103 protein-coding genes and 8 tRNA genes (1 of these 111 only partly in view) are annotated in these 111,882 nt (G+C 65.6%); 50 read left to right on the top strand and 61 right to left on the bottom strand.

Translation table 11 applies throughout. The features are described from left to right. The 4 genes from purF to folC all read right to left on the bottom strand — a co-directional run. Positions 1-387, bottom strand: the beginning of a protein-coding gene (gene purF / locus ACZYSP_RS23780; RefSeq protein WP_093051681.1) for an amidophosphoribosyltransferase. 1,116 nt of this gene lie to the left of the window's left edge; only the first 387 of its 1,503 coding nucleotides appear in the window; its start codon is at positions 385-387; its stop codon lies beyond the left edge, outside the window. A 12-nt stretch (positions 388-399) separates the two neighbouring features. Next, entirely contained in the window at positions 400-885 is a 486-nt protein-coding gene (locus ACZYSP_RS23775; RefSeq protein WP_489016919.1) for a CvpA family protein, read from the bottom strand. Positions 886-906: 21 nt separating this feature from the next. Next, entirely contained in the window at positions 907-1,782 is an 876-nt protein-coding gene (locus ACZYSP_RS23770) for an SPOR domain-containing protein (protein WP_489016917.1), read from the bottom strand. A 61-nt stretch (positions 1,783-1,843) separates the two neighbouring features. Continuing rightward, complete coding sequence (gene folC / locus ACZYSP_RS23765; RefSeq protein WP_097198634.1) at positions 1,844-3,151, bottom strand: bifunctional tetrahydrofolate synthase/dihydrofolate synthase; 1,308 nt, start codon at positions 3,149-3,151, stop codon at positions 1,844-1,846. Positions 3,152-3,187: 36 nt separating this feature from the next. Here folC and ACZYSP_RS23760 point away from each other — a divergent pair, with 36 nt between their 5' ends. The 4 genes from ACZYSP_RS23760 to argG all read left to right on the top strand — a co-directional run bounded on the left by ACZYSP_RS23760 (position 3,188) and on the right by argG (position 6,000). Further along, a complete protein-coding gene (locus ACZYSP_RS23760; protein WP_097198633.1) occupies positions 3,188-3,541 on the top strand; it encodes an ArsC family reductase in 354 nt (117 codons plus the stop codon). Positions 3,542-3,599: 58 nt separating this feature from the next. Beyond that, positions 3,600-4,184 carry a glycine zipper 2TM domain-containing protein gene (locus ACZYSP_RS23755; RefSeq protein WP_093051696.1) on the top strand — a complete coding sequence of 195 codons (585 nt, stop codon included), beginning with the start codon at positions 3,600-3,602 and terminating at the stop codon, positions 4,182-4,184. Between the two features lie 125 nt (positions 4,185-4,309). After that, positions 4,310-4,636 (top strand): pyrimidine/purine nucleoside phosphorylase, encoded by a 327-nt coding sequence (gene ppnP / locus ACZYSP_RS23750; protein ID WP_093051699.1) that lies wholly within the window; start codon positions 4,310-4,312, stop codon positions 4,634-4,636. A gap of 23 nt (positions 4,637-4,659) precedes the next feature. Beyond that, positions 4,660-6,000 carry an argininosuccinate synthase gene (gene argG / locus ACZYSP_RS23745; protein ID WP_093051703.1) on the top strand — a complete coding sequence of 447 codons (1,341 nt, stop codon included), beginning with the start codon at positions 4,660-4,662 and terminating at the stop codon, positions 5,998-6,000. An 81-nt stretch (positions 6,001-6,081) separates the two neighbouring features. On the opposite strand, the gene ACZYSP_RS23740 is transcribed toward argG, so the two are convergent. Next, on the bottom strand, positions 6,082-6,924 hold the full coding sequence (locus tag ACZYSP_RS23740; RefSeq protein ID WP_093051705.1) for a glycine-rich domain-containing protein: 843 nt from the start codon (positions 6,922-6,924) through the stop codon (positions 6,082-6,084). Between the two features lie 4 nt (positions 6,925-6,928). Next, complete coding sequence (gene murB, locus ACZYSP_RS23735; protein ID WP_093077901.1) at positions 6,929-7,981, bottom strand: UDP-N-acetylmuramate dehydrogenase; 1,053 nt, start codon at positions 7,979-7,981, stop codon at positions 6,929-6,931. Positions 7,982-8,026: 45 nt separating this feature from the next. Here murB and ACZYSP_RS23730 point away from each other — a divergent pair, with 45 nt between their 5' ends. Further along, positions 8,027-8,512 carry a YajQ family cyclic di-GMP-binding protein gene (locus ACZYSP_RS23730; RefSeq protein WP_093051716.1) on the top strand — a complete coding sequence of 162 codons (486 nt, stop codon included), beginning with the start codon at positions 8,027-8,029 and terminating at the stop codon, positions 8,510-8,512. A gap of 12 nt (positions 8,513-8,524) precedes the next feature. Next, positions 8,525-9,169, top strand: a complete 645-nt coding sequence (locus tag ACZYSP_RS23725) for a retropepsin-like aspartic protease family protein (protein WP_093051719.1) — start codon at positions 8,525-8,527, stop codon at positions 9,167-9,169. A gap of 7 nt (positions 9,170-9,176) precedes the next feature. Here ACZYSP_RS23725 and ACZYSP_RS23720 read toward each other — a convergent pair whose 3' ends face one another. Genes ACZYSP_RS23720 through ACZYSP_RS23705 form a run of 4 tightly spaced genes read right to left on the bottom strand, consistent with a single transcriptional unit; the run spans position 9,177 to position 11,524 of the window. After that, entirely contained in the window at positions 9,177-9,530 is a 354-nt protein-coding gene (locus ACZYSP_RS23720) for a RidA family protein (protein ID WP_093051722.1), read from the bottom strand. A gap of 12 nt (positions 9,531-9,542) precedes the next feature. After that, on the bottom strand, positions 9,543-10,181 hold the full coding sequence (plsY, locus tag ACZYSP_RS23715) for a glycerol-3-phosphate 1-O-acyltransferase PlsY (RefSeq protein ID WP_489016912.1): 639 nt from the start codon (positions 10,179-10,181) through the stop codon (positions 9,543-9,545). Positions 10,182-10,211: 30 nt separating this feature from the next. Continuing rightward, positions 10,212-11,021 carry a DUF6348 family protein gene (locus ACZYSP_RS23710; protein ID WP_489016910.1) on the bottom strand — a complete coding sequence of 270 codons (810 nt, stop codon included), beginning with the start codon at positions 11,019-11,021 and terminating at the stop codon, positions 10,212-10,214. Positions 11,022-11,029: 8 nt separating this feature from the next. Beyond that, positions 11,030-11,524 (bottom strand): aminoacyl-tRNA deacylase, encoded by a 495-nt coding sequence (locus ACZYSP_RS23705; RefSeq protein ID WP_093077904.1) that lies wholly within the window; start codon positions 11,522-11,524, stop codon positions 11,030-11,032. Between the two features lie 92 nt (positions 11,525-11,616). Between ACZYSP_RS23705 and ACZYSP_RS23700 the strand changes: the two genes are divergently transcribed. Next, positions 11,617-12,207, top strand: a complete 591-nt coding sequence (locus ACZYSP_RS23700; RefSeq protein ID WP_093077905.1) for a hypothetical protein — start codon at positions 11,617-11,619, stop codon at positions 12,205-12,207. A gap of 1 nt (position 12,208) precedes the next feature. On the opposite strand, the gene ACZYSP_RS23695 is transcribed toward ACZYSP_RS23700, so the two are convergent. Then, positions 12,209-13,270, bottom strand: a complete 1,062-nt coding sequence (locus ACZYSP_RS23695; protein WP_093077907.1) for an aldo/keto reductase — start codon at positions 13,268-13,270, stop codon at positions 12,209-12,211. Between the two features lie 126 nt (positions 13,271-13,396). Between ACZYSP_RS23695 and ACZYSP_RS23690 the strand changes: the two genes are divergently transcribed. Further along, entirely contained in the window at positions 13,397-14,326 is a 930-nt protein-coding gene (locus ACZYSP_RS23690) for an alpha/beta fold hydrolase (protein WP_093077908.1), read from the top strand. 3 nt (positions 14,327-14,329) lie between these two features. On the opposite strand, the gene ACZYSP_RS23685 is transcribed toward ACZYSP_RS23690, so the two are convergent. Beyond that, the gene (locus ACZYSP_RS23685; RefSeq protein WP_093077910.1) at positions 14,330-15,349 is read right to left on the bottom strand and encodes an aldo/keto reductase; all 1,020 of its coding nucleotides are present in this window, start codon (positions 15,347-15,349) and stop codon (positions 14,330-14,332) included. A gap of 136 nt (positions 15,350-15,485) precedes the next feature. On the opposite strand from ACZYSP_RS23685, the gene ACZYSP_RS23680 reads away from it, so the two are divergent. The 3 genes from ACZYSP_RS23680 to ACZYSP_RS23670 all read left to right on the top strand — a co-directional run bounded on the left by ACZYSP_RS23680 (position 15,486) and on the right by ACZYSP_RS23670 (position 18,675). Beyond that, a complete protein-coding gene (locus ACZYSP_RS23680; RefSeq protein WP_093077911.1) occupies positions 15,486-16,388 on the top strand; it encodes a LysR family transcriptional regulator in 903 nt (300 codons plus the stop codon). A gap of 101 nt (positions 16,389-16,489) precedes the next feature. Beyond that, on the top strand, positions 16,490-17,323 hold the full coding sequence (locus ACZYSP_RS23675; protein ID WP_093077913.1) for a MetQ/NlpA family ABC transporter substrate-binding protein: 834 nt from the start codon (positions 16,490-16,492) through the stop codon (positions 17,321-17,323). Further along, positions 17,320-18,675: an LLM class flavin-dependent oxidoreductase gene (locus ACZYSP_RS23670; RefSeq protein WP_093077914.1), complete on the top strand. Its 1,356-nt coding sequence runs from the start codon at positions 17,320-17,322 to the stop codon at positions 18,673-18,675. Before ACZYSP_RS23675 ends, ACZYSP_RS23670 begins: the two co-directional genes overlap by 4 nt. A gap of 15 nt (positions 18,676-18,690) precedes the next feature. Here ACZYSP_RS23670 and ACZYSP_RS23665 read toward each other — a convergent pair whose 3' ends face one another. Genes ACZYSP_RS23665 through ACZYSP_RS23650 form a run of 4 tightly spaced genes read right to left on the bottom strand, consistent with a single transcriptional unit; the run spans position 18,691 to position 21,450 of the window. Continuing rightward, complete coding sequence (locus tag ACZYSP_RS23665; protein ID WP_093077916.1) at positions 18,691-19,041, bottom strand: cupin domain-containing protein; 351 nt, start codon at positions 19,039-19,041, stop codon at positions 18,691-18,693. 25 nt (positions 19,042-19,066) lie between these two features. Beyond that, positions 19,067-19,894 carry a MetQ/NlpA family ABC transporter substrate-binding protein gene (locus ACZYSP_RS23660; RefSeq protein WP_093077917.1) on the bottom strand — a complete coding sequence of 276 codons (828 nt, stop codon included), beginning with the start codon at positions 19,892-19,894 and terminating at the stop codon, positions 19,067-19,069. 34 nt (positions 19,895-19,928) lie between these two features. Then, positions 19,929-20,591, bottom strand: coding sequence for a methionine ABC transporter permease (locus ACZYSP_RS23655; RefSeq protein ID WP_007835547.1), 663 nt, complete (start codon positions 20,589-20,591; stop codon positions 19,929-19,931). Beyond that, the gene (locus ACZYSP_RS23650) at positions 20,584-21,450 is read right to left on the bottom strand and encodes a methionine ABC transporter ATP-binding protein (protein WP_093077961.1); all 867 of its coding nucleotides are present in this window, start codon (positions 21,448-21,450) and stop codon (positions 20,584-20,586) included. The genes ACZYSP_RS23655 and ACZYSP_RS23650 overlap by 8 nt, the downstream gene beginning before the upstream one ends. Before the next feature lie 237 nt (positions 21,451-21,687). Between ACZYSP_RS23650 and ACZYSP_RS23645 the strand changes: the two genes are divergently transcribed. The 6 genes from ACZYSP_RS23645 (at position 21,688) to ACZYSP_RS23620 (ending at position 28,242) form a co-directional block, all read left to right on the top strand. Then, positions 21,688-22,500 carry a MetQ/NlpA family ABC transporter substrate-binding protein gene (locus ACZYSP_RS23645; RefSeq protein ID WP_093051901.1) on the top strand — a complete coding sequence of 271 codons (813 nt, stop codon included), beginning with the start codon at positions 21,688-21,690 and terminating at the stop codon, positions 22,498-22,500. A gap of 115 nt (positions 22,501-22,615) precedes the next feature. After that, positions 22,616-23,720 (top strand): peptide chain release factor 2 gene (gene prfB / locus ACZYSP_RS23640; RefSeq protein WP_097198623.1). Its coding sequence is split into 2 segments (ribosomal slippage): positions 22,616-22,696 and positions 22,698-23,720, totalling 1,104 coding nucleotides; the frame shifts between segments, so codons are not numbered across the junction. 5 nt (positions 23,721-23,725) lie between these two features. Continuing rightward, positions 23,726-24,424, top strand: a complete 699-nt coding sequence (locus tag ACZYSP_RS23635; protein ID WP_093077919.1) for an HAD family hydrolase — start codon at positions 23,726-23,728, stop codon at positions 24,422-24,424. Further along, positions 24,411-27,104: an aminopeptidase N gene (gene pepN, locus ACZYSP_RS23630; RefSeq protein ID WP_489016903.1), complete on the top strand. Its 2,694-nt coding sequence runs from the start codon at positions 24,411-24,413 to the stop codon at positions 27,102-27,104. The genes ACZYSP_RS23635 and pepN overlap by 14 nt, the downstream gene beginning before the upstream one ends. Before the next feature lie 23 nt (positions 27,105-27,127). After that, positions 27,128-28,141 (top strand): class 1 fructose-bisphosphatase, encoded by a 1,014-nt coding sequence (locus ACZYSP_RS23625; RefSeq protein ID WP_093051765.1) that lies wholly within the window; start codon positions 27,128-27,130, stop codon positions 28,139-28,141. A gap of 25 nt (positions 28,142-28,166) precedes the next feature. Next, positions 28,167-28,242, top strand: a tRNA-Thr gene (locus tag ACZYSP_RS23620). Between the two features lie 80 nt (positions 28,243-28,322). Here ACZYSP_RS23620 and ACZYSP_RS23615 read toward each other — a convergent pair. Beyond that, a complete protein-coding gene (locus ACZYSP_RS23615; RefSeq protein WP_256216824.1) occupies positions 28,323-29,198 on the bottom strand; it encodes an HNH endonuclease in 876 nt (291 codons plus the stop codon). 406 nt (positions 29,199-29,604) lie between these two features. On the opposite strand from ACZYSP_RS23615, the gene ACZYSP_RS23610 reads away from it, so the two are divergent. Both ACZYSP_RS23610 and ACZYSP_RS23605 read left to right on the top strand, forming a co-directional pair. Beyond that, positions 29,605-30,018, top strand: a complete 414-nt coding sequence (locus tag ACZYSP_RS23610; protein WP_093077923.1) for a nucleotide pyrophosphohydrolase — start codon at positions 29,605-29,607, stop codon at positions 30,016-30,018. Between the two features lies 1 nt (position 30,019). Next, positions 30,020-31,897, top strand: coding sequence for a DUF2075 domain-containing protein (locus ACZYSP_RS23605; RefSeq protein ID WP_093077925.1), 1,878 nt, complete (start codon positions 30,020-30,022; stop codon positions 31,895-31,897). A 39-nt stretch (positions 31,898-31,936) separates the two neighbouring features. Here ACZYSP_RS23605 and ACZYSP_RS23600 read toward each other — a convergent pair whose 3' ends face one another. The 22 genes from ACZYSP_RS23600 to ACZYSP_RS23495 form a co-directional block, all read right to left on the bottom strand. Further along, the gene (locus ACZYSP_RS23600; protein ID WP_093077926.1) at positions 31,937-32,209 is read right to left on the bottom strand and encodes a hypothetical protein; all 273 of its coding nucleotides are present in this window, start codon (positions 32,207-32,209) and stop codon (positions 31,937-31,939) included. Positions 32,210-32,528: 319 nt separating this feature from the next. Further along, the gene (locus ACZYSP_RS23595) at positions 32,529-32,855 is read right to left on the bottom strand and encodes a hypothetical protein (protein ID WP_093077928.1); all 327 of its coding nucleotides are present in this window, start codon (positions 32,853-32,855) and stop codon (positions 32,529-32,531) included. An 8-nt stretch (positions 32,856-32,863) separates the two neighbouring features. Further along, positions 32,864-33,202 carry a hypothetical protein gene (locus tag ACZYSP_RS23590; protein WP_093077929.1) on the bottom strand — a complete coding sequence of 113 codons (339 nt, stop codon included), beginning with the start codon at positions 33,200-33,202 and terminating at the stop codon, positions 32,864-32,866. A gap of 4 nt (positions 33,203-33,206) precedes the next feature. After that, the gene (locus tag ACZYSP_RS23585; RefSeq protein WP_093077931.1) at positions 33,207-33,653 is read right to left on the bottom strand and encodes a hypothetical protein; all 447 of its coding nucleotides are present in this window, start codon (positions 33,651-33,653) and stop codon (positions 33,207-33,209) included. Positions 33,654-33,715: 62 nt separating this feature from the next. Further along, positions 33,716-34,042: a hypothetical protein gene (locus ACZYSP_RS23580; protein WP_143062594.1), complete on the bottom strand. Its 327-nt coding sequence runs from the start codon at positions 34,040-34,042 to the stop codon at positions 33,716-33,718. Between the two features lie 19 nt (positions 34,043-34,061). Then, complete coding sequence (locus tag ACZYSP_RS23575; protein WP_489016898.1) at positions 34,062-34,532, bottom strand: hypothetical protein; 471 nt, start codon at positions 34,530-34,532, stop codon at positions 34,062-34,064. Positions 34,533-34,557: 25 nt separating this feature from the next. After that, positions 34,558-34,869, bottom strand: coding sequence for a hypothetical protein (locus tag ACZYSP_RS23570; protein WP_218149756.1), 312 nt, complete (start codon positions 34,867-34,869; stop codon positions 34,558-34,560). 88 nt (positions 34,870-34,957) lie between these two features. Next, entirely contained in the window at positions 34,958-35,284 is a 327-nt protein-coding gene (locus tag ACZYSP_RS23565; protein WP_093077935.1) for a hypothetical protein, read from the bottom strand. Between the two features lie 2 nt (positions 35,285-35,286). Further along, positions 35,287-39,726 carry an RHS repeat-associated core domain-containing protein gene (locus tag ACZYSP_RS23560; protein ID WP_093077937.1) on the bottom strand — a complete coding sequence of 1,480 codons (4,440 nt, stop codon included), beginning with the start codon at positions 39,724-39,726 and terminating at the stop codon, positions 35,287-35,289. A 23-nt stretch (positions 39,727-39,749) separates the two neighbouring features. Next, complete coding sequence (locus tag ACZYSP_RS23555) at positions 39,750-40,193, bottom strand: DcrB-related protein (protein WP_093060049.1); 444 nt, start codon at positions 40,191-40,193, stop codon at positions 39,750-39,752. Between the two features lie 25 nt (positions 40,194-40,218). Continuing rightward, the gene (locus ACZYSP_RS23550; RefSeq protein WP_489016895.1) at positions 40,219-40,662 is read right to left on the bottom strand and encodes a hypothetical protein; all 444 of its coding nucleotides are present in this window, start codon (positions 40,660-40,662) and stop codon (positions 40,219-40,221) included. Between the two features lie 4 nt (positions 40,663-40,666). Next, a complete protein-coding gene (locus tag ACZYSP_RS23545; RefSeq protein ID WP_093060045.1) occupies positions 40,667-43,840 on the bottom strand; it encodes a type VI secretion system Vgr family protein in 3,174 nt (1,057 codons plus the stop codon). A gap of 74 nt (positions 43,841-43,914) precedes the next feature. Continuing rightward, the gene (locus ACZYSP_RS23540) at positions 43,915-44,397 is read right to left on the bottom strand and encodes an Hcp family type VI secretion system effector (protein WP_097198611.1); all 483 of its coding nucleotides are present in this window, start codon (positions 44,395-44,397) and stop codon (positions 43,915-43,917) included. A gap of 580 nt (positions 44,398-44,977) precedes the next feature. After that, a complete protein-coding gene (locus ACZYSP_RS23535) occupies positions 44,978-45,694 on the bottom strand; it encodes an SIR2 family NAD-dependent protein deacylase (RefSeq protein WP_093082137.1) in 717 nt (238 codons plus the stop codon). Positions 45,695-45,766: 72 nt separating this feature from the next. Continuing rightward, a tRNA-Asn gene (locus ACZYSP_RS23530) sits at positions 45,767-45,843 on the bottom strand. A gap of 25 nt (positions 45,844-45,868) precedes the next feature. Continuing rightward, positions 45,869-45,942: transfer RNA gene (locus ACZYSP_RS23525), tRNA-Cys, on the bottom strand. 8 nt (positions 45,943-45,950) lie between these two features. After that, positions 45,951-46,026: transfer RNA gene (locus tag ACZYSP_RS23520), tRNA-Asp, on the bottom strand. A 12-nt stretch (positions 46,027-46,038) separates the two neighbouring features. Then, positions 46,039-46,114, bottom strand: a tRNA-Gln gene (locus tag ACZYSP_RS23515). A gap of 8 nt (positions 46,115-46,122) precedes the next feature. Then, positions 46,123-46,198: transfer RNA gene (locus tag ACZYSP_RS23510), tRNA-Trp, on the bottom strand. 14 nt (positions 46,199-46,212) lie between these two features. Continuing rightward, positions 46,213-46,290: transfer RNA gene (locus tag ACZYSP_RS23505), tRNA-Pro, on the bottom strand. 8 nt (positions 46,291-46,298) lie between these two features. Continuing rightward, positions 46,299-46,375: transfer RNA gene (locus ACZYSP_RS23500), tRNA-Leu, on the bottom strand. A gap of 206 nt (positions 46,376-46,581) precedes the next feature. After that, positions 46,582-46,791: a hypothetical protein gene (locus ACZYSP_RS23495; protein ID WP_093082134.1), complete on the bottom strand. Its 210-nt coding sequence runs from the start codon at positions 46,789-46,791 to the stop codon at positions 46,582-46,584. A gap of 134 nt (positions 46,792-46,925) precedes the next feature. Between ACZYSP_RS23495 and ACZYSP_RS23490 the strand changes: the two genes are divergently transcribed. Further along, the gene (locus ACZYSP_RS23490) at positions 46,926-47,879 is read left to right on the top strand and encodes a phosphate acetyltransferase (protein ID WP_093082132.1); all 954 of its coding nucleotides are present in this window, start codon (positions 46,926-46,928) and stop codon (positions 47,877-47,879) included. Between the two features lie 10 nt (positions 47,880-47,889). Here the strand turns inward: ACZYSP_RS23490 and ACZYSP_RS23485 are convergent, their stop codons facing one another. Next, positions 47,890-51,498, bottom strand: a complete 3,609-nt coding sequence (locus tag ACZYSP_RS23485; protein WP_093082129.1) for an indolepyruvate ferredoxin oxidoreductase family protein — start codon at positions 51,496-51,498, stop codon at positions 47,890-47,892. A gap of 92 nt (positions 51,499-51,590) precedes the next feature. Between ACZYSP_RS23485 and ACZYSP_RS23480 the strand changes: the two genes are divergently transcribed. From ACZYSP_RS23480 to ACZYSP_RS23470, 3 genes are read left to right on the top strand one after another with little or no spacing between them, the layout of a single operon-like run. Further along, positions 51,591-52,121, top strand: coding sequence for an Lrp/AsnC family transcriptional regulator (locus ACZYSP_RS23480; RefSeq protein WP_093059524.1), 531 nt, complete (start codon positions 51,591-51,593; stop codon positions 52,119-52,121). 53 nt (positions 52,122-52,174) lie between these two features. Beyond that, positions 52,175-53,623: a DUF2314 domain-containing protein gene (locus tag ACZYSP_RS23475; RefSeq protein ID WP_143062643.1), complete on the top strand. Its 1,449-nt coding sequence runs from the start codon at positions 52,175-52,177 to the stop codon at positions 53,621-53,623. A 25-nt stretch (positions 53,624-53,648) separates the two neighbouring features. Then, positions 53,649-54,578, top strand: coding sequence for an SMP-30/gluconolactonase/LRE family protein (locus tag ACZYSP_RS23470; protein ID WP_354337800.1), 930 nt, complete (start codon positions 53,649-53,651; stop codon positions 54,576-54,578). Here ACZYSP_RS23470 and ACZYSP_RS23465 read toward each other — a convergent pair. The 3 genes from ACZYSP_RS23465 to ACZYSP_RS23455 are packed head-to-tail and all read right to left on the bottom strand — an operon-like array spanning position 54,575 to position 58,567. Next, entirely contained in the window at positions 54,575-55,780 is a 1,206-nt protein-coding gene (locus tag ACZYSP_RS23465; RefSeq protein WP_093082121.1) for a CaiB/BaiF CoA transferase family protein, read from the bottom strand. The two genes, ACZYSP_RS23470 and ACZYSP_RS23465, sit on opposite strands and share 4 nt — an antisense overlap. A 44-nt stretch (positions 55,781-55,824) precedes the next feature. Continuing rightward, positions 55,825-56,964: an FAS1-like dehydratase domain-containing protein gene (locus tag ACZYSP_RS23460; RefSeq protein WP_093059516.1), complete on the bottom strand. Its 1,140-nt coding sequence runs from the start codon at positions 56,962-56,964 to the stop codon at positions 55,825-55,827. A 49-nt stretch (positions 56,965-57,013) separates the two neighbouring features. Beyond that, positions 57,014-58,567 carry an acetate--CoA ligase gene (locus ACZYSP_RS23455; protein ID WP_093082119.1) on the bottom strand — a complete coding sequence of 518 codons (1,554 nt, stop codon included), beginning with the start codon at positions 58,565-58,567 and terminating at the stop codon, positions 57,014-57,016. A 149-nt stretch (positions 58,568-58,716) separates the two neighbouring features. Here ACZYSP_RS23455 and ACZYSP_RS23450 point away from each other — a divergent pair, with 149 nt between their 5' ends. The 3 genes from ACZYSP_RS23450 to ACZYSP_RS23440 all read left to right on the top strand — a co-directional run bounded on the left by ACZYSP_RS23450 (position 58,717) and on the right by ACZYSP_RS23440 (position 61,230). Then, entirely contained in the window at positions 58,717-59,154 is a 438-nt protein-coding gene (locus ACZYSP_RS23450) for a PaaI family thioesterase (RefSeq protein WP_256216998.1), read from the top strand. 172 nt (positions 59,155-59,326) lie between these two features. Continuing rightward, positions 59,327-60,289, top strand: a complete 963-nt coding sequence (locus ACZYSP_RS23445; protein ID WP_093082116.1) for a Bug family tripartite tricarboxylate transporter substrate binding protein — start codon at positions 59,327-59,329, stop codon at positions 60,287-60,289. A 5-nt stretch (positions 60,290-60,294) separates the two neighbouring features. Continuing rightward, positions 60,295-61,230, top strand: a complete 936-nt coding sequence (locus ACZYSP_RS23440) for an IclR family transcriptional regulator (RefSeq protein ID WP_354337803.1) — start codon at positions 60,295-60,297, stop codon at positions 61,228-61,230. Positions 61,231-61,274: 44 nt separating this feature from the next. Here ACZYSP_RS23440 and ACZYSP_RS23435 read toward each other — a convergent pair whose 3' ends face one another. The 3 genes from ACZYSP_RS23435 to ACZYSP_RS23425 form a co-directional block, all read right to left on the bottom strand. Beyond that, entirely contained in the window at positions 61,275-62,207 is a 933-nt protein-coding gene (locus ACZYSP_RS23435) for a dimethyl sulfoxide reductase anchor subunit family protein (RefSeq protein ID WP_093082114.1), read from the bottom strand. 4 nt (positions 62,208-62,211) lie between these two features. Beyond that, positions 62,212-62,982: a 4Fe-4S dicluster domain-containing protein gene (locus tag ACZYSP_RS23430; protein WP_489016888.1), complete on the bottom strand. Its 771-nt coding sequence runs from the start codon at positions 62,980-62,982 to the stop codon at positions 62,212-62,214. Positions 62,983-63,092: 110 nt separating this feature from the next. Beyond that, on the bottom strand, positions 63,093-66,032 hold the full coding sequence (locus ACZYSP_RS23425) for a molybdopterin oxidoreductase family protein (RefSeq protein ID WP_093082107.1): 2,940 nt from the start codon (positions 66,030-66,032) through the stop codon (positions 63,093-63,095). 82 nt (positions 66,033-66,114) lie between these two features. Here ACZYSP_RS23425 and ACZYSP_RS23420 point away from each other — a divergent pair, with 82 nt between their 5' ends. Continuing rightward, complete coding sequence (locus ACZYSP_RS23420; protein ID WP_489016886.1) at positions 66,115-67,065, top strand: LysR family transcriptional regulator; 951 nt, start codon at positions 66,115-66,117, stop codon at positions 67,063-67,065. A 7-nt stretch (positions 67,066-67,072) separates the two neighbouring features. Here ACZYSP_RS23420 and ACZYSP_RS23415 read toward each other — a convergent pair whose 3' ends face one another. Both ACZYSP_RS23415 and xsc read right to left on the bottom strand, forming a co-directional pair. Next, the gene (locus ACZYSP_RS23415; protein ID WP_489016884.1) at positions 67,073-68,275 is read right to left on the bottom strand and encodes an acetate/propionate family kinase; all 1,203 of its coding nucleotides are present in this window, start codon (positions 68,273-68,275) and stop codon (positions 67,073-67,075) included. 8 nt (positions 68,276-68,283) lie between these two features. Further along, positions 68,284-70,107 carry a sulfoacetaldehyde acetyltransferase gene (gene xsc / locus ACZYSP_RS23410; protein WP_093059498.1) on the bottom strand — a complete coding sequence of 608 codons (1,824 nt, stop codon included), beginning with the start codon at positions 70,105-70,107 and terminating at the stop codon, positions 68,284-68,286. A gap of 172 nt (positions 70,108-70,279) precedes the next feature. Here xsc and ACZYSP_RS23405 point away from each other — a divergent pair, with 172 nt between their 5' ends. The 8 genes from ACZYSP_RS23405 to ACZYSP_RS23370 all read left to right on the top strand — a co-directional run bounded on the left by ACZYSP_RS23405 (position 70,280) and on the right by ACZYSP_RS23370 (position 79,542). Beyond that, positions 70,280-71,098 (top strand): IclR family transcriptional regulator, encoded by an 819-nt coding sequence (locus ACZYSP_RS23405; protein WP_093059496.1) that lies wholly within the window; start codon positions 70,280-70,282, stop codon positions 71,096-71,098. Positions 71,099-71,122: 24 nt separating this feature from the next. Then, a complete protein-coding gene (locus tag ACZYSP_RS23400) occupies positions 71,123-72,106 on the top strand; it encodes an AAA family ATPase (RefSeq protein WP_093082098.1) in 984 nt (327 codons plus the stop codon). Next, positions 72,103-73,839 carry a cobaltochelatase CobT-related protein gene (locus tag ACZYSP_RS23395; protein ID WP_489016881.1) on the top strand — a complete coding sequence of 579 codons (1,737 nt, stop codon included), beginning with the start codon at positions 72,103-72,105 and terminating at the stop codon, positions 73,837-73,839. Before ACZYSP_RS23400 ends, ACZYSP_RS23395 begins: the two co-directional genes overlap by 4 nt. 136 nt (positions 73,840-73,975) lie before the next feature. Further along, a complete protein-coding gene (locus tag ACZYSP_RS23390) occupies positions 73,976-74,788 on the top strand; it encodes an IclR family transcriptional regulator (protein ID WP_093179951.1) in 813 nt (270 codons plus the stop codon). Further along, positions 74,785-75,774 carry a tripartite tricarboxylate transporter substrate binding protein gene (locus ACZYSP_RS23385; RefSeq protein WP_093082090.1) on the top strand — a complete coding sequence of 330 codons (990 nt, stop codon included), beginning with the start codon at positions 74,785-74,787 and terminating at the stop codon, positions 75,772-75,774. Before ACZYSP_RS23390 ends, ACZYSP_RS23385 begins: the two co-directional genes overlap by 4 nt. A gap of 17 nt (positions 75,775-75,791) precedes the next feature. Then, positions 75,792-77,228: an acylating sulfoacetaldehyde dehydrogenase gene (gene sauS, locus ACZYSP_RS23380; protein ID WP_489016878.1), complete on the top strand. Its 1,437-nt coding sequence runs from the start codon at positions 75,792-75,794 to the stop codon at positions 77,226-77,228. 2 nt (positions 77,229-77,230) lie between these two features. Next, on the top strand, positions 77,231-78,748 hold the full coding sequence (locus ACZYSP_RS23375; protein WP_489016876.1) for an AMP-binding protein: 1,518 nt from the start codon (positions 77,231-77,233) through the stop codon (positions 78,746-78,748). Then, entirely contained in the window at positions 78,745-79,542 is a 798-nt protein-coding gene (locus ACZYSP_RS23370; protein ID WP_489016874.1) for a sulfite exporter TauE/SafE family protein, read from the top strand. The genes ACZYSP_RS23375 and ACZYSP_RS23370 overlap by 4 nt, the downstream gene beginning before the upstream one ends. Before the next feature lie 28 nt (positions 79,543-79,570). On the opposite strand, the gene ACZYSP_RS23365 is transcribed toward ACZYSP_RS23370, so the two are convergent. Then, on the bottom strand, positions 79,571-80,779 hold the full coding sequence (locus tag ACZYSP_RS23365; RefSeq protein ID WP_489016872.1) for a DUF2252 domain-containing protein: 1,209 nt from the start codon (positions 80,777-80,779) through the stop codon (positions 79,571-79,573). 103 nt (positions 80,780-80,882) lie between these two features. Between ACZYSP_RS23365 and ACZYSP_RS23360 the strand changes: the two genes are divergently transcribed. After that, entirely contained in the window at positions 80,883-82,067 is a 1,185-nt protein-coding gene (locus ACZYSP_RS23360; RefSeq protein ID WP_489016870.1) for a hypothetical protein, read from the top strand. Next, positions 82,060-83,115, top strand: coding sequence for a DNA methyltransferase (locus ACZYSP_RS23355; protein WP_489016868.1), 1,056 nt, complete (start codon positions 82,060-82,062; stop codon positions 83,113-83,115). The genes ACZYSP_RS23360 and ACZYSP_RS23355 overlap by 8 nt, the downstream gene beginning before the upstream one ends. 16 nt (positions 83,116-83,131) lie before the next feature. On the opposite strand, the gene ACZYSP_RS23350 is transcribed toward ACZYSP_RS23355, so the two are convergent. Continuing rightward, positions 83,132-83,950, bottom strand: coding sequence for an IclR family transcriptional regulator (locus ACZYSP_RS23350; protein WP_489016866.1), 819 nt, complete (start codon positions 83,948-83,950; stop codon positions 83,132-83,134). A gap of 114 nt (positions 83,951-84,064) precedes the next feature. Here ACZYSP_RS23350 and ACZYSP_RS23345 point away from each other — a divergent pair, with 114 nt between their 5' ends. Continuing rightward, a complete protein-coding gene (locus ACZYSP_RS23345) occupies positions 84,065-85,705 on the top strand; it encodes a GMC family oxidoreductase (RefSeq protein ID WP_489016864.1) in 1,641 nt (546 codons plus the stop codon). Positions 85,706-85,773: 68 nt separating this feature from the next. Next, entirely contained in the window at positions 85,774-87,087 is a 1,314-nt protein-coding gene (locus ACZYSP_RS23340) for an MFS transporter (RefSeq protein ID WP_093059473.1), read from the top strand. A 24-nt stretch (positions 87,088-87,111) separates the two neighbouring features. Here the strand turns inward: ACZYSP_RS23340 and ACZYSP_RS23335 are convergent, their stop codons facing one another. Further along, on the bottom strand, positions 87,112-87,582 hold the full coding sequence (locus ACZYSP_RS23335) for a helix-turn-helix transcriptional regulator (RefSeq protein WP_489016862.1): 471 nt from the start codon (positions 87,580-87,582) through the stop codon (positions 87,112-87,114). Between the two features lie 143 nt (positions 87,583-87,725). Between ACZYSP_RS23335 and ACZYSP_RS23330 the strand changes: the two genes are divergently transcribed. The 6 genes from ACZYSP_RS23330 (at position 87,726) to ACZYSP_RS23305 (ending at position 93,620) form a co-directional block, all read left to right on the top strand. Further along, positions 87,726-88,787, top strand: a complete 1,062-nt coding sequence (locus tag ACZYSP_RS23330; protein ID WP_489016860.1) for a class I SAM-dependent methyltransferase — start codon at positions 87,726-87,728, stop codon at positions 88,785-88,787. 19 nt (positions 88,788-88,806) lie between these two features. Beyond that, positions 88,807-89,028, top strand: a complete 222-nt coding sequence (locus tag ACZYSP_RS23325) for a DUF1059 domain-containing protein (protein ID WP_093059467.1) — start codon at positions 88,807-88,809, stop codon at positions 89,026-89,028. A 163-nt stretch (positions 89,029-89,191) separates the two neighbouring features. Then, entirely contained in the window at positions 89,192-89,695 is a 504-nt protein-coding gene (locus tag ACZYSP_RS23320; protein ID WP_307614888.1) for a (2Fe-2S)-binding protein, read from the top strand. After that, the gene (locus ACZYSP_RS23315; RefSeq protein ID WP_489016858.1) at positions 89,590-91,938 is read left to right on the top strand and encodes a xanthine dehydrogenase family protein molybdopterin-binding subunit; all 2,349 of its coding nucleotides are present in this window, start codon (positions 89,590-89,592) and stop codon (positions 91,936-91,938) included. Before ACZYSP_RS23320 ends, ACZYSP_RS23315 begins: the two co-directional genes overlap by 106 nt. Further along, positions 91,935-93,242, top strand: coding sequence for a c-type cytochrome (locus ACZYSP_RS23310; RefSeq protein WP_097198582.1), 1,308 nt, complete (start codon positions 91,935-91,937; stop codon positions 93,240-93,242). Before ACZYSP_RS23315 ends, ACZYSP_RS23310 begins: the two co-directional genes overlap by 4 nt. Before the next feature lie 36 nt (positions 93,243-93,278). Further along, positions 93,279-93,620 carry a hypothetical protein gene (locus ACZYSP_RS23305; RefSeq protein ID WP_093059460.1) on the top strand — a complete coding sequence of 114 codons (342 nt, stop codon included), beginning with the start codon at positions 93,279-93,281 and terminating at the stop codon, positions 93,618-93,620. Here ACZYSP_RS23305 and ACZYSP_RS23300 read toward each other — a convergent pair. Beyond that, positions 93,583-94,791, bottom strand: coding sequence for an MFS transporter (locus tag ACZYSP_RS23300; protein ID WP_489016855.1), 1,209 nt, complete (start codon positions 94,789-94,791; stop codon positions 93,583-93,585). The two genes, ACZYSP_RS23305 and ACZYSP_RS23300, sit on opposite strands and share 38 nt — an antisense overlap. A gap of 148 nt (positions 94,792-94,939) precedes the next feature. Further along, on the bottom strand, positions 94,940-95,605 hold the full coding sequence (locus ACZYSP_RS23295) for an O-methyltransferase (protein WP_489016853.1): 666 nt from the start codon (positions 95,603-95,605) through the stop codon (positions 94,940-94,942). Between the two features lie 82 nt (positions 95,606-95,687). Here ACZYSP_RS23295 and ACZYSP_RS23290 point away from each other — a divergent pair, with 82 nt between their 5' ends. Beyond that, positions 95,688-96,353 carry a TetR/AcrR family transcriptional regulator gene (locus ACZYSP_RS23290; protein WP_489016851.1) on the top strand — a complete coding sequence of 222 codons (666 nt, stop codon included), beginning with the start codon at positions 95,688-95,690 and terminating at the stop codon, positions 96,351-96,353. Here the strand turns inward: ACZYSP_RS23290 and ACZYSP_RS23285 are convergent. Next, entirely contained in the window at positions 96,339-97,778 is a 1,440-nt protein-coding gene (locus ACZYSP_RS23285; protein WP_093179977.1) for an aminotransferase-like domain-containing protein, read from the bottom strand. The genes ACZYSP_RS23290 and ACZYSP_RS23285 overlap by 15 nt on opposite strands. 152 nt (positions 97,779-97,930) lie before the next feature. Between ACZYSP_RS23285 and ACZYSP_RS23280 the strand changes: the two genes are divergently transcribed. From ACZYSP_RS23280 to ACZYSP_RS23270, 3 genes are all read left to right on the top strand, one after another. Next, on the top strand, positions 97,931-98,236 hold the full coding sequence (locus tag ACZYSP_RS23280; protein ID WP_489016849.1) for a DUF2917 domain-containing protein: 306 nt from the start codon (positions 97,931-97,933) through the stop codon (positions 98,234-98,236). After that, positions 98,224-98,862 (top strand): LysE family translocator, encoded by a 639-nt coding sequence (locus ACZYSP_RS23275; RefSeq protein WP_489016847.1) that lies wholly within the window; start codon positions 98,224-98,226, stop codon positions 98,860-98,862. The genes ACZYSP_RS23280 and ACZYSP_RS23275 overlap by 13 nt, the downstream gene beginning before the upstream one ends. Before the next feature lie 322 nt (positions 98,863-99,184). Further along, positions 99,185-102,229, top strand: coding sequence for an autotransporter outer membrane beta-barrel domain-containing protein (locus ACZYSP_RS23270; RefSeq protein WP_489016845.1), 3,045 nt, complete (start codon positions 99,185-99,187; stop codon positions 102,227-102,229). Between the two features lie 9 nt (positions 102,230-102,238). On the opposite strand, the gene ACZYSP_RS23265 is transcribed toward ACZYSP_RS23270, so the two are convergent. From ACZYSP_RS23265 to ACZYSP_RS23240, 6 genes are all read right to left on the bottom strand, one after another. Next, positions 102,239-103,240 carry an alpha/beta fold hydrolase gene (locus ACZYSP_RS23265; RefSeq protein ID WP_489016843.1) on the bottom strand — a complete coding sequence of 334 codons (1,002 nt, stop codon included), beginning with the start codon at positions 103,238-103,240 and terminating at the stop codon, positions 102,239-102,241. Between the two features lie 23 nt (positions 103,241-103,263). After that, positions 103,264-104,067 carry a DUF1295 domain-containing protein gene (locus tag ACZYSP_RS23260; RefSeq protein ID WP_489016841.1) on the bottom strand — a complete coding sequence of 268 codons (804 nt, stop codon included), beginning with the start codon at positions 104,065-104,067 and terminating at the stop codon, positions 103,264-103,266. Then, on the bottom strand, positions 104,064-105,107 hold the full coding sequence (locus ACZYSP_RS23255) for an SAM-dependent methyltransferase (RefSeq protein WP_489016839.1): 1,044 nt from the start codon (positions 105,105-105,107) through the stop codon (positions 104,064-104,066). The genes ACZYSP_RS23260 and ACZYSP_RS23255 overlap by 4 nt, the downstream gene beginning before the upstream one ends. Positions 105,108-105,433: 326 nt before the next feature. Further along, complete coding sequence (locus tag ACZYSP_RS23250) at positions 105,434-108,553, bottom strand: AAA family ATPase (RefSeq protein ID WP_489016837.1); 3,120 nt, start codon at positions 108,551-108,553, stop codon at positions 105,434-105,436. After that, on the bottom strand, positions 108,554-110,311 hold the full coding sequence (locus tag ACZYSP_RS23245) for a hypothetical protein (RefSeq protein ID WP_489016835.1): 1,758 nt from the start codon (positions 110,309-110,311) through the stop codon (positions 108,554-108,556). It abuts the gene before it with no gap. A gap of 5 nt (positions 110,312-110,316) precedes the next feature. After that, complete coding sequence (locus ACZYSP_RS23240; protein WP_489016833.1) at positions 110,317-110,529, bottom strand: hypothetical protein; 213 nt, start codon at positions 110,527-110,529, stop codon at positions 110,317-110,319. Positions 110,530-110,784: 255 nt separating this feature from the next. On the opposite strand from ACZYSP_RS23240, the gene ACZYSP_RS23235 reads away from it, so the two are divergent. Continuing rightward, on the top strand, positions 110,785-111,312 hold the full coding sequence (locus ACZYSP_RS23235) for a hypothetical protein (protein WP_489016831.1): 528 nt from the start codon (positions 110,785-110,787) through the stop codon (positions 111,310-111,312). Positions 111,313-111,555: 243 nt separating this feature from the next. On the opposite strand, the gene ACZYSP_RS23230 is transcribed toward ACZYSP_RS23235, so the two are convergent. Next, the gene (locus tag ACZYSP_RS23230; protein ID WP_489016829.1) at positions 111,556-111,870 is read right to left on the bottom strand and encodes a hypothetical protein; all 315 of its coding nucleotides are present in this window, start codon (positions 111,868-111,870) and stop codon (positions 111,556-111,558) included. Between the last annotated feature and the right edge of the window lie 12 nt (positions 111,871-111,882).

Here is a 111,882-nt window from a genome sequence, read left to right as displayed (position 1 = left end):
GGAGTCGCTCTCGGTGTTGGTGTGGCGGTGGTCGGTGGAGAACAGTTCCGAACGCAGCGCATGCGCGTTGGTCAGGTTGCCGTTGTGCACGAGCACGATGCCGAACGGCGCGTTCACGTAGAAGGGCTGGGCCTCTTCCTCGCTGTACGCATTGCCGGCGGTCGGGTAGCGCACCTGGCCCAGGCCCACATTGCCCGGCAGCGCACGCATGTTGCGCGTGCGGAACACGTCGCGGACCATGCCCTTGGCCTTGTGCATGAAGAACTTGCGTTCGAGCAAGGTCACGATGCCAGCGGCATCCTGGCCGCGATGCTGCAGGAGCAGCAGCGCGTCATAGAGCAGCTGATTGACGGGTGCGCTGCTGACAACGCCGACGATTCCACACATGAACGATTCCTCTCAGGGCAGGTAGCTTGCCAACTTTTCAGGCAGCGAGGGTTTGAGGCCCTGCAATGCCGCATCGAGAACAATGGCGCTGCGCGACTCGTGCCACCAGGCACTGTCGCTCAACACCAGCAAATGAACAACGACGGCCAGCACGAGCAGGGCCACCGCACCCCGCGCCGCTCCGAACGCTGCTCCCAAAATCCGGTCCATCGGCCGCAGACCCACGACCGTGATCAACTTGCGCGTGAGCGCGGCCACAAGGCCCACGCTGAACACCACCGCCACGAACACCAGCACGAAGGCCAGCGGATAGCGCCACGCCCCCTGCGGATCGCCGAACGGCAGCCATGCCGCCACACCGGAAGCCAGCCACTGGGCTGCAATGAAGGCTGCCACCCAGCCGATCAGCGAAATCACTTCGAACACCAGCCCGCGCATCAGGCCGAACAGCATCGACACCCCGATGAGCGCGACGGCGATCCAGTCGAGCAAGGCCACGGCAACAGCTGGCGACGGCTCTTACAACGTGAGGATCGCGGCCGACAAAGACAAGCCCTTGACCTTCTCCGCCGCGCGGTCGGCCTCGGCACGTGAACCGAAGGGGCCGACACGCACACGCGTGCGTTCGCCGTCGGCAGTCTTCGCCACGTGCACATAGGTCTTGAGGCCGGCTTTTTCGAGCTTCTGGCGCACTTCGCGCGCCTTGTCGGCATCGGCGAAAGCGCCCACCTGCACCACGAAGCGGCCACCTTCATCGGAAGCGGCGGGCTTGGCAGCAGTGGTGACGGGCTTGCCTTCGAGCAGCGCACGGGCTCGGGCGCCGTCGTCCGAGGCGGCCGACTTGGGCTTCGCTTCGGGCTTGGGGTCCGGCTTGGCTTCGGGCTTCGGCTTGGGCTCTGGTTTGGGTTCCGGCTTGTGTTCGGGCTTCGGCTCCGGTTTGGGCTCGGGCTTGGGCTTCGGTTCAGGCTTGGGCTCGGCGGCCGCGACGGGCGGCGTGCTGGGCACGGGCTTGCCGGAGTCGATCACCGTGCCGTCGGCGGTCTCGGTGATCATGCCGCCGGACGAGGGCGATGCCGAGGCCACGCGCGAGCTGCTGTTGTCGGGTGCAACCGGCGCGGTGCTCGTGGCGGGTGCCGGCGTGGCGGGCACGGGCAGCGGCTTGACCTTGTTGCGGTCGGGAATCTCGATGGGAATGTCGACCGACACGGGCCGCGGCTGCGTATCGAACAGCAGCGGGAAACCGATCACGCCGAGCAGCACCAGCACCGCTGCACCGAGCAGCCGGTGGCGCGCACGCCGACGCATGGTTTCGACACTTTCCGCGGGGACAGCGGCCGGGGCGCTGCGTCCTTCGTTGCCTTGTGGGCCGCGCGTGCGGAACTTGAAAAACGCCATGAAGTTCGATCCCTGAAGGAGTGCAGCGAGGTGGTGCCAGATGGTATGGACAGCCCGACGATCAGCCGCCTGGCAGCAGGTGTTTGGCTTGCAGCCGGGGGGTGCCGTTTTCGAGCACGCCACCCACGGTGAAGAACGATCCGAAGACCACGATTCTATCAGCGGGCCCCGCCTGCTCGATGGCTGCGCGCAACGCTTCCATCGGGCCCGCGTACACGCTGCCCGAGGCATCGGTGCGCGTGTTCTGCGCCTGCCAGCTGGCCAGCAGGTCGGCCGCCTTGGCCGCGCGCGGGGTGGGCAGGTCGGTGAAGTACCAGCGGTCGATCAGCGGCCCGATGCGCGCGAGGATCGGTGCGAGATCCTTGTCGGCCATCACACCGAACACGCCATGCGTGGTGGGGTAGAAGCCCATCGCATCGAGGTTCTCGGCCAGCGCGGCCACGGCATGGGCGTTGTGCGCCACGTCGAGCACCAGCGCCGGTTCGCCCGGCACGATCTGGAAGCGGCCCGGCAACTCGACCATCGCGAGCCCGTTGCGCACGGCCTGCGCCGTGATCGGCAGTTGCGGGCGCAGCGCTTCGAGCGCCGCAAGCACGCCGGCCGCATTGATGAGCTGGTTGGCCCCGCGCAACGCCGGATAGGCCAGCCCGCTGTAGCGCCGCCCCCGCCCCGACCAGCCCCACTGCTGCTTGTCGCCCGACACGTTGAAGTCGGTCCCGAAGCGCCAGAGGTCGGCGCCGATGGCGTTGGCATGGTCGATCACGCTCTGCGGCGGCATCGGGTCGCTCACGATGGCGGGCTTGCCCGGGCGCAGGATGCCGGCCTTCTCGAAGCCGATGCTTTCGCGGTCGGGTCCGAGGTATTCCATGTGGTCGAGGTCGATGCTGGTGATGACCGCGCAGTCGGTGTCGATGATGTTGACCGCGTCGAGCCGCCCGCCCAGGCCGACTTCGAGGATCGCCACGTCGGGCTTTTCCTCGATCATGCAATGCAGGATGCCGAGCGTGGTGAACTCGAAGTAGGTCAAGGGCATGTCGCCGCGCGCCTTTTCCACTACTTCGAAGCTTGCTATCAGTTTGGAAGCATCGACGGCTTCGCCCTTGAGCCGCAGCCGCTCTTCGAAGCGCACCAGGTGCGGCGAGGTGAATACCGCCGTGCGGTAGCCCGCGTGCGTGAGGATCGATTCGAGCATGGCGCAGGTCGAGCCCTTGCCGTTGGTGCCCGCCACCGTGATGACGGGGCAGCCGAAGCGCAGGCCGAGGCGCTGCGCCATTTCTTTGGCGCGCTCGAGCCCGAGTTCGATGTTCTTGGGATGGAGTTGCTCGGCGCGCGCGAGCCAGTCGTTAAGGGTTTCCATGGAGGCCGGCATTGTCGCCGACCCGCCGCTCGGGGCATCATCGCGGCCATGACAACCCTATACGGCATCCCGAACTGCGACACCGTCAAGCGCGCCCGCGCCTGGCTCGATGAACATGGCGTGGCCTACACCTTCCACGACTTCAAGAAACAGGGCGTGCCCGAAGCCGAGCTCGACCAGTGGCTGAAGAAGCCCGGCTGGGAGGCCCTGGTCAACCGCAAGGGCACCACCTGGCGCAAGCTGGACGACGCCACCCGCGAAGGCGTGGTCGACGCCGGCTCGGCCCGCGCGGTGCTGCTGGCCAACCCCAGCCTGATCAAGCGGCCGGTGGTCAACTGGGGCCCGAAAAAGCCCGTTACGACAGGGTTCGACGCCGAATCCTGGGCTGTCAACGCCGTGTAAACCCCGGAACCCGACCTACAGCCCGGCGTCAAACCGCGATCTGCAGGAGAGACACACCATGAACAAACTCGTTTTTCGCACCCTCGCCGGCATTTCCGTGGCCGGCACGCTGGCCGCGGGCACCGGCGTCGTGCACGCCCAGCAGAACCAGGTGGTCCAGGCCCGGGTGATTTCCGCCACCCCGATCCGCGAAACGACCGGCAGCGACGTGAACTACAACGTCACCTACGAGTACAACGGGCGTCAGTACACCACCCGCATGAACAGCCAGCCCGGCGCGACCATTCCGATCCAGGCCAGCGGCTACGGCGTGACGACCTCGCCGGTGGCGCCGCAGTCGCAGGTGCAGACCTATCCGGTCGAGGCCAACAACGGCGGCTACGCCCCGCAGTCCGGAGGCTCTCCCTGGGACAACGTGGTGCCCGAACCGGGCGTCGTCGTCTCCAACGCCCCCGCCCCGGTCTATCAGCCCGCGCCGGTATATGCCGATCCGGTCTACGTGCAGCCGGCCTATGCGTACCCCTATGCCTATCCTTACGTCTACCCGCCGGTCGGTATCTCGCTGAACCTCGGCTATTCGCGCGGCTGGGGCGGCGGCTACCGTGGCGGCTGGGGTGGCGGATACCGCGGCTGGCACCGCTGAGCCACCGGCCGGCGGCCCAAGCCGCCCGAGCCCCTAAAATCGAGGACTTTTCCAACCCTTGACGGGTGCGCCGCTGGTGCGGTGCGTCCTCGATTTGCCGACCGCCCAGGCGCCGGCGCCACCCAATGACGACGACTACCGACACTCTGAACAGCGCCGCAGTGGCCACCAAGGCCAATGTGTACTTCGACGGCAAATGCGTGAGCCACAGCCTCACGCTCGCGGACGGCACGAAGAAATCGGTCGGCGTGATCCTGCCGTCCACCCTCACCTTCAACACCGGCGCCCCCGAGATCATGGAAGGCACCGCCGGCAGCTGCGAATACCTGCTGTCGGGCACCAGCGAATGGGTGGCCTCGGGCCCCGGGCAGAAGTTCAGCGTGCCGGGCAACTCCACTTTCCAGATCCGCGTGAGCGGCGAGCCCTACAGCTACATCTGCCACTTCGGCTGAACCGCGAACCCGGGAAACCTGACATGTCGACCATCCTCCAAAACGTTCCCGCCGGCCAGAAGGTCGGCATTGCCTTCTCGGGCGGCCTGGACACCAGCGCGGCGCTCCACTGGATGCGCAACAAGGGCGCGATCCCCTACGCCTACACCGCCAACCTCGGCCAGCCCGACGAGCCCGACTACGACGAGATCCCACGCAAGGCGATGCTCTACGGCGCCGAAAATGCCCGCCTGATCGACTGCCGCGTGCAGCTGGCCAACGAAGGCATCGCCGCCCTGCAGGCCGGCGCCTTCCACGTGACCACCGCCGGCGTCACCTACTTCAACACCACGCCGCTGGGCCGCGCCGTCACCGGCACGATGCTGGTGTCGGCCATGAAGGAAGACGACGTCCACATCTGGGGCGACGGCAGCACCTACAAGGGCAACGACATCGAGCGCTTCTACCGCTACGGCCTGCTGACCAACCCCAACCTCAAGATCTACAAGCCCTGGCTCGACCAGGTCTTCATCGACGAGCTGGGCGGCCGCGCCGAAATGTCGGCGTTCATGCAGAAGGCCGGCTTCGCCTACAAGATGTCGGCCGAAAAGGCCTACTCGACCGACTCGAACATGCTCGGCGCCACGCACGAGGCCAAAGACCTCGAGCACCTGAACAGCGGCATCCAGATCGTGCAGCCCATCATGGGCGTGGCCTTCTGGAAGGACGAAGTCGAAGTCAAGCGCGAAACCGTCTCGGTGCGCTTCGAAGAAGGCGTGCCCGTTGCGCTGAACGGCGTTCGCTACGCCAACCTGGTCGACCTGATCCTCGAAGCCAACCGCATCGGCGGCCGCCACGGGCTGGGCATGAGCGACCAGATCGAGAACCGCATCATCGAGGCCAAGAGCCGCGGCATCTACGAGGCACCCGGCCTCGCGCTGCTGTTCATCGCCTACGAGCGCCTCGTGACCGGCATCCACAACGAAGACACCATCGAGCAGTACCGCGACAACGGCCGCCGCCTCGGCCGCCTGCTGTACCAGGGCCGCTGGTTCGACCCTCAGGCCATCATGCTGCGCGAAACGGCTCAACGCTGGGTGGCACGCGCCATCACCGGCGAAGTGACGGTCGAGCTGCGCCGTGGCAACGACTACTCGATCTTGAATACCGAATCGGCCAACCTGACGTACAAGCCCGAGCGCCTGAGCATGGAAAAGGTCGAGGGCGCGTTCACGCCGCTGGACCGCATCGGCCAGCTCACGATGCGCAACCTCGACATCGTCGACACACGCGAGAAGCTCGCGATCTACACCCGGGTCGGCCTGCTGTCGTCGGGCGAAGGCGCTTCGTTGCCGAAGCTGGCCAACGACGGCGACGCAAGCTGATCGTTGCCTCTGCCTCCCCCTGCGAGGCAGAAACGACAACGGGCCCCTCGGGGCCCGTTTTTCATTGGTGCGCTGCGAGCGTCAGTCCCCGCCACCTCCACCGCAGCCGCCGCCACACCCGCCACCGCCGTCGGACGAGCCGCCCCCATCGCCGGAGCCGCCGTCACCGCCACTGCTCGACGACTCGCTGCCGCCGAACCCACCGGCATCACCCGCGCTGCCACCATCCGACGAAGACGATTCCCCGAAGCTGGTGCCGCACTGGGCGTCCGAGCCGATGTACCGCTCGACCGCCCGGCAGTCGGGCACATAGTGAAAGCCGCCGTCGATCGCGAACTTGACGTCCAGCGCAAACAGCAACGGCAAGCGCGCCGGCTTGCGCGGATCGATGCTCTCCTCCTTGCAGGCCCAGTACCAGGTGCGGCGCAGGCCGTCGTTGCGCCGGGCATCCTTGCCCAGTACCTCGGCCGGGCTGTGGTGCAGCATGCCGCCGAAGGCCGCCTTGCACCAGTTCTGGTAGCCCTGCGTGTGCAGGATGAACTCGTGCCAGGCCGTGTCGACCACCTTCGAAGGCATCGCCACGAACTTGCGCTCGCTGCGCAGGTGCGCCATGAAGAACTGGCGCAGGCCGCGCAGCACCAGTTCGGCGTCGCGCCGGCTGAGCTGCGGATGCGCCTCGCACAGCTTGCCGACAAGGAATGGCGGCAGCCGCGCTTCGCGGATGAACTGGCGCCGCAAGCTGGTTTCGAGGAACTTGAGCACCGCCGAAAACAGCAGCGCCACCACAATCACGGCCACCACCGAGCCCCAGCGGCGCGAGCCCAGAAACAACGCGAGCAGCGCAATGAGCGGCACCGCCCGTCGGGCCCATAGCAGCGCGCCGATGCGGCGGCGGAAATTCAGGTGCAGGAAGTCGAGATCCATGCCGTCAGACCACCACCGGCTCCGGCTCCAGCCGGATACCGAAACGCTCGTACACGCTGGTCTGGATGGCCTTGGCCAGGGTCATCACCTCGCCGCCGGTCACCGGGTTCTCGCGGCCGCCGCGGTTGACCAGCACCAGCGCCTGCCGCTCGTACACGCCAGCGTTGCCCACCGACTTGCCCTTCCAGCCGCAAGCATCGATGAGCCAGCCGGCTGCCAGCTTGATGCTGCCGTCATCCATCGGGTAGTGAACGATCTTGGGGTCGCGCGCGATGATGTCCGCGCATTGCTCGGGCGTGACGGTCGGGTTCTTGAAGAAACTGCCGGCGTTGCCCAGCACGCGCCAGTCGGGCAGCTTCGCGCGGCGAATGGCGCAGATCCAGTCGAAGACGTCTTGTGCGCTCGGCGTGAAGTTGCCGGTTTCTTCCATCTTGCGTTCGAGGTCGAGGTAGCCGACCACGGCCTTCCAGGGCTTGGGCAGGCGAAAGCGCACCCGGGTGATCACCGCCCTGCCCGCCAGGCCGAAGTCGTTCGGGCCGCTGCGCACGTGCTTGAACACCGAATCGCGATAGCCGAAGGCGCATTGGGCGGCGTCGAGCGTGAAGCTGCGGCCGGTTTCCAGGTCGAAGGCGTCGAGCGAATCGAAGCGATCTTGCAACTCGACCCCGTAGGCGCCGATGTTCTGCACCGGCGAGCCGCCCACCGTGCCCGGAATGAGAGCTAGGTTTTCCAGCCCCGGGTAGCCGTTGCGCACCATCCACTCGACGGCGTCGTGCCAGATCTCGCCGGCACCGGCCTCGACGATCCATGCGCGCGGCGTTTCTTCCACCAGCCGCAGGCCCTTGATCTCGATCTTCAGCACCAGCGGCTTGACGTCGCCCGTGAGCACGATGTTGCTGCCGCCGCCCAGCACGAACCGGGGCGCGTCGCGCCATGCCGGATCGGCGCGCAGCGCGACCAGGTCGGCCTCGCCCGCAATGCGCGCCAGATGCTGCGCACGCGCGACGATGCCGAAGCTGTTGTAGGGCTGCAGCGGGACGTTGGACTCCACGATCATGGGAGAATTGTCGCATCCAGCACCAGTGAATTCAGGAGAGAGTCCATGCCGTCCTTCGATACCGTCTGCGAGCCCAACCTGCCCGAGGTGAAGAACGCGGTCGAGAACACCGCCAAGGAAATCGGAACGCGCTTCGATTTCAAGGGCACGGCCGCCGCCGTCGAGCTCAAGGACAAGGAGATCACCATGATCGGCGACGCCGAGTTCCAGCTCGTGCAGGTGGAAGACATCCTGCGCAGCAAGCTCACCAAGCGCAGCGTCGACGTGCGTTTCCTCGACAAGGGCGACGTCCAGAAGATGGGCGGCGACAAGGTCAAGCAGGTCATCAAGGTCAAGAGCGGCATCGAAAGCGAGCAGGCCAAGAAAATCACCCGCATCGTCAAGGACAGCAAGCTCAAGGTGCAGGCAGCCATCCAGGGCGACGCGGTGCGCATCACCGGCGCCAAGCGCGACGATCTGCAAGCCGCCATGGCACTCATCAAGAAGGACGTGCCGGACATGCCGCTCACGTTCAACAACTTCCGCGACTGAGCGGCTCCCTTCATGAAAGCCCTCGTCGTCGCAGCGCAGCTGCTGGCTGCCGCTGCAGTGGCGCATGCCGCCGGCTCGGTCACCCTGACCGGCAGCATCGGCAGCCGCGCGATCCTGATCGTGAACGGCAACCCGCCCAAGACCGTGGCGGTCGGCGAGAGCTACCAGGGCGTGAAACTGCTCTCGCTGCAGGCCGAACAGGCCGTGGTCGAACTCGACGGCAAGCGCGTCAGCCTGCGCATGGACACGCCGGTCAGTATCGGCGGCGGTGGCAGCTCAGGCGGGGGCGGAAACCGTGTCGTGCTGTCGGCCGACAGCCGCGGGCATTTCATGACGCAAGGCGCCATAAACGGCCGGCCGGTCACGTTCATGCTCGACACGGGTGCGACGTCCATCGCGCTCTCGGCCGACGACGCCCAGCGCATCGGGCTCGACTACAGCAAGGGCCAGCGCGTCATGATGAACACCGCCAACGGCACGACTTCGGGCTACAAGCTGCGGCTGCAGTCGGTGCGCGTGGGCGACGTCGAGGTCTACGACATCGACGCCATCGTCTCGCCGCAGGCCATGCCCTTCGTGCTGCTGGGCAACAGCTTCATCAATCGCTTCTCGATGCGGCGCGACGCGGACCAGATGGTCCTCGAAAAACGCTATTGATTGAGCGTCAGGCCTGCGCGGCCGTCACCACGATCTCGATCTTGTAGGCCGCATTGGCCATCTTGGCCTGCACGGTGGCGCGCGGCGGCGTGTTGCCGGCCGGAATCCAGGCGTCCCACACCTCGTTCATCGCCGTGATGTCGGTGATGTCCGCCAGGAAGATCTGCGTCATGAGAATGCGCGACTTGTCGCTGCCGGCCTCGGCCAGCAGGCGATCGACCATGCCCAGCACCTGCGTGGTCTGGCCGCGGATGTCCTGCGAGGTGTCGTCGGGCACCTGGCCCGCGAGGTAGATGGTGCCGTTGTGCACGGCCGTCTCCGAGAGACGGGGGCCGACGTGGAAGCGGGTGATGGAGGCCATGGTGTTCTTTCTTCAGTCCTGTTTCTTCTTGGAGCCGAGCTTCGACTCCGTGCCGGCCGCGAGCCGGCGGATGTTTTCGCGGTGCCGCCAGATCAGCAGCAGGCTCATGACGATGAGCGCGATCAGCACTGTGCTGTCGAGCGGCCACGCGATGCCGCCGCCGACCAGATAGTAGGCCGGTGCGAAGAAGGCCGCCACCAGCGACGACAGCGACGAGTAGCGGAAGAAGACGGCGATGATCAGCCAGGTGGCGCCGGTGGCCAGCCCCAGCCAGGGCGCGACGCCCACCAGCACGCCTGCCGCCGTAGCCACGCCCTTGCCGCCCTGGAAGCCGAAGAACACCGGATACAGGTGGCCAAGAAACGCTGCCAGGCCGGCCAGGGCAGCAACGCCCTCCCCTAGCCCCCACTGCGCGCCGAACCGGTGAATCAGGAACACCGGCACCCAGCCCTTGATAGCGTCGAGCAGCAGCGTGGCCAGCGCCGCACCTTTATTACCCGAGCGCAGCACATTGGTGGCGCCGGGATTCTTGCTGCCGTAGCTGCGCGGATCGGCCATGCCGAGCGCCTTGCTCACGATGACCGCGAAGGACAGCGAGCCGATCAGGTACGACGCCACGATGGCGATGAGGGAAGGCAAGTTGAAACTCAAGACGGCACTCCGCGGGGGATGGTTGTTGTTCTATTCGGCGACGAGCGCCTGGGGCGGCGATTGGATCACAACATACTGCTTGCGAAACTCGAAGCCGCGGTCGGGCCACCGTGTCACATAGGCGCGCAGGGCCTCGGCGCCGGCGGGCCAGTCCTCGCCGTTGACGCGGCAGTCGGCCTGCACTTCACCCTCGGCGTCGCGCGCGGCATAGAGGCGCACGGCGTGGAGACTGTCCGATTCGATCTGCGGCTTGAAGGCGTCCCAGGTATTGGTGAACAGGCAGCAGGGGCAGAACGGGTGCTCTTCCTCAACCTCGGCCGCCGGCAGCGCCGCCCGGTGCGCCACGGGGCCGAACAGCACGCGCCGCTGCCGCCCCTCCTTCCAGCTCATGTCCATCGACGTGCAGTGGGCGAGTTCACCGCCCAGCGCATCCTGGAACACAACCAGATCGACCTGCGCCCACAGGTCGAACCCGCGGGTCAGGGCCTGCTCGGTGGTTTCGCCGCCCGAATGCTGGTACTCGAAGACGCCCTGCGGCAAGAGTCCGGCATGGGCCACCTCGATGGTGCTGGAGGTGCGCACGCTGCCGTCCTCGGCGCGCGAGTAGCTCAGGATCTGCGGCAGCAGCCAGAGTCCGTCGGACAGCGTGACCCAGCCATCGCGTGCGAGCGCGGCGGCCTGGCCGCGCGCCAGCAGTGCGTCGCGCAGCAACGCCGACAGGTCGAGCGATTCGGTCCATTCGCGCTCGTCGTTGCGAAAGGCAAGTGCGAACGCCGTGCCCTGGCCCGGGTTGCCAGCGGCTCGCAGGGGAAAGAAGTCGGAAGACGAGGATGTCGCCATGGCGCCGGCTATTCTGCCAGCGCACATTGCACGGGCTTCGCGCCCAGCAACCCCACGCACACCTGCGGATCGATGCCGATCAGGTAGCCGCGGCGCCCGCCGTTGAGCACGATCCTCGGCAGTTCGAGGATGGTCGATTCCACATACACCGGCATCTCGCGCCGCGTGCCGAACGGCGAAGTACCGCCCACCATGTACCCGCTGTGCCGCTGCGCCACCTCGGGCTTGCAGGGCTCGACCGACTTGGCGCCGATCTGCCGCGCGAGGTTCTTGGTCGACACCGTGCGGTTGCCGTGCATCAGCACGATCAGCGGCTTGGCGTCCTGGTCTTGCATGACCAGCGTCTTGATGACGGTGAACGGGTCGAGCCCGAGCATCTCGGCGCCGCGCTGCGCACCGCCGTGCTCGACGTACTCGTAGGGGTGCTCGGTGAAGGAGATCTTGTGCGCACGCAGCAGCTGGGTGGCGGGCGTCTCGGAGGTGTGAGTGCTTTTCTTGGCCATCTCGGTGGCAACTGCGGGTTCAGGATCGCTTCAGAAAACCTGGTGTTCCACGGCAAAAAATCTGCCGTACTACATTGAATTCCATTCCAGCCATGCAGCATACGCCAGCCCCGGTGGCCACGGCTTCGTTCTACCTCGGGCTGGTGCTGGCCGTGGTGGCGATGCACGCGGCGGTGCTCTGGCTGCTGCTGGTCGCCACGCAGCCGCACGGCCGCGAGACCGCCCCGGTGAAGCGAATGGTCATGGAGGTGGTGCAGGTCGAAGCCCCAGTGAAGGCCGTGCCTCCCGCACCGCGGGAAGCGGCGCCGCAAACCACGACTGCGACCACACGCGCGACAACCACGCGCATGCCCCGAACTGCTCGCGGCAAGGCGATCACCGTCCCCGCTACGCCAGTCACACAGCCGCCGCAAGCCACGACAACCCCCGCGCCGCTGATCCTTCATTCGGAAAGCACCCGCCGCGCCCTGCGCGACATCGGCCGCGAGCGCTCATTCGCGGAACGCGCCGGCCAGAACCTCAACGGCACCCCGCGCTCAGCCTTTGATTCCAGGTTGAGCGCAGGCGTCGCAAGCGCTGCACACGGCGACTGCATGAAGGGCCAGTTCAAAGGCGGCAACATGGGCCTGCTGAGCCTGCCAGCCCTCGCCCTGGCCGCCGCCCAGGGCGAATGTGGCCGTTGAATTACGCAGCAGGGTCGCGAATCTCCCAGCGGATCTTGTCGATCTCCGCCAGGATTTCCGCCGACAACGTGGTGCCGTACACGTCCAGGTCTTCTTCCAGCTGCGCCACCGAGGTCACGCCGATGATCGTGCTCGCCACCTGCCACTTCGTGTAGCAGAAGGCCAGCGCCAGCTGCGTCGGCGTCAGGCCGTTGTCGCGGGCCAGCTGGTTGTAGCGCTTGGCCGCGCGCAGCGAATCGGGGCGGCCCCAACGCTGCTTGCGCACCGATTCGTAGCTCGAAATCCGCGCGCCCTTCGGCGCATCCGGCCCTTCGATGCCGCTCTGGTCGTACTTGCCCGTCAGCAGGCCGAAGGCCAGCGGCGAATACGCCAGCAGCGACACGCCCAGCCGGTGCATCGTCTCGTCCAGCCCGTTCTCGTAGCCGCGGCTGATGAGGCTGTACACGTTCTGCACCGTCGCCACGCGCGGCAGCCCGTGCTGCTCGGCCAGCCGCACGAACTCGTGCACGCCGTACGGCGTTTCGTTCGACAGGCCGATGGCGCGCACCTTGCCCGCCTTCACCAGCTTGCCCAGCGCTTCGAGCTGCTCGTGGATCGGCGTCTTCGAGGTTTCCTTCGCCGGGTCGTAATACATGTTGCCGAACAGCGGCACGTGGCGCTCCGGCCAGTGGATCTGGTAGAGGTCGATGACGTCCGTGCGCAGCCGCTTCAGGCTGGCGTTGCACGAGGCTTCGATGTCGGCCGCCGTCATGCCGCTGCCTTCGCGCACCCAGGGCATGCCGCGCGACGGGCCGGCCACCTTGGTCGCGACCACCAGCTTCTCGCGCGCACCGGGGTTGGCGGCGAACCAGTTGCCGATGATGGTCTCGGTGACGCTGTAGGTTTCCTTGCGCGTGGGTACCGAGTACATCTCGGCGGTGTCGATGAAGTCGACGCCGCGCTCGAGCGAGCGGCTCAGGATGGCGTGGGAGGTGGGCTCGTCGACCTGTTCGCCGAAGGTCATCGTGCCAAGGCAGATCGGGGTGACGTGCAGGTCGCTTTGACCGAGTTGGATCTTTTTCATGCGCGGGATGCTACCGCCCCGCCCCACAGCCTGCTGGCCGCCCCATCAAAACCCGAGCGTTCCGCCCCCGCCCGCTGTCCTGTGCCGGACTGCGTCAGCACAAAGGCCTCTTTATCATCGACGCCCATGTACCAAGCCCTCCGCCCCTCCCGCAGCGAATTCGTGCCCGTGCGCAACCTCAGCTACCACGTGCGCCTCTGGGGCCAGCCCTCCGACGAGCGCCCGCCGCTCGTGCTGGTGCATGGCTGGATGGACGTGGCCGCATCGTGGCAGTTCGTGGTCGATGCGATGGAGGAAGACCGCTTCATCATCGCCCCCGACTGGCGCGGCTTCGGCCTGACCGACGGCGGCGGCGTCGACAACTACTGGCTCGCCGACTACCTGGCGGACCTCGAGTGGCTGCTCGACCACTACGCAGGCGAAGACGACAGCGCCCGGCAGGTCGACCTCGTCGGCCACAGCATGGGCGGCAACGTCGTCATGCACTACGCCGGCGTGCGGCCCCAGCGCATCCGCCGCTTGGTCAATCTCGAAGGCTTCGGCATGCCCGCGCGCAAGCCCGAGGAAGCGCCCGCGCGCTACGGCCAGTGGATCGACGAGCTCAAGCGCCTGCATCGCGGCGAGATGGCGCTGGCTGGCTATTCGGCCGTGGAGGGCGTGGCGCGCCGCCTCATGAAGACCAACCCCCGCCTCACGCCCGACAAGGCCAACTGGCTGGCCAGCCACTGGTCGGTGAACCACGCCCAGCCCGACGGCAGCGAGCGCTGGCAGATCCTCGGCGAGGCGGCGCACAAGATCGTCAACGCACACATCTTCCGCGTCGACGAAACGCTGGCGCTCTACGCGCGCATCACCGCTCCGTTGCTGATGGTCGAGGCATCCGACGACAGCCTGAAAGGCTGGTGGAAGAGCCGCTACACGCTCGACGAATTCCACGAGCGCCTGAGGTCGGTTGCCAACAGCCGCATCGAGCGCCTCGAAGACGCCGGTCACATGCTGCACCACGACCAGCCGCAGCGTGTGGCGCGGATGATCGAGGAGTTCCTCGCGAACTGAGGCTCAGGCGCGGCGCGATTCGCTGTCGAGGCTCGCCATCTGCGCCGCCGCATAGCGGTCGCCAGCCGCAGCGCCCTTCGGCACCGCCCGCTCGATGGCTGCGAAGTCGTCGGCCGCCAGCTTCACGTTCAGCGCGCCCAGCGCTTCTTCCAGCCGCGTGCGCTGCCGCGCGCCGATCAGCGGCACGATGTCGTCGCCCTGCGCCGCCACCCACGCAATGGCGATCTGCGCGACGGTGACGCCCCTGGCCTCGGCGATCTTGCGCAGCGCATCGACCAGCGCGAGGTTGCGGTCCACGTTCTCGCCCTGGAAGCGCGGGCTGTGCGCCCGGAAATCCTTCTCGCCCGCCGCATCCTTCTTCCAGTGCCCGCTGATCAGGCCGCGCGAGAGCACGCCGTACGCGGTGATGCCGATGCCCAGCTCGCGGCAGGTCGCGAGGATGTCGTCCTCGATGCCGCGCGAGATCAGCGAATACTCGATCTGCAGGTCGCAGATCGAGTGCACGGCCGCCGCCTTGCGGATGGTCTGCGAGCCGACTTCCGACAGGCCGATGTGGCGCACGTAGCCCGCCTTCACCAGGTCGGCGATGGCGCCGATGGTGTCTTCGATAGGCACGTTCGGGTCGAGCCGCGCCGGGCGGTAGATGTCGATGTGGTCCACGCCCAGGCGCTGCAGCGAGTAGGTAGCGAAGTTCTTCACCGCCGCGGGCCGAGCGTCGTAGCCAACCCAGCCACCGGCCGGGTCGCGCATGGCGCCGAACTTCACGCTGACCAGTGCGGCATCGCGCTGCGAACCCTTGAGGCCCTTGAGCGCTTCGCCGATCAGCATTTCGTTGTGGCCGCTGCCGTAGAAGTCGCCGGTATCTAGCAGCGTGATGCCCGCGTCCATCGCGGCATGGATGGTGGCGATGCTTTCTGCGCGATCCGAAGGGCCGTACATGCCCGACATGCCCATGCAGCCGAGACCGAAGGCGGAAACCTTGGGGCCGTTCATGGCCTTGGTGCCGAGTTGAAGTGTGTTCATTGCAGTGTCCTTTCTGACTTTTTGACTGTGGCCGGACGCGGTTGCGAACGGCATGGCGCTAGTCTGGAAGGAATCGGCCCGTTCGATAATCCGTCCGGCAGCGCACGGGTTGTGCAGAAAAACGCACAATCCCGCCATGACCGATCCCGATCTTTCCGATCTCGGCGCCTTTGTTGCCGTGACCCGGGCGCGCGGCTTTCGCGGCGCCGCCACGCTGCGCGGCGTATCGCCCTCCTCGCTCAGCGAGGCCATGCGGCGGCTCGAAGCGCAGCTTGGCGTGCGCCTGCTGAACCGCACGACGCGCAGCGTCACACCCACCGAAGCCGGCCAGCGGCTGCTGGACCGCATCTCGCCCGCGCTCGACGACATCGCGGGCGCGCTCGACACGCTCAACAGCTTTCGCGACAGTCCCACCGGCACGCTGCGGCTGAACGTACCGACGATCGTGACGCAGCGCGTGCTGCCGCCGCTGGCCAGCCGCTTCCTGGCGGAGCACCCGGGCATCACGCTGGAGATCACGACCAACGACACCTTCATCGACGTACTCGCCGCGGGCTTCGATGCCGGCATCCGCTACGACGAGAGCATTGCGCGCGACATGATCGCCGTGCCTCTGGGCCCTCGCACGCAGCGCTTCGTGGCCGCGGCGTCGCCTGCCTACCTGGCGAAGCACGGAACGCCCAGGCACCCGACCGACCTGCTGCAGCACGCCTGCATCGCCCACCGTTTCCCGAGCGGCGTGCTCGCCACCTGGGGCTTCGTGCGCAAGGGCAAGGCCGTCAAGATCACGCCGGCAGGGCCGCTGATCGCGTCGATGCTCGACCTCGAACTGCACGCCGCCGAGTCGGGCCTGGGCCTGATCTACACCTTCGACGAATACCTGCGGCCCTCCATCGACCGCGGCACGCTGGTGCCCGTGCTCGAAGACTGGTGGCAGAGTTTTTCGGGGCCGTTCCTGTACTACCCGAGCCGTACGCACATGCCTGCGCCGCTGCGCGCGTTCGTCGACTTCCTGAAGAACGAAAGCCAGCCCGCCTGATATTCGACAAGCGGATATCGAAGCGCACGAATCTTCGTTCGCGCCGCAGGCACCGCGACCTAGAGTGCGCAGCTCCCTCTTGCCTCCCGGAGTTGCCTGTCATGCGCTTTTCTTCGCGCGCGCCCTCGCTGGCGCGCTGGTCCGCCCCACTGCTCGGCGGCCTTGCCCTGAGCCTGCTTCTTCAGGTTTCCGCCCACGCCGCCGACCTGCGCGTGGGCTTCATGCCCGGCCCGTACCGCGATGCCTTCACGAACGGCATCGAGCCCCAGCTGAAGAAGCTCGGCTACACCGTCAAGTACGTCGAGTTCAGCCAGGGCGTGCAGCCCAACGACGCAGTCGAGCGCGGGCAGATCGACGCCAACATCTTCCAGCACACGCTGTACCTCAACGCCACCAACAAGCAGCAGGGCTTCGACCTCGTGCCGGTGGTGCATGTGCCGACGCCGCCGATGGGCCTGTACTCGCAGCGCCACAAGTCGCTCGACACGGTGCCCGACGGCGCCACGGTCACGCTGCCTTCGGACCCGGTGAACGCGGCGCGCGCGCTCAACATCCTCGCGGCCGTCGGCTGGGTCACGCTCAAGCCGGGCGTGAGTCCGCTGGCCGTGTCGGAGCGCGACATCGTGAACAACCCGAAGCGCCTGAAGCTCGTGCCGCTCGAAGCCGCGCAGGCCCCGCGCTCGCTGGCCGATGCCGACATCGCCGCCGTGCAGGGCAACTTCGCGGTGGCCTCGGGCCTGAAGCTCACCGATGCGCTCAAGCTCGAAAACATGACGCTGCCCTACGTGAACGTGGTGGCCGTCAAGCGCAGCAACGAGCAAGCCCAGTTCGCGAAAGACATTGCGGCGGCCTACCAGTCGGCCGAGTTCCAGCGCTTCTTCAGGGCCAACCCGACATGGGCCGGCTACCGGCTGCCCGACTACTTCTCCCAATGAGCCTTTCGACCAGCCCCAAGCCCCGGCAACTGCACCTCAACGTCAACATCCTGCATTCGGGCTTCGTGCCCTCGGCATGGCGCCTGCCGGAGAGCGATCCGCGGGCCTTTGCCGACATCCGGCATTACATCCGCACGGCGCAGATCGCCGAGGCGGCCAAGCTCGATGCGGTGTTTCTCGCGGACAACGCGGCCATCGTCGACCAGATCAACTTCCGCCCGATCACCGCACTGGAACCCACGGTGCTGCTGGCCTGCGTGGCCGCGGCCACCACGCACATCGGCCTGATCGCCACTGCCTCGACCAGCTACAACGAGCCCTACAACATCGCCCGCCGCTTCGCCACGCTCGACCATGTGAGCGGTGGCCGCGCGGGCTGGAACGTGGTGACCACGGCCGACCTGCCCTCAGCACGCAACTTCGGCCTCGACGCCACGCCCGACCATGCGAAGCGCTACGCACGCGCCTCGGAGTTCACCGACATCGTGAAGGCGCTGTGGGACAGCTGGGAGGACGACGCCTTCATCGGCGACAAGGCCACCGGCAACTTCATCGACACAACGAAGGTGCACGCCATTGCGCACCGCGGCGAACACTTCGCGGTGCAGGGCCCGCTGAACCTGCCGCGCCCGCCGCAGGGCCATCCGGTGCTGGTGCAGGCCGGTGCTTCGGCCGACGGGCGCGAGCTGGCGTCGCGCCATGCGGAGGCAGTGTTCTCGGCCTCGCAATCGTTCGAGGAATCTCTGGCGTATGCCCGCGCGCTGAAGACACGCGCCGCCGAACTGGGCCGCGGCCCCGACGCAGTGAAGGTGCTCGCGGGCCTGACCACCATCGTCGGCAGCACCGAGGCCGAAGCCCGCCGCCGGCGCGACGAGCTGGTCGACCTGATTCCGTGGGACTACAGCCTGACGCGCATCGCCGGCACGCTGGGCATTGCGCCCGACCGCCTGAAGCTCGACGAGCGCCTGCCCGACGACCTCCCACTGCCCGGCAATGGCAACGGCAACCACACCTTCTTCAATGCAGTGGTCGCGGCGGGCCGCACGCACGGCTACACGGTGCGGCAGTTGATTCGCGAACTGGCGGGCGGCGGTGGGCACCGCGTGATCGTGGGCACGCCGGAGCAGATCGCGGACGACATCGAGCGCTGGTTCAGGGCCGGTGCGGCCGATGGGTTCAACCTGATGCCCGATGCGCTGCCGCATGGGCTGCAGGATTTTGTCGACGGCGTGGTGCCGATCCTGCAGAAGCGCGGGATCTTTCGCACCGAGTACGAAGGCCGCACGCTGCGCGACCATCTGGGGCTGGCGCGGCCCGCTGGTCGAGCGGCGCAACAGCGGCTGGCGGCCTGAGACCGGCCGCGCCCTTCACTCTTCGTCGGCGTCGTTACCCGTGAGGGACAGCACTTCTTCGACGAAAGCTTCGAACAGCGGCAGCGCGGCAGGCAAGCCGTCGAGCGACTCAGCCTCGCCTGCATCGAAGAAATGCGGCTTGCCAGCCGGCATGGCAGCCCACTCGCCAGCCTCCAGCAGCAGCCCCAGGTAGCCGTCGGCAGTCGGCACGTAGAACAGCCCCGCGTTGTCGAGCACGCGCTGCCCCTTCTTCTTGCCACGCCCCCAACTCACGCCCTGCCCGGCCAGGTGTTCGGTGATCCAGCCGTCGCACACATGTGTGTCGCGCCAGCTTCCCTGAGCATCGAATACAGCCAGAACGGGCATGGGAGTCCTTTTCTTGCGGGAAGAGTTATTGCAGGAAGCTGGGCTTGGCGTAGCCCTGGAACTTGCTGTCGACCACGGCCTTGAACTCCTTCGAGCGGTAGGCATCAGCGATGTCCTTGGCCCACTGGGTGTTCTTGTCGGCGGTCTTCACGGCGACCACATTCAGGTAGTAGTCGGGCGTTTTCTCGAGCACCACGGCCTCGGTGAGCTTCAGGCCCGACGAGATCGCGAAGTTGCCGTTGACGATGGCGTATTCAGTGTCGCCCAGCGAGCGTGGCAGTTGCGCAGCTTCGAGCGGAATGAACTTCAGCTTCTTCGGGTTCTCGGCCACGTCCTTTTCGGACGCGCGCAACGGATCGATGCCGGTCTTGATGGTGATCAGCTTGTTCTGCTCCAGCAGCACCAGCGCGCGGGCCAGGTTGCTCGGATCGTTCGGCAGCGTCACGCGGTCGCCTTCCTTCACGTCGGCCAGCGTCTTGCGCTTGGTCGAGTACACGCCCATGGGCGCGATCGGGCCTTGCACCAGTTCGGAGAGGTCGAGCTTCTGGTCGGCTGCGAACTTCTTCAGGTACACCTGATGCTGGAAGAAATTGGCGTCGAGCGAGCCCTGGGCCAGCGCCAGGTTGGGCTGCACGTAGTCGTTGAACTCGACCAGCTTCACCTTGTAGCCCTTCTTTTCGAGGATGGGCACGATGCCGGCCTTGAGCTGGTCGGCGTTGGAGCCGGCGGTGCCGCCGATCACGAGGTTCTTCTTGGCGGGGTCTTGCGCGTGGGCCTGCAGCGAGAGGCCGCCGAGGGAGACGGCAGCCAGGGACAGGGCGAGAACGGAACGGCGCAGGAATGCGGTTTTCATGAGATAGGGAAAGCAGGGAAGAAAAGAGAAGGAATCAACGCTTGTCGAGCCTGCTTGCCGTGGTGTTACCCACGAATTGCAGGATCTGTACCAGCACCACGAGCAGCGCCACGGTGAGCACCATCACGTCGGTCTGGAAACGGTAGTAGCCGTAGCGGATGGCCAGGTCGCCGATGCCGCCGCCGCCCACCACGCCGGCCACCGCCGAGTACGAGAGAAAGCTCACGGCCAGCACGGTCAGTGCCAGCACCAGCCCCGAACGGGCCTCGACCAGCAGCACGCGCCAGACGATCTGCAGCTCGGTCGCGCCCATGGCGTGGGCCGCCTCGATCACGCCGCGCGGCACTTCGCGCAGGCACTGGTCGACCAGCCGGGCAAGGTACGGAATGGCCGCGAACGACAGCGGCACCGCGGCCGCCAGCGGCCCGATCGACGTGCCCGCAATCACCCGCGTGAATGGCACCAGGGCCACCAGCAAGATGATGAAAGGGAATGAACGCACCGTGTTCACCAGCCAGTTGAGCACCAGGAACGCGGGCTTGTTCTCCAGCGACTGGCCGGGGCCCAGCAGGAACAGCAGGATGCCCAGCGGCCCGCCGATGAGCACGGCGGCCGACAGGCCGATGGCCAGCATCATGAAGGTCTGGCCGGTGGCGACCCACAGCTCGGGGAGGATGGGGGCGATGTTCTCAAACATAGGCCAGCTCCTGTGCGCCGAGCTGCGAGGGCGGGCGCGGCGAATAGGGTTCGCGCGCCTCGCGTTCGCGGCGGCGCACCAGTTCGTCGATTTCGCGGCCCAGCGCGGTCTTGCGCTCCACGCTCGGAGCGTCGACCGCGAACTGCTCCACCAGCCGGCCCTTTTCGAGGATGGCCACGTTGCGGCACAGCACCTCGACCACCGACAGCTCGTGCGTGACGATCACGATGGTCACGCCGATCTTCTGGTTGATTTCGCGCAGCGTTTCCAGCAGCGAGCGCGTGGTTTCGGAGTCGAGCGCCGAGGTGGGCTCGTCGCACAGCAGCACCTGCGGGCGCGGCGCCAGCGCGCGGGCAATGGCCACGCGCTGCTTCTGGCCGCCGGAGAGCTGGGCCGGGTAGGTGTCGATCTTCTCGGCCAGGCCCACGAGCGCCAGGCATTCGCGCACACGTGCGTTGATTTCGGCCTTTGAATGGCGGCCGTGGATCTTCAGCGGGAAGGCCACGTTGTCGAACACCGTGGCGTTCTGCAGCAGGTTGAACTGCTGGAAGATCATGCCGATGTTCTGGCGCGTATCGCGCAGCTCGCGGCGCGAGAGCGTGGTGAGGTCGCGCCCGCCGACGAAGACCTGGCCCGAATCGGGCCGCTCCAGCAGGTTGATGAGGCGCAGCAGCGTCGATTTGCCGGCGCCGCTCTTGCCGATCAGGCCGAACACGTCGCCCTGCTGGATGTCGAGCGACAGCGACTGCACGGCGTCGAACACCTCGCCATTGGGCAAGGCGAAAGACTTCTGCACCGATTGAAGACGGATGACTGGCGCCGCGTGGCCGCGGCCCGCGTCAGGCGTAGGGTGGGTCATGGAAAAGAAGCGCAGCCCGCGCAAAGGCAGGTCGCGGAGGTTCGCAAAAAGGTGCCGAGTATGAAAAGAAACGCAGCGAAAGGGAACGAACAAAAAGGATGCTGTTTATACGCATATGCGCATAAGGAAATCCTGCAGCGGGCAAGACACGCCATATCGATATGCGCATTGGTTCGTTCCCAAACGCTGGCGGCAATGCCACATTCGCGCCTTCTTTTTTTGATTTCGCGCAACGACATGCATACCTCTTTCCGCCGCCGCACCCTCGCCCTTGCCACGCTGGCCGCCGCCCTCTTCGCCGGCAGCGCCGCCTTCGCGCAGGACAAGAACACGCTCAAGGTCGGCGTCTCCGTCGGCAACGGCGAGCAGATCTTCGAGGTGGTCAAGAAGGTCGCCGCCAAGGACGGCCTGAACATCCAGGTCGTGGTGTTCAACGACTACCAGCTGCCCAATGCGGCGCTGGCCTCGGGCGACCTCGACGCCAACGCCTTCCAGCACCAGCCCTTTCTCGACAACCAGAACAAGGCGCGCGGCTTCGACATCGTGCCCGTGGGCCTGACCATCACCGCGCCGCTGGGCTTCTACTCGCGCAAGATCAAGTCGATCGACCAGCTGCCTGATGGCGCCTCGGTCGGCATCCAGAACGACCCGTCGAACGGCAACCGCGCGCTGTTGCTGCTGCAGCAGGCCGGCCTGATCACGCTGAAACCCGAGGCGGTGAAGAACAACACGGCCACGCCGCTGGACGTGGTGACGAACCCCAAGAAGCTGAAGCTGGTGGCACTCGACGCGGCCCAGCTGCCGCGCTCGCTCGACGACCTGACCATTGCCTCCATCAACAACGACTACGCCGAGAAGGCCGGCCTGTCGCTGAACAAGGACGCCGTGATCAAGGAGTCGCCGAAGAGCCCGTACGCCAACCTGATCGCCGTGCGCCGCGCCGACAAGGACAAGCCCTGGGCCAAGCGCCTCGTGGCCGCCTACCAGTCGCCGGAGGTGAAGAGCTTCATCGAGACCCAGTTCAAGGGCTCGCTCGTGCCGGCGTTCTGATTTCGGGTCTTGCGCCTTCCCCCAGAGGGGAAAGGCGCAATACAGGGGCACTCCCTGGCTGGCTGGCGGACCGTGAGAAAATGCCCGGTTTCCCCGAACACAGTCAGGACACCCCATGGACGCAGAACAGATCAACCAAATCGGCGCAATGCTCGCGGACCTGAGCGTCCGTACGGTCGATTTACGGAGGTATCTTTGACTACGATGCCAAAGCCGAACGTCTGAGGACGGTCAACGCATCGCTCGAAGACCCGAACGTCTGGAACGACCCGAAGAAGGCCCAGGAACTGGGCAAGGAAAAGAAGTCGCTCGACGACGTGGTCGTCACGCTCGACCGGCTCACCAACGGGCTCTCGGACAACACCGAACTCTTCGAAATGTCGAAGGAAGACGGCGACATGGACGGCCTGCAGGCCATTGCCGATGACGCCGCCACGCTCGAAGCCGACATCAAGCAGCTCGAATTCCGCCGGATGTTCAACAACCCGGCCGATCCGCTGAACGCCTTCGTCGACATCCAGGCCGGCGCCGGCGGCACCGAGGCTTGCGACTGGGCCAGCATGCTGCTGCGCCAGTACCTGAAGTACGCCGAGCGCAAGGGCTTCAAGACGCAGATCGAAGACGAAACACCCGGCGACACCGCCGGCATCAAGGGCGCGACCATCAAGGTCGAGGGCGACTACGCCTTCGGCCTGCTGCGCACCGAGACCGGCGTGCACCGCCTGGTGCGCAAGTCGCCGTTCGACTCGTCGGGCGGCCGCCACACGAGCTTTGCCAGCATCTTCGTGTACCCGGAAATCGACGACTCCATCGAGATCGAGATCAACCCGGCCGACGTGCGCACCGACACCTTCCGCGCCAGCGGCGCGGGCGGCCAGCACATCAACAAGACCGACTCGGCCGTGCGCCTGACGCACATTCCGACCGGCATCGTGGTGCAGTGCCAGGACGGCCGCAGCCAGCACAGCAACCGCGACGTGGCGTGGAAGCGCCTGCGCTCGCGCCTGTACGACCACGAGATGCGCAAGCGCCAGGAAGAGCAGCAAAAGCTCGAAGACAGCAAGACCGACGTGGGCTGGGGCCACCAGATCCGCAGCTACGTGCTGGACAACAGCCGCATCAAGGACCTGCGCACCAACGTCGAAGTTTCGGCCACGCAGAAGGTGCTGGACGGCGACCTCGACGTGTTCATCGAAGCCTCTCTCAAGCAGGGCGTGTAAAACCGATGAGCCTGAAAAGCCTGAAGGATGGTGGCAAGGTCGAAGCCTTCATCTTCGACATGGACGGCACCATGATCGACTCCATGCCCTGGCATGCGCGCTCGTGGGTGGAGTTCGTGGCGCGCCACGGGCTGAAGCTCGACGTGAGCGACATCCTCGCGCGCACCACGGGCCGCACCGGCACCGAGTGCATGCGCGAGCTGTTCGAGCGCGAGCTCTCCGACGAGGAGTGCCAGGTGCTGGTGCACGAGAAGGAAGAGATCTACCGTGCCATGTTCAGCGACAACTTCACCGAAGTGGCGGGCTTCACGGCCTTTGCCAAGGCCGCCGTTGCACGCGGCCTGAAGGTGGCGGTGGGCACTGCGGGCGACAAGGGCAACATCGAGTTCGCCATGTCGCGCCTGAAGATGGACCCGCTGCCGCTGGCCATAGTGGGCGGCGACGAAGGCTTCTCGGGCAAGCCCACGCCCGCCATCTTTCTCGAAGCCGCGCGCCGCATCGGCATTGCGCCCGAGCGCTGCATCGTCTTTGAAGACGCACCCTTCGGCATAGAAGCCGCCCGCCGCGGCGGCATGCGCGCCGTGGCCGTGTGCAGCACCCATACCGCCGCCGAGCTTGCCGGCCCCCATGTGATTGCCGCGGTTCGCGACTACAACGAACTCGCCCATTCGAATTTTCTGGAGACACTCGATGCTGCTACGTGACGCTCAAGGGCAACCCATTGCCATCCGCCGCGAAGACTATGCCGCCCCGGCGTACTGGATCGACACCGTCGACCTCACCTTCGACCTCGACCCCGCCAAGACCCGCGTGCTCAACCGCATGCAGATGCGCCGCAACCCAGAGGTGCCGGTGCAGCCGCTGCGCCTGGACGGCGACGAGCTGAACCTGGCGCGCGTGCTGGTCAACGGCCAGGGCGCTTCCTTCCGCATGGAAGGCGAGCAGCTCGTCATCGACGGCCTGCCCGATGCCTTCGAGCTCGAGATCTTCACCACCTGCTGCCCCATCAAGAACACCAAGTTGATGGGCCTGTTCGTGAGCGAAGACACCTTCTTCACGCAGTGCGAGGCCGAGGGCTTCCGCCGCATCACCTACTTCCTCGACCGTCCGGACGTGATGGCGATGTACACCGTCACGCTGCGCGCCGCCAAGGCCGCCTACCCGGTGCTGCTGTCGAACGGCAACCTCGTCGAGCAGGGCGAACTGCCCGAAGGCCGCCACTTCGCCAAGTGGGTCGACCCCTTCAAGAAGCCCAGCTACCTGTTCGCCCTGGTGGCGGGCAAGCTGGTGGCGCGCGAGCAGCGCATCAAGGCGCGCAACGGCAAGGAGCATCTGCTGCAGGTGTACGTGCGCGCCGGCGACCTCGACAAGACCGAGCACGCGATGAACTCGCTCATCAACTCGGTGCTGTGGGACGAAACCCGCTTCGGCCTGCCGCTCGACCTTGACCGCTTCATGATCGTTGCCACCAGCGACTTCAACATGGGCGCCATGGAGAACAAGGGCCTGAACATCTTCAACACGAAGTACGTTCTGGCCAACCAGGCCACCGCCACCGACGCCGACTACAGCAACATCGAAAGCGTTGTCGGCCACGAGTACTTCCACAACTGGAGCGGCGACCGCGTGACCTGCCGCGACTGGTTCCAGCTGTCGCTGAAAGAAGGCCTCACCGTCTTCCGCGACCAGGAATTCAGCCAGGATTTGTGCGCCGACGCCTCGGCCCGCGCCGTGAAGCGCATCGAAGACGTTCGCGTGCTGCGCACCGCCCAGTTCCCCGAAGACGCCGGCCCCATGGCCCACCCGGTGCGGCCCGACAGCTACATCGAGATCAGCAACTTCTACACCGTCACCATCTACGAAAAGGGTGCCGAGGTGGTCCGCATGATGCAGACGCTGGTCGGCCGCAAGGGCTTCGAAAAGGGCATCACGCTCTACTTCGAGCGCCACGACGGCCAGGCCGTGACCTGCGACGACTTCGCACAGGCCATTGCCGACGCCAACCCCGATTCGGAACTGGCACGCCTGCTGCCCCAGTTCAAGCGCTGGTACAGCCAGGCCGGCACGCCCCGCCTTGCGGCCCACGGCGTGTACGACGCGCAGAACCGCAGCTACACCCTGAGCGTGGTGCAGAGCTGCCCGCCCACGCCGGGCCAGCCGACGAAGGAGCCCTTCGTCATTCCGCTGAACATCGGCCTGCTCGACGCCAGCGGCCGCGAGCTGCCGATGCAGCTCGAGAGCGAAAGCGACGTGACCCGCGGCACCCGCACGCTGGTGCTGTCGCGCGCCGGCGAGCAGATCACCTTCGTGGGCCTCGACGCCGAGCCCGTGCCTTCCATCTTGCGCGGCTTCAGCGCGCCGGTGATCCTCGACTTCGAGTACACCGACGCGCAATTGCTCACCCTGCTGGCCAACGACCCCGACCCGTTCAACCGCTGGGAAGCCGGCCAGCGACTGGGCCTGCGCGCCGCGCTGCAGGGCATTGCCGCACTGGCCACCGACACCACGCCGGTGCTGAACGACGCGTACATCGACGCCATGCGCAGCGTGCTGCGCAACCCGCAGCTCGACGCCGCCTTCAAGGAACTGGTGCTCACGCTGCCGTCGGAAACCTACATTGCCGAGCAGCTCGACGTGGTCGACCCGCAGCGCGTGCACCTTGTGCGCGAAGCCATGCGCGCCCAGCTGGCCACCGCCCTCTTTGCCGACTGGCAGTGGGCTTATGAAGAGAACCACGACACCGGCGCCTACAGCCCCGACCCGACCTCGTCGGGCAGACGCGCGCTGGCCGGCATGGCGCTCAACTTTCTGTGCCTGGCGGCGCGCACCTCGGGCGACGTCGTGTGGCCGGGCAAGACGCTGCAGCGCTTCAAGGACGCGGGCAACATGACCGACCGCTTCAACGCGCTCAACGCGCTGGTGTCGTCGGGCAACACCCTGGCGGCGCAGGCACTGGCGCGCTTCCACGCCATCTTCAAGGACGAAGCACTGGTCATCGACAAGTGGTTCTCGCTGCAGGCTGGCGCCAGCGACCGCGGCGGCGACATCCTGCCGCTGGTCAAGCAGCTGATGAAGCACCCTGACTTCTCGCTGAAGAACCCGAACCGCGCGCGCAGCGTGATCTTTGCCTATTGCAGCGCCAACCCCGGCGCCTTTCACCGCCCCGACGCGGCCGGCTATGTGTTCTGGAGCGAGCGCGTGATCGAGCTCGACGCCATCAACCCGCAAGTGGCTGCCCGCCTCGCCCGCGCACTCGACCGCTGGAGCAAGCTGGCCGAGCCGTACCGCAGCGCCGCGCGCGAAGCCATCGCCCGCGTGGCCGCCAAGCCCGACCTGAGCAAGGACACGCACGAAGTCGTGACCCGCGCCCTGGCCGGAAACTGAAGCAACCGAACCCCACAAGACACATGGCTCAACAAAAGATTTCCCTCACCCGCTACCTCGTCGAACAGCAACGCGCCGACGGCCTCATTCCCGGCCAGCTGCGCCTGCTGCTCGAAGTGGTCGCGCGCGCCTGCAAGAGCATCAGCCAGGCCGTCAACAAGGGCGCGCTGGGCGGCGTGCTCGGCACCGCCGAGAGCGAGAACGTGCAGGGCGAGATCCAGAAGAAGCTGGACATCATCGCCAACGAAGTGCTGATTGAGGCCAACGAATGGGGCGGCCACCTCGCGGCCATGGCCAGCGAGGAAATGGACAGCATCTACGTGGTGCCCAACCGCTACCCGCAGGGCGAATACCTGCTCATGTTCGACCCGCTCGACGGCAGCAGCAACATCGACGTGAACGTCAGCATCGGCACCATCTTCAGCGTGCTGAAGAAGCCCGACGACCACCCCGGCGTGCAGGAAGGCGACTTTCTGCAGGCAGGCACCCAGCAAGTGGCCGCCGGCTACTGCATCTACGGCCCGCAGACCACCCTGGTGCTGACCGTGGGCAACGGCGTGGCCATGTTCACGCTGGACCGCGAGCAAGGCAGCTTCGTGCTGACGCAGGAAGACATCCAGATTCCGGCCGACACCAAGGAATTTGCCATCAACATGAGCAACATGCGCCACTGGGACGAGCCCATGAAGCGCTACATCGACGAATGCCTGGCCGGCAAGGAAGGCCCGCGCGGCAAGGACTTCAACATGCGCTGGATTGCCAGCATGGTGGCCGACGTGCACCGCATCCTGATGCGCGGCGGCGTCTTCATGTACCCGTGGGACAAGCGCGAGCCCGAAAAGGCCGGCAAGCTGCGCCTGATGTACGAGGCCAACCCGATGAGCTGGCTGGTCGAACAGGCCGGCGGCGCGGCCACCAACGGCAAGCAACGCATCCTGGACCTGCAGCCCACCAAACTGCATGAGCGGGTGAGCGTGATGTTGGGTTCGCGTAACGAAGTTGAGCGGCTGACCCAGTACCACGCCGAGAAGGCGTGATTTCTTGGCTATAATCTGAGGCTTCGCCGGTGTAGCTCAGTCGGTAGAGCAGCTCATTCGTAATGAGAAGGTCGGGTGTTCGATTCATCTCTCCGGCACCAAATCAAAAGCCCCGCTATTTTTTCAATAGCGGGGCTTTTTGTTTGTGGGTCCTGAAATTGAGCCTAGTCGCCGTTCGCAATCAAGCAGGCCCTGCTGACTCAATAGCCTGAAGTCTTTCCATCAGCGTCAGATTCTTTGTCCGCGCGTGTTCGCCGTAATGCACCTCCCGATGACAAGCGGGGCAAAGGGCGGCAACAAACTGCGGATGATCGGGTCCTCCATCAGACACCCGTGTGGTGTGGTGCGGCTCCAGATAGGGAAGACCCCCGTTTCGACGAAACGGCGCAGGTTGCTCGCAAAGTTCGCACTTCCCTGCTGCGCGCAAAAGCACGTAATCACGCACTGCTCGGCTGCGCTCGTAGACGGTGCGACTTCCCTCTTTGCCGTTTTGTGAGCCATCGACCTTAGAGGCGGCAATTGCCCTATTTCTGGACTCTTGAAGCGTCAGATCTTTAGCACGATCGTCCACTGCTGAAGCGAGTTCCAACTGCTCGAGGCGAGCGACCGGTACAAGCCGAAAAATGATCGCGTTGCGAAGAATGCCTTCGACATCAGGCGCACGAACCCAGTCGTGCCCGTGATAGACGAATTCCCCAAGGTACTTTTGCCCCTTGCCTTTGCCAATGGTCCGAAACAAATGCAGCGCTTTTCCTCTGACTGAGTGATCGCGCACCGCCATGTTGCCTCGGACAAACCTCATGTCGCTCTTCTGGCCTTCACCCGAAAAAAAGAAGGTGCCTTCGTCATCGAATCGGTCTTCGTAGCCATAGCGTTCACCGCTATCCCCAGTGAACAAGAACGTCACCGGAGCTTGCGCAGAGTCAGAAATACCGCCTTGCCGACCGCCTCCGAACGGAATGTTGAGATCAGGCCAACGCTGATAGGTTTTTCCCAAGACAAAAGATGGGAGCTCTTCAGCAATCGAAAGCGAGGGGAACGCTGGCTTGCTTGCCACGTCATTTCCCTGAGAAATTGATTCGCGCCGCCCAATTCGGCACGAGAACCGCATCTCTGCAGCGCCTACAACGAGCTGGCCTTCTGCGATTTGCCCCGAAATAGCCGAACATCACTCACCCTTACAGTTAACGATTGGCGACATACTTTAACGTCAATCGATTTGGGCAAGTCACAATTTCAGGCTACCTCGGCAACTATCGTTTCTCCTCCGCATCTGCCAACACGGGGATCACCAGAAAGCTCGCACCATCGGGTGACTATTTCGTTTGGCAACTGTGAAATGGCGACGACCTCGCTAGATACACTTGTTTCGTCGTCGAAATCCCGATGTCTGCTCTCGTTTTCAGCACGAGCAGACCGGCCAGCCCGTAACCCGTTGACAAAGGGCAACAGGAGAGCCCCACATGACCGATCTAACTGATGCGGCACTCGGCGTCACGCTCGTCGACGTCGCGCCACTGGCCGCCCGCTTGGAGCAATTCGCTGTTGAGCGCGACTGGGCTCAATTCCACTCCCCCAAAAACTTGGTCATGGCCCTGACCGGCGAGGTCGGCGAACTGAATGAAATCTTTCAGTGGATGCCGGAAGAAGCGTCCAAAGAGGCTGGCCGAGACCCACAAACGGCGCAGGCCGTACAAGAAGAGCTCGCGGACGTCCTGCTCTACCTCGTTCGCCTGTCTTCCGTTTTGGGCGTAGACCTCGACGCCGCCGTCCAACAAAAGCTGAAAGCCAACGCCCTGCGCTACCCCGCAGACAAGGTGCGCGGCAGCAGCAAGAAGCACAGCCAGCCTGAAGCTGGCGAGTCTGGGAAGGATTGACGTGATCGTCTACGAGGCCGACAAGAAGCAATTTCTCAGCGACAACAACGACAGGGACATCGAAGACGTCATCCTCGCCAAGTACTTCAGTGCTACCGGCCGCAAGGTGCCGGCGGCGGAGATGAGGTCATGGCGCGATTCGCTCGGGTACATGTCGAAAGTGCTCAGCGACTCTGAAATTCCGAATGATGTCGGCGTGGCCGTCGAGCTTCACATCCCGCAAAGCTCCAAGCGCATCGACATCAGCCTGACCGGTCGAGGTCACGACAACTCGAAGAACGTCGTGATCGTCGAGCTCAAGCAATGGGACAAGGTAAAGCCTTCGATGAAGGACGCACTGGTCAACACCTACTTCGGCGGCGGACACCGCGAGGTCGTTCATCCTTCGTACCAAGCGTGGTCCTATGCCTCTTTGATGGAAGGCTTCAACGAAGCCGTCTACTCCGGCGGCATCTCCGTCCAGGCTTGCGCCTACCTGCACAACTACGAGCGCGACGGCGTCATCGATTCGGCCCACTACGCCGACTACATCGCAAAGGCACCGCTGTTCCTGCGCGGTGAAGCAGAACGAAGCTTGCTACGCACCTTCATCAAGCAGCACATCAAGTTCGGTGACCCGAGCGTGCTTTATGAACTGGCCAACGGCCGTATCAGGCCGTCGAAGGCGCTCAGCGACAGCCTTGCGGGTCTGCTGAAGGGAAACGCCGAGTTCATCTTGATCGATGACCAGAAGGAGGTCTACGAGCACATCCTGGCCGCAGGCCGATCTGCATCGAGTGCGAACCCCAAGGTGGTGATCGTCGAAGGCGGCCCGGGAACTGGCAAGACCGTTCTCGCCATCAACGCTCTGGTCACCTTGATGGGTGCCGGCTTGAACTGCAAATACGTTTCGAAGAATGCTGCGCCGAGGCGCGTCTACGAAACCAAGCTTGTCGGCACGATGAAGCGCACGCACTACGCCAACCTCTTCACAGGCTCAGGCGGCTTCATCGACACGCCCGCCGACCAGTTCGACGTGTTGATCGTGGACGAGGCGCACCGCTTGAACGAGAAGAGCGGCCTGTACGGCAATCTCGGCGAGAACCAGGTCAAAGAGCTCATTGCCGCCGCCAAGTGCACCGTGTTCTTCATCGATGAAGACCAGCGCGTGACGCTGAGCGACATCGGCAGCAAGAAGACCATTCGCGACTTCGGCATCGGTAAGGGTGCCGAGGTGTCGGAGCACGAGTTGGCCTCGCAATTCAGGTGCAGCGGCTCGGACGGCTACATCGCTTGGCTCGACGACACGCTCGATGTGCGAGAGACCGCCAACAAGACGCTCACGCCGGCCGAGTTCGACTTTCAAGTCTTCGGCACGCCCGACGAATTGCATGCATCGATCAAAGCAAAGAACACGACCGGCACCGCACGCGTGGTCGCCGGCTATTGCTGGCCATGGACCAGCAAGAAGGACCCGAAGGCCTTCGACATCGTCATCGGTGACTACCGCAAGCGCTGGAACCTCGACGTCGACGGTAGCTTGTGGATCATTGCGCCGAACTCGATCAACGAGGTGGGCTGCATTCATACCTGCCAGGGCTTGGAGGTGGACTACATCGGGGTCATCATCGGGCCGGATTTGATAGTTCGCGACGGGTGCGTCGTGACAGTGCCAGAGGCACGAGACCGATTCGACAAGACATTGCGCGGCTACAAGTCTCGATTCAAGGCCAATCCCAAAAATGCCGCTGCAGAGGCGGATCTCATCATCAAGAACACCTACCGCACGTTGATGACGCGCGGCATGAAAGGGTGTTACGTCTACTGCAGCGACGAAGAGACCGCGAGCTACTTTCGCAACCGGCTGTCACCCGGCGCGCTCGCTGCGGTCCAGCCATGAAGATCAGCGGCGGGCAACAACGCCTGCCGGCTGATGGCCTCAGGCTTGGTGCTGATCCATCGCGTTGGGCTTCTTCAGAAGCTCCTGGACAAGTCGGGCAATGTCGTCCACCAGATCGGAGGCAAGCCACATGATGTTGTCCCGATGCCGCTCCCCAATTCCTTCGAGCCATTCACTCCAGTCCCCATGGCAGCAACTCAGCAGAGATTGCAATTGGGTCAACTTGTTCTCAAGAGTGCCTGACGCGTCCTGCTGGTGGGTTACGTCGTCGGAGGTGGGCGTGTTTTGCCCGGCGATAATTCGATCAGCCATTTGATGTGCGTCCTTTCCGAGGTTGTGCACGTTGATTGGTCAGACGGCCATGGTGTTAGCGCACCTTGGCCGTCGCCTTTTGTGCCTCACATCGACATCGCTGCGGTGTGCATCGATGTCCCGCCGTGAGGCGCGGCGGACCTTCAAATGTATGGGAGAAGCGCGCTGGCGGACGCCTCCATGCAGTGAACAAATTGGGGATCGCGTCGACTTTGAGCGCATCACCGTGATCGTTGCTGCACTCGACGATGCGCAAGCTCGGGCCTTGATCTGCTTGGCCTTCGCACGACTCCTGTAGCGCAACGTGGGCAGGCAGACATCAGTCGCAGAACGCTGCGAGCCCCATGCCCCGTGCTTTCGCCCGGGTCAAGATCGCGTGCATCGACTTGAAGGCCGCAATCTGCCCGCGTTGGGCACCAGTTTCAGGGGTGTTGGCGGTGAATATCTCGAGCATGGCCACAACCTGCTCTCCACTCAGCAGTGAATCCTCGAAGTACTTGAGGTCGGCGCCTTTCTGGATGCATCTGTCGAAGAGGGCCGCGAGTGAGCGATGCACATCCAGATCGACGGAGCCCGCATGCTCGAGGCCACGCGGGTCTTTCGGCAAGTGCCTGCAGGCCGGTTCGACGAAGTAGAGGTCGAGCATTCGGCACCCTATCGAGGCATCCGCTTCGCCAGTTCGGCGCAGGTCAGGTCCAGGCCGTCGGCGTGCATTGCCAACGGCACGCGAAGCGTCTTTTCCAGGCTCTTGAGCCACTGGAAGAAACCGACGGTGTGCGCTTCGTCGGCCTCGGTCATCTCGAAAATTCCGTTGCTCGCATGCGATCGCTGGACGAGTTCGATGAGCGAGACGAACGACGCCAGATCCTTCGCGATGTCGGCAGTGTCCAGCGCGCGCATATCGCGGATCAGGCTCAGCTCTTCCTGCATCGGCATCACGGTCGGCCGCGTTGCCCAATATGCCAACAGCTTGCCGGGGGTCATCGCGGTCATGGGCCTACAGGCTCTCGAAGAAGTAGGCCAGCACTGTGTCGTCGGCGAATCCCTTGTCGAACATTTCGTCCGAAAGAGACCGCGCGGCATCATCGAAGGAAATCTGGTCGAACTTCCGGTCTTGCAGCATCTTCACGAATGGTGCGCACAGTTCGGCAAGCTCCGCGTGGTCGACGGCAAGCTGCCTCACACCGTCGCTCATGACGTACGGCAAGACCACGAAAACGCGCAGGTCGAAGCGGACATGGAAGCGGGCCTGCATTTCCTTGCTGAACTCGCAATCGATCAGGTGCGAGTACCGATCGTTGGCGGGGCCGTGGCCTGTAGCGTTCACCCTGGCTGCACTGAAGGCGTGGAGTACTTCGGCGAGTTCGTGAGCAGGCGTATCGGGCAGCGGCTCGAAGTCTCTTGCGGCGGCGAAGGCTTGGAGTTTCTGGATGGTCGGCGTCATGGCAAGTTCAGGGGCGCATCAAACAATCTCGGTGAACAGGCTCTCGAGCACGGTCGCCGGCATCAGTCACAGAATGCCGCAAGCCCCGAGTCTTCTTCTGCGGCACGATCAAGAATCCCCCGGATCGCCTTGAACGCAGCGATCTGCCCGCGATGAGCGCCAAGCACGCCGGTGCTCGCGGCGAACACACGCCGCATCGTCACGACCTGTTCGGGGCGCAGCAGGGAGTCGTCGAAGTAGGTGAGGTTTGCGCCCTTTTGCCCGCATTGGTCGAACACAACGTCCAAGGAGCGATGCGCATTGAAATCGATGGAGCCCGCATGCACCATTCCGCGCGGATCCTTGGGTATGGACCTGCATGAAGATGGGACGAAGTAGATGTCGAGCATGGGTGCAACGGGGCCACGCTCAACGCCGCAGCATCGAGCGGTAGTAGTCCGCGAGCGCACCGTGCGGAAGCAGAGCACCGGCAATCTTCGTCAGCACCTGCACGTCGCCCTCCTCCTTGCGGAAATGAACCGTGACACTGGAGGGAAGCAGCACCATCTGCTCGTCGCCCAGGTCGAAGTGTGTCGCGCCTTCGAAGGCGCTGGCGGCTTGCAAAGGCCCGGCAATGTCCGAGAAACCGGGTAGATCGCAATGGCCGAAGAAGTCGATGGTGTCGTGCGAGAAATTCTTTTTGGGGTCGAAGTGGAGGTTGAGGCTCCAGCCGTCGAAGTCGAAGGTGTACACGCCCCCCGCCCCCGTGCGCCATTGCTCGTCGGCCTCCTGCTCGCAGGCTGTCTGCTCCGGAATGCTCATGCCCGCGGCCAGATGCACGGCGCCTCGCTCGAGGTAGCGCAGAAGGTCGAGCTGCCCGGCGATGGTTTGCTTCAACATCCGACGTGCTTCACCAGCCTCCGTTTCACCGGAGACGGAAGTTCTCCGCCGCACTACCGAGCCACTCTTGCTGAGCAGGAATGTGCGCCGCAAGTCCTTCCAGGAATGAAGCAAAGCGCTCGAAGACCTTCACGGCCTCGGGATCCTCGAAGGTATGGCCCCACCCCGTGGTGTGGGAGTCTTCGAGCTGGTCCAGTATCTTGAAGAAAACCTCGCTGCGCGCGATGTCATCGGGCTCGAGCGCCATCACGCCAAGCATGAAGCGCACCTCGTCCCCCACGGAAAGCAGTGAGGGCGCGTTCTGCAGGTCTTCGTACAACAGGTCGATCGATTTCATGGACTGCAGGCCTTCATGGGTCAGGCGACCTTGTGGTCGGAATGTGAGTTCCATTCCTGCCAAGGCATCGTGCTTCGCCCCGACAGGCTCAGTCGCTGAACGCCACAAGCCCCGCGCCTTTGCCGACCGCTCCTTCGAAGATGCCGCGCATTTCGTCGAACGCCGCAAGCGCCTGGCGGTTGCCGCCAAGCTCTCCCACATTCGAAGTGAAGATTTTCAGCAGCGTTGCAACCTGTGCGGGTGTCAGCAGGGAATCTTCGAAGTACTTGAAACTTGCGCCGGCCTTGCTGCCCTTGTCGAACAACACGGCCAGCGAACGGTGCGCATCGAGTTCGATGGAGCCCGCCAGTTCCAGGCTGCCCGGGTCTTCGGGCACGTCCGTGGTGGAGGGGTCTGTGTAGTAGATGTCCAGCATAGTCAGTCCAGCGGGTGGAAGGTTCGAACGGTTCCGTCTTCGTTGACGGTGGCGCGATAGCGTTTGTATTGTCCGTCGTACTTCAGCCGGGACTCGAACACGGCCTTCCCCTCGTAGCTCGACTCCTTGCCGTGCTTGAGCGTCTTGCCCAGCAGCGAGGAAATCTCTCCCTGGCTCATGCTGGAGCTGAACTTCGATTTGTTGGGGAACCGCGCCGGATCGACGTGCCGGTCGTAGATGTGCTTCCACCCCGACGTGGCATTGCCCTGCTCCAGCGTGAAGTTGCGGCTGCCCCTGTTGAAGCCGACCGGCCGTGCAAGCGTCTCGCCGCAGATCCAACCCAGCGGGTCGATCCACCGGATGGGGTTGGGAGAGTAGCTGTGCAGGTTGTCGCCACCCGCAAGCCCGATCGGGTCAGGGCTGATGAACCGCCCAATGTCCGGGTCATAAAACCGGAAGGTGTTGTAGTGCAGCCCCGTGTCCCGGTCCAGGTACTGCCCCTGGAAGCGCAGGTTCTGCTCGATGGCCTGGGGCGCCGTGCCGGTCGATGCAACAGCGCGGCCATTCAGGGCCGTGACCTCCCATTGCTCGGTAACGGTTGCGCCCCATGTCCTGTAGCTCGCGCGCCAGCACAGTTGGCCTTCGTTGTTGCTCAGTTCTTCCGGCAGGCCGGCGGTATCGTTGTGAAAGTGAAAGACCTGTGCCGTGTCCGATGACTGGGCGGGCTCGGCCTTCGCGTCGAGCCGCGCGACTGGTACGTGGCTTTCGGCCTCGTACACATAGCTCACCACCTGCGAGCCCCTGCGCTCCTCGATGAGCCGCATCCCCTCCCAGACGAACCGCGTGCTGCCGAACGCATCGTGCTTCGCCACCCGCCGCCCCATGGCGTCGTAGTCGAATCGCGTGAGTTGCGTGGTGGCTTCGGGCGTGCCCGGGCGGCGCGTGGTGTGCACGGCCACGAGTCGGCTTTCCTCGTCCCACTCGAAGCGCTGCTCGGTATGCCTGCCCGCCCTCTTGCGCACCAGCCGGCCATGGCCGTCGTAGCTGTAGCGCTTGTCCTCGAAAACGCGCACTAAGTTGTCGCGCACATAGCCGGGCGCGGTCGATGATGCATCGAGCAGGTTGCCCGCGGGGTCGTAGGCAAAGCGTTCGCTGTTGGCGGCAGCCGCGCTGTGCACGGTTTCTTCTATGCGTCCGGTGGCGTCGTATCGGTGCCCTGTCGTGCCTTGCAGCGAATGCCGGCTCTGCCGCAGCTCACCCACTGGGTCGTAGCTGTATTCCTTCATCAGCCCGTCGAGCAGGCGAGCCCCGGGCGTGCCGGCGCTGTCGATGGCCTGGCGCCAGCTCGGGTCTTGTGTAGTGAAGGCTGTGTCCAGCCCGCCGGCCCGGCACCACGATGCGGCACGTCGGCCCAAGGGGTCGAGTGCGAAGCGGGTGTGCAGCGCACCCTGGCTGCGCGCCACTTCGCGGTGCAGGTCGTCGCGCTCGATGTCGCTGATGAGCTGGTGCACCGCGGGTGCATCGCCGCGCTGCTGCGACAGGTTGACCTGGTGCAGGTGGCCGGAGCCGTAGTACAGGTAGTTCAGCACACGCTGCACGCCTGGCTGCGACGCGATGGCGGGCAACACGGTCTGCGTGCGGTTGCCCAGTTCGTCGTGCGCGTGGTGCAGGGTGTGCGTTTCGCCGGTGAGCTCGTCGATGGCGGTCTCTTCGATCAGCCGGCCGAGCTTGTCGTAGGCGAAAACGGTGCGGTGCAGCGTGCGCGCTTCGCCGCCGGTGCGGGGTTGCGGCGCCTCCAGCTTGACCGCCTCGGTCAGCCGATCGAGCTGGTCGTAGCTGTAGCGATAGTGGTGGCTCTGGGTGCGCTTTCCGATGAGGCGGCCCACGGCGTCGCGCAGCAGTTCTGTGCGCAAGGGCCGGCTCGCGGCAGGCCGTGGCCCGGTGCCGTCGTGCAGCGCAAGGTCTTCGTCGCCGATGCCGGGCACATGGGTGATGCACACCGGCCAGCCGTTGGCGTCGTATTCCACCTGCACCCGCGTGCCGCCCACGCGGCGCTCTTCCACCACGCGATCGGCGGCGTCGCGCACGAACTCGAAGTGCAGGCCGTTCTCGTTGACGAGCGACTGCAGGCGCTGGGCGCTGTCGTAGTGCCACGCGATGCGGCGCCCCTCGGCGTCCTGCCGCGTCAGCGGTTGGCCGCGCAGGCCGAGTGCGAATTGCGTGCTGCGGCTCAGCGCATCGGTGGCAGCCACGATGCGGCCGGCGGCGTCGCGGCGGAACGACTGATGGCTCTGGTCGGGGAGCGACACCGACAGCAGCCGCCCCATGGCGTCGTGCGTCAATCGCGTGCGCTGACCCGCTGCGTCGGTCACGGCCTGCAGGTGGCCCCAGCCGTCGTAGGCGTAGCGCGTGGTCTTGCCGGAGCAGTCGGTCAGGGAGAGCAGTTGCGCGCACTCGTTCCAGGCCATGCGGTTGGTGCCGCCCTTGCCGTCGGTAACGACGATGGGCAGGCCCCGCCTGTCGTAGGCGTACTCGGTGGTGTGGCCCAGCGGGTCGGTCTCGCGCACCAGGTTGCCCTGGTCGCTGTAGGCGTAGGTCCAGGTGCTGCCGTCTGCCAGGGTCTCGCGCCAGGGCTGGCCGAACTCGGTCCAGCCGGTGCTCTGCGTGCGGCCCAGCGCATCGGTGCGGCTGCTCATGAGCCCCATGGGGTCGTAGGTGCAGCGCGTGGTGGCGCCGCCGGGCTCGGTGATGGCAACGAGCTGGCGCAGCTCGTTGTACTGCGCATGCCATTGGCGGCCCGCCGCGTCGATGTAGTCGGTGACCTGGTGGTCGGCGTTCCAGTGCCAGGCGAATTCGCGGCCGAGCTGGTCGATGACCAGGGTTTCACCCAGCGCCAGCGCATCGTCCGCGGGGGGCGTCATGCGGCGCACGGTGTAGCTCTCGCCGTCGTTTGTCCAGTGGCGGGCCACGTGCGCGTCGCCGGCCGAGCCACGCCACTCGTAGCGGCACTCCAGCCCCGCCGCGTCGGCGTGGAAGCTCATGAGGCCCTGGGCGTCGTAGCCGAAGCGGCGCACCACTACGCCATTGCGGTCGGTCACGTCGAGCAGGCGGCCTTCGGCGTCGTGCCTGTACGCCACCAGCAGGCCCGGCAGCTCGCCGGGTGCACCGGCAGCCAGGCGCACTGCCCCCAGCCGGCGGCTCTCGCCCGCGTAGTCGAGCGCAAGCAAGCGCCCGGTGCTGTCGGTCAGCTCGCTCAGCCGGCCCAGCGCATCGTGGCGCAGGTCGATGAAGTTGCCGTTGCGGTCCTCGAGCCGCGCGAGCTTCAGCGTCTGCGTGCGCAGCTCGCCTTCGGCCGGAGGCTCGAACATGAAGAACAGCCCGCCCGGCACGTGAATGAAGTAGTGGCCGCCTTCGGAGCGGCACAGGTCCAGGCCGTCGCGCATGCTGTATTGCCGAGTACCGGGCTCGATGTCTGGCAGCACCATCGGCCGGCCCTGCTCATCGATGAGCGTCACGGTGGGCTGTCCGGCGGCGTCATTGCCCAGCCGCAGCTCCATCGCATAGGGCAGGCTCCAGCCCTGCCCCAGCGCGCCGTCGCGGCGAAGGTCGTGGCTGCTGTAGAAGCGCTGCCACGCAATGGGCAGCGGGCCGGGCAAGCTGAAGTCAAGCTCGCTCTCGCCACCCAGAAACTTTCCGCCCGTGGCCGCATGCACCGGGTTGCCGAAGGAGCTGACCAGGCCGTGGATGCCCATGCCCAGCCCCACCGCGCCTTCGATCAGGCAAGGCAGCGCGTTCTTGCCCTGGCGCGCGAGCTTGGGCAGGCAGCGCAGGCCGCGGTAGATCATGACCACGTTGAAGATGGTCACCAGCACCTTCGAGATGAGCGGCACCTCGTCGGCCACCTCGCGCACGCGTGCGGTCGGCCCACCGATGAAGACGGTGGGCGAGCCTTCGCTCACCTTGGCGCCGCACTCGGTGTGGTCGTCCTTGCGCGAGGCCACGCCCATGTTGACGAACACGGTCTCCGCGCCCTCGGCAAGAAGGATCTGCGGCGAGTCTTTCTTGCAGCTCACGGTGTCCATCGGCATCTCGGGCGAGGCGCGCGCCGCGCCTATGGCCTTGTTGTCGATGAACACGTCCGACGAGCCGCTGGTGATCATGCCGGTCACGGTGAGGGTCTCGGGCACCAGCGCATCGGCAATCGACTCGCCCAGGCTCGCGCCGACATACCCGCCGACCATGCGCGCGCCCACCACCACAGCGCCCGCCACCAGCGGCCCCGCAAGCCCCCCGGTGCCGACCACGGCGGCCGCCGCCACGCCCACCGCGAAGCCAACGGCGATGCCGCCGATCAGCCCGCCCGCGAACTTGGCCCAGAAGCGCGCGTGCGCGTTGGTGTGGGCAATGGGGTCGTGCAGCCGGGCGGCGGGTTTACCGGCCATGGGTCGTCGTGGCCTTCAAGGTGTCAGGCCCTGGGCTGAAAGCTCTCGAGCGTGCGCCGCCACAGCGCGAGCGCCTCTGCGTCGAACGGCACGGGGCTGCTGGCCGTGAGGATGAGCACGGCCTTGCCGGTGGCGTCCTGCGGCAAGAGAAACACGGCCTGGCGCTGGTGCAGCGCCTGTCCGTTCTGCTTGAACTGCGTGGCGAGCTCGATGGCGCGCAGGCTCGCAATGGCGGGCCCCACGGCGATGTCGGTGCGCGACACCTCCTTCAGCTGGCTCACCTGGCGCGTCAGGTCGTTCATCTGCCGCGTGACGAACTGCGCCAGGCTCTCCTGCGCGCGCAGCGCATCGCGGCTCACGATGAGCGTGGTGCCGGAACCATCGGGCATGGCCAGCACGTTCATCGAGCGATCGATGCGCCCATCGTCCGGCACGTCGAACTGGCCTTCCTGGATGTGGTACTTCATCAGGCTGCTGTCTTCCGGGTTTGTTCTATGCGGGGTCGAAAGCCATGAAGGCCAGGCAGTCGGGGTTGCGCTCGGTGAAGCCGAACGACAGCCGGCCCCAGCCGAGCGTGGCCGTGAAGGTGCTCGCTTCGTCGAGCGAACGGCCGCGCGGCACGTCGATGAGCTCCAGTGCGGCGTAGTGCTGGCGCACTTCGGCCATCGGCACGCAGCGCCCCTTCAGCTCCAGCACCAGGAAGCCCTGGCTCGCGTCTTCGCGCTTGATGCGCAGGTCGATGCGCGCAAGCTCGGTGCCATCGGCAAGGCGCACCGGCGTACCTTCGAAGAACCGGAACGCGTCGCCGCCTGCGGCATGCGTGTCGCTCAAGGTGGTCGACAGCGTGCGGCCGACCTTCTGCGTGGAGAACGGCAACTGCGCCGCCAGCGCATCGATGGCCTGCCAGAGCGTCATGGTCGTGGCTTGCCGGTTCATGGATTCAGTGCTTGCCGGCATATTTCTTGTCGTAGGAGTTGCCGTAGTACTGCGTGTACTGCTCGCCGGTGGTCGATGTGGTGAGCGTGCCGTAGTACTTGCCGGCCGCGGCTCTTGCGGCCTCCCGGGTACCACCCTTCACCATGCCGTTGTAGGCCTCGTTGAAAGCTTCCACATTCGCGGGGTTCGCGCCCTGGAGGATGTCGACCTTGGCCGCGCGCCAGACTTCACGCTGCACCTGGATCTGGTTCAGTGCGGCCTCGCCCTCGGAGCTGAGCATGCTGTTGACGAACGCGGTCTTCGAGGAAATATCGGGCTTGAAGCGGTATGAATAGACCGCGTGCCCGACCTCGTGCGACAGCGAGGCGGCGGTCTTGTACGGGTCGCTCGCGTAGTCGCCGTCGATCACGATCTTCCTGACACCCGGATTGGTGTTGGCATACGAGCCTCCGCCTGCAGCGCCATAGCTGACATTCCATTTCTCGCCCTGCAAAAACTTGATCTGCCTCTGCAGCGTGGGCGACCTCGCCGCGATGGCGTCGACACCTTTGCCGAGGCCGGTGGTGACGTAACCCGGTGGCGCGGCTGCGGGCACAGCACGCTCAGATGCCTCTGCCGACGTGGCAGCAGCCGCGGGCGTCAGGGGCACGCCGTCTTCCACCACGGCTTCCTCGCTCTGGCTGCCGATGGGCGCATCGCAGTTCAAGAAGATCTTGCTGCCGCGCTGGTCGAGCTCGCCCGTGAAGTTGACGAGGCCCTTCACGCCGTTGATGTTCACCGTGCCGTCGGCCAGCAGCACGATGGACGACTTGCCGCAGATCAGCGAGATGCTGGTCTTGCCGGTGACGAACACGTCCTGGTCGGCCGCCTGGATCACGACCGACTTGCGGCCTGTGATGTTGGCGTTGCTCTCGGTGGAGGTCATGGAGGCGTCGGTCTTCGACACCAGGTTGACGGCGCCCGCGCTGGCGTGCGAGACGATGTCGCCGCCCGACACCACGTTGACCTGCCCGCCCTCGCTCACCTGCGTGAGCATGCCGCCGGTAACGAGCTGCGTGAGCTGCGCGCCGGTGGTCAGCGTCATGGCCGAAGTGGCGCGCATCGACACGCTCTGCCCCGAGCTCACGACGATAGGCTTGGGACTGATCATGGTCTGCCCCTCGGGGCTGACGATGGAGACCACGGGCTTGTCGATCTTGCGCGAGAGGTCGAGCATCTGCTGAGCGTCGGCCATGGCGGGGTCAGGGTTGTCCGAGACGCCGGCTTCCGGCGTGCCGCCCGCGGCCAGCGCCGCCACGGCCTGCGAAACGCCACCCGCGGCCTGCACACCCTGCACCAGGCCCATCAGCGTCTGGTTCTTGCCCTGAGCCATCGACCCGACCAGCGCCTTGGTGGCCGCGATGGCCTGGCCCGACGCCTGCATCAGCGCATTGCTCTGCGCCAGCGTGGCGCCCATGTGCTCGTGGCCGTCGGGGTTGTCGCGCGAGACGCGTTGCGCGTAGTCCTGCGTGTAGGTGGTCAACAGCAGGCCCTTGTCCGCGCGGATGGAGCCCCACTCGTTGGTGCGCAGCTCGAAGCCATAGCTGCGCTGCACGCCCGAGCCCTGGTTCATCAGGTAGCCCATGTGCAGGTGGGTGTTGCCGTGGTCGGTCGACAGCTCGATGTGCTCGGTGCCGCGGCTGTCCTCGAAGCGCAGCATGTGCTTGCCGCCGCCGCCCTTGCTCCAGTTCGTCTGGAAGCCGGTCTGCGTCTTGTGGCGCGGCAGCTCCCACGGCGGCATCTGCGCGGCGTTGTAGACACAGCCGGTGACGATCGGATAGTCGGGGTCGCCGTTGAGAAAGTCGACGATCACCTCCTGTCCGATACGCGGGATGTGCATGGCGCCGTAGTTGCTGCCAGCCCAGGTCTGCGACACGCGGATCCAGCACGACGAGTTCTCGTCGCGCCGGCCATAGCGGTCCCAATGGAACTGCACCTTGATGCGGCCGTACTCATCGGTGTGAATCTCTTCGCCCGCGGGGCCCACCACCACCGCGGTCTGCGGTCCGGTGGTGCGCGGCCTGGGCGTGACGCGCGCGGGGCGATAGGGCGCGCTGTCGGGGAGCACCTCGAAGGTCTGGCGATAGCTGGTGCTGCTGGTCGATTCGCTGTAGGCCGCGTCCGCCGCGCCGACCACGCGCAGCGCGTTCTCCTGGAAGTCGTAGGTCACGGCCTCGATCAGGTAGCGGCGGTTGTCCTCGGCGTTCGGATGGCGCGCCAGCTCGAACAGGTAGCCCGGTGCCATGTGGCGCAGGTTGCCTTCGGCGCTCACCAGTTCGCGGCGCCCGGCGAGCTGCTCCAGCCGCAGGCGTGCATAGTTCTCGCCGTCACCCAGCTCGGTGTAGCCGCCGGGCCAGTCGTAGATCTCGAAGTCGTCGCGGCTGTGGCCGGCCGGCTGCTGGCGCACTGTGTCGATCTCGGCGTTGGGCTTCTTGAAGTCGTAGTCGTCCGCAGCGAAGTTGCCCGACGCGATGTCTTCAGAATGGCTCCAGCTGTCGATGAAGTCCTGCTCGAGGATCTGCGCGGCCAGCACGCCCGCGTGGTACGGCACCTTCACCGGACCGCTGGGCAGGGGGGTGTGCGAATCCGCGCCGTCGCACAGCACCAGCTGATGGCTGCCCTGCGCGTGCGAGAAGAAGTAGTAGATGCCCTCCTGCTCCATGAGCCGGCTGACGAAGTTGAAGTCGCTCTCCGAGTACTGCACGCAGTAGTCCCAGGTGCGGTAGTTGCCGCTCAGGCGCGCGTCGATGGCATAGCCGTAGGGCGCGAGCACCTCCTGCAGGATCTGCGGTGCCGTCTTGAACTGGAAGATCTTGAAGTCGGAGCGACGCGTGGCGTACCACAGCCAGGGGCGCAGCGTGGCCTCGTACACGCACATGTCGCCGTCGTCCTTGCCCACGTAGGCAAAGCGCGTGACCTGTCCACTCAGGAAGCGCTTGCCGGCGCCGCCGAGTTCCGTGGCGAGGTTCACCTCGATGCTCATGTCCTCCCCCAGCATGCGCTTGGGCTGGATGTTGGGCATGTCGCTGATGAGCCGCACGCGATGCTCGAACAGTGCGGAGATGCGCTCCTGTCCCGTCATCGAGCGGAACTTCAGGCGCTCGCCCAACACGCTGTGGGCGATGAAGCTGCGGGTCATTCCTGGAAGGCTCCCTGGTCAATGCGAGCCCGGCGCGTGCCGCAGAAGCGAGCAACGCGCCCGGCAAAGGGAACTCATGCTTCCTTGTTTTCCTTGATGTTCCAGCCCAGCACCGTCTCGGCGCCCTTGCCGCCCTTGTCGGTCTGTTCCCAGTACTGCTGCTTCACCTTCGCGGCCTGGAAGGCGTACTGCACGAACACGGCGTCCGAACCCTGCTCGGCCGTGTACTGCACCGAGGTGACCAGCACTTCTTCGAGCGTGACGCGGGTGTATTCGATCTGCGAACCGCCGGCCTTGCACACCGACACTTCCACCTTGCTCAGGTGCTTGCCGCTGGCGCAGTTCTTGAGCACCGAAGGCGCCGCCTTGTCGATGCGCGCGAGCACCTGCAGGTCGTTGAAGCTGGCCTTGCCAACCCCGCCGCCGCCGCCGCTGACCATGTTTCCAGGCTGCGTTGCTCCCCACGCAAACGACTTGATGTCCGTCCACTCCTTGTGGTTCGAGTCCTTCGATTCGCCGTTCGCGCCTTCAACGCGCATGAACATGTCTACTGCCATGAGATCAACTCCCTCAGAAATTGCGTGCCCATCGAGGACACCGTGGAACCAGCCGCCCTCCACTTGCAGGAGGACGGCAGCGAATCGCAACCGGATGGCGCCAGCGCTGGTGACACAGCGGGGGTCGCCCCATCTTTCAGGCGCAACGCTTTCGCATTACATCGCGCCTTCGAATCCATTCGTGCCCACTTTCCATTCGATCAAATCGAAACAAGTACGCAACGGAAGGCCCGATTTTTAACAAACTTTTCCTGCTTTATCGATCTGTTGCACGGATCTTTTTTGTCTATTTCTTCAGAAAACGTCCGAAACAAAACAATAAGTTTTAAACCGCCTCATCTCTCGAAGATGCAATGAGCCAAAGGGTCTGCGAGGTGTTGGCGGTCCGCGCTACATCGGGTTCGCAAGGGACGTACCTTAAGCGAGGCACCTGCGCACGACCAGTGCCAAACGGCATGCGGAGAAAGAACTACAGACACTGCCTGCACGATGCGCTGATCGATTCGAACAAGAAAGATCAATAAAAAAGCCCGTCATCGACACGATGACGGGCTTGGGTTGGAGCAGTGCTACCGAGCAATCACGTGCCGGCTCTCGCCTCGTGGAGCCACCTTGCCACCAAGGCCGGAACCACGTCGGTGGCCTTGCCTTGCAGGAAGGTGAATCCGTGCGGCACGTCTTCCATGTCGAGCGCAACCAGCACCTTCTGCGCAGAGCGATCCGCGTACCGCACCAGCGATGCCGCAGGGTTGACGGTGAGCGACGTGCCCACCACCAGCACGCGCGCCGCGGTGGCCACATGCAGCTCAGCTTCGTCGAAGTGCTGTACCGCTTCGCCGAACCACACGATGTCAGGCCGCAGTTGGGTGCCGTCTTCGCACAACTGGCCCATGGCAATGGGTTCGCCGTCGATGCGGTAGCGCCTGGGTTCAGGCTCCGACGTGCCGCGCGCATACGCGAGTTGCCCGTGCACGTGCAGCACGTTGCTTGAACCCGCACGCTCGTGCAGTGCATCGACGTTCTGCGTGACGATCACGACTTCATACGCCGACTCGAGCGACGCAATGGCAAGGTGCGCGGCGTTCGGCTGCGCCTGCCACGCCTTCGCTCGCCGCTCGTTGTAGAAGGCCAGCACCGCCTCGGGGTGCTTTCGCCAGCCTTCAGGGCTTGCGAGCTCCTGCCACGAGTAGGTGTTCCACAAGCCTTTGGCATCTCGGAACGTAGGCAGGCCGCTTTCGGCACTCACGCCCGAGCCCGAGAGCACGACGATCTTTTTCGGTTGGACTTCGGGTTTCATGCTTCGCTGCTCCTTTGGGATTTTTGCGTTCGAGTCTGGCGCTGGCGTCTATGCGAAAGATAGGCAGGTTTTTGGCTCCCCGAACACGGATCGAACGTGTGACACGCGCATTAACAGTGCGCTGCTACTACCAGCTGAGCTATCGGGGAAAAAGTGGATGGATCGAAGGATGAATGGAGGCGCGACCCGGAGTCGAACCGGGGTGGACGGATTTGCAATCCGTTGCATAGCCACTTTGCTATCGCGCCGGAATATATGGCGTTCCGCAGGGGAGTCGAACCCCTGGCTTCCTCCTGGACAGGGAGGCACTCTGGCCACTGAGTTAGCGGAACGAAAGAGAAAACTGGCAGACCCTCAAGGATTCGAACCTTGGATGCCGGGATCAAAACCCGGTGCCTTGGACCACTAGGCGAAGGGCCGGTAAGGGATGGCGCGCGCGGAAGGAGTCGAACCTTCAACCGTTGGGTTTGGAGTCCAGTGCTCTGCCAGTTGAGCTACACACGCGTGGAAAAAAGAGATGGTCTGAGTGGCAGGATTTGAACCTGCAGCCTCCTGCTTCCAAGGCAGGCCGTCTACCAGATTGACACTACACCCAGAGAAAATTTGGTGCCCCAGGGGAGACTCGAACTCCCAGAATTCCGCTTCTAAGGCGGACACGTCTACCAATTGCGTCACCAGGGCTGAATGAAAAATGATGTGAGGCGACGATCCGTTCCAGTGGCCGGTCTCGCCTCGGTGCTTGCGAATTTTTAAAGAGCGTTCACGAGGCCGAAGCCCGGTGTCATGCAGCACGATCGCTGCTTGAGAAATGAGTGAAGCGAAAAACAAAGAGGCCCGGAACCTTGCGGTGTCCGGGCCTCTTTTGAGAGAGCTTGTGAGGTCTGCGCCTATGCGCTTCCTCCACCCGGTTGCATCTGATCCTCGTCATCGCATGCCCACAGATTGGTCTGCGGCTTCTGCATGGAATACGGGGACTGATCGAGCTGCTGCAACGACGGCAGCAGACCAAAGCTGAGGCCGGCATGCGATGCGACGCGCACGAACACATTGCCCGATGCGGGGCAAGTGCTGTAGATGCGGATCTGTGCGGCTTTCACGATGGGTGTCCTGTTGGCGTTGACTGGGTTTGGACTGTAAATAGTCTTTACACAATCGTCAACTGCCTCGATCAACTTTTTTTCAAGTACCGTTGCGGCAACGCACCCCCTCCCCTTCACCTCCAGGAGCCCGCATGGCGTCTTCGACCCTCGCAGCCCATCCGCACTACGACCGCCTGATCGCAGCCGCGCGCAACCTGCCTCCGTTGCGCGTTGCAGTGGTCCACCCCGCCAACGCTGTGTCGCTCGAAGCAGCACTCTCCTCTGCAGCGCTGGGCCTGATCGCTCCTACGCTGGTCGGCCCGCGCACAAAGATCGAAGCCGCCGCACGCGAGATCGGCGCCGACATCTCCGGCATCGCCATCGTCGACGCACCGCACAGCCATGCCGCAGCCGATGCCGCCGTCGCGATGGCACTGCGTGGCGAGGTCGATGCCTTGATGAAGGGCAGCCTTCACACCGACGAACTGATGGGCGCGGTTGTGCGCCGCGAAGGCGGCCTGCGCACCTCGCGCCGCATCAGTCATTGCTTCGTGATGGACATACCCGGCCACGCGCAGCCGCTGATCATTTCGGACGCGGCCATCAACATCGCGCCCACGCTCGAAGAGAAGGTCGACATCGTGCAGAACGCCATCGATCTCGCGCATGCGCTGCAGATGCCGGCGGTGCGCGTGGCCGTTCTCTCGGCAACTGAAACTGTCAACCCCAAGGTGCCGTCAACGCTCGATGCAGCAGTGCTGTGCAAGATGGCCGACCGCGGCCAGATCACCGGCGCGGTGCTCGACGGTCCGCTCGCGATGGACAACGCCATCGACGCCGAAGCCGCGCGCATCAAGGGCATCACCTCGCCAGTAGCGGGCCGCGCCAATGTGCTCATCGTGCCCGACCTGGACGCGGGCAACATGCTCGCCAAGAGCCTCACCTTTCTCGGTGGCGCCTATGCAGCAGGCATCGTGCTGGGCACCAAGGTGCCGGTGATCCTCACGAGCCGCGCCGATTCCGAGCCCGCACGACTCGCCTCTTGCGCCGTCGCGTCCATGCTGGCGAAGGCGGGGCGCGACAAGCTCATCAAGGCGGTCGGCTGAGCAGCCAGGGTCAGCGCGCGCCGGCCACGATCGCAATCCCCCGGATCTGCCCCGCCTCCACAGCACGCTCCGGCTTCGGATAGCGCGCCGGTGCAAACCGGTGCAGCAACTCAGCCTCCCGCAGCTTCGCGGCTTCGAGGTTCGCGAGCTTGACGTGGCCGAAGCCACGAATCGACAGCGGCAACGCAGCAATGCGCGCGGCCGTTGCCTGATTGCCGGCCGACAACTCGCCAGCCATGGCTTCGAGCAAGCCATCGAAATGCACGATCAACTCACGCTCTGCGCGCCGCTCGCCAGTGCGCCCGAACGGATCGAAAGCCGTGCCGCGCACCCGCTTGCCAAGCGCCAACCAGCGCATCGCTGACAGCATCCAGCCGCCGATGCGGATCTTGGCGGGCGCCTGTCCGTGCGCGGCGCGCGAAACCAGCGGCGGCGCCATGTGGAATTCGAGCTTCAACTCGCCTTCGAACTGCTCCTTCAGCTTCTGCATGAACGCGCCATCGGTGTACAGGCGCGCCACCTCGTACTCGTCCTTGTAGCTCATGAGCTTGAGCAGGCTGCGCGCCGCATTGCGCGTGAAAGGCAGGCTCGCATCGCCGCCCGGCAGTGCCGCCTCGCGCATCTGCAGGCTGCGGATGCGCGTCTCGAAGCGGGCCGCCCATGCGGCGTTCTGGTAGCCGGTCAGATGGCGGCGTGCATCGGCGAGCAACACATCGAACGGGCGCTCATCAGTCGTTGATGCCTGCGCATCGACAGGCGCAGCGCGCAACTGATCCAGCGCCGCAGGGTCACCCGCAGCAAGCCGCCCCAGCGAGAACGCCGACTGGTTGGCCGCCACCGCCACGCCGTTCAGCTCGATCGCATGCATCAGCGCCTCCAGGCTCAGCGGCACCAGTCCGCGCTGCCATGCGTAGCCGGTTGCGACGATGTTCGCCGCCAGCGTGTCGCCCAGGAACTCTTCAGCCAGGCTTTGCGCGTCGAAAGTCTCGACCTGCTCTTCGCCGGCAACGAAGCGCATCTTCTCCAGCAGCAGATCCACATGCAGATCCGCATCCGGATTGCGCAACGACTCGGCCACCGGAATCTCGTGGATGTTTGCCAGCACGCGCGTGCGTCCGTGCCGCACGGTCTGCAGCGCATCGGCCGACGCACCCACGACCACGTCGCAGGCCAGGATCGCATCGGCCTGTTGCGTGTCGATGCGCACCTGATGCAGCCGCTCGCGCGAATCGGCCAGCCGCACGAAGCTCAGCACCGAGCCGCCCTTCTGCGCGAAGCCCATGAAGTCGAGCACGCTCGCGGCCTTGGCTTCCAGGTGCGCCGCCATGGCGATCACCGCGCCGACCGTTACCACGCCGGTGCCGCCCACGCCGGTCACGAGCAGGTCGTAGGGGCCGGTCCACACATGCTCCGCCGGATGCGGCAATGCGGCCACCCGATGCAGGAAGGCATCGCGCCCGGCCGCCAGCGCGCCGCTCTTGCGGCGCAGCTTGCCGCCCGTCACGCCCACGAAGCTGGGGCAGAAGCCCTTGGCGCAGGAGTAGTCCTTGTTGCAGCTGGTCTGGTCGATCTTGCGCTTGCGCCCCATCGGCGTTTCGTGCGGCAGCACGGCCACGCAGTTGCTCTGCACGGTGCAGTCGCCGCAGCCTTCGCACACAGCCTCGTTGATGAACAGGCGCTTGGGCGGGTCGGCCAGTTCGCCCTTCTTGCGGCGGCGGCGCTTCTCGGCCGCGCAGGTCTGTTCGTAGATGAGCACCGTCACGCCCGGCATCTCGCGCAGGCGGCGCTGCACGTCGTCGAGCGCGGCGCGGTCGTGGAACTCGGTGCCTTTCGGAAAGCGGTCCTTGATGTCGTCGTACTTGCCGATTTCGTCGCTGACGACGACGACCTTGCGCACCCCTTCCGATTCGACCTGCCGCGCGATGGCATCCACGCTGATGACGCCATCGACCGGCTGCCCGCCAGTCATCGCCACCGCGTCGTTGAAGAGGATCTTGTAGGTGAGCGTTGCCTTGGCCGCCACGGCCTGCCGGATCGCGAGGTAGCCCGAGTGGTAGTACGTGCCATCGCCCAGGTTCTGGAACACGTGCGGCGTCTTGGTGAACATCGCGTGCGAGATCCAGTCGACGCCCTCCCCGCCCATCTGGATCAGCCCCGCCGTGCTGCGGTCCATCCAGTTGGCCATGAAGTGGCAGCCGATGCCGGCACGCGCCGTCGAACCCTCCGGCACCTTGGTGCTGGTGTTGTGCGGGCAGCCGGCGCAGAAATACGGCACGCGCTTGACCGCATCGCTTGCGTTGCCGAGCAGCTCGGGCGGCGTGAAGTCGCGCACGTGCTGCAGGTGGTCACCCAGGTCGTGGTTTTCGGGAAAGTGCACGGCCAGCCAGTGCGCTACCAGCTCGATGAGCCGTGACGGGCGCAGCTCGCCGAGCGCCGACACCAGCGGCTGGCCGTCGCGGTCATGCTTGCCCACGAGCACAGGCCGCGCATCGGGCGGTGCGTTGTAGAAGATGTCGCGCAGCTGCGTCTCGACGACCGCGCCCTTCTCCTCGACGATGAGAATCTCTTCGAGCCCCTGCGCAAAAGCCTTGATGCGCGTCTGCTCGACCGGAAAGCTCAGGCCGATCTTGTAGAGCCGCACACCGGCGCGGGCCAGTTGCTCCGGCGAGAGTTCGAGCCGGCGCAGCACTTCCATCAGGTCGTGATGCGCCTTGCCGCAGGTGACGATGCCTACCTTGGCGTGCGGGCTCACGATCACATCGCGGTCGATGCTGTTGCGCTTGGCGAAAGCAGCCACGGCCGCGAGCTTGTCTTCGAGCCGCGATTCGATGCGCAGCGACGGCAGGTCGGGCCAGCGGTAGTGCAGGCCATCGGGCGGCGCGCGGTGGCCGGTGGCGGCGCTTACGGTATCGGCGTCTTCCCATGCCTCGACGCGCTCGTTGATCACGTCCAGGTCGACGGTGCCGGCGCTTTCGACCACTTCAGACAGCGCCGCCATGCCGACCCAGGCACCCGAGTAGCGCGACAGCTCGTAGCCGTACAGGCCGAACTCCAGGTACTCGGCCACGCACGAGGGCTGCATCACCGGCATGCGCCAGGCCATGAAGGCATGGTCGCTCTGGTGCGGCATCGACGACGACACACAGCCATGGTCGTCGCCCGCCACCACCAGCACGCCGCCGTGCGGCGACGAGCCATACGCATTGCCGTGCTTGAGGGCGTCGCCCGCGCGGTCCACGCCCGGCCCCTTGCCGTACCACATGGCAAACACGCCTTCGACGGTGCGCTCTGGATCAGACTCGACACGCTGCGTGCCCAGCACCTGCGTGGCCGCCAGCTCTTCGTTGACGGCCGGCACAAAGCGGATGCCCGTTTCCTTGAAGCGTTCGCCGGCCTTCCAGATGGCCTGGTCGACCATGCCCAGCGGCGAGCCGCGGTAGCCGCTGACGAAGCCCTGCGTGTGCAGGCCGCGCTGCGCGTCGCGCCGGCCCTGCATCACCAGCACGCGGATCAGCGCCTGCGTGCCGGTAATGAAGACCGAGCCCGAAGGGGCCCAGAGGTTGTCGGAGAGCTGGTAGCCGGGCCGTCTGAGTGCGGCTGTGTCATGTGGGGCGTTCATGCCCGGAATTGTTCTGCGACACACCAGGGAAGTGCTTCTTCAATACACTGGCGCAGACCCTTGTTTGAAGAATAATCTTCTCGGAACTTGCCATGAACGTCGATTCTCTTTCCCTTGACGAGCATTGCCTCAAGATCCTTTCTGCACTGCAGCACGATGGCCGCCAGACGGTGCAGCAGATTTCAGACACCATCGGCCTGTCGCCCACGCCCTGCTGGAAGCGCATAAAAGACATGGAAACGGCCGGCGTCATCCGCGGCTATACGGCGCTGGTCGACCCCGAACTGGTGGGCCTGCACGTGTCTGCCGTGGCCGAGGTGAACCTCGACCGCCACAGCGAGGCGATGGTGCAGCGCTTCGAAGAGGCCGTGGCCGCGAGCCCGCAGATCATTCGCTGCGTGTCGGCCACCGGGCCCGCGGACTACATCCTGAACGTGACCGTGCCGGACATGAAGCACTACGAGCGCTTCCTGCACGAGGTGCTGTTCAGCCTGCCCGGCGTGACGCACGTGCGTTCGAGCATCGTGCTGCGCGAGATCAAGTCGGAAACGGCGCTGCCGCTCGACCACCTGCTGCCCGGCACGCCGGGCAAGCCTCGCGCGACGGGGGGCCGGCGAAGCTAAGGCCGGGCCGTGTGGAGAATGCCGGCATCCGCAGCAACGAAGACGTCCTGACCATGCCCTCACCAAAAACGACCGCCTTCTTCCCCCGCCTCGCGCTCGCCGCGCTGATTCTTTCTTCTGCCGGTGCTGTCGCCTTCGCGGCCACGCCGACCGCGACCGCGGCACCAGCGACTGCGCAAAGCGCAGCCAAGGCCGTACCAGGCGCTCCGGTGCCCGCAGGCTCGCCGCAGCAGACCGGCCCGGTCCACTTCCAGTTCGCCATCTACTACGCCAAGACCCCGGCCACCGACCCGATGGCCGCGTTGCGCAGCCGGCTCGCCAAGCTCGGCGGCAGCGCGAAGCTGCTGAAGGCGGCACCCACGCCAGCGACGGCCACCGAGCCCGTGGTCTTCGCGAACTGGAACACCACCACGGTGCTCAAGGAGTACCGCGCGCCGAGCATGGAGATGCTGCAGCGCTTCGGCCGCGGCATCTCGCGCGAGCAGGCCGAAGCCCTGCAGACCGCGGACAAGGCACTCATCATCGATTTCGCGCACCCGGCGCAGCAGTCTTCGGCCGCGATGCAGAAAGCCCTGCAGCTCACACTGCAGGTGGCGCGCGACACCAACGGCCTTCTGTGGGACGAAGAAACACGCGAGGTCTTTTCGCCCGACGAATGGCAGAAGCGCCGCATCGACACCTGGGCCGGCGGCGTGCCCGACATGTCGCAGCACACGACCATTCATGCCTACCGCAGCGGCGACCTCGTGCGGGCCATCACGCTCGGCATGTCGAAGTTCGGGTTGCCCGACGTGGTGGTGAGCGATTTCTCGTGGTCGAGCAACCGCCCGATGGGCAATCTCGTCAACATGTTCTCGCAGGCAATGGTCGAAGGCGCCACGCTGGCGCAGCCCGGCCAGTACGACCTGGACCTGCGCGCACTCAAGCACGCTGCCGCGCGCGACCCGCAGCTCACGCACCTGAAGCCCAATGCCGCAGCGGTGGCAAAGCTCTCGCTGGTCAACGGCACATGGGAAAGCGGCGATCCGCAGAACCGGCTGTACGAGATCCGCTTCAATCGCTACAAGGGCCCCGACCGCTATGCGCAGCAGACCGCAATGCTGGTCTCGGTCTTCGGTGCTGACGAAGACAGCGTCACGCGGCTCAAGCACAACGACGAACTGCTCGCCGCCAGCAAGGCAGCCAACGCCCAGTTGCCCAAGCTGCGCGACGCCTTCGCCAAGGGCCTGCAGCCCGGCGAATACATCCTCGTGAAGGCGCCCTTCACCACGCGCAGCGGCAGCAACGAATGGATGTGGGTCGAAGTCGCGCGCTGGAACGGCGATGTCATCGAAGGCCTGCTGAAGAACGAACCGGTCGAGGTACCGAACCTGCACGCGGGCCAGATGGTGAAGGTGTCGCAAGCCAAGGTGTTCGACTACATGCGCCGCTACGCGGACGGTCGAGAGGAAGGCAACGAGACCTCCAAGATCATCGCGCGCATGCAGAATCCGAAAAAGTAAGAGGATCAATCACCGAGGCCCTCCAATGCACATTCGCGAACTCGCCAGCGGCCTGCAGTTTCCCGAAGGCCCGATCGCCATGGACGATGGCTCGGTGCTGCTGGTCGAGATCGCGCGTGGCACGCTCACCCGCGTACGTGCTGACGGACTGGTGCAAGTGGTTGCCGACCTCGGCGGCGGGCCGAACGGCGCGGCCATCGGGCCCGATGGTGCGGTCTATGTCTGCAACAACGGTGGCTTCAAGTGGCACACAGAAGCCGACGGCTGCTTGCGGCCGGTCGGCCAGGCCGAAGACTATTCGGGCGGCCGCATCGAACGCGTGAACCTCGCCACTGGCCGCGCCGAGCGCCTGTACGACACAGTCGAAGGCGGCGCGCTGTGCGGCCCCAACGACATCGTGTTCGACGCACAGGGCGACTTCTACTTCACCGACCTGGGCAAGGTGCGCGAGCGCGACATGGACCGCGGTGGCCTCTTCTACGGCCATGCCGATGGCAGCGCCGCAAGCACCATCGCCCGGCCGGTGATGACGCCCAACGGCATCGCCCTTTCGCCGGACGGCAACACGCTCTACTACGCCGAGACCGAGGGCGCCCGCGTCTGGGCCTTCGACATCACCGCGCCGGGCCGCGTTCGCAAGGACGGCTGGCCCTCGCCGCATGGCGGCCGCATGCTCTGTGCCTCGCCGGGCGGGCATTACCAGCGCTTCGATTCGATGGCGGTCGACGCACTTGGCAACCTTTGCGTGGCGACGCTGCTGCACGGCGGCATCAGCATTGTGTCGCCCGATGGCAGCACCGTCGAGCATGTGCCGCTGCCCGACCGCTACACCACCAACATCTGCTTCGGCGGGCGCGACCGGCGCACGGCCTACGTCACGCTCTCGGGCAGCGGGAGGCTGATTGCCATCGATGACTGGCCGACGCCCGGGCTCACGTTGAACTTCGAAGCCTAAGCAAAGGGAATGGCCGTGTTCGGCGCGGGCACGACGCCGTCGGCAAACAGTTGCTCGATCTCGAGCGCGGTGAATCCGAGCGATTCCAGGACGCAGACGGCGTCTGAATTGAAAGGCCGAGGACTCGCGCCCGGCGAGCCTGGCGTGCCGTGCAACCGGACAGGAAGACCGATTCCCTTGTAGTCATCGCGAGCGACCACCATCTCGCGATGCTTTGCGTGAGGCTGGGCAAAGGCCTCCGACACCGAATGCACCGGCGCCGCGGGCACCCCCGCCGCCATCAACGCATCGCACAGCATCTTGCGCGCGCGGTGGCAGATGGCGTGTTCGATCTCGACCCGAAGGGCATCCCGATGCTGCAGACGCCCAGCGTTGTCGGCGAAGCGTTCGTCCACCGCAAGGTCAGGTCGTTCGACCACGCCGCAGAAGCGCTCGAACTGGCCACGGTTCATGATCCCGAGAAAGATCTCGCCGTCGCCGCACGTGAAGCGGTCGTAAGGCGCAATGTTGGGATGGGCGCTGCCGAGCAGACCCGGCTCCTGATGCGATTGAAAGTAGTTGGCCGCATGCGGGACCAGCAGGCTCAGCGCCGCATCGAACAGCGTAGCCTCCACGTGCTGCCCTTGGCCCGAGACGTTGCGGCCTTGCAGCGCAAGCAGGATGCCCGACAGCGCGGTGTAGGCGGTGAGGTGGTCGACGATGGGCACGCCGATCCGTGTCGGGCCACTCGCCTGTTCGCCATTGACGCTCATGAGTCCGCACAGCGCCTGCAGCACCGCGTCATAGCCGGGCAGCCCACCCAGCGGGCCGTCTGCGCCAAAGCCGCTGATGCTGCAGTGGATGAGGCGCGGGAAGCGCTCCTTGATCCACCCTTCGTAAGAAATTCCCCATTTTTCCAGCGTACCGGGCAGAAAGTTCTCGATCAGGACGTCGGCCTCCTCGAGCAACCGTTCGAGGATCCGCCGTCCCGGCGGCTTCGAAAGATCGATGCTGATGCACTGCTTGCCCCGGTTTATCGCGCTGAAGTAGGACGCGTCACCATGCCGGTCGAAGGGCGGCCCGAGCGTGCGGGTGTCGTCACCACCGGGCGGCTCCACCTTGATCACATGCGCGCCGTGATCCGCGAGCATTTGCGAGCACATCGGCCCCGCCAGCACGCGCGACAGATCCACTACCCGAATGCCGCTGAGCGCACCACGCATCGTTTGTCTTCCTTGTTGGCCTTTTTTGTTTCCGGCCGCAAATACTAGCCGCGGCTGGGCAATTCAACCACGCCGGAACCGAGCACGGAGAGCTCATCGTCCTGGTTGCGCGCTTCCTGCTCGATCTCGACCAGATGCTTGCCGTCCTCGACGTACTTGCGCTTCACATGACCCTTGATGAACAGCATGTCGCCCTCGGGGTTGTGGCGGCGGATCTTGCAGCTGGCCTTGCGCAGGAAGCCGTCGTCGCCCATCCAGTTCGTCAGGTGATGCGTGAGCCAGGAAGTGCGCTCCGGGCCGTAGTCGTAGGCGCCCGGCGCGCCCACTTCAAGCGCGAAGTCTTCTTCCCAATGCACGCGCTCGGGCACGTCGGGAATGCCGAAGCGGTTGGTAATGCCCACGCCGGGATGCGCGTCGATCAGCTTCCAGGCCATCTTGTTGGCACGGATATAAAGGCCGCCCCAGCCCTGCGCATAGGCGATGAAGCCGGTCACGGTCATCGGGCCCTTGAACATCACAGGCAGCGCCTCGCCTTCGACCACGTCTTCCCAGTAGCGCGGGGTCGCGCCGCGCACTTCCTCGTTGCGATAGAGCTTGAAGGCCTCCTGGATCTCCTCGGGCGAGTACTGCCGGGGCGTGCGTGCGCGCACTTCCTTGTACTTCGTGCCCTGCTCCCGGGCATGATCGCGCTCGGTGCGGAAGCACCAGCTGTCGGCCTCGGACACCTTGTCGCCCTTCTGGTTGTAGAAGTCGACGTGATAGATCTGCTGGACCGCGCGGCCCGCGAAACGCGTCTGGTGCTCGACCAGGTCCTTGAGGTAGGCCTCGGTGCGGATCTCATCATTGCGCAGTACGGGCTTGTGCCAGGTCCAGTCGGCGCCCGACCACATCGCATGCACACCCGGCAGGCCACCCACATAGCCCGACACGATCCGGCTGGTCGAGAACAGGAAGCTCGGAAGTGCCACGACGCTGCCGTACCTCGTCTTTGCGGCATAGGCCGGATCGCACCAGAGCGGGTTGTCGTCGCCGATGCCGTGTGCGTAATGGCGAATGTTGTCGCGCGTGGCTTCGTAGCACCATGGCTCCTGGGTGTTTTCGATCTTCTGGCCGATGCGCTCGCGCAATTCGTCCAGGCCGCGCTCGGTGATCTTCGGGAAGGTTCTTTCGCTTTGCACAGACATCGTTGGTCTCCTGGTGGTTGTAGATAAGAGGGTTGGGGAATAAAAGGGGTCAGACGCTCGCGGGCTGCCGCTCGCGGTCTCGCAGGACCTTACGATGCACCTTGCCGGCGGGTGTCTTGGGAAGGTCCGACACGAAGACCACGTGGCGCGGATACTCGTGCTGGCTCAGTCGGCTGCGCACGAGGTCCTGGATTTCCTTGGTGAAGGCATCACTGCCCTCGCGCTCCGTGACGACAAAGGCCTTCACCACCTGGCCCCGGAGTTCGTCGGCTACGCCAATCGCAGCGGCCTCGCGCACGTCGGGGTGTTTGAGCACCGCGTCTTCGATCTCCACCGCGCTCATGGTCCAGCCCGCGGAGATGATCACGTCGTCGGCCCGGCCAGCGTGAAAGAAGTAGCCGTCCTGGTCGACCTTGCCCAGGTCCTTGGTGGGCACCCAGGCGTCGTTGCGCCAGATCTTGAGTTCGCCCACGACACCCGGTGCACATGTCTTGCCTTCCGGGTCCTGAACATCGACCTGCCCTCCGGGGATGGGCTTGCCGAGCGAACCGGGCTTCACCTTGAAATCCACAGCGCCGGGGTAGTTCACGAGAATCACGCCGATCTCGGTGGTGCCGTACATGCTGCACACAGGTCGCCCGAAAGTGGCGCGGACGAAATCTTCTGTTTCGCTGTCCATCGGCTCGCCGGTGAAGGAAACCTTTTCCAGGTAGTACTTGTATTTGTCCGCGGCACCTGAGTTGCGCATCATCCGGAAGTGCGTTGCCGCGGCCGAAATGTTGTTGAAGCGGCCGTGTTGCAGGGCCTTGAGCAGCCGTGCCGCATCGAACTTTCCGGAGTAGGCGCCGATGGTCACCCCGAGCGCCAGCGGTGCCAGCGTGCCGTGCCAGAGCCCATGCCCCCATGCGGGAGACGACGGGCAAAAAAAGCGGTCACCGGGCCGGACGCCGGTGCCGTAGAGCGCCGCCAGCATCAACGTGACGAGTGCGCGCTGCTTGTGCTTGACGGCCGCCGGCAATTCGCGGGTGGTGCCGGACGTGTACTGGAATATCGCGTAGTCCTCGGCCGTTGTCCGAACCTCGAAGGTGTCGGGGAACGCACTCAGGCTCTGCACGAAGCCGCCATCGGCCACGAGCACCTCGACACCGTCGATGCCTTGGGACACCGGCGCCTTCTCGGCATTGGTCACGAGAATTTTCGGCTTGCAGTCTTCCACGCGCAGACGAATGCCGTCCGGGCCAAAGAGCGTAAAGAGCGGCACGGCGATCGCGCCCGTCTTGATCGCGCCGAAGATCGCCACGTAGAAGGCCAGCGAGGGCTCGAGCATGACCGCGACGCGATCGCCGGGCTGGACGCCACGCGCCACCAGCAGATTGGCGAAGCGATTCGACAGGCGCGACAGCGCCTTGAACGTGATGACCTCTTCGCTGCCATTCGCATACGCCACCACGATGGCCACCTTTCCTTCGCTCGCATGGCGGTCGACGCACTCGTAGGCGATGTTGAACGACTGCCGGTCGCCGTCGAAAAGCGCCCAGAGCGTCTCCGTCGAGCAATGCGACTGTGCGTCTGAGAAGGAGGTGTAGTCGGTCAGGTGGGTCATCAGTTCAGGTCCTCTTGCGATGCCTGAACTATGCGGCTCACGATGTTTCATTGTCAAATACGACTCTGTTTTGTATATAGACAAAACATCAGATTCGGTTGCGGTAGAAAGAAGACCTTCGACATCCTCCAACGAACACCTCTCATGCCATGGAAGAACCCATCGATTCATTCGAGAACCTTGCCGCTGCAGGCTGGCGTCGCATCCGCACAGCGGGTGCCTTCATGTCGACCGCCGGACCGCTATGGACCAGGCGCGAAGGCACGAGCTGGGTCTACGCCGTCTGGTCGACCGACGCTCATCTGAACCCGGCGGGTGTCGTGCACGGTGGCCTTCTGGCCACCTTGACCGATCACGCGATCAGCACCGTGGCCTGGGAGGCCGCCTCACGCATGCCCTGCGTGACGGTGCAGCTGGACACGCAATTTCTGGCGCCGGTAGCAGCCGGCGTGCTCGTGGAAGCTCGAGCGCAGCTGGTGCGCCGCACCTCGAGCCTGCTGTTCATGCGCGGCCAGCTGCGGGCTGCGGGTCAGGAGGTTCTGGTCGCGCAGGCGCTCATGAAAGTGAAAAAATTAATTTTGTCTTAGTACAAATTTGCATCTTCTTTGACAATTACATCCGCGACTTTGATACTTGATTCAACCCGTCCGACCGTGGTGTGCCATCGAATCACAACACTCCGAACGGAGGCCAGGCCTGTGACACAGACCCGAAAAGGGCGTCAGGCCCGGACCGACGATGCCTTCACAGGAGACAAAAATGAGACTTTGGAAACTGCTCGCCACGGGCTGCGCAATCGCTCTTTGTTCGCACGGTGCGCCGGCACAGACCTACCCCACCAAGCCGATCCGGATCATCGTGGCCTACCAGGCCGGGCAAGGCACCGACATCGCCACGCGCTACCTCGGCAACCTGCTGGCCAAGGAGCTGGGGCAACCGGTCATCGTCGACAACCGGCCGGGCGCCGGTGGCAATCTCGGCACCGAGCTTGCCGCCGACGCGCCGCCCGACGGCTACACGCTCACGATGGGGACCAATGCCACGCATGCGGTCAACCAGTACCTTTATGCCGGCCAGCGCATCAAGACGGAGAAGGACTTCGAACCGATCGTTCTGACGGGCAGCTTTCCGATGGTGCTGGTTGTGAACGCCAAGTCGCCGATGCGATCCATCGGCGATCTGGTGAGTGCGCTCAAGAGCGACCCTCGCTCCGCGGACATCGCGACACCGAGCACGAGCGCCCGCCTGGTCATCGAACTGCTCAAGGAGCGCTCCAGGCTCCAGATCTTCCAGGTGCCGTACAAGGGCTCCGGCAGTGCGATGACCGATGTGCTCGGCGGGCAGTTGCCGCTGCTGATCGATACCCCCACTGCATTGCGCTCGCAGCTGCAGGCAGGCCACGTGCGCGCTCTGGCCGTCACCTCTGCGGTGCCGAGCGCGCTCGTCCCGGGCATCAAGCCGGTGGCGGAACAGGGCTATGCGGGATTCGAGGTCATCGCATGGAACGCGCTCTTCGCGCCACACGGCACGCCTTCGGCCACGCTGGACGTGTTGAACGAAGCAATGAACCGGATTCTCAAGAAGCCCGAGACCCGCCAGCAATTGCTGGAGTACGGTTTCGACCCGGGCGGCGGCACGCGCCAGCAGCTCGCCGAGTTCGTGCAGAGCGAGCGCCGAAAGTGGGAGCCGATCATCAAGACGTCGGGAATGAAGGCGGACTAGGACCGATGGACACCATGACTGCGCTGACCGACCCTCTCGCCGCTATCGGGAACACCTGGGCTGGCCTGGTTCGCCGCACGCCTTCTGGGATAAGCTTGCGCCCGCCAATCGCAAGCCCCATGAAGTCCAGTTCCTCTTCCGCCTCGAAGCCAACGAAAACAGGCGCCAAGCCCACCAAGCCCGTGCGTGTCAGGCCGGTGCCCGGCGTCACGCGGGCTATCGCGATCCTGCGACTTCTCGGGCGCTCCGCGCATGCGATGGGCGTCAAGGCCATTGCCGATGAACTCGAACTCGTCCCCAGCACCTGCCTGCATATTCTTCGTGCACTCATCGTTGAAGACCTGGTCAAGATCGACAGCGACACCAAGCGCTACTCGCTGGGAACCGGCATGTTGAGCCTGGCCCGCAGCGCGATCGAAAGCAGCAGCTTCGCCAGCCTCGCACAACCAGTACTCGACGTTCTGGCCAACGAGTGGAACGTAACGATGATCGGCGTCGAAACCCATGACATGGAGCCGATGGTCGTGCTGGCCTTGTCGCGCTCCAACGCTCCCTTCCGCCTGCACGTGGATGTCGGCAGTCGTTTCCCTGCGCTGGTCAGTGCCACGGGGCGCCTGGTGGCGGCCTTCAGCAGCGAGACGTGGCCGCAGATCGAAAAGCGTTTCAAGGCCCTGCGATGGGACAAGCCAATCGATCTTGCCACCTGGAAGCGCGAGGTCGAGCAGGTCCGCAAGCGCGGCTTCAGCATCGATCGCGGCTACTACATGAGCGGCGTGACGGTGATTGCCGTGCCGCTGCTCGATGCCTCCGGGCGGGTAGCGCACACACTTGTCGCCACTGGCCTTTCTGACAAGTTGGCCGGTGCGGCCGGCACCGCTCTGGCCTTGGCCATGAAGAAGGAAGCAGATGCGCTGTCGACGCTGCTTCCATCACGCAGGTAAGCAGGCCCGCCTTCTCGGGCCGAGCGTGATCACGCTGTTGCTCGCTAAGACACCACCTGGTAGTACAGGTTCTGCGGGTGCTTCGCCTGCGCGAAGAAGAACCAGCGCTCGGCAAGCAGGCCCGGTGCCTGCACCAGCACCGCGAGCAACCACGGCAACACCGCAGCACTCGCAAGGCCCCACACCAAAAGCAACGCCGGCAACACGAAGGCCAGCAGCAGAAACCCAAGCTTCATGTTCTTCAGCGCAGCCAGCGATGCGCCATGAAAGAACTCGCGCGTGTTGAACGAACCGGCCGACATGCCCATCGACTTCTGAACCAGCTTCTGCGTGCGGATGCCAGTGGCCGACTGCAGCGTCGATTTGTGGCGGATGCCCGCGTTGCGCCGGAGCGCCTGCCCGCGCGCAGCCCACGCTGCCAGCGTGGCAACCAGCGCACACGGCCCGAAGACTTGCACGAAGCGCGCCTCACCGCTCAAGGCCGCCATTGCACAGGCCAGCACCAGCCCCGACGACAACCCGATCAGCGTGAAGTTGACGATAGTCAGCGGATGCGCCCATTCCTCGATGAAGCGCAGACAGGCATAGATCATCGCGGTGCAGTACCAGAGCGCGACGGCCCCGCACAGCACCAGCACGGGCAGCAGCCACGACCACGGCGTGCCGATACCCAGCATCAGCGACAGCCACCACAGCCCCACCAGCGCGATGAAGGCTGGCAGCACGATCACCTCGCGCGACATCCACGAGGTGCGCCACATCAGCACTGCACGCCACGCACGAGTCTTGCGCCCCAGGTGCATGAACGATGCGGCAAGCCCGGCCACGAGCAGCACTTCGGCAACACCAAGCGCCAACGTCAGGAAGCCGGGTGCCAGCGCAAGGCCGAACAGCGTCGCAAGCGCGAGCGTGAAGACCAGCCCCTGAGCCGCGCCGGCCAGGGTGGTGAAGAAAAGAATCGAGAACGCGGGATGCATCCTGCTACTCCCGCGCGTCCGTTGCCTGCGTGGCTTGCGTGGCTTGCGTGGCTTGCGTGGCTTGCGTGGCTTGCGTGATGTGACGCGGCAGGTACTGGTTGGCCGGGCTGGTCTCCCACTCGGGCATCAGTTGGTAGCCACCGCGCTCGCGGATAGCCTTCGACACTTCGGAGTCCGGGTCCTTCACGTCGCCGAAGATGCGCGCGCCCGTGGGGCAGGCCTTCACGCAGGCCGGCTTGCGGTCTTCCTTCGGCAGTTGCTCGTCGTAGATGCGGTCCACGCACAGCGTGCACTTGGTCATGACCTGGCGCTCTTCGTCGAGCTCGCGTGCGCCGTAGGGGCAGGCCCATGCGCAGTACTTGCAGCCGATGCACTTGTCGTAGTCGACCAGCACGATGCCGTCTTCTTTTCGCTTGTAGCTCGCGCCCGTGGGGCACACGGGCACGCAGGGCGGGTCTTCGCAGTGCAGGCAGCTCTTGGGGAAGTGGATGGTTTCAGTGACCGGGAAGGCGCCGGCCTCGTAGGTCTGCACGCGGTTGAAGAAGGTGCCGGTGGGGTTGGCGGCATAGGGCCGCTCGTCGGCGAGCGGGCCTGCGCTGCCGGAGGTGTTCCATTGCTTGCACGAGGTGACGCAGGCGTGGCAGCCGACACAGACGTTGAGGTCGATGACGAGGGCGAGTTGCTTGGCGAGTGTCTCGCCCTGTGCCGCACGCACTGTGTTGCTCCCTCTTCCGCTGGCGGGAGAGGGTTGGGGTGAGGGTGCAGCGGCCTTCATGACGGCAAGGCTTCCAGCTCCTGCGCCGCCGCCCTCACCCCAGCCCTCTCCCGCTTGCGGGAGAGGGGGCAAGACCGGAGCCGACGACATCAGGTCCTTCAACCACTGCATCATTTCTTCCCCCTCCCCGCAAAGTACGTCAACACGCTCGCCGCCTTGCCCAGCACCCCGGGCACCGCCGGCATGCTCGCGATCTGCGGATAGCTCTCTTCGGGCTCGCCCGGTTCGGCCGGCCATATGCGCACGCGCACGTCATACCAGCCGGCCTGCCCGGTGATCGGGTCGGAGTTGCTGATGGTCCCGCTCGCAGTGCCGGCGCAGGGCAGTTCCTCGCTGATCAGGTGGTTCAGCAGAAAGCCCTTGCGCGCCTCGTCCGCTCCAGGCGCCAGCTGCCATGCGCCGTCCGCCTTGCCGATGGCATTCCACGTCCACACAGTGCCAGGCTCCACCGCCTCGCTGTAGCGCAGCATGCAGCGCACCTTGCCCCAGCGGCTCTCGACCCAGCACCAGCCGCCATCGGCGATGCCAGCGGCCTGCGCGGTCAGCGGATTCACGTGCAGGTAGTTGTGGCTATGTATCTGCCGCAGCCATGCGTTCTGCGAGTCCCACGAGTGGTACATCGCCATCGGCCGCTGCGTGAGCGCATTGAGCGGATAGGCATCGAGATCGGTCGCAGCCTCCTCGAGCGGCGCATACCAGAACGGCAACGGGTCGAAGTATTTGTCGATGCGCTCGCGCAGCGCATCGGGCGGCTGCCGCCCAGGGCTCTTGCCCTGCGCCGCAAGGCGAAAGCTCTGCAGCGTGTCGGAGTACAGCGCCAGCTGCACCGGGTCGTTGCGCTGGCGCCAGCCCTTGTCTTTTGCAAAGTCCAGGTATTCCCGGTTCCAGTTGCGCATGTAGTGCATGTTCTCGGGCATGTGGTACTGGAACACGCAGTTGTTCTGCGCATACGCTTCCCACTGCTTCGGATTGGGCGCGCCGCGCAGGTGCTCGGTGCCGTCTTTGCCGCGCCAGCCCATGAGAAAACCGATGCCCGGCTGCGGCTCGAAGTTGACGACGAAGTCGGGGTAGCCCGTGAACTTGCGCCCGCCTTCCGGCGTGGTGAAAGCCGGAAACTTCAGCCGCGAAGCCAGCTCGATCAACACCTCCTGGAAGGGCCTGCACTCCCCCGTCTGCGGCACCACCGGCACGCGCACCGAATCCACCGGCCCATCGAACTCGGAGATCGGCCGGTCGAGCATGCCCATCACGTCATGGCGCTCGAGGTACGTGGTGTCGGGCAGCACCAGGTCGGCAAAGGCCACTGTCTCGCTCTGGAAGGCGTCGCACACCACGAGGAAGGGAATCATGTGCTCGCCCTTCTCGTCCTTGCGGTTGAGCATCTCGCGCACCGCCATCGTGTTCATGCTGGAGTTCCACGCCATGTTGGCCATGAAGATCAGCAGCGTGTCGATGCGGTACGGGTCGCCCTTTGCCGCATTGGTGATCACGTTGTGCATGAGTCCATGCGCCGACAACGGGTGCTCCCACGAAAACGCATGGTCGATGCGGATCGGCGAACCATCGGGGTTGATCGCCAGCTCTTCCGGGCTGGCCGGAAAACCCAACGGTGCCGCATTGAGCGGCGTGTTCGGCTGGATCATTCCGGGGTCGTTGAAGGCCCGGTAGTTCGGCACGATGTGACGCGGATACGGTGCCTTGTGACGGAAGCCACCCGGTGCGTCGATGGTGCCGAGCACGCTCATCAGCACGGCCAGCGCACGCACGGTCTGGAAGCCGTTGGAGTGCGCCGCCAGCCCGCGCATCGCATGGAAGGCCACGGGGCGCGCCTGAGTGGTCGGGTGCTGCTTACCCCATGCGTCAGTCCACGGAATGGGCAACTCGAAGGCCTGCTGCAGTGCCGTCTCGCCCATCTCGCGCGCCAGCTTGCGGATGCGCGCCGCGTCGATGCCGGTGATGGCCTGCGCCCACTCGGGCGTGCAGCTTGCCACGCGCTCGCGCAGCAACTGGAACGACGGCGCAACGCGCGTACCGTCGGCCAGCGTGTAGTGGCCTTCGAGCGCCGGATCGCAGCCGTCGGCAATGCCTTCGGGATACGCGGGCATCACCGTGCCGCTGGCCTTGTCCCACACCAGCTTGTTGTGCGGGTTGCGACCGTCGCCCGGTGGGCCACGCTCGGGGTCGAAGGCGAACAGGCCTTCGCGCTCGCAGTTGTCGAGCATCACGAGCTGCGGTGCGTTGGTGAAGCGCTTGAGGAAGGCGTGGTCCACAAGCTCGTTGGCTATCAGCTCGTGCAGCAGCGCCATGAAGAGCGCGCCATCCGTTCCCGGCTTGATCGGAATCCACTCGTCGGCAATCGCCGAGTAGCCCGTGCGCACCGGATTGATCGAGATGAAGCGACCGCCAGCCCGCTTGAACTTGCTGATCGCGATCTTCATCGGATTGCTGTGATGATCTTCGGCAGTGCCGATCATCACGAACAGCTTGGCGCGCTCCAGGTCGGGCCCACCGAATTCCCAGAAGCTGCCACCGATGGTGTAGATCATTCCCGCGGCCATGTTGACCGAGCAGAAGCCGCCGTGCGCCGCGTAGTTGGGCGTGCCGAACTGCCGCGCGAACAGGCCCGTGAGTGCCTGCATCTGGTCGCGCCCCGTGAACAGCGCGAACTTCTTGGGGTCGGTCGCGCGGATCTTGCCGAGCCGCTCGGTGAGCATGTCGTAGGCGCGCTCCCAGCTGATGGGCTCGAACTCGCCGGCTCCGCGCTCGCTGCCGGCCTTGCGCAGCAGCGGCTGCGTGATACGTGCCGGCGACACCTGCTTCATGATTCCCGACGAGCCCTTGGCGCAGATCACACCCTGGTTCAGCGGATGGTTCGGGTTGCCGTCGATGTAGCGAACCTCGGGGCCCTTTTCGCCTTCGCGCAGGTGCACGCGAATGCCGCAGCGGCAGGCGCACATGTAGCAGGTGGTGGTCTTCACCGTGGTGTCGGCCGTGGGCGTGGGCGCGACCAGCGGGTCGTGCACCGGCTCGCGAGACAGGAAGCTGAACACTGGCGGTCCTTTGTTTTCAGGCGGGGTCCGTGCGATGTTATGCAGCCTCGATCAAACGAAAAAGCAGAGAATATCGCTCACCATGACCGGAAAAACAGATCAGCTTCAGAGTCAGAGTCAGACTTCGAGCCAGCGCCTGCGCCTCAACCTGCGGCAGCTGGAGGTGTTCGTCGCCACCGCGCGCGAAGGCAGCACCCGCGCCGCAGCCGACCGCATCGCGCGTTCGCAATCGGCCGCGAGCAGCGCGCTGGCCGACCTGGAGTCTTCGGTGGGCGTTTTGCTCTTCGACCGGCTCGGGCGCCGGCTGGTGCTCAACGAGAACGGCCGCGCGCTGCTGCCCAAGGCACAGGCGCTGCTCGATCAGGCGGGCGAGGTCGAGGCGCTGTTCAGCGGCGAGCATGCGGCGCCGCTGCGCGTGGCGGCCAGCTTCACCATCGGCGAGTACCTGCTGCCCGAGAAGGTGTCGCAATGGACGCACCTGCATCCGCAGAGCCAGGTGCACCTGCACATCGCGAACACGCACGACGTGATTCGGGCGGTCGCGGGCTTCGACGTGGACGTCGGCTTCATCGAAGGCCCGCAGACGCACCCCGACCTCGTGGTGCGCGCCTGGCGCGAAGACGAACTGGTGATCGTCGCCGCGCCCAACCATGCACTGGCGGGCCGTGTCGCCACGCACAAGCAGCTGTCGCAAGCCACGTGGGTGCTGCGCGAGCATGGCTCGGGCACACGGCAGGTAACGGACGCATGGCTGATCCAGAACCTCGAACAGGTGCGCGTGGGCTTCGAACTGGGCAGCACCGAGGCGATCAAGCGCGTGGTGGCCTCGGGCACCGGGCTGGCGTGCCTGTCGCGCTACACGGTGGCACAGGCGCTGGAAGACGGCCATCTGATCGAGCTGCGCACGCGATTGCCGGCGGGCACGCGGCGGCTGGCAACGGTGATGCACCGCGACAAGCTGCTGGGCCGCGCGACGGCCGACTTCCTGCGCCACTGCGGCGCCAGCGTGCCGCGCGCTTCATCGGCTCGCTAGAAAGCCCTCAGCCAGCAACGCGAAGCACGTTCGCCGTGTGCCGCGCGATCACCGCCTCTTCGTCAGTGCGCAGCACCCACGCGCTGACAGGACTCTCGGCAGTGGTGAGCCGCGCGGCGCCGCTGCGATTGGCGGCCGCATCGACGTTCACACCCAGCCATTCGCAGTCTTCGAGGATGCGCTCACGCAGCGGGGCCGCGTTCTCGCCGATGCCGCCGGTGAACACGATGGCGTCGACACCGCGCAGCGCGGCGGCGAGGCTGCCCATGTGCTGCACCACCTGCTCGGCGAAATGCCCGATGGCCTCGGCCGCGGCGGGCTCGGCCGATGCTTCCAGCGCGCGCATGTCGCTCGACACGCCCGAGATACCGAGCAGGCCCGATTCGCGGAACAGCAGCGCCTCGACCTGGTCGGCCGACATGCCGTGCGAGCGCATCAGGTACAGCACGACGGCCGCGTCGATGTGGCCGCAGCGCGTGCCCATCGTCAGCCCGTCGAGTGGCGAGAAAGTCATGGTCGTCGCGACCGATCGGCCCTGCGCGATGCCGCACATCGACGCACCATTGCCGAGATGCGCGACGATCACGCGCCGCTGCGCCAACTCGGGCGCGATGCCGGCGAACTGCGCGACGATCGATTCGTAGGAGAGGCCGTGAAAGCCATAGCGCCGCACGCCCGCGTCATGCAGCGCACGTGGCAGCGCGAAGCGGCGGTTGACCTCGGGCTGTACCGCATGAAAGGCCGTGTCGAAGCACGCCACCTGCGGCACACCTTCGAACGCTGCCATTGCAGCGCGCACGCCCGCAAGGTTGTGCGGCTGGTGCAGCGGCGCCAGTGGCTCAAGCTTGGTGAGCGCATCGAGCACCGAGGCATCGATGCGCACCGGCGCAACGAAGTCCGCACCACCATGCACGATACGATGCCCCACCGCCGCGATGCGCCGGCCATCGGCCTGCTGCGCATGCCATTCGAGCAAAGCCGCAAGTGCGCCTTGATGCGAAGCCTGCGCGCCATCGAGCGCCGCATCGTGCAGCGTCTGCCCCTGGGCATCGCGTACACGCAGCCGCGCCTTCAGGCCCGCGCCGAGTCCATCCGCCTGCCCCGACCAACGCGCCGCCGGCAACGAGGCATCGCCGTCACCAGCCGCATCGAACAATGCAACCTTGATCGACGAAGAACCCGCGTTCAGCGTCAGCAGCGAGTCGGTCATGGAATGGCTCAGACGTAGTCCTTGTACTTGTCGAGGAAGCGCACCGGCTTCGACAGCGCGTCGCGGCGGAAGGGGTCTCCCAGCTCGCGCGTGCACATGATCTCGATCACGCAGGTCTTGCCTTCGTTCATCTGCATGTCGATGGCCTTCTTCAGCGCCGGGCCCACGTCTTCGAGCTTGTCGACCACGATGCCCTCGGCGCCCATGGCCTTGGCAATGCCTGCGAAGCTTTCGCTTTCGAGCTCGCCGGCCACGAAGCGGCGATTGTAGAAGTCGACCTGGTTCTTCTTCTCCGCGCCCCACTGGCGGTTGTGGAAGACCACGGCCGTCACCGGAATGTCGTGGCGTACGGCCGTCATGATTTCCACCATGCTCATGCCCCAGGCGCCGTCGCCGGCATAGGCCACGGCCGGACGGTCGGGCGCCGCGCACTTGGCGCCGATCATGGTCGGCAGCGAGTAGCCGCAGTTGCCGAAGCTCATCGGTGCGAAGAAGCTGCGCGGCTCCTCGAAACGCAGGTAGCTGTTGGCGATGGCGTTGATGTTGCCGATGTCGGTCGAGACCATCACGCGCGGCGGCATGGCCTTTTCGAGCTCGCGCAGCACCTGGCGCGGGTGCAGGTAGCTGCCGCCGGTGGGCGTCTTCTCGCCTTTGGCTTCTTCGATGGCGTCGAGGCTGAACTGGTCGCGCTCGTGGGTCCACTCGTCGAGCTCTTTTTCCCACGCGGCTTTTTCGGCCTTGATCTTCGCGGCGCGCTCGGCCTTGCTGGCGTCGCAGGCCAGCGTCTTGCCCTGCAGGCGCTTGAGCAGTTCCTTGGCCGTGGCCTTGGCGTCGCCGTGGATGCCAACGGTGATCTTCTTCACGAGGCCGAGGTTGGTGTGGTCGGCCTCGACCTGGATGATCTTCGCGTCCTTCGGCCAGTAGTCCATGCCGTGCTGTGGCAGCGTGCCGAAGGGGCCCATGCGCGAACCGAGCGCGAGCACCACGTCGGCCTGCGCGATGAGCTTCATCGCGGCCTTGGAGCCCTGGTAGCCCAGCGGGCCGGCCCACAGCGGGTGGCTCGCGGGGAAGGAGTCGTTGCGCAGGTAGCCGTTGGCCACCGGCGCACCCAGGCGCTCGGCCAGTGCCTGGCACTCGGCCACCGCATCGCCCATGACCACGCCGCCGCCCGAGAGAATGACCGGAAACTTCGCCGAAGCCAGCAGCTCGACGGCAGCGTTCAGGCTGTTCTCGCCGCCCGCGCCGCGCTCCACGCGCATCGGCTTCGGGATCTCGGTGGTGATCTCGCCGTAGAAGTAGTCGCGCGGAATGTTCAGCTGCGTGGGGCCCATCTCGGAGATGGCGCGGTCGAAGCAGCGCGCCGTGTACTCGGCCATGCGCTTGGGGTTGTTCACGTGGCCCTGGTACTTGGTGAACTCCTGGAACATCGGCAGCTGGTTGGCCTCCTGGAAGCCGCCGAGGCCCATGCCCATGGTGCCGGTCTCGGGCGTGATCATCACGACCGGGCTGTGCGCCCAGTAGGCGGCCGCGATGGCCGTCACGCAATTGCTGATGCCGGGGCCGTTCTGGCCGATCACGAGACCATGGCGGCCCGACACGCGCGCATAGCCGTCGGCCATGTGGGCGCCGCCCTGCTCGTGCACCACCGGAATCAGGCGGATGCCGGCGGGCGCGAAGATGTCCATCGCGTCCATGAAGGCCGAGCCCATGATGCCGAAGATGTCGGTCACGCCATTGGCGACCATGGTCTCGACGAAGGCCTCGGAGGGCGTCATCTTCTGCACGCCGGTGACGGCTTCGCGTGTGGGTGCTGCGGGTTGCTTCTGGCTCATGGAAGGCGTCTCCTGAAGGAAAGTGGGCAGTGGTTGCGCGTCAAAAGTCGGAACTTCTCGTTCCGGATTTCATTCCGGCGGAATATAGGTCGGCATCGCCGCGGCGTCAAACAATTTACAAAAATCGGAACGTATTGTCTTGTTTTTCGTAAAAAGAATATGATCCGGCCCCATGAAGATCGTCAAAGGCCTCTCACCGGAAGCGCAGGAACCAGCGGGCGACACGCCCACCATGCGCCTGTTCGCGCTGCTCGAAGTCATGGCCGCGAAAGACCAGCGCTACTCGCTGCAGGGCCTGGTGGAAGAAACCGGCCTGCCCAAGCCCACGCTGCACCGCATGCTCCAGCAGCTCGAAGGCGCGGGGCTGCTGCAACGCGAAGGCGACGGCCGGCACTACGGCATCGGCACGCGGCTGCGGCGGCTGGCCGAGAACCTGCTGCTCAACGACAGCCTGCACGGTGCGCGCCACACGGTGCTGCGCCAGCTGGTGGAAGAGATCGGCGAGAGCTGCAACCTCACCGCCCTTTCGGGCAGCGAGGTCGTGTACCTCGACCGCGTGGAAACCGCCGCGCCGCTGCGCTTCTACCTGCACTCGGGCTCGCGCGTGCCGGTGCACTGCTCGGCCAGCGGCAAGATCTTTCTTTCGCAGATGAGCGCGGCGCAGCGCCGCCGGTTGCTGTCGAACGCGCCGCTGGAGCCCTACACGCCGCGGACGCTGACCGACCCCGAGGCGCTGGAGAAGGAAGTGCAGCGCGTGCGCAAGGACGGCTACGCCATCGACCACGAAGAGTTCCTCCCGGGCCTGCTGTGCATCGCCACGCTGGTGCCTTCGGGCGACGACGCGCCTTCCAACCTGTGCATCGCTGTACAGGCGCCGGTGATGCGTCTCGACGCCGCCAAGGCGAAGACGCTGCTGCCCGCCCTGCAACGCGCCGCACAGGCGCTGAGCCGCATCGATGCCGACGCGGCCTCCGACCGCGCACAGGCCTGACCCCACATTCCCTGAAAGCCCAACGTGACCGATACCGCCGACCTTCGACCCGACCGGATGCTGAGCGTGCGCGATGTGTTCGGCATCGACACCGACCTGCGGGTGCCAGCCTTCAGCGAACGTGACGACCACGTGCCCGAGGTCGACGCGGTCTACCGCTTCAACCCCGACGTGACGCTCGCCATCCTCGCGGGCTTCACGCGCGACCGGCGCGTGATGGTGCAGGGCCTGCACGGCACCGGCAAGTCGACGCACATAGAGCAGGTGGCGGCGCGGCTGAACTGGCCCTGCGTGCGGCTCAACCTAGACGGCCACATCAGCCGGCTCGACCTCGTCGGCAAAGATGCGGTGGTGTTGCGCGAAGGCAAGCAGGTCACCGAGTTTCAGGAAGGCATCGTGCCGTGGTCGCTGCAACGCCCCGTGGCGCTGGTCTTCGACGAGTACGACGCGGGCCGGCCCGACGTGATGTTCGTCATCCAGCGCATCCTGGAGCGCGACGGAAAGTTCACGCTGATGGACCAGAACAAGGTGCTGCGGCCGCACCCCTTCTTCCGCCTGTTCGCCACCGCCAACACGGTGGGGCTGGGTAACCTCAACGGCCTGTACCACGGCGCGCAGCGGCTAAACCATGCGCAGATCGACCGCTGGAACATCGTGGCCTCGCTCAACTACCTGCCGGCCGATGAAGAGATCGCCATCGTGCAGGCGCGCGTGCCATCGTTGGCCGACGAGGCGGGCACGAAGCTGGTCGCGTCGATGGTGGCGGTGGCCGACCTCACTCGCAAGGGCTTCGCGGCGGGCGACCTCTCTACGCTGATGTCGCCACGCACCGTGATCACCTGGGCAGAGAACATCGAGATCTTCAAGGACCCGGCGCTGGCGTTTCGCCTGTCCTTCGTCAACAAGTGCGACGACGCCGAGCGCCCCCTGGTCGCCGAATACTTCCAGCGCTGCTTCGACCGCGAACTGAAGGAGTCGCACCAGCTCTCTGCAGGCCCGCGCGAATGAATGCCGAACCCGCGAGCGCGATGCAGCGCCGCGTGCGGCAGGAGGAACAGGTCGCGGAGCTTTGCGCGGGCGTGGTGCGCGCTTTCAGCGGCGAGCGCGACCTGCACTTTCGCGGCCGGCGGCTGCACCGTGGCCGCGTGGCGCTGCCGTGGTTTGCGCCGCACCTGCATCCCTCGCCCGACACCGACGACTTCGCTTCGTTCCGTGGCGTAGCCGACGGGCTCGCGCTGCGGCTCACCGAATCGGACGCGGCGCTGCACGAAAGCCTGCGCCCCGAAGAGCCGGTCGAACGCATGCTGTTCGAAATGCTCGAGCAGTTCCGCGTCGAGGCGATGGCGCCCGAAGTCATGGCCGGCATGCGGCACAACCTGCGGCACCGGCACGAGCAGTGGTCGCTCGCCTTTCATCACTCGGGCCTGACCGACACCGCGCGCGGGCTGCTGCTGTACGCCGTGGCGCAGATCTGCCGCGCCCGCGTCAGCGGCCAGCAGGTGGTGGAAGAAACCGAAGACATGCTCGAAGCCACGCGCTTCGCGCTCGCACCGCTGATCGGCCATGCGCTGGCAGGTTTGCGCAAGGATCGCGCCGACCAGACCGCCTACGCAGTGCACGCCCGTGCCATCGCGCGCACCGTCGCCGCGATGCTGCACGAAGCCGATGAAGAAGGCAGCAACGCCGCGCGCGACCCGCATGTGGACGACAAGCGCAGCGTGTTCAGCCTCGTGGCCGACATGGACCAGGAGATCGTCGAGCGCTTCACCACCGCCGAGTCGGGCCGCAGCGCGGTGCTCGACGACGCAGGTGGCGCATACCGCGTCTTCTCCAACGCTTACGACCGCGAACACGACGCCGCCACGCTCGCGCGCAAGGACGTGCTCGCCGACCACCGCGAGAAGCTCGATCGCCGCATTGCCGCGCAGGGCGTGAACATCGCCCGCCTCGCGCGTGAGCTGCGCGCCCTGCTGGCCGAGCCCGAGCGCGACGGCTGGGACGGTGCCCAGGAAGAAGGCCTGATCGACGGCCGCCGCCTCGCGCAGCTCGTGGCCTCGCCTACCGAGCGCCGCCTGTTCCGCACCGAGCGCATGGAGCCGGTGGCCGACTGCATCGTCACCTTTCTCATCGACTGCTCGGGCTCGATGAAGGAGCATGCCGAGTCGGTCGCGATGATGGCCGACGTGTTCGCGCGTGCGCTCGAACAGGCCGGGGTGACCAGCGAGGTGCTGGGCTTCACCACCGGCGCGTGGAACGGTGGGCGCCCGCAGCGCGAATGGGTGCGCGCCGGCCGGCCGCCGCACCCGGGCCGGCTCAACGAGCGCTGCCACCTCGTCTTCAAGAGTGCTGCTACGCCATGGCGGCGCGCGCGCCCCGCGATGGCTGCACTGCTGAAAGCCGACCTGTTCCGCGAAGGCATCGATGGCGAGGCCATCGACTGGGCCTGCATGCGGCTTCGCCAGCGCAGCGAGGCGCGCAAGCTGTTGCTCGTGATTTCCGATGGCTCGCCGATGGACAGCGCCACGCATCTTGCCAACGACGCGCACTACCTCGACCACCACCTGCGCGACGTGGTCGCGCGCCAGGAGCAGCGCGGCGATATCGCCGTTGCGGGCATCGGCGTGGGCCTCGACCTGAGTCCCTACTACAGCCGCAGTCACGTGCTCGACCTGGCCACCTCCAGTGGCAACACCATCTTCCGCGAGGTGATCGAACTCATGGCCGGACGCCATCGCCGCTGAGGCCTGCAGCCTGAGGCGTTTGGCATTACATCCAAGTCCCTGATTGACAAAGGGCACCCAGCGTTCTTACATTGCGTTTCACATCCGGGAACGCAGTTCCAATATTTGGAACATCGGATATCCCATAGAAAGCCTCATGGACTCCACGCTTGCCAAGGGCCTCGCCGCCATCGAATGGATGGTGCGCCAACAGCGCGACTGCCGCGTCACCGAACTGGCCCAGGCCTTCGGCATGGCACGCAGCAATGCGCACCGCACGCTGCAGACGCTCGTCGAATGCGGCTGGGCCGTGCAAGACCCGGACACGAGCGCCTACCGGCCAAGCCTGCGGCTGTTCGAGCTGGGGGCCATGGTGTCCGATGCATCGGACATCGGCGCGCTGCTGCGGCCCCACCTCGCGCTGCTGGCACAAGCTACGGGCGAGACCATCCACCTCGCAGTGCTGGACGACGCCGAGATCGTCTACCTCGACAAGTTCGACAGCCCGCTGCCCGTGGCCGCGTACTCGCGCATCGGCGGCCGGGCGGCGGCGTACTGCGTGGCCTCGGGCAAGGCGCTGCTCGCTGCAGCCGCGCTCGACGTGCCGGCACTGCAGGAGCGCCTGGGCACGCTGGTCGCGCACACGAAGAACAGCATCACCGACTTCGACGCCCTCTTCAGCGAACTGGAACGCTCGCGCGCACGCGGCTATGCCGAGAACCGCGAGGAATGGCGCATCGGCGTCTGCGGCCTCGGCGTGCCCGTGCTCAATGCGCGCGGCGAAGCCGTGGCCGCCGTCGGCATGAGCGTGCCCTCGATCCGCTTTGCACGCACACAGGCACGCGGGCTGGCAGATCACCTGATGGCCTGCGCGCGCGACGCCAGCGTCACGCTGGGCTATCGCTTGAACGCCGCACCGGCCGTGCCGTTGCCGCCGACGCCCATCACAAAGAGAAGGAGATCGGAATGAAGTTGTTCTTCGCCCCCTGGCTGCACGCCGGGCTGCTGGCTCTCGCCGCCCTGTCGTCGCCCTTCGCCGCACAGGCGCAGAACGGCAGCGACTACCCGACGAAGCCGATCCGCCTGATCGTGCCCTACCCGCCCGGCGGCGGCACCGACGTGATTGCGCGCATCGTGCAGGAGCGCTTTCAAACGCTGCTGGGCCAGCCGGTGCTGATCGACAACCGGGGCGGCGCAGCCGGCTCCATCGGCACCGAGGTGGTTGCCAAGTCGGCGCCCGACGGCTACACGGTGCTGTTCACTCTGTCTTCGCACACCATCAATCCGGCCATCTACGCCAAGCTGAGCTTCGACACCGCCAAAGACTTCGCGCCAGTCGGCATGGTCGCGTCGCTGCCGCAGATCCTGGTGGCCAACACGCAGTTCGCGCCCAACACCGTGGCCGAACTCATCGCGCTGGCCAAGGCCAAGCCCGACAGCATCGCCTTCGCCTCGGTGGGCAACGGCTCGCCCGGGCACCTGGCGGGCGAGCTGCTGAAGCTGCGCACCGGCACGCACATGACGCACATTCCCTACCGCGGCGGCGGCCCGGCCGTGACCGACGTGATGGGCGGGCAGGTGCCGCTGCTGTGGGTGTCGATTCCGGCGGCCGCGCAGTTCGTGAAGGCAGGCAAGCTCAAGGCACTCGCGGTGTCCACCACCAAGCGCAGCGCGGCCTTCCCCGACGTGCCGACGATGCAGGAAGCCGGCGTGCCCGACTTCGACGTGGACTCGTGGTACGCCGTGTTCGTGCCCGCAAAGACGCCGCAGCCCGCCATCGACAAGCTCAACCGCGTGATCAACACGGTGGTGAAGGAACCGGACATCCGCGACAAGCTGCTCGCGCAGGGCAGCGAAGGCGTCGGCGGCACGCCCGAACAACTCGGCAAGGTCGTCACCACAGAACTCGTGCGCTGGCAAAAGCTCGCCAAGGAAGCCAGCATCAAGGTCGATTGATCGACACGGACAGACTCATGGAAAACGCAGCCCCCTCTTCCCCCATCGCCGAACTCGTGGCGCGCGCCCGCGCCGCGCAGCGCATCTACGAAACCTGGTCGCAGGCACAGGTCGACACCGCCGTGGTCGCGGCCGGCTGGGCCATCATCGAGCCGGCGCGCAACCGCGAACTGGCCGAACTGGCCGTGGCCGACACCGGCGTGGGCAACGTCGAGGACAAGGTGCGCAAGAACCACCGCAAGACCTTCGGCCTGCTGCGCGACCTGCACGGGGCGCGCTCGGTCGGCGTGATCGCAGAAGACCCGGTGCGCGGCATCGTCGAGATCGCTCGGCCCGTGGGCGTGGTGTGCGCTGTCACGCCATCGACCAACCCGGGTGCCACGCCGGCCAACAAGATCATCAATGCGCTCAAGGGGCGCAACGCGGTCATCGTCGCGCCATCGCCCAAGGGCTGGTCAACGGCGGCGCGGCTCATCGAATTCATCCACCAGCAGTTCGACCGCATCGGCGCGCCGCGCGACCTGGTGCAGCTGCTGCCCTCGCCGCTCAACAAGCAATCGACCGCCGAGCTGATGCGCCTGTGCGACCTGGTGGTGGCGACCGGCTCGCAGGCCAACGTGCGCGCGGCCTATGCGAGTGGCACGCCGGCCTTCGGCGTGGGCGCGGGCAACGTGGCGGGCATCGTCGACGAAACGGCGGACATCGCCGCGGCCGCCGACCGCATCGTGCGTTCGAAGACCTTCGACAACGCGACCAGCTGCTCGTCGGAAAACAGCCTCGTCATCGTCGACGCGGTGCGCGCGCAGACGCTCGCCGCGCTGAAAGATCGCGGCGCCGTCATGCTCGCCGACGCGCAGAAGGCCACGCTGCAGGCGCTGATGTGGCCCGAAGGCAAGCTCTCGCCCGCCGTCATCGGCCAGTCGGCACGCACCATCGCCGAGCGAGCGGCCGCCATCGACGGCGCCAACCGCGCCGCCTGGCTGGCAATTGCCGATGCCGATCCGCGCATCCTCATGGTGGCCGAAGACGGCGTGGGCCACGACCATCCGTTCTCGGGCGAGAAGCTGAGCCCGGTGCTCGCGGTGTATGCGGCGCGCGACTTCGCGCACGCCATGGCCACCGTCGAACGCATCTATGCGTACGAAGGCGCGGGCCACTCGGTGGGCCTGCACAGCGCGGTGCCCGAACGCGCGCTCACGCTGGGCCTCACGCTGCCGGTGTCGCGCGTCATCGTCGACCAGGCGCACTGCATTGCCACCGGCGGCAGCTTCGACAACGGCCTGCCGTTCTCGCTGTCGATGGGCTGCGGCACCTGGGGCAAGAACAACTTCTCGGACAACATGAACTACCGCCACTACCTGAACATCACGCGCGTGTCGCGGCCGATTCCGGAGAAGGTGCCGAGCGAGGAAGAAATCTTCGGCGCCTTCTTCGCCGAGCACGGCGCGAAGTAAGCATGACGGCGGCTGCAACAACGGTTCATGCGCTGATCGAGCAACAGGCGCGGCAGCAGCCGCACGCGGTGTATGCCCGCGCCACCGAGACCGAACGCCACCTGGGCTACGGCGAGCTCGCGACCGGTTGCCGCCGCGTGGCGGCCGTGCTGCGCGGCCTCGGCATGCAGCCCGGCGACACGGTGTCCGTCGTCATGCCCAACGGCCTGCAGACCCTGCGGCTGCTGCTGGGCGCGATGCATGGCGGCTTCTGCGTGAACCCGGTCAACCTGCTCTCGCAGCCGGAGCAGATGCGCTATGTGCTCTCGCACTCCGACTGCCGTGTGGTCTGCGTTGCGCCCGAGTGGGAAGAGCGTGTGCGCGGCATCGTCGAAGGCTTCGACCGGCCCGTGACGCTGGTCGTGGTCGACCCCGAAGGCGATGCATTGCCCGACGAGGAAGAACCGGCCGTCGACACACCGCAGCCCTCGCCCGATGCCGTCGCGCTGCTGATGTACACCTCCGGCACCACGGGCGTGCCCAAGGGCGTGATGCTCACGCAGCGCAACCTCGCGGCCAACGCGCACGCCATCAGCGTCGAGCACGCGCTGCGCCCCTCCGACCGTGTGCTCGCCGTGCTGCCGCTGTATCACATCAACGCCTTTGCCGTGACCATGCTCGCGCCGCTCGCGCACGGCGGCAGCCTGGCGATGCCGCCGAAGTTCTCAGCCGGCCGCTTCTGGGAGCAGGCCACGCAAACGCAGTGCAGCTGGATCAACGTGGTGCCCACCATGATCTCGTACCTGCTCGAAGGCCCGAAGCCGCCGCTGGCGCAGACGCTGGCCATCCGCTTCTGCCGTTCGGCCTCGGCTGCGCTTCCGCCCGAGCACCTGCGTGCGTTCGAGCGGATGTTCGGCATCGGCATCGTCGAAACCATGGGCCTCACCGAGACGGCCGCGCCCTCGTTCTCCAACCCCATGGACCCGGCCGCGCGCAAGCTCGGTTCGGTGGGCCGCGCGTCGGGCTGCATGGCCGGCGTGGTCGATGACCGGCTCGCAGCCGTACCCACCGGCGTGACCGGCGAGATCGTGATCCGCGGGCCCAACGTGATGCTCGGCTACTACAAGAACGAGGAAGCCACCCGCGCAAGCTTCACGCCCGACGGCTGGCTGCGCACCGGCGACCTCGGCCATCGCGACGAAGACGGCTTCTTCTTCGTCACCGGCCGCATCAAGGAGCTGATCATCAAGGGCGGCGAGAACATCGCGCCGCGCGAGATCGACGAAGCCCTGCTGCAACATCCCGCCGTGCTCGAAGCCGCTGCCGTAGGCGTGCCCGACCGCCACTACGGCCAGGAGATCGGCGTGTGCATCGTGCTGCGCGAAGGCTGCACCTGCACCGAAGACGAGCTGCGCGAGTTCAGCGCCACCGCGCTCGGCCGCTACAAGGCGCCCGGCCACTACCGCTTCGTGCAAGACCTGCCGCGCGGCCCTTCCGGAAAGGTGCAGCGCCTGAAGCTGTTGCCGCTTTTCGAGGCATGACGGCGGCTGAACTGCTGGTGCCGCCGCTGGCGCCGGGAACGCTGGTCTACAGCCTGTGCGTGGTTTTCGTGGCGGGCATCGTGCGCGGCTTCGCGGGCTTCGGCTTCTCGGCCATCACCGTGGCAGGCATGTCGCTGGTGGTGTCGCCCGCGCTGGTCGTGCCCGCGATCTTCATGCTCGAGATTCTTGCGAGCCTGAGCCAGCTGCGCGGCATCGCGCGCGATGTCGACATGCCTTGGCTCAGCTGGCTGATGCTGGGCAACCTGATCTGCATTCCCATCGGCGTGGCGCTGCTCGCATGGCTGCCCGAGACGCCGCTGCGCCTGCTGATCGGCGCGCTGCTGATGGCGGCCGCGCTGCTGCTGCGCGGCGGCGCGCACGTCACGCTGGTGCCCACGCGCGGCGTGCGGCTGGCGGCAGGGCTGGCCTCTGGCTTCATCAATGGCGTGGCGGCCATCGGCGGCATCGCCATCGCGGTGTTGCTCAGCACGGCGAAGATGGCACCGGCCGCGCTGCGGGCCACGCTGATTGCGCTGCTGCTGTTCAGCGACGTGGTGTCGCTGATCTGCGCGGCGCTGATGCCTTCTTCAACCCACGCGTCCGGCAACCTGCTGGGGCCGGACACGCTCAAGTGGGCGCTGTGGCTGGCACCGGCGATGCTCGCGGGCATCTGGTACGGACAGCGCTCGTTCAAGGGGGTTTCGCCGGAGCAGTTCAGGAGGCATGTGCTGAACCTGCTGATTGCGCTGGCGCTGGTGAGTGTGGTGCGGTCGGTGGTCGGTCTGCTCGGGTAAGTCGGCCACCAGGAAACGACCAGGAAGGCTACGCCAGCTTCCCCGCATCGTAGGCCTCGCAGTAGACCTCCCAGTCGCTCTCGACCTGCGCGGCGCACTGGTGCGCCGCATCCAGCAGGTCGCGCCGCCACGACTTCGCCGAAGCGCCGAAGTCGACCAGCGCATCCGCGATGGCCGAGCCCTGGCGTCCTGAGCTGCGCAGGTGCGCCCAGGCCATCATCTGCCCCATCTCCCCGATCACGTCGCGGACCTGGTCGAGCCCGGTGTGGCGCACGTCGAGGGTCACCCGGTCTTCGCTGGGCTGCAGGTCGCGCAGCACGTAGGAAGACTTGCCATCGACGATCGGGTGCAGGAAGGCCATCGACACGGCCTGCATGCGGCGCTGCAGCCCCACGATGCGGTGCGCATTCGACGGCCATGCGGGCTGCTTGATCTTCTTCAGGTGCGGCACTAGCGACGACACGGGCGCCTGCTTCAGGTCGAGCAGGTAGTTGCCGTCGGGCGATCCCTTGCCTTTGACCAGGACAACATAGCGCTCCACGCCCAGGCTGCCGGTGCCGGCGATGCGCCGCGCCACGTCGAGCACCTTGAAGAAGTCGGGGTTGTCCTGCGTTGCCGCGAATGCGCCGATCAGATTCTTCGCCCGTTCGCGCCCGACCTTGTCGACTGGCAACGCATGCTCGCCGTCGCGCAGGATGCTTCGGCGACCGTTCTTCCGTTCGGTGCGCTTGTTCAGGAAATCGGGTCGGCTGCGGGCCTTGAGTTTCGCGAGCAGCTCATGGATCAGGCCACTGGCTGTGTCGCGCTCCACCCAGCGGGCCTTGCCGAGCGCCAATGCGCCGGCATAGCCTTCAAGAAACACCTTGCACAGCGCATTCGCATCATCGCGCGAGGCGCGCAGGCTGTCGCCGGCCACCAGGATGCTCGTGAGGAAGCGCACCAGCTCCCACGTCACCGGCGCGAGGGCCGCCTCGTCGAAGTCGTTGAGATCGAAGTACGCGAGCCGGTTGTCGCCCTTGTAGCTGCCGAAGTTCTCCAGATGGGCGTCGCCGCACAGCCATGCCGTCGGTGCCTTGCTGGTGAACAGCGCATCGGCCGGCAGACGGTCGTGAAACAGGTGGCAGGTGCCGCGCAGGAAGACGAACGGACTGGAGCGCAGCTTCTCGTACTTCATCGCCAGGCGCTCGGGGTCGCGACCGGCGTTGAAGTTGCGGATGGTTTTGACGACGTTCGCCATGGCGTTGCTTCTCCCGGTTGGTGAGCGGCAGATTCTCGTTCAACGCGCGCAGCGCAGTGTCGTATCGTTGCGGGTGCATCGACTCCTGACTCCCCCGCCCGACATGCCTTCCGCAACGCCCCGCGACAGTGCCACGCGCGCGCCCATCGTCCCCATGGACAGCGTGGCCGTCGCCGACCTGCCACGCAGCGCGAGTTCCCCGTTCTTCGAGCGCCTTCGCACCGCTGCCGCACAGGTCAACCTGCGTGCGCCCGACCCACGGCAGGCGGCGCGCTGGCACTCGCACACCATTGGCGGTGTCCGGCGGCGCCTTGCGCAACCCCTGACCTTCACGCCCTATGCGGCCGTTCAGCCATGCTCGGCGCGCTGCGGCTTCTGCTCGGAAAATCTTCGCAAGGCCGATGGCGGTGTGCCGGCCTCCCGGCTGCGGCCGGACGGCACTTACTTCGATGGCCTTGCCCGTGCGCTGCGAGCCTTGCGCGGCGTGCCGCTCTCGTGGTCGCTCTCGGGCCTGGAGACCAGCGACGACGCCGGCTGGATGCTGCAACTGCTCGATACGCTCGCCGCCAGCGAGGCAAGCGACGGCCCACGCATCGAAGACCGCGTGCTGTACACCAACGGTGCCGGCTTTGCCAAGGCAGGCGGCGCCACTCTGACGCGTGCGCTGCAAGACTTCGGACTGAGCTGGCTCGAACTATCCCGCCACCACCACGAAGGTGCAACCAACCAGGCCATCATGCGTTTCAGGCCCGGTCTGGAAATCAGCGATCAGGCGGTGTTCGAACGCACCGCGCGGCAACTGGCCGATACGATGCCGTTGCGCCTGGTGTGCATTCTTCAGCGCAGCGGCATCGCACAGCCACGGGACGTCTCGGCCTATCTCTCGTGGGCGCAGCAGCGCTGCGGCGCAGGCACCGTCGTCTTCCGTGAGTTCTCCCGGCTCGACGGCAGCTACCGGGACAACGCCACGGCGCGCTACCTGCACGCCCAACGGGTGCCAATGGACGCGCTGCTGACAGCCTGCCTCGACGACGCCGCCGTCTCGCGCGGATGGACTGTCGAGAGCCTGACCGAGGGCTACTACTTCTGGAACCTGCGCCTGCGCACCGCGAATGGCCTGTCCGTGATCTTCGAGAGTTCCGACTACGGCGCCATGCACGCCCGCCATGCGACCGAAGACATCTACAAGCTGGTCTACTTTCCTGATGGACGGCTGTGCGCCGGTTGGGAGCCCGGGCGCGACGTGCTGCTCGACACCCGTTCGATGCAGGAGCATGCCGATGCCTAGCCACAGCTGGCTGATGCTCGACCACGAGTCGCCGCTTCATCGGCTGCCCGACGATCTGCGTGCGCGTGACCCGCTGGGCGCGCGCGACTGCGGGTGGGTCGAGCAGATGACGCCGTTCGTGCGCCAGTTCTCTCAGCGCGGCGACGCGGTCTTCGATCCCTTCGCGGGCTTCGGCACGACCTTGCTTGCGGCGCGCCTGGAAAACCGGCTGGCGGCAGGCTGCGAAATCGACGCGGACCGCATCCAGCTCATACGCGAACGGCTGGCGCGCCACGGCATCGGCGACAGCGACATCACCCTGCTGCACGGCTCATGCGACACGCTCGACACCACCGCGCTGCAGCCCTTCGAGCTTTGCCTTACCAACGTGCCCTATTTCGGATGCCAGTGGTCGGGCGCCTCCACGGCTTCGCAGCTCTACGACAGCCGCAGCTATGCGCAGCACCTGGAGGGCTTGCGCAACGTGTTCCACGCCGTTCGCACGCGCTTGCGCGAAGGCGGCCATTGCATTGCGATGGTGCAGAACATTCGCCTCGGCGATCGCGTGCTGCCCCTGGCCTTCGACCTCGCGCGCATCCTCGGTGCGCTCTTCACCATGGAGGAAGAGCGTGTGCTGATCTATCCGCACGAGGAGAAAGCGACCGCCGACAGCGAAGCCTGCGCAGCGCGCACGGATCGCCGCCACGAGTACGCGCTGGTGTTTCGCAAGCAGCGCGCGCGTATCGACCTGCAGGGCACAGCCCGGTTGCTCGACGCCCTCCGCGCACAGGGCCACGTCTTCACCCTGATCGGCAGCTTCGCGCGATGGCTGCGCGACCCACAAGGCACACCGCCGGCCGATGCCGACATTCGCGTCGACCCCGATCCGCAGCGCCTGGATGCGCTGTTGCATGAACTGCGCAACCAGGGCTTCGCGCTGACAAGCTGGGACGAACCCGTCACCCTTCCCCTGCATTTCGAGAGCTACCGCGGGCGCTATTACTTCCGCGCGGAAAGAATCGACAGCGTCGGCGCCATGGTGAGGCTGGACATCGGCTACGAAGAGTAAGAGCAGGCCGGCAAGCTCAGAGCAGCCCGCTCATCTTCGTCGCCGCCGCCTTCAGCGCATCGATGCGCGTCACTGCATCGTCCATCGACATGCGCGCGGTCGGCGCATGCACCGCGAGCGCGGCGCGCACCGCGCCCGCCGCATCGCACACCGGCACGGCCACGGCCACCAACCCGGCGATGAACTCTTCGCGGTCGCACGAGTAACCACTCTTCGCAACCGCCTCGCACTCGGTGCGCAGCGCAGCGGCCTTGGTGATGGTGTTGGCCGTCATGCGTTCCAGCGGCAGCTTGTCGATGAGCGCATCGCGTTCCTTCTTCGGCATCTGCGCGAGAAACAACTTGCCGCTGGCGGTGCAGTGCAGCGGCACGTGCGAGCCCACGTCGAGCGTCAGCCGCAGCGGCCATTGCGCTTCGACGCGGTCGAGGTAGAGCACCTGCGCGCCGTCGAGCGTGGTGAGGTTGCAGGTTTCGCCCACCTGGCGCACCAGTTCCGACAGCACCTCGTGCCGCAGCCCGCGCACCACGCCGTGGTTCAGCGTGTCGAAGGCGAGCTTGCGCAGCGCGGGGCCGACGCTGAACGAGCGCTCGTCCACGTCGCGCGCCAGGAAGCCGGTGGCCAGCAGCTGGGTGCAGATGCGGTGCGCGGTGCCCTTGGGCAGGCCGAGCTGCGCGGCCAGTTCAGCGAGCGTGAGCGCGCGGCCTTCGTTGGCCAGCAGCGCCAGCAGGCGCAGGCTGCGCTCGGCCGACGAGCCGGAGCCGGAAGCGGACTCCGCCTCCTCTGGAGAAATCACTGCGGGGATCACTGCGGCGGGCGTGCGCGCGGAACGGGGCATGCGGGTAAACCTTAAAAATGGAACATTGCGTTCCGAAAATCATTAGCCTAGGATGCGGCCGAGCGAAGCGATTGTTCCACTCCCGGACCCCACAGGCCCCTACAGGACCCCTTCATGCCTGAAGAAGAGTTCGACTACATCGTCGTCGGCGCCGGCTCGGCCGGCTGCGTGCTGGCCGGCCGGCTGAGCGAAGACCCGGCCGCGCGCGTACTGCTGCTCGAAGCAGGGCCTGCCGACCGCTCGCTGTGGATCCACCTGCCCATCGGCTACGGCAAGACGATGTGGAGCCCCACCTACAACTGGCGCTTCGAGACCGACCCAGACCCGAACATGAACGGCCGGCGCATCTACTGGCCGCGCGGCAAGACGCTGGGCGGATCGAGCGCGATCAACGGGCTGATCTACATCCGCGGCCAGCGCGAGGACTACGACCACTGGGCCGCGCTGGGCAACGCCGGCTGGGGCTACGACGACGTGCTGCCCTACTTCATCAGGTCGGAGGGCAACCAGCGCGGCGGTGACGCCTTTCACGGCGGCAACGGCCCGCTGAGGGTTTCGGACATCGCCGCGAAGCACGAGCTGATCGAGGCCTTCATCGACGGCGCCGGGCAGACAGGCGTGCCGCGCACCGACGACTTCAACGGCGCCGCGCAGGAAGGCGCAGGCTACTACCAGCTGACCACGCACAGGGGCTGGCGCTGCAGCACGGCCAAGGCCTACCTGACGCCGGCCGTGAAGCGCCGCCCCAACCTGCGCATCGAAACCGAGGCGATGGCGCAGAAGCTGGTGTTCGATGGCGGGCGTGCCGTCGGCGTCACGTACCGGCAAGGCGGCGAGCTGAAGACCGCGCGCTGCCGCGCCGAGGTGCTGCTGTCGGCCGGCTCGATCCAGTCGCCGCAGCTGCTGCAGCTCTCGGGCATTGGGCCGCGCGCGCTGCTCGATCGCTTCGGCGTTCCGGTCGTGCATGAGCTGCCCGGCGTGGGCGAGAACCTGCAGGACCATCTTCAGATTCGCCTGGGCTACGAGTGCACCAGGCCCATCACCACCAACGACCAGCTCAACTCCTGGTTCGGCCAGATGGGCATGGGGCTGGAATGGCTGCTTCACCGCACCGGCCCGCTGGCGGTGGGCATCAACCAGGGCGGCTGCTTCATGCGTGCGCTGAAGGATGAAAACGGCAACCCGGTGGCGGCCACGCCCGACATCCAGTTCCACGTGGCCACGCTCTCGGCCGACATGGCGGGCGGCAAGGTGCATCCGTACTCGGGCTTCACGATGTCGGTGTGCCAGCTGCGGCCCGAGTCGCGCGGCCATGTGCGCATCCGCTCGCTCGACGCGGCCGAGCCGCCGGAGATGCATCCGAACTATCTCGCCACCGAGCTCGATCGCGCGACCACCGTGGCCGGCGTGAAAGCAGCGCGCGCGATTGCCGATTCACCCGCGATGCGCCCCTACGTGAAGCGCGAGGTGAAGCCCGGCCCCGATGCCGCGAGCGACGCCGACCTGCTGGAGTTCTGCCGCAACAACGGCGCCACCATCTTCCACCCCACCGGCACCTGCCGCATGGGCAGCGATGCGCTCGCCGTGGTCGATGCGCGCCTGCGCGTGCACGGCGTGGCGGGCCTGCGCGTGATCGACTGTTCGGCGATGCCGACGCTGGTGTCGGGCAACACCAACGCACCCGCCGTGATGATGGCCGAGAAAGCCGTCGACCTGATCAGAGAGGACGCGAGAGCGGCAGCAGCCGCGCACTGAGTTTTTTTGTTTTTTGCAAACCCAAGGCCCGCAGAGGCCGCCACGACAACCTCATCGGAGACAACGACATGAGCGCAAGCGACGAGAAAGCGATTCGCAGGGTGGTGGTCTCTGCCCTGGTGGGCGCCACCATCGAGTGGTACGACTTCTTCCTGTACGGCGTAGTGGCCGGCATCGTGTTCAACAAGCTCTACTTTCCGGGCAGCGACCCGGTGGTGTCGACCTTGCTGGCGTACACGACCTTCGCGGTGGGCTTTGTCACGAGGCCGCTGGGCGGCGTGATCTTCGGCCACTTCGGCGACAAGATCGGCCGCAAGAGCATGCTCATCATCACGCTGATGATCATGGGCGTGGCCACCTTCCTGATCGGGCTGGTGCCCACGTACGCACAGATCGGCATCGCGGCACCCTTGCTGTTGTTGCTGCTTCGCGTGGCACAGGGCATCGGCCTGGGCGGCGAATGGGGTGGCGCGGTGCTGATGGCGTACGAATACGCACCGAAGGAAAAGCGCGGCTTCTATGCCTCGCTGCCGCAGATCGGGCTGGCCATCGGCCTGTGCCTGGCCTCGGGCGTGGTGGCGCTGCTGTCGTCGCTGCTCACCGACGAGCAGTTCCTGGCCTGGGGCTGGCGCATCGCCTTTCTCATCTCCGGCGCGATGGTGATGGTGGGCATGTACATCCGCCTGCACGTGAAGGAAACGCCCGAGTTCGCGGCCGTGAAGGCGCGCAACGCCGAGCTGCGCATTCCGTTCATGGACATGATCCGGCGCTACCCGGGCAATGTTCTGAAGGGCATGGGCGCGCGCTACATCGACGGCGTGTTCTTCAACATCTTCGGCGTGTTCTCCATCAACTACCTCACGACCACCATCAAGATCAGCCGCACCGAAGCGCTGCTGGGCGTGATGGCGGCGGCCGTGGTGATGTGCTTTGCGATTCCCTTCTTCGGACGCATGTCCGACCGGCTGGGGCGGCCGCGGGTGTACATGTGGGGTTCGCTCATTACTGCGGTGTCGGCGTTCCCGGGCTTCTGGCTCATGACGCACAGCGGCGGCAACGTGATGCTGATCTGGCTGTCGATCATCGTGCCCTTCGGCATCCTGTATGCATCGGTGTACGGGCCGGAGGCTGCTTTGTTCTGCGACCTGTTCGATGCGAAGGTGCGCTACACGGGCATCAGCTTCGTCTACCAGTTCTCGGGCATCTTCGCCTCGGGAATCACGCCGATCATCGCGACCGCGCTGCTGAAGTCTGGCGGCGGCGAGCCGTGGCAGATCTGCCTGTACGTGTTGTTCGCGGGCGTGGTGTCGGCGGTGTGCGCGTGGATGATCGGGCGGTCTGCCTCGCCGGCCGATGCGCCGGTGGCGGTGGCCTCGCGCTGACGACGGCGAGGGTCGTCCGACTCCTTACGGGCTCCTGCCCATGCCGAGCGCGCGCATCACGGCCGCCGTGCGCGTCTCGACGCCCAGCTTCACGTACACATGCTCCAGGTGCTTGTGCACGGTGCGTGGGCTTATCTCCAGCAAGGCGGCGATCTCGGCGTCGGTCTTTCCGCGCGAGAGCCAGTGCATGACGTCGCCCTCGCGGGGCGTGAGGCCGGCAGCCGGGGCTTCGGGTAACGGCGCCTCGGCGCGGCAGGCCAGCCGGTACAGGAAGGCAACCGCCACCGCGTGCTCCAACCCCGCGCGCCGGTAGTAGTCGGCCTGCAGCGCAGCGCGGCGGAATTCGCGCCGGCCCGGCGACTTTGTTGCGATGCGGTGGATTGCGCGCAAGCCATCGTTGCCGGCGCCGTGATGCCGCACGGGCGAATGCCCGGACTCCAGTTGTTCCAGCAGGCGAAGTGCGCTCGCGCGATTGTTGCGCGTCAGGTTCGTCATGGCATGCCCCTTTCACGGTGCATACGCATTGCTGCGTATGGCGCCTGCACACATCGAGACGCAGGATGCTTGCAGGCCCTTTGCCGAGAACAGTATAGGCAGGCGGGGGGCGCGCGGGCCGCCCACCGGCGAAGGAGATACACATGGCTATCGACGAAACACGGCTTAACGCGTTCATGGGTAACTTCGTCCACGACATCGGCGCCGTGATGCACGCGGCAACCATCGTCGTCGGCGACCAGCTCGGCCTGTACAAGGCGCTGGCCGAAGGCCCCTCCACCGCGGAGGCACTGGCCCGCCGCACCGAGACCGATCCGCGCTACCTGCGCGAATGGCTCTCGGCCCAGGCCGCCAGCGGCTACGTCGAATACGACCCCAAAGGCGAGCTGTTCTCGCTGACCGAGGAACAGGCCTTCGCGCTCGCCGAGGAAGGCAGCCCGGCCTTCGTGCCCGGCGCCTTCCAGATCGCGGTGGCGCAGTTCAAGATCATTCCCAAGATGGTCCAGGCCATGCGCACGGGCCTGGGCATCGGCTGGCACGAGCACGATGTGGCCCTCTTCCATGGCACCGAGCGCTTCTTCCGGCCCGGCTACGCGGCCAACCTGGTGAGCCAGTGGATCCCGGCGCTCGAGGGCATCGAGCCCCTGCTGAAGCGCGGCGCGCGCGTGGCCGACGTGGGCTGCGGGCACGGTGCATCGACGCTGCTGATGGCGCAGGCCTATCCCGAGTCCAGCTTCGTCGGCTTCGACTATCACGCGCCTTCGATCGAACGTGCCCGCGAAACGGCACGCAAGGCCGGTGTCGACGATGAAAAGCGCCTGCGCTTCGAGGTCGCGAGCGCCAAGGATTTCCCCGGAGAAAACTACGACCTCGTCGCGGTCTTCGACTGCCTGCACGACATGGGCGATCCCGTCGGCGCGGCGGCGCACGTGCGGCGAAGCCTCAAGCCGCAGGGCACCTGGATGATCGTCGAGCCCTTTGCCAACGACCGGCTGGAGGACAACATCAACCCCGTAGGGCGCGTGCTCTATTCGGCCTCGAGCTTCATCTGCACGCCTGCCTCGCGCTCGCAGGAAGTGGGCCTCTGCCTGGGTGCGCAGGCCGGCGAAGCGCGCCTTCGCGAGGTGGTCACGCAAGGCGGCTTCTCGCACTTCCGCCGCGCCAGCGAGACCCCGTTCAACCTGATCTTCGAAGCACGTCCGTAAGGACATTCCAGGAGCCACCATGTCACGCCAATACATCGACTGCCGCGAGTATCCGAGCACGACGAACTGCAGCGTCGCGCTATCTGCCGACTCCGAGAGCGAACTGCTCGATGCTGCCGTGCAGCACGCCGTGGCCGTCCACGGCCATGCCGACACGCCGGAATTGCGCACGCAGCTGGCAAGCCTGTTCAAGACCGGCACGCCGCCGCTGCAGGCGCCCGCGCAGAAGGTGCCCGCCTGACGATCCTGCACGGCGATGAATACCTTCGGGTGCTTTCGATGAGCGCCCGTCGATGAAATCCGGGTAACCCGGTTGAGCGTTGCCCTGCCCGCCAAGCGCACTTTCCGAAGTCGCGCTATGGTTCGCGCTGCCACCCACGGCGAACCAAAAAAAGGCGGGGCCCATGATCGATCTCAACATCAACGGCCAGTCCGTTGCCCTCAACGCGACCGAGGACATGCCCCTGCTCTGGGCATTGCGCGACATCGTCGGCCTGACCGGCACCAAGTTCGGTTGCGGCATCGCGCAGTGCGGCGCCTGCACCGTGCACCTCGACGGCCAGCCCGTGCGCTCATGCGTGCTGCCGGTCGGCTCCATCGGCAAGAAAGCCGTCACCACCATCGAAGCCGTCTCGCAGACGCCTGCGGGCAAGAGCATCCAGAAGGCCTGGCTCGATGTCGACGTGGTGCAGTGCGGCTACTGCCAGTCGGGGCAGATCATGTCGGCAGCAGCGCTGATACAGCGCACGCCCAACCCGAGCGACGCCGACATCGACCTGGCCATGTCGGGCAACGTCTGTCGATGCTGTACCTACTCGCGCATTCGTGCGGCCATCAAGCAGGCCGCCACCGGCAAGGCCGAAGTGCTGCAGTCGGTGGTCGCGATGCCGGCAAGGAGCGCATCGTGAAGGCCGCCGGCATCGGTGGCATCAGCAGGCGCGCCGCCCTGCAGGCCGGCGGCCTTGCGCTGGCCTTCACCTGGGTCGGAGGCGGCAAGGCCTTCGCCGCAATCAGCCCCAGGCAGCAGCCGGCCGACGCGGCCGCCGCGCTCGCCGACGGCAACCCGGCATTCGCGCCGAATGCCTTCATCCGCATCGATGCCGACGGCGGCGTGCGCCTCGTGATGCCGATGGCCGAGATGGGCCAGGCGATCTACACCGGCTCGGCGATGCTGCTGGCCGAGGAACTGGGCGTCGAGCTCGACCAGGTGCGCGTGGAGCATTCGCCGCCGAACGAGGCGCTCTACGGCATGCCGCTGCTCGGCGGGCAGATCACCGGCGGCTCGACCAGCACGCGCGGCACCTATGGCGTGCTGCGCGAAGCTGGCGCCGTGGCGCGCACGCTGCTGGTGAGTGCCGCCGCCGCGCAGTGGAAGGTCGACGCTGCGAGCTGCACGGTCGCGCGCGGCGTGGTGAGCCATGCGGCATCCAGCCGGCAGCTCGGCTTCGGCGCGCTTGCCAGCGCCGCCGCCAAGCTGCCGATGCCGGAAAAGGTGACGCTGAAGGAGCCGAAGGATTTCAAGCTGATCGGCCAGCCGCTGCGGCGCGTCGATTCGGCGGGCAAGGTCAACGGCACCACCCAATTCGGCATCGACGTGCGCCTGCCGGGCATGAAGGTGGCGACGGTCAAGGCCAGCCCCACGCTCGGCGGCGTGCTGGCCTCGGTGGACGACAAGGCAGCGCGGGCGATTCCCGGCGTGATCGACGTGCTGCGCATCAAGGACGCGGTCGCCGTGGTGGGCGAGCATTTCTGGGCCGCGAAGCGGGGCCTCGATGCATTGAAGATCCAGTGGACGCCGGGGCAGAACGCCACGCTCACCACGCAGCAGTTGCGTGCGGCGCTGGCCAACGCGCTGGCAAAAGACAAGGCCATCATCGGCAAGGAAGCCGGCAAGCGGCCCGAGGGCACGCTGGTGCAGGCCACCTACGACCTTCCGATGCTGGCCCACGCGACCATGGAGCCGCTCAACACCACGGTGCACGTGCGGCCCGACCAGTGCGAGATCTGGGTCGGCACGCAGGTGCCCACGCGCTGCGTGAGCGCCGCGGCCAAGATCACCGGCCTGGCCGAAGACAAGGTCGTGGTGCACAACCAGTACCTGGGCGGCGGCTTCGGCCGACGGCTGGAGACCGATTCGGTCGAGCAGGCCGTGGCCTTCGCCAAGCAGGTGCCCTACCCGCTCAAGGTGGTGTGGACGCGCGAGGAAGACATCCGCCACGACATCGTGCGGCCGATGTACCACGACGACATCTCGGCCGTGGTCGACGGCGAGGGCCAGATCCTCTGGTTCGGCGACCGCATCTCGGGCGGCACGGTGCTGGGCCGCTGGGCTCCCGCCTTCATGGGCAAGGACGGCATGGACGGCGACCTGATCGAATGCGTTGCCGAGCCTTGCTACGACCTGCCGAACCTCAAGGTCGAATGGGTACGGCACGACATGCCGGCCGGCCTGAACGTCGGCTGGTGGCGCGGCGTGGGGCCGACGCACAACCTTTTCGTGATGGAGAGCTTCATCGACGAGCTGGCGCACCGCGCGAAGAAAGACCCGGTGGCCTACCGGCGCGCCATGCTGAAGAAGAACCCGCGCACGCTCGCGGTGCTCGACCTGGCGGCAAGCAAGATCGGCTGGGGCCAGGGCACGTTGCCGGCGCGCGTCGGGCGCGGCGTGGCGGTGGGCGATGCCTTCGGCAGCCGCGTGTGCGCCATCGTCGAGGCCGAGGTCACGCCGCAGGGCGAAGTGCGCATGCGGCGCGCGGTGGTCGGGCTCGACTGCGGCATTGCGGTGAACGCGAGTTCCATCGAGGCGCAGATCCAGGGCGGGCTGCTGTTCGGGCTGAGCTCGGCGCTGTTCAGCGAAATCACGGTGCGCGACGGCGCCATCGAGCAGAGCAACTTCCACGACTACCGGATGCTGCGCATCAACGAGGCACCGCCGATAGAGGTGCACACCGTCAAGAGCGGCGAGGTCCCCGGCGGGCTCGGCGAAGTCGGCACCGCCATTGCCGCACCGGCGCTGGCCAACGCGATCTTCGCGGCAACGGGCGTGCGCCTGCGCGAGCTGCCGGTGAACCGCGCGCTGCTGGCGCAGGACAAGGAGGCGCTGAAGAAAAAGATCGCCAGTGCAGGGCTTGGCGAAAGGAGCGCAGCATGAAGCGGCTTCTCAAATTTCTGGTGGCGGTGTTCGTCGTTGGGGCGGCGCTGTATTTCTTCCTGAACCGCACCGACAAGTCCGAGGGCGAGGCGCCCGTGCTGGCCGGCGCGCCCAGCGACGCGGCGCTGCTCGTGCGCGGCGAATACCTCACCAAGGCCGCCGATTGCATCGCGTGCCACACGGTGCCCGGCGGCAAGGGGCAGCCCTTTGCGGGCGGCCTGCCCTTCGTGCTGCCCTTCGGCACGATCTACTCGTCGAACATCACCGCCGACCCGGAGACAGGCATCGGCAAATGGAGCGACGACGACTTCGTGCGCGCGCTGCACGACGGCGTACGTGCGGACGGAAAGCGCCTGTACCCGGCGTTCCCGTACACCTCGTACACCACGCTGAGCCGCAACGACGTGCTCGCGATCAAGGCCTACATCTTCAGCCTGCCCAAGGTGAACCAGCCGAACAAGGAGGCCGACCTGGGCTTCCCGTTCAACCAGCGCTGGGCCATGGGCTTCTGGAACGCGGCCTTCTTCAAGAGCAGCCGTTTCGAGGCCGACGCGTCGAAGCCGCTCGCGTGGAACCAGGGCAAGTACCTCGCCACGGCGCTGGGCCACTGCGCGGAATGCCATACGCCGCGCAACTTCGCCTTCGCGATGGATGCGGGCAACAACCTCGCGGGCGAATCGATCCAGGGCTGGCGCGCCTACAACATCACGTCGGATGCGAAGAACGGCATCGGCGCGTGGAGCGATGCAGAGATTGCCTCGTACCTGACGACCGGGCACGCCGATGGCCGCGGCTCGGCCTCTGGCCCCATGGGCGAGGCTGTGGAGCACAGCCTGCAGTACCTGAAGCCGGAAGACGCCTCGGCGCTGGTGAGCTATCTGCGCACGGTGCCCGCCAAGGCCGGCAAAGACCCGATCGAGGTCGATGCGAAGGCGCCATGGGCCGTGGCCGCGAGCGCGGCGGCGCCTGCCGCCAACACGGCCGAAGGCCACGAGCAAGGCCTGAGGCTCTTCGCGGCGGCATGCGCGAGCTGCCACCAGTGGAACGGACAAGGCCAGCAGACCGCCAACGCGTCGCTGCTCGGAACGCGCGGCGTGAACGACCCCGACGGCTCCAACGTCACGCAGATGATCCTGCAGGGCGTGCGGATGCACGTGCACGACAGGGAGGTCTACATGCCGGCGTTCGGCAAGGCCTACACCGACACCGAAGTCGCGGCGCTCGCCAATTACGTCATCGCGCAGTTCGGCAACAAGCAGGGCACGGTGACGCCGGAATTCGTTGCAAAGCAGCGCACGCGCTAGCTGGATGGGGCGCAGCGCCGCATCTAAACTGAGTCCATGAAAAAGACCGGGGAAGTTCAACGCTGCCTGCAGCCCGTGGTGGAGCTCCGGAAGGAAGCAGCAGCGTACGCGTATTCCGTTCGCGCGCCGCGGTCCAAGGGCGTGATACCGCCCAGTTCGTACCGCGACGGCGGCTTCGCCACGCTTGCCGACTGCCTGAGCGACGTAGCGCGTGCGCTCGGTGGCGACTTCTCACGCATCTACGTGCGGCTCGACGGCCTTTGCGTCGGGGAGCGCGACATCGCGGAATTGCGCCTGGAGCCGGAGAAGGTCGCGGCCGCTTTGAAGGCGGCCTGCGAAATCAACCTGGAGCAACTCTCTGCACCTGGCGGAGACTGATCGCAATCACGAGACCCGCCGCCGCCGCACCTGCGCCGATGAGGAAGACGCCGCTGTAACCCGCCCGGTCAGCCAGAAGCCCGGCCACGGGACCCGTCAGGCCGTAGGCGATGTCCTGGAATGCCGAGAACCCGCCCAGCGCCGTGCCGCGCAGATGCGGCTCCACAAGGCGCACGACTTCGCGGCCCATGGCCGGAAAGATCATCGAGCAGCCGAGCCCTGTGAGAAACGCGCCGACAAGGGCAAGCACCGGATCGGTCGCACTCCAGATCAGGACCTGGCCGAGCGTCTCGACGGCGAGCGATCCGATCGCCACGGGCAGGCCGCCCACGCGGTCCGGCAGATGGCCGAAGAGCACACGGACCAGAACGAATCCGCTGCCGAAGGCTGTCAGGCCCAGCCCGGCATAGCGCCAGTGCTGATCCAGAAAATGGAGCGTGAAGAACGCCCCGATCGCGGCGAAGCCGATGCCCTGGAGGCAGACGATGGAACCGTGCGGCCAGATCCTGCCGATCACGCGCCAGAACGGCGGGCGCTCTGTGCCAGGTTGCGCGGCAACGCCTGCGATGCGCCAGACGGTCAGCAGCCCGAGGCAGGGCAGGATCGCACTGACGCCCATCGCGCCGGCAAATCCGAACCGGTCGAGCAATGCCAGGCCGATGGGCCCGCCAACTGCCAGAGCGCCGTAGATGGCGGCGCCAACCAATGCCAGCACCTGCCCCGAACGGGCGGGACCGACGAGGCCGATGCCCCAGCCGATCACACCGACCGCAACAAGGCTCTCGCCAAGCCCGATAAGCAGCCGGCCGGCGATGAGGACAAGAAAGGCCGTCCACGGCGCCAGGAACGACAGCCCCGCAATCAGCGAGACCACCGCCCCGCCCACATAGAAAGCCAGCCCGCGCGCCACCGCGACCTTGGCCCCGCGACGGTCCGAAAGGCTGCCGGCATGCGCCCGGCTGACGACAGTCGCAAGAAAGGCGATGCCGACGCCGAGCCCGGCCCACACATTGCCGAGCCCCAGCCGCCCGGTCACGAAGATCGGCACGATGGGCAATGACATGCCGACGCAAAGGTAGGAAATGAAGAGGATGGCCGTCAGCAGCAGCAGGCGGCCCTGCGCCGGGTGACGTGTCGAAGATGTTGTCGACTGTGTCGATTGAGAAGTCATGGTGTTGTCCAGGCTGTTCCCCATCGACGGAAGCGCGCAAACGCACGCACTCCGACCGACGAGGATCGTTGAGTGCGTTGCTTGACGTCAGACGCTTACGGCCAGTGCGACTGGCACCGCGGACGCTGTGTCCGCGCTGGTGTTGTTGTCAGCCGAGCCGCATCGACAGCTCGACATCTTCGCCGAACGGCGTGGACATGTAGCCCGCTTCAGGCGAGCGCACGTGCGCCAGGTAGTCGGGGCTGTAGTCGGCGTTGTCGGCGACGATGAAAGCGCCCGGCCGGAGGCGGCTCTCGACCAGCTCCAGGATCTCGGGATAGAGCGCCTTGGCACCGTCGAGCAGCAGCAGGTCGATCGAATCCGGGAGGTTGGCGGCAAGCGTCTGCAGCGCGTCTCCCTCGCGGATTTCGACCAGGTCGTCGAGGCCGCCGGCCGCCAGGTTCTGGCGAGCCCTCGCCACCTTGGACGGCTCGAACTCGGTGGTGATGAGGCGGCCGCCACCGTTGTCCCGAAGGGCCGCGGCGAGGTGCAGGGTCGAGATGCCGAACGAGGTGCCGAACTCGACGATGGTTCGCGCGCCGCTGTTGCGCGCCAGCATGTAGAGCAGCGCGCCCGTCTCGCGCGAGACGGGGAGCGGAACGTCCTTCAGCTTTGCGTAGAAGTCGAGGTAGTCGGTCTTGCTGCGCATCAGGCGCGTGCGCTCTTCGCTGGAGAGGTCAGCGACCGCGGAGCTCATTGCAGGCGACGCGGCGGCGGCCTCTTCGAACAGGCGCTCCAGCAAGGGCTCGAGCGGTGTGGTGGTCAGGGTTGTCACAGGGGTCTTCGTGTTGGAGTGAACGAGCACTCATAATATGAAGGAACATTCACATTTCCTATTCGCGTTGCGAGCCCCACCGATGACCGAACGCCGAAGCGCACCAATCTCCTCTAGAAGACAGCCCAAGCAGGCCCGCTCGACCGGGCTCGTCGCCACGATCCTCGAAGCCGCCCTTCAGGTTTTGGCGAAAGAAGGCGCAAACCGCTTCACCACTACGCGAGTGGCCGAGAGGGCCGGCGTCAGTGTCGGGTCGGTGTATCAGTACTTTCCGAACAAGGCGTCGATCCTCTTTCGCCTCCAGAGCGACGAATGGCGGCAGACGACGGAGATGCTGTGCGGCATCCTCGAAGACGCACAAAGGCCGCCGCTGGAGCGGCTGCGCATGCTGGTGCACGCCTTCATCCGCTCGGAGTGCGAAGAAGCAGGAATGCGTGTGGCGCTGAGCGACGCCGCCCCGCTCTACCGGGACGCACCCGAGGCGCATGAGGCCAGGGCCGCCGGAGACCGCACCGTGCAGGCCTTCATGCAGGAGGCCCTGCCCGATGCCTCCGAAGCCACGCGCGCGTTGGCCGGCGACCTGATCACGACGACGTTCGGCGCAGTGGGAAAGCAGTTCTCGGAAAGCCCGCGAACCGACGCGGAGATCGAAGCCTATGCAGACGCCATGGCCGACATGTTCTGCGCGTACCTCCAAAGCCTCGGGCACGGCCAGAAGAAACGCACCAGCCGTTCAGCGCGGCGTTGACATGGCCTCCGCCAACGCGCCCACACGCCGCAGTGCATGGCGATGGGCATCGTCCCAGCGGCCGGCGAGCCCCAGCCGGATGCAGTGGCGAAAGTGGTTCGTGGCGCTGAACATCGTGCCTGGAGCAATGACGATGCCCTCGGCAAGACAGGCCTGGAACAGCGCGAGCGAATCGGTGCCGTGCGGCAGTTCGACCCACAGGATGAACCCGCCCGGAGGATCGGTGACGCGCGTGCCCTTCGGAAAGTGCTGTGCGATGAGCCCGCGCACTTCATCGACGCGCGCCGCGATGGTCGAGCGCATCTGTCGGTAGTTGGCCTCGATGCCCGGCTGCATCAGCAGGTCGGCCATTGCACGCTGCAGCATCGCCGACTGGCTGCCGCTGGTCACCTGCTTCATGCGCGCCACCTTCGTGCCCCATCGCCCGGCATCGACCCACCCTAATCGCAGCCCGGGTGCGACCGTCTTGGAGAACGAGGAGCACAGCATCACGTGCCCCGTGGTGTCGAAGGAGCGCACGGCACGGCGCTGCTCGTCCTGCTCGGCAAGGTCGTTGTAGGTGACGTCCTCGATCAACGGGATGCCGCGTTCGGCAACCATCTGCGCAAGACGGCGCCGGTCGGCCGGCGGCATGCTCGCGCCCATCGGGTTCGAGAGCGTGGGTACGGCGAGCACGGCTTTCACCGGCTGCGTTTCGAAGGCCAGCTGCAGCGCGTCGAGTGAGATTCCGGTGCGCGGATGCGTCGGAATTTCCAGCGCACGCAGGTGCAGGTCCTCGAGGATCTCCAGAAAGCTGAAAAGCGTTGGTGATTCGAGCGCGACCACGTCGCCGGGCTGCGTTACCGCGCGCAGGCAGAGCGTGATCGATTCGAGGCAGCTGTTCGTCACGACGATGTCGCGCGCGTCGAGCTGGCAGCCCATGCGCAGCGCATGGCGCGCAATCGCGCGGCGCAGGCTCTCATCGCCGGAGCCGACGATGTATTGGGTGAGCGTTGCGCGATGGCGCTGAACGGCGCGGCTGGTCGCGCGGCGTACACGCTCTTCGGCAAACAGGTCCGCGCTCGGGCATGCGGCGCCGAAAGAGACGTAGCCCGGGTCGTGCGCGAGCTGCATCACGCGCGCTGCGAGCGAACTGACATCGACCGCCATCGAGTCCGCAGGCGGGTTCGAGGTTTCTGGCTCGGGTGGCCTCGGCGGGCGGGCCGCGACGAAGTAGCCCGAGCGCGGCCGCGCCACGATCAGGCGTGAATCCTCCAGCATGCGGTAGGCCTGCACCACCGTGCCCAGCGACACGCTGTGATGCCGCGCCAGTTCGCGCACCGACGGAATGCGCTCGCCCCGCGCGAGCGTGCCGGTGCGGATCGGCATGGCGATCGATTCGGCGATCTGCAGGTACAGCACCTCGGCTTGGTCGTGCTCGGGCATGGCCGCATTCTGTACCGCACCAGCGCGGCCCGACAGGTACAGATGGCGGCCGCCGCGACTGGCACAGATGCGGCTGCGCCCGGTCTGTACCACTCCAGATGGCGAATGCCTGTGGCTGTGCAGCTCGACGCCCGATCTCTACTGTCGAGTCCATGAACACACTCACCCACACCCCATCGCCCGGAACACGCCACGGCGCATCCGCCCCGTCTCTCATGACGCTACCCATCGGCGAGGCGCGCACGCTGCGCCACCGCGCCGGCGCACGCCTCGAAGTGACGAGCGGCCGCGTGTGGCTCACCGAACCCGGCGACCTCGACGACCACTTCGTCGCCGGCGGCGAATCGCTGCTGCTGCACCACAACGGGCCGGTCGTGGTGCAGAGCGATGGAGCAAGCGCCGCGGTGCTGCGCATCGTCACGTCGTCTTCCGCACGGAGGCTGCCATGGTCCCCCTGACCGATCTGGCGATCTTTGCCGGTGCGGTGGTTCTGCTGGCCATCACGCCCGGGCCCAACATGGTGTATCTGATCTCGCGGTCGATCTGCCAGGGCCGGCAGGCCGGTTTTGTTTCGCTGCTCGGCGTGCTCGCCGGATTCATCGCGCACATGATGGCGGCCGCGCTGGGCCTCTCGGCGCTGTTCGTGACCGTGCCGCTGGCGTATGAGCTGCTGAAGTGGGCGGGCGCTGTGTACCTGGCGTACCTGGCCTGGCAGGCGGTTCGGCCCGGCGCGCGCTCGCCGTTTCAGGGGCGGCAGCTGCCGCATGACTCGCCCCGCAAGCTCTTCGTCATGGGGCTGCTGACGAACCTGCTGAATCCGAAGGTCGCGTTCTTCTATCTCTCGCTGTTCCCGCAGTTCATTTCGCCGGAGCACGGCTCCTTGTTCGCGCAGAGCCTGATCCTCGGCGCCACGCAGATCGCGATCAGCTTTGTCGTGCTGCTGACCATGGCGATGTCTGCCTCCCGCATTGCCGGATGGTTCGAGCACAACCCGCATTGGCTGGCCGTGCAGCGCTATGCGATGGGTTCGGTGCTGGGCGGCCTGGCCGCACGCCTGGCGGTCTCCCAAAGGCCGGGCGCTTAGCTCGCCTTGCGGGCGGATCTTTGTATCCGTCGCGAATCATTGGTTACTTTCAGACGCAGTTCAGGGTAGACCTGCGTCAGACGGCGCTGCGCCTGTAGTGCCGTAGGCCTCAGTACGCAGCCTCGGGACGGGCCTGGTGCTCCCGTTCCTCGCCTATCACTCCCTCAGGGGGTACCCGCTTTCAGGCATATCGCCAGCGTGTACGCGTACTTACATTTTTGACTTGTAAATGGAAAACGACGGAACGCACAGGCGCAAGAGAGAGCGCACCTGCGCACGGGAGCCTGCCTGTCAGGTAACAACAAACGAACAAATTGAAGCCATGAACAAGATTTTTCGCACCCTCTGGAATCCGACGCTCGGCACTTGGGTCGCCGCTCCTGAAACATCTCGCGGCCACGCGCGATCGGCCAGACTAGGCGAACTGGGGGCCGTCGCCGTCGCGGTGCTGCTCCTGGGCGCCGGGCCGGCGATGGCGGCCGGCGGCGCTGGCGGGCAGCCCGTCGGCGACCCTTCGCTGCACGCCGGCGCGGGCGGCAGCAACGGCAGCGGTGGCAGCGGCGGGCTCAACGACACCACGGTGGGTGCGAACGGCGGAGCCGGCGGATCGTCGACCGATGCCGGCGTTACGGCGGGCTCCACTGCCAACATCGGCTCCTTTGCCGGCGCTACCGCAGGCACGGGCGGCGCGGCGGGCACGACCAGCAACGTCGTCAGCCCCGGCGTACTGCAGGGCGACAACGGCGGCGCGGGCCAATCGCAGACCGGCGACGCCGCCAACGGCAACGGATATGGCGGCGGCGGTGGCGGCGGATTCCAGGGCTCGTCGATCGGCAGCGCCGTTACCTCCTCTTCCAACAGCTACACCGGCGGCACCGGGGGCGTGGGCGGCAACGGTTATTGGGCTGCCGGCGGCGGCGGCGCGGGCGGCTTCGGCTCCATCCTCATCGGGCCGACCGGCAACTACACGGCCTCCGGCAGTTCCACGGGCGGCGCGGGCGGCAATGGCGGCAATGCCTTCTCGCAAGCCGGTGGCGGCGGCAGCGGCGGCGGCGGGTTCTTCCTGAATGCCACGACGGCGGGGCTCACCTTCACCAACAGCGGCACCATCGCTGGCGGTGCGGGCGGCACCGGCGGATCGGAACTGCTGCCGGCGCGCAGCAACGCATCGGGCGGCGGCGGCGGGGCCGGCGGCAACGGCATCACGCTGGCCGGCAGCGCGGTGTCGGTGACCAACACCGGCACGGTCACCGGTGGCGCAGGGGGTGCAGGCGGAGCCGGTGGCGGCGGCGCGGGCGGCACCGGTGCACCGGGGGCTGGCGGCGACGGCGGCATCGGCTTGTGGGCCACGGGTGCCAGCGCAACGATCACCAACAGCGGCTCCATCACCGGCGGGGCCGGCAGCACCGGTGGCTCCAACAGCAACGGGGGCGCGAGCGGCGCCAACGGTGTGGGCGGCGTCGGCGTGATGGGCGCCAACCTCACCATCGCCAACAGCGGCGCCATCTCGGGCGGGCTGGCCGGCGACGGCCTCACCCGTGCGTCGGCCGTGGAATTCACCGGCGGCAGCAACAGCCTGACCCTGAACGCCGGCGCGGCGCTGACGGGCGCCGTTGCCATCGACAGTGGCGCCACCGCCAGCGTGATTGCCGGCGCCGACGGCCTGAGCATGAGCAATGCCCTGCTTCTGGGCGGCACGGGCACCATCAACACCAATGGCCACGACATGGGCTGGTCGGGCCCGATCTCGGGCGCCGGCGACCTGGTGAAGAGTGGCGCAGGCACCCTGACCCTGGCCGGCGCCAACATCTACACCGGCGCCACCAACGTCGCCGCCGGCACCTTGCGCGCCGGTGCGGCCAACGCACTCAGCAGCGCCAGCGCCTTCACGGTCGCATCGGGCGCCACGCTCGACCTGGCCGGCCGGAGCCAGACCATCGCGTCGATGGCCAACGGCGGCACCGTCTCGCTGGTGGGTACCGCGCCCGGCACCACCCTCACGGTGACCGGCCCGTGGGTGGGCAGCGGCGGCACGCTGCGCCTTGGCACGGCGCTGGGCGACAGCAGCAGCGCAAGCGACCGGCTGATCCTCAGCGGCAGCACCGCCATTGCCAGCGGCACGACCAACGTGCAGATCACCAACCTCGGAGGCCTGGGCGCGCTGACCAGCGGCAGCGGCATCGAAGTCGTGAGCGCGCTGAACGGGGCGACGACCACCGCACAGACCACGAAGAGCGCCTTCGCCCTGGCAGGCGGCCACGTCGATGCCGGCGCCTACGAGTACCGGCTGTACGCCGCCGACGCAAGTGGCGCGGGCGAGAACTGGTACTTGCGCTCCACTGCCACCGTCGTTCCACCGGCCAGCGGTGGCGGAAGCGGCGGCGGCGTGACCGTGCCCACCTACCGCACCGAAGTGCCGCTCTACGCCGCGCTGCCCGAGCAGTTCCGCCAGTCCAACCTGGCGATGCTCGGCAACATGCATCAGCGCGTAGGCGACGACGGCCCGACCGGCGCCAACACCGCCACGCCAGACCAGGGCTACCGCCAGGCTTGGGCCCGCATCATCAGCACCGACCGCACCATCAGCCAGAGCGGCACCGTCAGCCCCACCAGCAAGGGGCGCCTCACGGGCTTCCAGGCCGGCACCGACCTGTGGGCCGATGCCAACTGGCGCGCCGGCGTCTACGTCGGCCAGCTCGACGGCGACATGAGCGTGACCGGCTTCGCGCGCGGCATCGTGAACTACGCAGCCGGCTCCAACGACCTGCGCAGCCAGTACCTGGGCGCCTACGCCACCTGGAAGAACGACAGCGGCCTGTACGTCGACGGCGTGCTGCAGGCCGGGCGCCACCGCTACACCGTGTCGCCCACGCTGGGCTTCGGCAGCTCCGGCAAGGGCAGCAGCCTGCTGGCCTCCATCGAGGTGGGCCAGGCCTTCAACATCGCCCCGGGCTGGACCATCGAGCCCCAGTTGCAGCTGGTGCATCAGCGCGTGAACCTCGACGACGGCAGCATCACGGGCGCCCTGGTGCAACAAGACAGCCACAACGGCTGGCTGGCGCGCGCGGGCGTGCGGGTCAAGGGCGAGATCGCTACATCCGCCGGCCTGCTGCAGCCCTATGTGCGGGCCAATGTCTACCGCAGCAGCAGCGGCACCGACGTCAGCCGCTTCATCGGCCCGGCCGCGTACACCGACATCGCCACCCGCACAGGCGGCACGAGCACCGAGCTAGCGGTGGGCGCCACGCTGCAGCTGACGCCAAGCACCAGCGTGTATGCGGAACTCGGCAAGCTGTGGGACTCGGGCGGCGCGACGCGCACGAAGAGCGGAGTCAACGGCAGCGTGGGCGTGAAGATCCGCTGGTGAGGCGCAGCGTCAGTGCGACCCGTTGTCGCGGTCCGCGCGGACCGTTTCGACGACTGACATCACCGCATCGATCACCGCAGCCGGGTCGTCGAACTGGATGTCGTGCCCGGCGTTCGGCAACAGCCGGTGCGTGCTGCGCGAGGACCATGTCGCCATGTCCTCGTGCAGCTTCTCCCAGATGGCCTGCACCTGCTTGCCCTGCTCGGGCGTGATCTTCATTCCCCGGAGTTCAGCCTCGGTGTAAGGCGCCATCGCGGTGAGCACCACCAGCGGCCGGTTGCCCAAGTTCCGAAAGGCACCGGCCTCGGCGAGCGACGCATCGGTCGCATCGCTCTCCGCCAGTTGCGTGACCATCGACTTCGGCGCAAATGCGTGAACCGCCTGCGCATCGCGCGCCGTCTGGTTCGGTGCCTGCGGCAGCAGCGAGGGAGCCGCCGCGCGCAACAGGCCGGACCACGCAAGCCACACGGCGATGCGAGAGCGCAGCGACCGCGTCTCCGTCATGAAAGCCGCGACACGCGCGACCTGGTCCGGATGCGATGGGTCGACAAGAACCAGCCCCGCCACCTCGGCGCCGAAGTACTTCGTGAAGCTCGTCGCATAAAGACCGCCCAGCGACTGGCCGACCAGCACGAAGGGGCCGTGCTCGCCCGCACGGGTCAGGGCCTCGTGAAGGTCTTGCGCCACCTGCCTGGCGCTATAGGGTGCATCCGAAGCGTCGCTCCACATCAAGCCCGCGCGGCTGTACGAGCACGCACGCGTGTGTGCCGCGACCTTCGACTGCACGGCCGACCAGCTCAACGAACCGTCGACGCTCAGCCCCGCCTCGAACACGACGGTGGGCGAGCCCGAGCCGCGGCAATCCAGGTGGATTTTTCGCCCGCCGATGTCGACCATCTTCCCCGGCGCGGGAAAGTCGCGCGCCGCGCGGTAGCGGCCGACCTGCTCGTACACGACACCCACGAGGACGACCAGCGCGACGATTGCCGTGCTCCAGAGGACGATGCGCATCAGCAGACTTTTGAACGAGGGCTTCACTGGTCCGGATAGTGCCACCGCCGCACCGGCCCCGGAACAAAGGCATTGGTGCGCGCGATGTACTCGCGGTATGCGGGGCGACGCTCGTCGATGTCGGCCTCGAGCATGCGCACGCCCGAGACCTTGAGCAGCAGCCACGTCATGAGCAGCGGCGACACCACGCTCCACGCGCCGCTCCACCCTGCCCCGCCCACAGCCATGAGCCAAATGCCCCACCAGACGCAGGCCTCACCGAAGTAGTTAGGGTGCCGTGTGTAGCGCCACAGGCCGCGGTCCATCACCTGGCCCGCATTCTTCGGGTCGGACCTGAAACGCGCCATCTGCGCATCGCCAATGGCCTCGAAGAAGATGCCGAACAGCGCCAGTGCCACGCCCAACACATCGAGCACGCCCAGCGATCGTGCCGCCAACATGCCCGGCAGAAAAGGCGCGGAGACGATCCACGCCAGCACCGCCTGCAAGGCGAACACGAGATACAGGCTCCTGAAGCCGAAGTTCGGCTGGTTGCGCGCGCGAATCGCCTGATAGCGCCGGTCCTCGCCATGACCCCAGTTGCGCCAGGTGATGTACAGACACAGCCGCACCGCCCACGCCGCGCCGAGCACGGCCATCCACAACCCGCGCGCCGTCTGCACCGGCAGCAGCGCGAAATACACGAGGCCCGCGCCCACGATGAAGACCGGCCACATGCGATCGACAAGGCTGGCGTCGTGGCGCACGAGGCTCGCCACCCATGTCAGCAGCGCCAGCGATGCGGTCCATGCCAGGCCCGCCAGCGCTACCTCTGCCACGCCGCTCATGCCCTGCGCTCGAACAGATAGTGGCTCACCCACCAACGCTGCCCATGGTCGAAGCCGAACAGCTCCGCCACCGACATGAAGAACAGCCGCCAGCGCGTCCACCACACATTGGCCTCGACACCGTACGTGGCCTGGAACAGCGGCCGCAACGCATCACGCCGCTCGTCCATGTTGCGCAGCCAGGCCTCGGCCGTGCGCTGGTAATGACTGCCTTCCCAGCGCCAGCGGCGCAGCAGCCGCAAGTCGTCCTGGCAGTGCAGTGCCAGATCGTCGCTGGGCATCATGCCGCCGGAGAAAAAATACTTGCTCATCCAGTCGCTCGGGTCGCGCACCTCGAAAGGGTACGGCGCCTCGCGATGGGCAAACACATGCATGAAGAAGCGCCCCTCGGGCTTGAGCCAGCGCGCCACATTGGCAAAAGCCTGCGGCCAGTTGCGCAGGTGCTCGAACATCTCGACGGACACCACGCGGTCGTAGCGCTCGTCGGTGTCGAAGACGTTGATGTCGCGCGTCAGCACGCGCACGTTGCCCAGCCCCCGCTGCGCCGCCTGCGTCTCGATGTACTCGCGCTGCGAATTCGAGTTAGACAGCGCCGTGATCCGGCTGCCCGGATAGCGCTCGGCCATCCACAGCGTGAGCGAACCCCAGCCACAGCCCAGCTCCAGCACGTCTTGCCCATTGCCCAGGCCGGCGCGCTCGCAGGTGGCAGCCAGCGCGGCGGACTCGGCATCTTCCAGCGTGCGGGTGCCCTCGGGCCAGTAGCAGCTGCTGTACTTGCGGTGATTGCCCAGCACCTCGGCGAAGAAGGCGGCGGGCACTTCGTAGTGCTGCTCGTTGGCTTTCTCGGGCAGGGGTGCCAGGTTTTCAGCGGCCATGCGGGCGACGAAGTCTTGCGTCAGATCGGCCACGGCCAGGGCGTTACCGGCGTGCAGTTCGGCGAGCCGGTCTTTCAGCAGGCGGCGGATGCCCTGGCGGACGACGGTGTCAGGCACCAGGCCCTTTTCGACCCAGCGGATGGCGAATGCGATGTCCTGCGGCATGTGCGGGTTCCTCGTTGGGGGCACGTCGGTGTGCGTGCCGTAGACATCTGTACGCGGCGGGATGGGTTTTGGATGAGGCTTCCGGCATTGTGGACGTCAGTACCCGGTTTCGGGGTCAGCCGTGAATGGCGGAATTCAAGCGTTCCACGATGGAGCAACAGAACTATCAGACTGGTCGTGGCCGTTTGGCGTGGTAGGCCCGCATGCCCACTAGAGACGGCGGATTCAACCGGTCGATGCAATAGATTCGCTGAACATCTCAGCGGGCGTCTGGAAGCCGAGCGTCTTACGCGGCCTCTCGTTCAATTTTCGCGCGATCGCGTTGACTAGTTGACGACCGTACCTGCAGCCGACTCTCGCACCAGTCGGATGGTCTGGAACGATTCTCCTAGGAAGCTAAATTTTCGTGCGAAGAGCGAAGCAATCCGAGTGTCTGCCGTCGCAAAGAAAATCTGCCGACTAGAGTTCACGGTCAAATCGCGCAGATAGTCGAGGAACGACAGTGCATTCAAATCGTCGATATGCGCAATGGGATCGTCAATTAAAATTACCGGTGGTGCCATGGTCGCGTTGCGGTTCATCGCTAGGAATACGGACAGCGCAAAAGCTGCACGCTGACCGGTGCTCACCTGCTCAAGCGTACGTTTCTCGTGCGAGGCGGATGTTTGGAGGATCACCTCTCCCTGCCCAACATATTCGTACTCGTTCGGTGCATGGATGCGACTGAAGATCTCATTGATCTGAGAGCCGATGATATTCAACGACTCTTGCGTTGCGCGCTCGAGAGAGTATTCGGTACGTAGCAGTTCTAAAGTCTCTTTGGCCGCCCGATAGTTCTTCGCCTGGTCAGTCGCTCGTTTCAACTGCCCCGTCAGTTGCTCAACGCGCTGAGTAAGCATCGAAATGCTCTCTGACGCGGTACTTTCAATGTTGACCGCTTGCATCGCCTCCGAGTGGATTCGTGCGGCGCCAATCATCCCCACGCTCAATTCAGCAAGTGATGTGCTGCCGCCAATATCCATAAGGCCTTGCAAAGCACTCGCTCGACTCTGAATGGAGGTGATTTCACTTTGCATGATGACCAAGGACTGCATGCCACCGTCTTCTTGCGCTCGCGTGGACCAACCTTCGACGGTAACCGCGGCGCTGATTTCTGCAAGTTGCTCTGAAACACGCTTGAAAAGATCGAGATTTTCTGCCTCGAGTTTTCGACTTTCATCCGCTACTTCAAGAAGCTTGATGCGTGCTTCCTCGATAGCAATAGCATCAAACTCTGCTTCTTGTGTGCGAAGAATCGTGGATATCGCGTTCCTGAGGAGGTCGTGCTCGTTCGTGTTTAAGCCGGAATTAGCGAGTTGCTCCCAGTCCCTGCTTGCCGCGGAGAGTTCTGAGTTGGCCTGGGCCAACTCCGCTCTCAGTTCTTCCAGTCGAGCTGGAATGGTCGCGCAAGCCACGTCTGGCGCCAGGTTGATGACTTCTGCAATTCGCTGCAGGAACTGGAAAAACCTGACCCAGCCTTGCAAATACTCAAGATTCTCCCGCGCCTCACCAAGTTGGGCAGTAATCTCCGTGAGTTCGCTTGAATGTTCAAGCGAACTCGTGATTTGGTTGACGAGGGCCGCCAAGTCCTGAGGTGAATACTTCACCCGGCAGATGGGGCAATCATCCCTCGGATGACCAGCTTCGAACGAGGCTTGCGCAGCCACTTGCAGTTGACGCGCCGCTTGGGCGCGCGCAGACGCCGCTCTGCCAAAGTTGGCGGACAGCTTCTCCAAGTTGCTTACTTGGGTATTGGCGTTCCGAACATCGAGGTTTGCATCCCGAGCAGCGGAATTCAGTGATATGAATGCATATTCGTCAGGCACCTCAGGGATATCGCCATTTGCATACACCCCGAGCCGGCCCAGTGCTGTATCGGCCGCTGCTTTGCCTTTCTTGAGACGAGCGTGGGCGACGGAGAATCCGCTGTTCACGTAGGCAAGCCAACGGTCCAAGGTTTGAGATCCGCGTTCGCTGGCCAACGCCTGCTCAGCAAGCTTTTTTGCCTCCTGCGCATACCGCATTCGATTGCCGTCGAGCGGACGAGCTCGACCCAGTGCCAAGTCAAGTTCTCGGCCGCGCGCCGAAATCGCTTCCAACGACACTGCGGCCGGACCGGCCGTCAGCACCGCTTGAAGATGCCTGAGTGCTTCCTGGAGGGGCTTTGCTTCGTCCGCAGTCGTGAGAGGCGTTATCGCTCGGGACGCCTTCCACCGAAGCGCGTCCAAGGCGGAGCGGAACGCCTCTGTGAGAGTCTTACCGTTGGAGGGCCGTCCCTGCAAGTCCTTGAGTTCCTTCTGTGCCATCTCAAGCTTCTGTCGGCCCTCGTCGACCTTCATGATTGCTCGCTCATGGGCAGTTTCGACCTCGGGTGAAATTTTGATTAGATAGTCCCAAATCGTTGAGGCATCTGGACCGACAAGCAACCGACTTAAGTCATCCGGAATCTCCGACGGTTCAAGTTCCGTCGATAGTCGAAACGCGGCATCTGTATCGAGGAAGTTGTAGCGGGTGAATGCACCCAGAATCGACTTCGCGAATCGTTCATCCCGGTTGTACCAACTGAAGCAGCGCGCTCTTATTCGTCCGGACTCCGCGGAAGCGGCCAGCGGAACAATGTTCCCGACCAGTGCGCCGGAGATCTTTGGAGTGCCTGGATTCCCTTGCCTGCGATTGCAACCGCAGTAGAAATACTCGATGGCCTCGAGTAGCGATGTCTTTCCGGTGCCGTTGGGTCCAACGATAAGTGTGACTTGACCAAAGGTGTACGATTTTTCGTTATGGATAGGGCGGAATTTATCAATCGAAATGGACGCAAGCCACTTCTGAGCGAGCGGGATGTCGGCTGGATTGAGAGTCAACGCCTTGTCGGCAACGGGTATGCGCTTGGCTGACCGAGTACCTATGCGTTCCACAACGTCTTTCCGCGTGGGACGGTCGAGTAGTTCATCAAGGTCGGCGGCGGCGAGACGCTTCTCCCATTCGCCGACGACGTTGAAGTCCCTGCCGGTTGTACTTGGATTGAAATGTTGGACGGCACCCAACAGAGCTTCGAGCTCCTCTTCGGAGACAACTCGCTTGCGAGCGTACTCCTTGTCCGATTCAATCGCTGCCTTCGCCTTCTCGAAGCCATCATGGCTGAGCGACTTTGGGCCGGCAACGATGTAAAGGTATTTGTTCCATCGCAGATCGCCGGGAGTGCCGAAGAAGTCGTCGCCGAGGATGCGCTCCTGGAAGTCGTGAAGTTGGTCAGCGCGACCGACCACATCGTCAGCGAGGTCGACATATGCGATGGCGTAGCACTTACCCTCATGACGGCGCTCAGCGCGCACCACCGCCACTTCCACTTCCTTCACCTCGCCAAGCAGGTCGATGACCTTCTGGCGGGCCGATTGAAGTTCTTCCATCTAGAGCCCCTCGGTGATGGATGTGGCGCTGCCACCGCCGTGCGTGATGTCGGTGAGCTGTGGAATGCTCGCGAACTCAGGCTGGCCGTCGATCGTGTGATAGCAAACCGCGATACGGTGTTTGTGGTTGTCGTTGTTCTCGAGACGAAGCAGCTCGAACGCTGCATCACTCACATTGCGCACTGTGTCGGGACTCGGGTCCATCCCAAGGTAGGCAACCAGCGCAGGCTGCGAGTTGTCCTTGCACACGTTGGTGTGGGGAGAGTTGGCCTGCCACATGACTCGCGCGTCACCGCCGGCGAGGTCGCGAATCTGACGTGGCAGCTCCTGCGTGCTGAGGATGGTATTGAGCGCTGCAACCCTCTTCACTCGAAGTTCTCGCGCGTCTCGCGCCAGGACATCACGGTCGAGGCAGAGGGTTGCACGTCGCACGATTTCATCTTCACCCAATTTGCACGCATCGAGTTCACTAGCCTTGAACCAGTTCACCTTGCTCTTTGCGAGGCCGCAGGACAGCGCGATAGCTCGCTCCACTTGCAGTCGGCTCTCCACAGTTTTCAGGCTAGCGAAGGCTGCTTCCACATGGGGAGTGAGCGCTAGGAGTTTAGAGAGTCCTGGGTCCGGACATTCCCCATTGGACGTCCAGTCCTGATGCTCCTCGTCCCAGGTGTACCTGGCATCTACCTTTGGTCCCAGATAGTTGTCGTGCAGATATGAGCCAACCTGGGCGACCTTCGCGACCGTTAGTTCGAATGCCGCAGCATTGAAATGGAAATGGAGCACGTGACGATGCTTGATATGCCTTGAGTAGTAAAGGCCCAGTCGCTCATTGTTCTCGACCTCGTCGTCACTGGATGAGCAGCGATGGTCAGAGATGTACCAGGCCGAGCCGCTCTCGTTCTTCCAAGCTTCGTGCTTCCCGTCAGGTGCATCGTACTGAACCATATCCTCTGCCCAGTTCAGACAGACGATATCGCAGTTGTTCAGATCCTTGTTCTTGCTGAAGGTGTCAATACGGTATCGCAGGTAGTCGGAGTGCCTCGGCTTCGGATTTAGCTGGATGTGAATGAGCGTTGCGAAGCGAGCTAATTTACTGCGGACCTTCTCGTCAGCCGCCACGTTGAAGGCGTCAGAGCAGATGATGGTCGAGAGAGCGAGTTCTTCGCCTGCGCCTCTAAACTGGTAGATGAGATTTCCGCAGCGAAGGTTCTTGTTCTCAAAGAAGTGCTGGTCGCGCGACGAAATCGTCTTGAACTGCAGAAGGACGACTCGACGGTCGCTGCCTCCGTTGTCCTTGGTGACGAAGCAATACGCCACCGGGTCGAAGTAGATTCCTTGTACGGCGGCCGCCGTGTCTTTGTCGAAGATGAGGTCGCAATACCCAGCGCAGTCCACCTCGAACTTTTCGAGCTGTGCCGGCGTCATGCTTTCGCAGCCCAGTACCCACAGGGCTCCAACAGCGGGGAACGTGGTTCCCTGAACGCACTTCAGGAGAGTCTCTACGGGTAAATAGTATTCCGGCGTGACAACGAGATGGTGTCCCTTCGTTGTAGCCAGTTCAAGGAACTTTGTCGCCTGCTTGTCGGCGAAGGCTAGGTCCAGTGGACCGATCCGCGTGTCGTCGGCCAGGATCGGGCCCGCAGGTTGGAGCAAGAGCGCGCGATACGACTGGTCGCTTGGGTTCAGCGCGTCAAGCGATGGATTTGCGAGTGAGCGAGCCTGCAGCACGCCTTCCACGTCACGGATAGAAATAGTCACAAGGCCTACCTGCGGCGACCGCCCACGTAGTGGCTGCCCTTGCCGCTGCGGCCACTCCCGCCGACGCGGCGACTACCGGATCGATTCGCCGCCTCAAAAATCGGCGCCGACGAAGCGCCGATCGGGTTGAATCCCAGGCTGCCCGCGGTGGCTAGGGAACCTGCGTTGGAGCCGCCAGAGGCGGCGGCAAGCAGGATGAAGAGCAATTCGGTCTTCATAGTTTTGGTCTCCTCGTGCCGAGTTAGGTCGGGCGCCCGGCTTCCTCGTACTTGATGGGCGGCTGATGCACATGCTCTCACGTTGCCCGCACGCTGGCGAGCCCCTTGGGATACCCCATTTGTGGGAGGAAGAACCATGCCTCGAGGGTCTGCTTCTGATGCCAAAGCCGAAATGAGCGAATCTGAGATCGCTTTCGGCGATCGCTGCTTCAGACTGAAATAGATGGTTGCGATTGACCCAGACAAAATCGTTGAATGGATACAGAGAGCTTTCAAACTATGCGCGCGATCAATCGCCCGCACGCACCCGACGAAACCACCGCTGATTTCATCTTCAAGGCCTACATGCTGCTGAAGAATGCTCCGCCCACCTTCAGCAAGTGGGCACGACAAGGCGCTTTCGAGAACATTGCGGCCTGCGCGGCGTCATGGCGAGTCGTAGGCATCAGTGAGAATGCCCTCCGCAAGATCGCCGCGACCGGCAAACGCACCGACCTGCAGCGCGGCCACTGGTTCGCGCGAGACCAGCGCTATGAAGCCTTGTTCGGCGCAGCGGCACCGACCATGGACCGGGATGCTCTCATCAAGTTCTTCTTCGATCACGACACCACGGTGGTAATCACGAAAGAACAGAACAATGCCGGCGGAGACCACACCACATGGGGAAGGATCATCGCGGTGCCGGAGGGCATGTTCACGACTAGCGGATACGGCTTCAATGTGCGCAAGCGCACAGAGATCCCCTGGGTCGCAGCCAGGGTGGCCGAGCTTGATCAAGGATGAATAGTTCTGCGTCCACCTACATCGCCGACGCCCACGCTTCGCGCCCGTCGCCGGCGGGGATTGCGGGTGTCTTCAAAGCCGGCACCTACGATCGCCCGCGCCTGTGGCCGACACCCGCCCGACATCAATCGCCCGCGAACGGCGGGTAACACTGCAACCGGGTGTTCGTGGTGCGGCCCTTGAAGGACCTTCTAGGGGCCCGACTGCCGCTCCCGGCACGGCCAATGAGTCATTGCAGGCTCTTCATTTCGCACCGCCCTCGCCTGCGGCAACACGCAACGACTGAATCGTGGCCTCGGCCGCTTCAATACGCCGCTGCAGTTCTTCATTGACCAGCCGCACCAGAGCGCCGAGTTCGGCGCGCATCGGATAGACCTCTTCCGTATCGTTCACCCCCTGTGGAACGATGAGTTTTTCAAGACACGCATAGGCACGATGCACAGCATGAAGGCTGTCGATGTCATCGCATGCCTGAAGGGCAAGCGATTCAACGCTGGCAGTTTCAGAAGATTCGGGAAATGAAGAGACGTGCGCAGAAGCGCGAGCGGATGCAGCCATGAATGGCCTCCA

The sequence above is a fragment of the Variovorax sp. F042 genome (assembly GCF_057814215.1).
The sequence above is the reverse complement of the archived record's forward strand: the minus strand, read 5'-3'. Positions and strand labels throughout refer to the sequence as shown.

Bases quoted from the DNA above. Each gene is read 5' to 3' on its own strand.
- ACZYSP_RS23635 (WP_093077919.1), top strand. From the start codon at position 23,726: ATGAGCCTGAAAAGCCTGAAGGATGGTGGCAAGGTCGAAGCCTTCATC.
- ACZYSP_RS23570 (WP_218149756.1), bottom strand. From the start codon at position 34,869: ATGAAATCGATCGACCTGTTGTACGAAGACCTGCAGAACGCGCCCTCA.
- ACZYSP_RS23710 (WP_489016910.1), bottom strand. From the start codon at position 11,021: ATGGCGACATCCTCGTCTTCCGACTTCTTTCCCCTGCGAGCCGCTGGC.
- ACZYSP_RS23255 (WP_489016839.1), bottom strand. From the start codon at position 105,107: ATGCCGCAGGACATCGCATTCGCCATCCGCTGGGTCGAAAAGGGCCTG.
- ACZYSP_RS23315 (WP_489016858.1), top strand. From the start codon at position 89,590: ATGCTGTACCTACTCGCGCATTCGTGCGGCCATCAAGCAGGCCGCCAC.
- ACZYSP_RS23730 (WP_093051716.1), top strand. From the start codon at position 8,027: ATGCCGTCCTTCGATACCGTCTGCGAGCCCAACCTGCCCGAGGTGAAG.
- ACZYSP_RS23685 (WP_093077910.1), bottom strand. From the start codon at position 15,349: ATGAACACACTTCAACTCGGCACCAAGGCCATGAACGGCCCCAAGGTT.
- ACZYSP_RS23565 (WP_093077935.1), bottom strand. From the start codon at position 35,284: ATGCTGGACATCTACTACACAGACCCCTCCACCACGGACGTGCCCGAA.
- ACZYSP_RS23235 (WP_489016831.1), top strand. From the start codon at position 110,785: ATGGATACAGAGAGCTTTCAAACTATGCGCGCGATCAATCGCCCGCAC.
- ACZYSP_RS23335 (WP_489016862.1), bottom strand. From the start codon at position 87,582: ATGACGAACCTGACGCGCAACAATCGCGCGAGCGCACTTCGCCTGCTG.
- ACZYSP_RS23770 (WP_489016917.1), bottom strand. From the start codon at position 1,782: ATGGCGTTTTTCAAGTTCCGCACGCGCGGCCCACAAGGCAACGAAGGA.
- folC (WP_097198634.1), bottom strand. From the start codon at position 3,151: ATGCCGGCCTCCATGGAAACCCTTAACGACTGGCTCGCGCGCGCCGAG.
- ACZYSP_RS23580 (WP_143062594.1), bottom strand. From the start codon at position 34,042: ATGCTCGACATCTACTTCGTCCCATCTTCATGCAGGTCCATACCCAAG.
- ACZYSP_RS23305 (WP_093059460.1), top strand. From the start codon at position 93,279: ATGAAAAAGACCGGGGAAGTTCAACGCTGCCTGCAGCCCGTGGTGGAG.
- ACZYSP_RS23290 (WP_489016851.1), top strand. From the start codon at position 95,688: ATGACCGAACGCCGAAGCGCACCAATCTCCTCTAGAAGACAGCCCAAG.
- ACZYSP_RS23625 (WP_093051765.1), top strand. From the start codon at position 27,128: ATGGCTCAACAAAAGATTTCCCTCACCCGCTACCTCGTCGAACAGCAA.
- ACZYSP_RS23370 (WP_489016874.1), top strand. From the start codon at position 78,745: ATGACGGCGGCTGAACTGCTGGTGCCGCCGCTGGCGCCGGGAACGCTG.
- argG (WP_093051703.1), top strand. From the start codon at position 4,660: ATGTCGACCATCCTCCAAAACGTTCCCGCCGGCCAGAAGGTCGGCATT.
- ACZYSP_RS23405 (WP_093059496.1), top strand. From the start codon at position 70,280: ATGAAGATCGTCAAAGGCCTCTCACCGGAAGCGCAGGAACCAGCGGGC.
- ACZYSP_RS23325 (WP_093059467.1), top strand. From the start codon at position 88,807: ATGTCACGCCAATACATCGACTGCCGCGAGTATCCGAGCACGACGAAC.
- ACZYSP_RS23560 (WP_093077937.1), bottom strand. From the start codon at position 39,726: ATGGCCGGTAAACCCGCCGCCCGGCTGCACGACCCCATTGCCCACACC.
- ACZYSP_RS23535 (WP_093082137.1), bottom strand. From the start codon at position 45,694: ATGAAACCCGAAGTCCAACCGAAAAAGATCGTCGTGCTCTCGGGCTCG.
- ACZYSP_RS23430 (WP_489016888.1), bottom strand. From the start codon at position 62,982: ATGAAGGCCGCTGCACCCTCACCCCAACCCTCTCCCGCCAGCGGAAGA.
- ACZYSP_RS23395 (WP_489016881.1), top strand. From the start codon at position 72,103: ATGAATGCCGAACCCGCGAGCGCGATGCAGCGCCGCGTGCGGCAGGAG.
- ACZYSP_RS23345 (WP_489016864.1), top strand. From the start codon at position 84,065: ATGCCTGAAGAAGAGTTCGACTACATCGTCGTCGGCGCCGGCTCGGCC.
- ACZYSP_RS23540 (WP_097198611.1), bottom strand. From the start codon at position 44,397: ATGGCAGTAGACATGTTCATGCGCGTTGAAGGCGCGAACGGCGAATCG.
- ACZYSP_RS23650 (WP_093077961.1), bottom strand. From the start codon at position 21,450: ATGACCCACCCTACGCCTGACGCGGGCCGCGGCCACGCGGCGCCAGTC.
- ACZYSP_RS23440 (WP_354337803.1), top strand. From the start codon at position 60,295: ATGGACACCATGACTGCGCTGACCGACCCTCTCGCCGCTATCGGGAAC.
- ACZYSP_RS23280 (WP_489016849.1), top strand. From the start codon at position 97,931: ATGAACACACTCACCCACACCCCATCGCCCGGAACACGCCACGGCGCA.
- ACZYSP_RS23445 (WP_093082116.1), top strand. From the start codon at position 59,327: ATGAGACTTTGGAAACTGCTCGCCACGGGCTGCGCAATCGCTCTTTGT.
- ACZYSP_RS23475 (WP_143062643.1), top strand. From the start codon at position 52,175: ATGCCCTCACCAAAAACGACCGCCTTCTTCCCCCGCCTCGCGCTCGCC.
- ACZYSP_RS23545 (WP_093060045.1), bottom strand. From the start codon at position 43,840: ATGACCCGCAGCTTCATCGCCCACAGCGTGTTGGGCGAGCGCCTGAAG.
- ACZYSP_RS23270 (WP_489016845.1), top strand. From the start codon at position 99,185: ATGAACAAGATTTTTCGCACCCTCTGGAATCCGACGCTCGGCACTTGG.
- sauS (WP_489016878.1), top strand. From the start codon at position 75,792: ATGGAAAACGCAGCCCCCTCTTCCCCCATCGCCGAACTCGTGGCGCGC.
- xsc (WP_093059498.1), bottom strand. From the start codon at position 70,107: ATGAGCCAGAAGCAACCCGCAGCACCCACACGCGAAGCCGTCACCGGC.
- ACZYSP_RS23375 (WP_489016876.1), top strand. From the start codon at position 77,231: ATGACGGCGGCTGCAACAACGGTTCATGCGCTGATCGAGCAACAGGCG.
- ACZYSP_RS23760 (WP_097198633.1), top strand. From the start codon at position 3,188: ATGACAACCCTATACGGCATCCCGAACTGCGACACCGTCAAGCGCGCC.
- ACZYSP_RS23550 (WP_489016895.1), bottom strand. From the start codon at position 40,662: ATGAACCGGCAAGCCACGACCATGACGCTCTGGCAGGCCATCGATGCG.
- ACZYSP_RS23360 (WP_489016870.1), top strand. From the start codon at position 80,883: ATGCCTTCCGCAACGCCCCGCGACAGTGCCACGCGCGCGCCCATCGTC.
- ACZYSP_RS23690 (WP_093077908.1), top strand. From the start codon at position 13,397: ATGTACCAAGCCCTCCGCCCCTCCCGCAGCGAATTCGTGCCCGTGCGC.
- ACZYSP_RS23350 (WP_489016866.1), bottom strand. From the start codon at position 83,950: ATGCCCCGTTCCGCGCGCACGCCCGCCGCAGTGATCCCCGCAGTGATT.
- ACZYSP_RS23725 (WP_093051719.1), top strand. From the start codon at position 8,525: ATGAAAGCCCTCGTCGTCGCAGCGCAGCTGCTGGCTGCCGCTGCAGTG.
- ACZYSP_RS23460 (WP_093059516.1), bottom strand. From the start codon at position 56,964: ATGTCTGTGCAAAGCGAAAGAACCTTCCCGAAGATCACCGAGCGCGGC.
- ACZYSP_RS23645 (WP_093051901.1), top strand. From the start codon at position 21,688: ATGCATACCTCTTTCCGCCGCCGCACCCTCGCCCTTGCCACGCTGGCC.
- ACZYSP_RS23670 (WP_093077914.1), top strand. From the start codon at position 17,320: ATGAGCCTTTCGACCAGCCCCAAGCCCCGGCAACTGCACCTCAACGTC.
- ACZYSP_RS23330 (WP_489016860.1), top strand. From the start codon at position 87,726: ATGGCTATCGACGAAACACGGCTTAACGCGTTCATGGGTAACTTCGTC.
- ACZYSP_RS23610 (WP_093077923.1), top strand. From the start codon at position 29,605: ATGACCGATCTAACTGATGCGGCACTCGGCGTCACGCTCGTCGACGTC.
- ACZYSP_RS23340 (WP_093059473.1), top strand. From the start codon at position 85,774: ATGAGCGCAAGCGACGAGAAAGCGATTCGCAGGGTGGTGGTCTCTGCC.
- ACZYSP_RS23465 (WP_093082121.1), bottom strand. From the start codon at position 55,780: ATGCGTGGTGCGCTCAGCGGCATTCGGGTAGTGGATCTGTCGCGCGTG.
- ACZYSP_RS23575 (WP_489016898.1), bottom strand. From the start codon at position 34,532: ATGTTGAAGCAAACCATCGCCGGGCAGCTCGACCTTCTGCGCTACCTC.
- ACZYSP_RS23240 (WP_489016833.1), bottom strand. From the start codon at position 110,529: ATGAAGACCGAATTGCTCTTCATCCTGCTTGCCGCCGCCTCTGGCGGC.
- ACZYSP_RS23415 (WP_489016884.1), bottom strand. From the start codon at position 68,275: ATGACCGACTCGCTGCTGACGCTGAACGCGGGTTCTTCGTCGATCAAG.
- ACZYSP_RS23355 (WP_489016868.1), top strand. From the start codon at position 82,060: ATGCCTAGCCACAGCTGGCTGATGCTCGACCACGAGTCGCCGCTTCAT.
- ACZYSP_RS23365 (WP_489016872.1), bottom strand. From the start codon at position 80,779: ATGGCGAACGTCGTCAAAACCATCCGCAACTTCAACGCCGGTCGCGAC.
- ACZYSP_RS23480 (WP_093059524.1), top strand. From the start codon at position 51,591: ATGAACGTCGATTCTCTTTCCCTTGACGAGCATTGCCTCAAGATCCTT.
- ACZYSP_RS23660 (WP_093077917.1), bottom strand. From the start codon at position 19,894: ATGAAAACCGCATTCCTGCGCCGTTCCGTTCTCGCCCTGTCCCTGGCT.
- ACZYSP_RS23435 (WP_093082114.1), bottom strand. From the start codon at position 62,207: ATGCATCCCGCGTTCTCGATTCTTTTCTTCACCACCCTGGCCGGCGCG.
- ACZYSP_RS23320 (WP_307614888.1), top strand. From the start codon at position 89,192: ATGATCGATCTCAACATCAACGGCCAGTCCGTTGCCCTCAACGCGACC.
- ACZYSP_RS23590 (WP_093077929.1), bottom strand. From the start codon at position 33,202: ATGACCGCGATGACCCCCGGCAAGCTGTTGGCATATTGGGCAACGCGG.
- ACZYSP_RS23680 (WP_093077911.1), top strand. From the start codon at position 15,486: ATGACCGATCCCGATCTTTCCGATCTCGGCGCCTTTGTTGCCGTGACC.
- ACZYSP_RS23585 (WP_093077931.1), bottom strand. From the start codon at position 33,653: ATGACGCCGACCATCCAGAAACTCCAAGCCTTCGCCGCCGCAAGAGAC.
- ACZYSP_RS23675 (WP_093077913.1), top strand. From the start codon at position 16,490: ATGCGCTTTTCTTCGCGCGCGCCCTCGCTGGCGCGCTGGTCCGCCCCA.
- ACZYSP_RS23265 (WP_489016843.1), bottom strand. From the start codon at position 103,240: ATGCGCATCGTCCTCTGGAGCACGGCAATCGTCGCGCTGGTCGTCCTC.
- ACZYSP_RS23700 (WP_093077905.1), top strand. From the start codon at position 11,617: ATGCAGCATACGCCAGCCCCGGTGGCCACGGCTTCGTTCTACCTCGGG.
- ACZYSP_RS23300 (WP_489016855.1), bottom strand. From the start codon at position 94,791: ATGACTTCTCAATCGACACAGTCGACAACATCTTCGACACGTCACCCG.
- ACZYSP_RS23720 (WP_093051722.1), bottom strand. From the start codon at position 9,530: ATGGCCTCCATCACCCGCTTCCACGTCGGCCCCCGTCTCTCGGAGACG.
- ACZYSP_RS23705 (WP_093077904.1), bottom strand. From the start codon at position 11,524: ATGGCCAAGAAAAGCACTCACACCTCCGAGACGCCCGCCACCCAGCTG.
- ACZYSP_RS23390 (WP_093179951.1), top strand. From the start codon at position 73,976: ATGGACTCCACGCTTGCCAAGGGCCTCGCCGCCATCGAATGGATGGTG.
- ACZYSP_RS23755 (WP_093051696.1), top strand. From the start codon at position 3,600: ATGAACAAACTCGTTTTTCGCACCCTCGCCGGCATTTCCGTGGCCGGC.
- ACZYSP_RS23470 (WP_354337800.1), top strand. From the start codon at position 53,649: ATGCACATTCGCGAACTCGCCAGCGGCCTGCAGTTTCCCGAAGGCCCG.
- ACZYSP_RS23385 (WP_093082090.1), top strand. From the start codon at position 74,785: ATGAAGTTGTTCTTCGCCCCCTGGCTGCACGCCGGGCTGCTGGCTCTC.
- pepN (WP_489016903.1), top strand. From the start codon at position 24,411: ATGCTGCTACGTGACGCTCAAGGGCAACCCATTGCCATCCGCCGCGAA.
- ppnP (WP_093051699.1), top strand. From the start codon at position 4,310: ATGACGACGACTACCGACACTCTGAACAGCGCCGCAGTGGCCACCAAG.
- murB (WP_093077901.1), bottom strand. From the start codon at position 7,981: ATGATCGTGGAGTCCAACGTCCCGCTGCAGCCCTACAACAGCTTCGGC.
- ACZYSP_RS23665 (WP_093077916.1), bottom strand. From the start codon at position 19,041: ATGCCCGTTCTGGCTGTATTCGATGCTCAGGGAAGCTGGCGCGACACA.
- ACZYSP_RS23655 (WP_007835547.1), bottom strand. From the start codon at position 20,591: ATGTTTGAGAACATCGCCCCCATCCTCCCCGAGCTGTGGGTCGCCACC.
- ACZYSP_RS23485 (WP_093082129.1), bottom strand. From the start codon at position 51,498: ATGAACGCCCCACATGACACAGCCGCACTCAGACGGCCCGGCTACCAG.
- ACZYSP_RS23450 (WP_256216998.1), top strand. From the start codon at position 58,717: ATGGAAGAACCCATCGATTCATTCGAGAACCTTGCCGCTGCAGGCTGG.
- ACZYSP_RS23600 (WP_093077926.1), bottom strand. From the start codon at position 32,209: ATGGCTGATCGAATTATCGCCGGGCAAAACACGCCCACCTCCGACGAC.
- ACZYSP_RS23420 (WP_489016886.1), top strand. From the start codon at position 66,115: ATGACCGGAAAAACAGATCAGCTTCAGAGTCAGAGTCAGACTTCGAGC.
- ACZYSP_RS23695 (WP_093077907.1), bottom strand. From the start codon at position 13,270: ATGAAAAAGATCCAACTCGGTCAAAGCGACCTGCACGTCACCCCGATC.
- ACZYSP_RS23260 (WP_489016841.1), bottom strand. From the start codon at position 104,067: ATGAGCGGCGTGGCAGAGGTAGCGCTGGCGGGCCTGGCATGGACCGCA.
- ACZYSP_RS23230 (WP_489016829.1), bottom strand. From the start codon at position 111,870: ATGGCTGCATCCGCTCGCGCTTCTGCGCACGTCTCTTCATTTCCCGAA.
- ACZYSP_RS23490 (WP_093082132.1), top strand. From the start codon at position 46,926: ATGGCGTCTTCGACCCTCGCAGCCCATCCGCACTACGACCGCCTGATC.
- ACZYSP_RS23285 (WP_093179977.1), bottom strand. From the start codon at position 97,778: ATGCCCGAGCACGACCAAGCCGAGGTGCTGTACCTGCAGATCGCCGAA.
- ACZYSP_RS23555 (WP_093060049.1), bottom strand. From the start codon at position 40,193: ATGAAGTACCACATCCAGGAAGGCCAGTTCGACGTGCCGGACGATGGG.
- ACZYSP_RS23740 (WP_093051705.1), bottom strand. From the start codon at position 6,924: ATGGATCTCGACTTCCTGCACCTGAATTTCCGCCGCCGCATCGGCGCG.
- ACZYSP_RS23455 (WP_093082119.1), bottom strand. From the start codon at position 58,567: ATGACCCACCTGACCGACTACACCTCCTTCTCAGACGCACAGTCGCAT.
- ACZYSP_RS23275 (WP_489016847.1), top strand. From the start codon at position 98,224: ATGGTCCCCCTGACCGATCTGGCGATCTTTGCCGGTGCGGTGGTTCTG.
- ACZYSP_RS23595 (WP_093077928.1), bottom strand. From the start codon at position 32,855: ATGCTCGACCTCTACTTCGTCGAACCGGCCTGCAGGCACTTGCCGAAA.
- ACZYSP_RS23310 (WP_097198582.1), top strand. From the start codon at position 91,935: ATGAAGCGGCTTCTCAAATTTCTGGTGGCGGTGTTCGTCGTTGGGGCG.
- ACZYSP_RS23250 (WP_489016837.1), bottom strand. From the start codon at position 108,553: ATGGAAGAACTTCAATCGGCCCGCCAGAAGGTCATCGACCTGCTTGGC.